The organism is Lederbergia sp. B243.17 (assembly GCF_057657925.1).
The window spans coordinates 1-109,809 of sequence record NZ_JBWBKF010000034.1; the positions used below are offsets into that span (position 1 = coordinate 1).

The window sequence follows — 109,809 nt, forward strand, 5'->3', positions numbered from 1 at the left end:
GATTAACCATTATATGGTCTATTATAATAATTATCGTTATCAGTGGAATTTAAAAAAGATGACCCCTATTCAATATAGGAATCATCTTCAAACTGCTTAATCTCTTTTTTTATTGTGTCCTTGACATAGGTACCACTTTACATAGGCAGCTTTTTTTTCTTACTTGGATTCTTTTTTGTCCGTTGTTTCTTTTTCTTTATCAGAAGTGAGAATGCCATCGAATGTGTCTTTCAATTCTTTGTCCTCAATTTTGATATCAGACTTTTTCAGCTCGTTTTTCAAAGCGTTTTGTGCTTTGTCAGCATCTAGCTTGGATAATTTGTATTCACGTTCCATTTTGTCTTTTACTTTGTCAAATGACTCTTTTTTCTTAATATCGGTCACTTGGATAATATGCCAGCCAAATGAAGACTGGACGGGTGCACTAATTTCATCCTTCTTAAGCTTGAAGGCTGCTTCTTTGAATGCTGCATCAAGCTGTTGATCGTCCTGGGAAACAAACCCAAGTTCTCCGCCTTGTTCAGCTGTGCCAGGATCAGTTGAATTTTCCTTGGCAAGCTTAGCAAAGTCCTCACCCTTGTCCAATTTTGCTATCAAATCTTTAGCCTTGGCTTCGTCTTCTACAAGGATGTGGCGGACTTCAATGTCCGGCTTTTTCGCATCGTAATAAGCCTTTACGTCTTTTTCACTGGCTTTGATATCTTTCATTGCCGCTTTTTCCTGAAGAAGATTCAATCTCAATGCTTCGCGGAACTCACTTTCATCTTTATAGCCGTATTGCGCAAGGGCCATCTCAAATTGAGGTCCGATTTGGCTCTTGACTTCGTCTAATTGCTCATCGACTTCTTTATCCGAGACCTTGTATTCTTTAGAAAGCACTTTGTCAATGACAAGCTGGCGCAGTGTTTCCTCGCCATACTTATCTTTCATTGCTTCATAAAGTTGGTCTTTCGTAATGTCGCCTGCTTTTGTTTCCACTACTGCACCGTTTGATCCGCTGCAGCCTGCCAATCCAATTACCCCAGCCGCTAAAGAAAGGGATAAAACCCATTTATTCATATAAGACAGCTCCCTATTCAAAATCTGTATGGAAATCCATAAAACATACTATAACATAAAGTCTCATAGAAAAAAACACTTTCAAGGAATCGCCATGAATTGGGCAAATGCCATAACCAAACGGAAAGGGCGGGGCATATGCTGGATTGACAGATGAAAAGGAGGCTGTTAGGAATGGGATATGCTTATAATTCTGGATTTGCCTTGCTTGTAGTGCTGTTCATTTTATTGATCATCGTAGGGGCAGCATATTTTTGTTAAATGACGATAAACCGGGTCAAAAAGCCTAACAACTTTTATGAGGAATGAATAGGATAAATAGACTCAAACAGAGGGGGTGCAGGGTATGAGCGCAGGAGCAGGCGGATACGGCGGAGGTTTCGCGTTAATCGTTGTATTGTTTATTTTGCTCATCATCGTCGGTGCATCTTGGCTTTACTAAGAGCTCAGGATGACTGATGCGAACAGGCGGCTCCCAATCGGGAACCGCCTGTTTGTTGTACATTCGAGATCAAGTGTATAATATTTCAATATAGGAAGAGAGGAGAAGGATCGTTATCAAAATATTGATGGTGCGGAACACAAACGGCTGCCGCTCTTCCGGGATCTCTTTTTGAATGCAGAGGGCATTCGTCAGATTGTTGAATATGTAAAGAATAAAAATCGCGAAGATGACAAAGGCGGAGATCAAGCCTCATCCTCCTCTCCAAAGATTTGTATGTTAACGATAGCAAATTTACGAAAAAAAAGATAGAGTTAATGATTGAAACGGCTTGGAAAATGAAATATACCCTCCTCGGAGGCCGAGAAGGGCGCTGGTCATTCGTTTACAAGGATTTGATAACCCCGCTCATGCTCCTCCACCAAAGAGTGACGAGGTGACAGAAGGAGAGCCTTCAAGACGGGAAGGTCCCCAGCACAGAGTCCGAAGTGATAAGCGAGCAATATCGTCAAATAGTGAACATATTCCGGAAAGAGGAACATAAGCGCACAAATCCCGCTGTTAATGAGAAGGAACGGCAATATGAGCGAGATTGCGAACTGTAATTTCGGTACAGGGTTGTCAATTTTCAAGTTGATGATTGGCAATACATAAAAGTAAAAATCAATTTCCAATTTGATGCTTTTCGAGTATTTGGCAAGCGGCAAATAGTGCATGAATTTATGAAGCGGGTAGAGAAGGAAAACGCCCGTCACCAGTAGGGCAAAATAGCTATCCTCCATCGTACGGCCGGCTAAAATTTGTATCGGTACATAAAATGTGATAAAAACAAGGAGCGTGATCAATGAGGAGATAAAAAATTGCCGGTAAAACTGGTATTTTTTATCGACATTGAACGTTTTCCAGCAATGCATTGATAAGATCCTCCATTCCCTTTCATTCATTCGACTTTACATACAATACGACGAAAACAAAGGAAAATCAATAGGGTTTCAAATCTTTTTTTGCACGTTCCGCAAATGCAGGAAAGGCAAGGGTTTCTGGCGAAATATTGAGGGAGATGGGAAAGGGGTTGCGGATGGACAAAGGGGAGAAAGAAATGGACAGTTTGCAGGCACAGATTGATCGGCTTATGTACCATCAGCGTCTTTTGCTGAATATGGTCAACACAGAAGGCAAGGAATTCGACCGGATGATCATTGATAAGAATTTGAATGAAAAAGAAGTGGCAGAGTTTTTTTCCTTGTGCGAAACGCTGGAGAAAGAAAGAGAAAAGCAAAAAGCGGAGCATTTTGTGTTTTATTCCCCGCTTTTTCGTGAGTTCTTATTCAAGCTGAATGAAAAGCTATCCGTTAAAGAAGTGATTGAGGCATGTTTGAAACAAAAGATTTACCCCGAATTGATGGAGATATTTAAAAAGAACCTTGATTAGGATTATCCTGCATTTTCGATTTTCCTTTTGTTGATTTTCCCTTCGTTCTCCTCAAATTCACTTTCCAGATTGGCAAAGGAGCGTTCAAAGATCTCCATGAAATCATCTCCGTAAATGTTCCGTATGATTGCCATCAGCTCAATAATATCCGGAAATTTCCCATACAGTTCTCGGAGTGGCATGGCACCGACAAAAACCGAATTGTTGTCCACGTCAAACGTATGCGTAAGCTCAAGAAGCAGTTCTTCCCCTTTTTCGGTAAGCTCAACATATGTGTTCCGCTTATCATCCTCTCTTTTTGAAAAACTGAGCAAGCCTCTTTCTTCCAACTTCTTCGAAAAATTAAATGCCGTGGACACGTGCATAACGCCAAATTTGGCGATGTCTGAAATGGAAGCGCCTCTTAAATGGTAAGCAATCCACAATATATGATGTTCATTAATATTAAGGCCATAAGGTTTTACCCAATTTTGCCAATCCTTTTCGATTGCTTTCCAGAGAGCTTTGCTCAGCTGAGCCATCCTCTGGCTAAAAATCATTGATTCCTTGATCGAGAATTGTTTATCCGCCATCAATTTCCCCCACCTTTTATGTATTATAATTATTATGCCAATAAAACAAAAAATAATAAAGGTTTAAATATACAAAATTTTTGGAATGGGGAGATAAATAAAAAACAGAGGAAGAATCCTCTGTTTAATGGCCTGCAGCTTGTTTGTCTTGAAGCTGTTTTTCCAGGTTGGCAATCGTTTGCTGTATATCTTTCATTTCTTTCTGCATCGCTTCTTTATTAGGCTCGATATCCTGCTGCCATTCTTCAATCGCAAGCTTTACATCGCCAGCCAGTTCGCCGAAGATCTCCTTACCTTCCTTCGTCAGTTTCGTAACGGAATCTTTAATATCGGCAGCATTTTCTTTTAAATCTTTGGCGATGCTCAGCCATTCGCCTTTCGATGATGAAATCCGGTTACGCATTTCTTTCCCGGAAAGAGGGGCAGAGAGCAGTGCTGCAGCTCCGCCGATTACTGCGCCGGCAAGCAAACCATATCCGAGTGCTTTTTTGTTCATTCTAATCACCTCATGCTTTTTTCTCGGAAGGCCTCTGTCAGAAAGTGACAAAGGTCTTTCTTACTCTTTCTTTTTCTACAAAAAAATAAATAATCCTTCTTTAACTATTCCCTCTTCCGGTCATGCCCACACATCATTCAGCATAAATTGGTGAGGAGAAGGAAAATTGAGGTGAGCAGAATATGCAGATTGTCATTTATATTTTTCTTGGTATGGGGCTGATTCTCCTATCGGGTACTTTGCATTATCTGTCCGTTTGGAGAAGGCCCGGAATCTATCCGCCGAAGAAGCTGCTGGCACAGCGTACAGGGGCTCTGGGAGCTGCAGCATTCATCTTGCTTGCCGCCAGCGCTTTGCTGTTCTGGATCGCCAATTAAAAAAGGAACCTGATCGTATAAATCAGGTTCCTTCTGTCTATTAATGCTGGACTTGCTCAATCAGCCTTGCTCGGCTAAGAATCGCTTTGACACTCGGATACAGAATGAACATGGCGATTGCGTTCATGGCAAGGGCTGGGAGTACGGCCAATGAGAACAGGACTGGGAACGGAGCCGGCAGTTCAAAGAATAAGAATGCCGAACCGAGGAAAATAAATCCTGAAATCAATGTTCCGATAACGGTCAAGGCCGTAATGGCAATCAAATTTTGATTTTTCTTAGCGATCAACAGGTAAAGTCCATAAAAGGCAAACGCGGTGATCGGTTTATCAATGATGTTGGGAATCAGGCCGCCAGGGAATGTAGTGGTAAGACCGGATAGGATTCCTGTTGCCAAACCAAGCACAAGTACGTTTTTCTTATCGGGAAAAAGCAGGATCCCGAGGAACATCATCGCCAGCATCATATCCGGCTTCATTGTTCCGTTAATACTCGGAATAATAAAATGCAATACCGCGCCGACTGCAATAAACATCGACAAACAAACCAGTGTTCTTGTTTTCATGTCTAATCTCTCCTCTTCTCGTCTCATCTCTGTCTCTCCTGCCGTGCACTCTGCCGGCAGCGAAAGATTAAGAATAGTATAGCATATTTACGCCAAGATTCAATCGAATCTATAGATTAATTTTTTCCTGTTCAAGAGCGGTGGATATTTTCCCGGCAATGCGCTGCAGATCCTCAGTTGTATATTCTTCATCATGAGTCACCCATTTGCTGCCAAATCCATCTTTTTTTCTGTCGTATCTTGGGATGAGGTGCATATGAAAGTGGAAGACGGACTGGTCCGCCAATGCACCGTTATTGTTGAGCATATTCAGGCCTTCCGGCTCAAACGCTGATTTGATCGCGTTGGCGACAAGCGGAATCGATGCGAAGAAATTTTTTGCTGTCTCTTCGTCCATCTCAAAAATATCTTTCTTATGTACTTTCGGCACGACAAGGGTGTGTCCTTCTGTCACTTGGCTCAAATCGAGAAATGCGTATACATGTTCATTTTCATACACTTTGGCAGATGGGATTTCTCCTCTTGTGATTTTACAAAAAATGCAGTCGTTCATGAAAACCATCCTTTCCATGGGGATAGCCATATGGTAGCATATCTTGAAAAAAAGCAAAAACATGCAGGACTCAATAAGAGCCCTGCACGTTGAAGGGGTTAGCGGTTCATGGAAAGTGTCCCAATCCGGCTGAAACAGCCTTTATAGAAACAATCGACTATTCATCATCATGCCCAACGCAACCATCTCCCTTGTCTATTCGTCAAGTTCGACTTATTGTGTTCATGTGAATCCTGTTCGTCTTTCCGCTTCTACTGCAGGATCATGTCTTTGACAACCACCCCAGTTTCGCTTGATGACCGCTCCTTCAAAATATATAATAGCCAAAAGCCGCAGGCAGTATACAGGAAAAGTTCTCCATGCGAGAAAGATTACCGCGGCCTTGTTTTTTGGTACAATGAAAAGAAGACTTTCTATAACGAAAGGACGTTGAATATGTCACTGCTAGAGATCAATGGGCTGACGGGAGGATACACGAAAAATCCCGTCCTGAAAGATATATCTTTTTCAATCGAACCGGGACAGATGATCGGACTGATCGGTCTGAATGGTGCCGGAAAAAGTACAACCATCAAACATATTATCGGTCTGATGGAACCGAAAAAGGGATCCATCAAAATCAATGGGGAGACACTGGCAGATCATCCCGAGAGTTACCGGCGGCAGTTCTCGTTCGTGCCTGAAACGCCGATTCTTTATGAAGAGCTGACGCTCGAGGAGCATCTGCGCCTTGCCGCTATGGCATACGGGCTGGAGGAGAGCGAGTTTCAATTAAGAGTCGGCCCTCTGTTAAAGGAATTCCGTATGGAGAAGAAGCTGAAGTGGTTCCCGGCTCATTTTTCAAAAGGGATGAAACAAAAAGTCATGATCATGTGCGCATTCCTGATTGAACCGCCGCTTTATATCATTGACGAGCCTTTTCTCGGTCTGGATCCACTCGCCATCCAGTCGCTGCTTGAACTGATGGAGCGGATGAAAAGCGGTGGAGCAGGGATTTTGATGTCGACTCACATTTTGGCCACGGCTGAACGCTATTGCGATGGCTTTATCATTTTACATAATGGGGAAGTACGGGCAAAAGGGACGTTGAAGTCTTTGCAGAAAGAGTTCGGAATGCCGGGGGCAACATTGGATGATATTTACATTCAACTGACAAAGGAAGAAGAAAATGAAGCAAATGAATGATTTATGGCGGGAGCGTTTTCGTTCATATACCGTGGAATTAAGACGCTATTCAAAATACATGTTCAATGACCATCTGCTTTTCGTCCTTATTTTCGGCGGCGGAGCGGCTGTTTATTACTATTCGAACTGGGTCAAAACGCTGACAAGCTCCTTTCCGGCCGGATGGGTAATGGCCGCCATTTTAGGGGTAATCCTCACCGCCAGTCCTGTTTATACGCTGCTTAAAGAAGCAGATATTGTTTTTCTTTTGCCGATGGAAACACGGATGGATGGCTATTTTAAAAAAGGAATCCGTCTCAGTTTTTTCTTGCAGTCCTATTTTGTGGTGGTCGGGCTCGCGATTTTAATGCCGCTTTATGTGAAAGTGACAGGCAAGGGATTTCAGACTTTTTTCCCGCTGCTTGCCATCTTTCTGGCGGCCAAGTACTGGAATGTCTGGCTTCGTTGGCAAATGCTGAAGTTCGGCGATCAGGCGTCTTTAATGAAAGATCAAATTGCCCGGTTTGCGATGAATGTGCTGCTTATCTACTTTATAGTCGAAGTTGCCTCCCTTTGGATTATCGGTGCAGTTGTGCTTGTCATGGCCGCCTATGCTGTTTTCTTCAGGGGCGCTGCGAAGGACCGTTTGATCAAGTGGGATGTCCTGATTGAAAAAGAGCAGAACCGAATGCAAATGTTCTATCGGGCTGCCAATATGTTCACCGATGTCCCGCATTTGAAAGGGGAAGTAAAGAGAAGAAAGTGGCTCGATTTTCTGTTTGTGCCGATTCCGTATGGCAGCGAGGAGACGTATCGTTATTTGTTCTCCCGCTCCTTGGTCAGGACAGCGGAATATTCGGGGTTGATTGTACGGCTGACCGTTATTGCGGGTCTGCTCGTTTATATTAATTCCAATTTGTACGTATCGCTTGCCATTGGCCTAGGTTTCATCTATTTAACGGGATTTCAGTTACTTCCGATTATTCGCCGGCATGACAGCAAGATCTGGACAAACCTCTATCCTGTGAGTCCCGCGCTGAAGCAAAAAGCGGTAGTCATGCTCATCATGAAAGTATTAATCGGACAAGCGATTCTCTTTGCAATTGTTGCCGCGGTTGGCCAGTCTTTGCTGAACGGGGCGTGCATTGGCGCAGCCGGCCTTGCTTTTTCTATTTTGTTCAGCAGGGTATATGCAGTGCAGAGGTTGCGGAAGAGTGAAAAATATAGGTGAAAACGGATCTTCGATTAACACAGCTTCGAATCGGGCTGCATTATTCGAGGATCCGTTTTTTTATCAAGCTTTAGGCGATAGGGTTCGAGTCAAAAGCCAGGCCGGGAGATGGCTGAAAAGCGCCTTTTCCTGGTCTTTTCCTCCCGCGCTTGTCGCCGATAGGCTGGCCCCCTCCGCATTTCCCTGTCCAGCTGCAGCGCCTAGCTGCTCGAGGTCATAAGTCAAAGCCGGATAAAGGCTGAAAAGCGCCTTTGTCCATCTTCGCCTTATGCTTGTCGCAGCTGAGCAAGGCGCCTTCGCATTTCTATGCCACAGGAGAGGGATCGGCGGATTTTACCTGTGCTGTGAGAGCGGCGGCTCCCAATGTTTTGGCGGCGATGAGGAGGGATTTTTCCTCAATATCAAATTTTGGGTGGTGGTGCGGATAGGCAATGCCGTCTGTTGCAGGTGCGGCGCCGGTGAAAAAGAAGGTTCCCTTCACCTGTTCTAGATAATAGGCAAAATCTTCTCCGCCCATTTCTGGTGCAGCCTCGATCACGTTTTCCACTCCGGGTACTTTCTCCGCAATGGCTGCGACCAGGTCTGTCTCTTCGTCATGATTGACTACAGCAGGATAGCCGCGAGTATACTGGTAGTCATAGTCACAGCCTGCTGCTAGGCAAGTCCCTTTTACAATCCGGGCCATTTCTTCCTCAACTTTATCTCTGACATCCGGATTGAATGAGCGAACCGTCCCTTTCAAGTCAGCCGTGTCTGCAATTACGTTGAACGCATTATTGGCAACGAAGGATCCGACTGAGACGACTGCTGAATCAATTGGGTCAATGCGGCGGCTGACAATTTGCTGGAGGTTTACAACCAATTGGGAAGCGATCACAACCGCATCTTTCGTTTTATGCGGTTGCGCTCCGTGTCCGCCATATCCTTTGATTTTGATTTCAAAACGGTCGGCGGCTGCCATGATTGGCCCTTTCCTGCAGCTGATTGTACCCGTAGGCAGGCCAGACCAAAGATGCGTGCCAAAAATGACATCAACCCCTTCAAGGCATCCGTCCTTAATCATCGAAATCGCTCCGCCTGGTGCGTATTCCTCTGCATGCTGATGGATGAGCACATATTCACCTGCCAGCTCATTCTTCATTTCGTTAAGAGCTTTGCCGAGAACAAGGAGTGTGGCTGTATGGCCGTCATGTCCGCAAGCATGCATGACGCCCGGAACCTGAGAAGCAAAGGGAAGACCGGTTTCTTCCTGAATTGGAAGCGCATCGAAATCTGCCCGAAGTGCAACGGTTTTTCCAGGTTTTCCACCTTTGATACGCACAACAATCCCATTTCCGCCAACGCCTTCTTTCACGTCAACCCCAAGGTTTTTATAAAAATCCCGGATATAAGCAGCTGTCTGCACTTCTTCAAAGGACAGTTCGGGATGCTGATGCAAGTACCGCCTGATTTCAATCATTTCATCATAGTAACCTTCAAGTTTGCCATACAAATCTTCTAACATACCAAACCACCCGCCATTTCGTGAAATTTAAAACTATTTTAACATATCAGGCTTCCAAAAAAAATCACCCGTCGCCGTTTCAAACGGGAGGGGTGATTTTTTTGCTGGGCCGTGTTTGTATTATTGTTCCTTCTCTTTCAAATGTCTCGCTTCTTCATCGGAAACAAAGAAGGTCGAAATGTATGATGGGCCGGCAAATACACTGATGTTTTGCCCAATATTTTCTCCTGACGGTTTTCCATGCGCTTCATGGAAGGATGAGGAATCTTTCCAAGCAGTATAGGATTTTTCATTCTCCCACATGGTCATCACCACATACGTATCGCTCGAGAGCGGGCGAAGCACTCTCATCGCATGGAAGCCAGATTCTTTGGCGAGTTTCTGCCCCTGGTTCGTAAACCTGTATTCAAATACCGGACGGCCTTCATCGCGAACTGGAATATTGTTGCAGGCAATATAACCCTCTTTGGAAAACTCACCGATCGATTCAATCAGCTGGTATTTCCTTGGTGCTTCAAACAATGTTTTTCCCTCTGTTTCATGAAGGAGCTGGGAGGTGTGCAAGCCCTGCATCAATACGATTTTTTCATTGGGGTGTTTTTCTTCGATTTTCTTCAAAAATGGATACGTTCCCGATGTAATATAGACGTACATCCAATCACCTCGTCTGAATGATTTAACAGTCACTTATTTAGTATGGATTATAATATCAATCCTACCCTTTTTAGGTGCCCGCAAACAAATGGGGCGGTCCGATGTCATATACATACCCTCAAAAGGGACAAATTTATGACATCAGAGTGTTGTTTCTATACTTTGTTCTGGAAAAATAATATAGTTAGTACGAAATAAGCTGAACTGTACTTATATAGGCGGACCGCTGATGTAGATACTATAAATCAGGTGGAGAATGTATGAAAGGCGGAAAGAGAAAACAGATGACTACTATTTTAAATGATGCATTTTTACAGGCTGCGAAAGGCGGGCAGCCGAACCATGTGCCTGTCTGGTATATGCGCCAGGCTGGGAGATCACAAGCCGAATACCGGAAATTGAAAGAAAAGTATTCCCTCTTTGAAATCACACATCAACCGGAGCTCTGTGCATATGTAACAAGGCTTCCTGTTGAAATGTACGATGTGGATGCAGCGATTCTTTACAAAGATATCATGACTCCGCTTCCCGCGCTGGGTGTGGACGTTGAAATCAAAAGTGGCATCGGCCCGGTAATCGATAATCCGATCCGATCGCTGAAGGATGTTGAGAAACTTGGAGAAATTCATCCTGAAGAGGATATCCCTTACGTTCTTGATACGATCAAACTGCTGACTCAAGAGCAGCTGACAGTGCCGCTGATCGGCTTCGGCGGTGCTCCTTTCACATTGGCAAGCTATATGATTGAGGGAGGACCTTCGAAAAACTATCATAAGACAAAGGCCTTCATGTACTCGGAACCAGAAGCTTGGGCCCTGTTAATGGAGAAACTTGGTGAAATGACGATCGCTTATTTGCGTGCCCAAATCAAAGCAGGGGCAAGTGCTGTTCAAATCTTTGACTCATGGGTAGGCGCGCTCAGCCGTGAAGACTATAAGAAGTACATTAAGCCAATAATGGAAAAGATCTTTGCTGAATTAAGATCGGAAAATGTGCCGCTGATCATGCACGGTGTCGGAGCAAGCCATCTAGCGCTTGAATGGAATGAACTTCCGCTCGATGTCGTTGGGCTCGATTGGCGCCTGCCGATAGCTGAAGCCCGAGAGCGCGGAGTGACAAAAGCGGTGCAAGGCAATCTTGATCCTGCCTTGCTCATTGCCGACTGGGCTGTCATTGAAGAACATGCCCGCAGTATCATTGATCAGGGACTTGAGAAGCCTGGCTTCATTTTTAACCTTGGACATGGAGTTTTCCCTGAAGTAAGCCCTGAAACTTTGAAAAAGCTGACAGCATTCGTTCACGAGTACAGCAGAGATAAAATCAGCCAAATGAAGTAAAAAGGAGTGTCCGGATAATGGCAAAGAAAAAGATGGGGCTATTGGTAATGGCCTATGGAACACCTTATAAAGAAGAAGATGTGGAAAGGTATTATACACATATCCGTCATGGAAGAAAGCCGTCACCCGAGGCGCTTGAAGACCTTGAGAACCGTTATAAAGCAATCGGAGGAATTTCCCCGCTTGCGAAAATCACAGAGGCACAGGCATACGGACTTGAGAAGCATTTGAATGAAGTCCAGGATGAGGTGGAATTCAAAGCCTATATCGGCTTGAAGCATATCGAACCTTTCATTGAAGATGCGGTAAAAAAAATGCATCAGGACGGAATTGACGAGGCAGTATCAATCGTGCTTGCCCCGCATTTTTCAACGTTTAGCGTGAAGTCTTACAATGACCGTGCAGCACAAAAGGCTTCCGAGTTGGGTGGCCTTTCCATCACATCTGTGGAAAGCTGGTATAGAGAAGAAGACTTTATCAACTACTGGGCGGAAAAAATTAAAGACACATACGCATCTATGCCGGCTGAAGAAAAAGAAGCAGCCTGCCTGATTGTATCTGCCCACAGCCTGCCAGAGAAGATTTTGGAGTACGGTGATCCGTATCCAGAGCAATTGAAAGAGACGGCCAAAATGATCGCTGAAGCAGCTGACGTTAAAGAATATGCTGTCGGCTGGCAGAGCGAGGGGAATACCCCGGATCCATGGCTTGGCCCGGATGTTCAGGACCTGACAAGGGATCTTTATAATGACAAAGGTTATAAAGCTTTCGTCTATACTCCGGTCGGTTTTATTTCTACTCATCTTGAAGTGCTTTACGATAACGACCATGAATGCAAAGTTGTCAATAAGGAGCTTGGAACAAGCTATTACCGCCCGGATATGCCTGACGCCCAGCCGGAAATCATTCGTGCCATGGCATCAGCCATCCGTAAACTACTGTCTGTAGCTGAATAATCGATCCCTTTCCGTGATCGTGTTTTCACATAAAGACAAGTCATTCGCGACGGTTCCAGAAAATCGCGAGATAAAAAAGGGGAACCAATAGAGGCTTAAAATGTTCAGTCGAGTCACTGAACATTTTAAGCGTGGGCAAACAAGATTACAAAAGAGGGCGATCCAGATTTGACTGAACATAAGAAGTCTGTTGTAGTGATCGGCGGCGGAATTACCGGACTGACAGCTGCTTATTACTTGCAGCAGACCATCACGGAAGAAGACGGCCCTTGGCAGATCCTCCTTGTGGAGGCCAGCCATCGGCTCGGTGGGAAAATCCACACTGTCTGCCGGGATGGGTTTGTCATTGAGAAGGGCCCCGATTCTTTTTTGGAGAGGAAAGAGAGTACTAAATCGCTGTTAAGGGAATTGGATCTGGAAAAGGAAATGATCCAGAGCCAGGCGGGAAATCCGCAAGTTCTAATCAATAACAAACTGCATTCGCTGCCTGAGGGTTCCATATACGGAGTCCCTACGAAGGTAGCCCCTTTCTTGACGACGGACTTGTTTTCGATACCGGGAAAGATGAGGGCTGCAGCGGACCTTGTCATACCCCGGAAAAAAGAGAAGGGGGACATGTCGCTCGGAGGTTTCTTCCGCCGGCGTTTAGGCGATGAAGTTGTCGAGAATATGATCGAGCCGCTCTTGTCCGGGGTTTACCCGGGAGATATTGACCAGCTAAGCCTGAATGCAACGTTCCCCCAGGTAAACGAGATAGAGAAGCAATACCGGAGTTTGATTTTGGGAATCAAGCGAGGGATTCATTTGTTTGAAGGACAATCGTGCCCAAATCGAATCCTTACATTACAAGGCGGCCTTCAGACGCTCGTTGATAAAATTGAGCAAAAGCTGCCACGGGACCTTGTCCTAAAGGGAGTCAAGGTGCAGTCGATCCATCCTTCAAACGATCATAACGGGTACACACTGGCGCTGAATACTGGGGAGAATATTATAGCGGATGCGGTTGTCAGTGCGATGCCGCATCCCTCTCTATTGAAGTTGCTGCCAGATTTCGGCCCGCTGAAGACATATAAACAGATGCCTGCCTCATCGGTTGCCTCGGTGACGATGGCATTTTCAGAGAATAGACCGGCTGGAATAGACAAGAGCACCGGATTTGTCGTATCCCGAAATAGCGATCTGACCATAACCGCTTCAACATGGCTGCATAAAATCTGGCCGCACACAGCGCCGGAAGGAAAGATGCTGCTGCGCTCTTTCATTGGCAGGGCGGGAGAGGAAACGGTTGTGGACCTTTCGGACGATGAGATTGAATCGATTGTATTGCAGGATTTGCGGAAGACTCTAAACCTATCTGCGGATCCTGAATTCACAGTAGTTTCCCGCTGGAAAAATGCGATGCCTCAATATACAGTCGGGCATGCAGAACGCTTGTTTACACTTAAGGAGAGAATGCGGGAAACTCTGCCCGGTTTCTTTGTCGCCGGGAGCTCTTTCGGCGGCCATAGCCTTCCTGACTGTGTTGAGCAAGGAAAAGTCACTGCAGGCGAAGTTGTTGCCTATATGAAAAACACTGTCTCCCCTGTATAGAGGGGATTTTTCTTTAGAGGAAAAATTATCTTGCTTTGTTTTTGGGCGTATGCTATATTATCAATTGTACAAAATGACCAAAATGGTTTTTTAGTCATCCGCAAAGTGGAGTGAGGTGAGAGTATTGGCAGTGGACAGAAAAAGCCTGATTATTGATGCAGCGACGAAATCTTTTGCTTTATATGGCTATAAAGCGACGACCATGGATCAGGTTGCCAAGCTGGCGAATGTCGGCAAAGGGACAATCTACACGTTTTTCCGTAACAAAGAAGAGCTTCTTGATGAAATTGTCGGCTCCTTAATAAAGGAGATGAAGGCGGCTGCGGAAGAGACAATCCGAAGTGATTTATCATTCCATGAAAATCTGAACGAGGCTCTATACAGGCTGCTTGAATTCAGGAAAGAGCATCAGTTGACAATTAAGCTTTTCCAGGAAGAACGGGACATTGGAACACCGGCTGTGCTGGATATGATCCAGAAGGTGGAAGCCGCCATCGTCAATTATATTAAAGGGAAAGTGATTGAAGCGATCAATAAGAGGGAGATTGCTCCGTGCGATCCGGAAATCACCTCGTTCATTATGCTCAAGCTTTACATTGCCCTTATTTTTGATTGGGAGAAATTTCATGCTCCTCTTGACAGGAAGGAAATATCTTCACTATTTGAACTGTATTTATTCAAAGGATTGTCTCGCTAAAGGATAATCCTCGTTTTTAGCAGTTGATTGACTAAATGAACATTTTGGTCATTAAGCCATGTTTTAAGGGAGGCAGGAACAAGAATGAGAAAGAGTTTAGCAGCTGCAGAGTGGAGAGCGATTTTCCACAATAGAAAATTGCTTATCCCTCTTATAGCGGTCATGCTGATACCGGTTTTGTACAGCGGGATGTTTTTATGGGCATTTTGGGATCCGTATGACCGGCTTGAAGATCTTCCCGTTGCCGTCATTAATAATGACAAGGGTGCAGATTTCGAGGGCACTTCGCTCCAAGTGGGAAATGAGCTTGTTAAAAAGCTGAAAGATAATGATCAATTTAACTTTGATATTGTCAGTAAGGAAAAAGGGCACAAAGATCTAGACAGACGCAAATATTATCTTTTAGTGGAAATTCCCGAGAATTTTTCTGCCAATGCGGCAACGATTTTGGATGAACATCCAAAAAAACTTGAGCTCATTTATATCCCGAACGAGAGCCATAACTTCCTATCCGCTCAAATCGGGGAAACGGCGATGAAGGAAATTAAATCGGCGCTGACGAAGGAAGTGACAGCCACTTATTCCGAGACAATCTTTGACGCGGTCAAGGAAATGTCGGACGGTTTTGATACTGCCAGTGAAGGGGCTAAAAAGCTTCACGACGGAAGCGGTGAGCTTGCATCAGGTTCTGGGGAATTAAAAGAGAACCTTGACCTGCTTGCCTCTAAATTGGTTGAATTTAAGAACGGCGTTTCAAAAGCGCAGGCTGGGACTGGAGACCTTGCAACAGGAGCCGGTGCATTATCGTCTGGCCTTGACCAGCTCGCTGCAGGCCATAAACAAATTGTAGATGGGGCCGCAGCTGCTAAGGATGGTACCGGACAGCTCACTTCAGGAGCGAAAGAGCTCAATCAGGGATTGAAACAAGCGGACGGCTCCATGGGAGCCATTGTCAGCGGTACAAGTCAGCTGAAGGACGGTGCCTCACAATTGGCCGGCAAGCTGAAAGAATTTCAATCCGGGGCAGGCCAAGTGGCCAAGGGAGCCCAAGATTTGCAAGCGGGCATACAGCAGATGGAGCAGCAAGTGAATTCCATTGATGCGATGCTGGCCGACTTGCCGATGCCGGACGAGGCAAAGGCGCAGCTGGCAGAGCAATTGAAAGCAAAGCTGCAGGCGGGTCTTTCCCAGCTGGATGCGGGCAGCAAATCGCTCGCAACGGGAACCGGGAGCTTGCAGGCTGCCTCTGGTGAATTACAGGCCGGAGCCGGCACCTTGGCAGGGAAGACAGATGAACTTCTTGCCGGACAGCAGCAATTGAAGGCAGGACTTGGCAAATTGTCCGGCGGCTCTGATCAGCTCCTCGCCGGTTTGGGAGAGCTACAATCAGGGCAGGCAGACCTTCTTGCCGGAGTGAATGTTTTCGATCAGAAGTTAGCGGAAGCAAAAGCTGGTGCCAATCAATTGGCTGCCGGATCAGTTGATTTGAAGAGCGGCATGGGTGAACTTTCCAATGGCTCAGAACAGCTAAGCGGCGGAGGTAAAAAGCTTGCTGAAGGGTCGGCGGCACTGACTGACGGCACGAAGAAGCTGGAGGAAGGAACGGCCGAAATGAAGGATAAGCTTGCGGATGCCGCAGAGCAATCCGGGTCTGTTCAAGCAAATGATGAAACTTTCGATATGATGGGTGAACCGGTTGAAGTAGAAAATAAAGGGATCCATAAAGTGCCGAACTATGGTACAGGTTTTGCCCCTTATTTCCTATCGCTTGGCTTATTCGTCGGAGCGTTGCTGCTCTCTATCGTATTTCCACTTCGCGAGCCTGCAGGACGGCCAAAAAGCGGCTTGTCATGGTTCTTCGCCAAATTCGGCGTCATCTCCATTGTCGGTGTGCTTCAATCATTGTTGGCAGTTGCAATTATGCTGTACGGACTGAAGATTGAAGTGCAGAGTGTTCCATTGTTTATTTTGACGACTTTGATTACAAGCTTGAGCTTTATTGCGCTTATTCAGTTCCTCGTAACGTTGCTCGGAGACCCAGGACGTTTCATCGCGATTATCGTTTTGATTCTCCAGCTGACAACAAGCGCTGGTACATTCCCGCTTGAATTGATTCCAAAAGCATTGCAGCCGATCAGCGCTGCGTTGCCGATGACTTATTCGGTGCAGGCTTATAAGGCAGCCATTTCCAGTGGAGATTTCTCCTTCTTATGGCAGAATTTCTGGATTCTCGCTGCGTATGGTGTTGCCTTCATGGTGCTGACTGCCATATTCTTTACAGCGAAATTCAAGCGTGATTATGCTGGAAGCAACACGCAGGCTGAAGCGTAAAAAAAGGGCTGGCCAAAAAGTTGTTTTAGAAGTAAAAACCGAGAATGAGGTCTCTCCTCATTCTCGGTTTTTCGCGTTGAATCCGTGGATCTGCGTTCCAGGCTTGCGCTTTCCGCAGGGCGCGGTAAGCCTTCCTGACGCTAGCGTCTGTGGGGTCTCACCATTCGCGCTAAATCCCGCAGGACACAGAAATAGCTCCCACGAAGAGGCATCTCACGAAGGAAAGGCAACGCCTTTTCGAGGAGTCGCCGCCTTCCACTTCGATCCACTTGAGAATGCAGTTTGAGAATTTCTTTGCCAACTCAATCTATCTCCTTTCTGTGTACAGAGGTTGCAAAATTTGAACCAGCAATCCCTTATTCTGGCTAGTCCGCAAGAGGAAGGAATGCAAATTTTCCATTGCAATCTTCTCGATCAGGCGGCAGCAATTCTACTTCTGGAATGGCTGTAACGATTGCGCAGTTCCGCTTTTAGTGCAGGGGACTGCGACGGCCGTCCGGATGATGGCTGAAAAGCTGTTCGGCCGGGATGGGCTTGATCATGAAGCCGATGATTTGTGCTGCGTGGGTGTTCCAGGTTCAACAATTAGACATCTAGGAAGGAGAAGGATTGGTTGGTGACTTCATTCTATAACAGGGGGCGAATCTATTATTTATCCGGTTGGGAAAGCTTCCTATTTTTCATACGCCCGTAAGGCGGTTGCTTGAAGTGCAGGGGCTGACTCCTCGAAAAGGCGCTGCCTTTCCTTCGTGAGATGATTATTCGCTGAAGCTATTTCTGGGTCCTGCGGGACTAGCTTAGCCTTGAGACCCCGCAAGGCGCGCAGCGACTGAGGCAGGCGAAAACGCGACGTCCTGTCGCATCGCCTGCATGACCAACGTCCTGTTGGCCCGAGGCTCAAGCCTAGCCCCGCGGAAAGCGTGCTCCGGAACGGAAAGCAACCGGAACCGCACACCGCTTTCTGCATACATAAAAGAAGGGCTGCCGCAGAAAAGCTCAATTGACTTTCTGGACAGACCCCTTTTTTATTATTGTTTTGACGCCGCTTTGATATCTTTTACAATCTGCTTGTACGGGACGTCTTCTTTTCCGTCATACTCAGCAATGATTTCTCCGTTTTTGTTCAACAGATAAAAGCTCGTGCCGTGAATGACTTGATCGTCATTATTCGGCTTCTTGACGATTGTTTTGAAGTTCTTAGGCAAATAAGTCTCGGCCTCTTTCTGGGTATAGCCTGTCAGAAAGTGCCAGGTTGAGAAATCCGCGGCAAATGATTCGCCGTATTTCTTTAAGGCTTCCGGCGTATCGAGCTCAGGATCAATGGAGAACGAGACGAAATGTACATCTTTAAGACCAGCTTTTTTGACATCGCTCTGCAGTTGGCTCATATTCGCTGTCATTGGCGGACAAACCGTTGTACAGTTTGTAAAAATCATATTGGCGACCCAGACTTTTCCTTTTAAATCACTGAGGCTGAGCGGCTTCTCATCCTGGTCTGTATACTGGAATTCCTGGATCGGCGTTCCGCTTTTCGGGGCGGCGGCGCCGCAAGCCGATAATACAAGAACGAGAATGAGTAAAAATGGATAAATAACTTTTTTCAATATGTACCCCCCTAAATCGTGCTCTTCCGTCTATTATAGCGGATAAGCATAGGGGTATGCTTGCACTAGTCGAGAATTCGAAAAAAATCCAAATATAAACGGAGAAATCTGCTAAAGTAGTAGGAAATAGGGCAAGGAGCTGAGCCAATCGATGGAAAACAATGAAGATGTGAAGTTTCTGCGAACGAAAGAGGAAATCAAGAGTGCATACGAACTCGTCCGCCATTTGAGAACTCATCTTAATCTTGAAAGTTACTGTGAGCTCGTTATAGAAGCACAGGAGAGGGCCGGATACAAGCTGGCTGTTCTTTATAAGGATGGGAAAATGGTTGCTGCGGCAGGCTGGCTGCCGATGGTCACCTTGTATTATGGCCGGTTTACATGGGTATGCGATTTGGTGACGGATCCCGATTGTCGTTCAAAGGGATATGGGGAGACGCTTCTTACTTTTATACATGAATGGGCGAAGGACAGGGGCCATGAGAAAGTCGCTCTTTCCTCCGGCTTGCAAAGAGAAGGCGCACACCGATTTTACGAAGAAAAGATGGAGTATGATAAAGTGAGCTATGTTTTTTTAAAAGAACTGGGCCAGTGAACCCGAAGTTATGAGGCCCTGTTCTTTACCCGCAGTTTCCTTTGCAGGAAGGCAAAAGGGTGAGCAGGTTTGTCATATTCCAAGATGTAGCGATTGACGAAGTAATAAATCGTTTCCTCAAATAATCCGAATAGAAGAACAGCAAGCAGAAAAATGATAACTGCAGTCACAGAAGAACGCCTCCTTCAAAAGTTGGCAAATATCCTATCTGTACTCTTTACCTCTCTCTTATTCTTCTAAACAGAAGAAGAGAGAAAGACACTTCACCGCTCCGTATGCTCTTGCAAAAGTTTTTTCAGAAGATCGGGCCGATTCGTGAACGCCCCATTTGCCTGCCAGCGGAAAAGTTTTTTCATTTGGGCCGGATCATCAACCGTAAAAGGGTGGATATCGAATCCAGCTGCTTTTATCTTGGCGATATCTTGCTTGCGGAGGGCGGTAAAATTGGGACCGATCGCTTGTACACACGCATTCAATTGTCCAAGCCTTTCATCTGTAAGATTTCTCGTTCCTTCGGCTGACAAAAGCAGTACTGAAGGGATTTCGGGCGCAAGTTTGCATGTTTTCTCCAAGCTGCTTTCGCTGAAGGATTGAACGATCACAGAGCTTTTGCCGTTGCTTTCGCCCTCAAGGCCATGGGCACGGATCATCTTGACGAGAGCTTCTTCCATACCGGGATACTCGGCGGGCGATTTAGTTTCAATATAATAATGCGTCTGGTCACCAAAGTAAGAGAAGATTTCCTCAAGTGAGGGGACTGTAGCCGTTTCATATTCTTTCTTGGCCAAACGGGGAAACTGCCGATTGAACCAAGAACCGGCATCTAGTTTTTTCAAGTCGGCAAGAGTAAAATCCGACACGAGCCCGTTGCCGTTCGTCGTCCGGTCTATTGTTTTATCATGCATGGCTACGAGCTTGCCGTCCTTTGTCATCTGCAGGTCGATTTCCAAGTAGTCTGCCCCCATCTCCCAAGCAAGTTTATAGGAAGGGAGGGTATGTTCCGGTGCATAAGCAGAAGCACCGCGGTGTGCGATGATGAGAAAATTTTCCGCATCTATCTCATTTGAAGAAGATAGGGCGTAAGTGGAAGCAAATAAAATGACAAGTATCAAAATAGAGCGCATCGCGTTTTTCATGCTGTTCACCAACGTTCACAGTTTACAATCTATTATAATACAGCTCACGCTCCTTTAGAATGATAAAAGGCCTTCCGAAAAACCTGATTGGTTTACGGAAGGCCCTTGCTCGTTTATCGAATATCCATACAACTGTCGCACTTCACGCCATAGCACTCATGCTGTTCTTCAATTTTTTTACCGCACTCCGTACATTTCTTTGCCGGCAACTTCTTAAAGAATTCCAAAACGTTTTCCATCATCTTCACTCCTTTTTGTTGTACTACTGTTTTCTTCTTGTAAACATTGTATTATAACAGTGGGTTTCACGTCAATATGAATTTTCAAAAAACTCAACTTTTTTTCTATCCGTGCAATGACCTGGGTCAAATGGCGGGGCTGCGAGTTCAGTAAAAATGAAAAGTATTGTAAAATGGATAAGGAAGCTAAAAATAAGCCCATTTGGCAGATCAGGTATTCCCGGCGGACAAGCCGCGCTTTTGATAAGGAGGAAAAAAAGATGCTGTTCATAGACAACCAAGGCATTACAGATCCGCGCATTAACCTTGCGATTGAGGAGTATGCGCTGAAGTACCTGGATGTAAACCAGTCGTATTTGCTGTTCTACATTAACGAGCCGTCCATTATCATCGGCAAAAACCAGAACACAATTGAGGAAATCAATACAGAGTACGTGGAGAACAACGGGATTTATGTTGTGCGCAGGCTCTCGGGGGGCGGAGCGGTCTATCACGACCTCGGCAATCTTAATTTCAGTTTTATCACGAAAGATGAAGGCGACAGTTTCTTGAACTTTAAAAAGTTCACGGAACCGGTCGTGAAGGCTTTGAACAAGCTTGGAGTGGAAGCAGAGATGAAAGGGCGGAATGATCTTGTGATCGGCGAAAGAAAAATATCCGGCAATGCTCAATTCTCTACCCGGGGAAGAATGTTCAGTCACGGAACACTGATGTTCGACTCGGAGATCGAAAATGTTGTCTCCGCTTTGAAGGTGCGGAAGGATAAGATTGAATCAAAAGGAATCAAGTCGATTCGGAGCCGTGTTGCCAACATTTCCGAATATCTTGATGAAAAAATGACGATTGAGGAGTTCCGCAAAGTGCTTCTCAATAGTATCTTTGAAGGTGAGGATCCAATCCCGGAATACAAGCTGACGGAAGAGGATTGGAAAAAAATCAATGAGATTTCCGAAGACCGCTATCGCAACTGGGACTGGAATTATGGAAAGTCCCCTAAGTTCAATATTCAGCAGTCGCACCGTTTCCCAGTCGGCCTGATTGAATTCCGGATGAATGTGAACAAAGGTGTCATTGAGGAATGTAAAATATTCGGAGACTTTTTCGGTGTCGGAGATGTTTTTGAGGTGGAACAAAAACTGACAGGCGTGAAATACGACAAGAGCGAAATCAAAAATGCACTGGAAGACCTGGATATCCCGTATTACTTTGGGAACGTTACAGAGGACGAAATCGTCGATTTGATTTATTGATATAGTTTTATGACTGCCTGTTGAAAAGGGCGGGAAGGGCAGGAGCAGAGTGTCTTCTGCCTTTTTTAATTCCGGAAAGGGTTGTGCACTGCCTTCTGTTTGTTTATAATTAATTTTGAAATAACTTCTGTAAAAATGAATGATTACTCATTCAATGAGGAGGGGAACGAGGTTTGAATCTAGCAAAGAGATTACGGGAAACGGCGGTACTCAATAAGGATAAAAACGCTTATTTCTTCCAGGACGAGCCGACGACCTACGGAGAGCTTGATGGGCTGGCCGATCGGTTTGCAAGTGGTCTTGCCAAGGCCGGTTTAAGAAAGGGGGATCATGTTGCACTTTTGCTTGGCAATTCCCCGCATTTTGTCATCAGCCTTTATGGGGTTATGCGACTCGGTGCCACTGCGATTCCGATCAATCCTACATACACACCCGATGAAATCGCCTATATTTTAAACAACGGGGATGTTAAAGCCGTAATCGCACTTGACCTTCTTGCTCCGTATATTGGAAAAATGAAAGCGCTTTTGCCGAATGTGGAGCATATTGTTCTTTGCGATTCGGGAAACCCGGATATCAAACATGAAATGGAAACGTTCAATGATGTCCTGCAAAGAGGGGACGCTTCGTTTGAAGAGGCGGAAGTCGATGAAGACGACACAGCGGTGATTCTGTATACATCGGGCACTACAGGCAAGCCGAAGGGCGCCATGCTTACGCATAAGAACCTTTATTCAAATGCACGGGATATCGGGGATTACTTAAGGATGAACAGCGATGATACGGTGATCACGACATTGCCGATGTTCCATGTGTTCAGCTTGTCCGTTGCCCTGAATGCCCCGCTGATCAGCGGATCCACGATCATCATTTTGCCGAAGTTCAGCCCGAAGGAAGTTTTCAGGGTTGCGAAGGAATACAAAGCAACGGTATTTGCCGGTGTTCCGACGATGTATAATTTCCTCTATCAATTTCCTGATGGCAGACCAGAAGATTTCGAGACTCTTCGCCTATGCATCTCGGGAGGATCCTCTCTTCCGGTCGCATTGCTTGAAAACTTCGAGAAGAAGTTCCGTGTGTTGATTTCTGAAGGGTATGGTCTTTCGGAGGCTTCACCTGTTACGACGTTCAATCCGCTTGACCGGCCAAGAAAGCCGGGGTCGATCGGCACATCCATTCTCAATGTAGAGAACAAGGTGGTCGATGAACTTGGTCAAGAAGTACCGGCCGGAAGAATCGGCGAATTGGTCGTCCGCGGGCCGAATGTGATGAAAGGCTACTATAAACTGCCGGAAGATACGGCAGCCGCACTTCGGGATGGCTGGCTTTATACAGGCGATATGGCGACGATGGACGAAGACGGCTACTTTACAATCGTCGATAGAAAAAAGGATTTGGTTATTGTAGGCGGTTACAATGTGTATCCAAGGGAGGTTGAGGAAGTCCTCTACGCCCATCCAGATATTGTGGAAGCGGCGGTGATCGGTGTACCAGATCCTGAACAGGGTGAGTCGGTCAAAGCTTTTGTCGTGGCAGGGCCGAATGGAATTGACGAAGAGGAACTTGAGGAATTTATCGCCCATAAGCTTGCACCATATAAGCGCCCATCCTCGATTGATTTTTTGGAAGAACTGCCGAAGAATACGACAGGGAAAATTTTACGGCGGGCACTGAAGGACCAAATCACACAATCATGAAAAAGCGCGGAAGCGATTCCGCGTTTTTTTACTTGGAAAAAAGGAATTATCGTGAGCATGCAAGAAGTCCTATAGAAAAGGCGGAGAGGGGTTTTGCGCGATGAATATCAGGCTCGAAATCAAGGATTTCCAAGCATACGTGACAATCGACAGAGCGGAGGCGAGAAATGCCTTCAACTATGATACGCTCTGTGAACTCGGGGAAGTGGTCGATTCGCTGGCAACGAATGACAGAGTCAGGGTCGTCCAAATTACTGGGGCAGGGGAAAAGGCATTTAGTGCAGGTGCCGATCTGAAAGAGAGAAAGACATTGTCTGAGGAAGAAGTTCGGCGCAATGTCCGCAAAATCGGCGATGTATTCTCGAGAGTGGAAAGACTGCCGCAGCCGACCATCGCCGTGTTGAATGGGTATGCGTTCGGCGGCGGGATGGAGCTGGCGCTTGCCTGCGATTTCCGGATTGCAGCCTCCGATGCGCTGATGGGACTGACAGAAACGAGCCTTGCCATCATTCCGGGTGCTGGAGGGACCCAACGGTTGCCGCGTCTTATTGGAGAAGCGAAGGCATTGGAACTGATCTTGACAGCGAAACGGATGACCGCCGATGAAGCACTCCAATATGGTATCCTGACAAAGGTAGCGGAGCGGGAGAAACTGCGGGCGGAAGCGGAAAAATTGGCAGAAGCCATGCTGGTCAATGGCCCGGTCGCAGTAAGACAGGCAAAATATGCGATCAAGACAGGAATGAATGCCGCTTTGCAAACCGGGCTGGAAATCGAGGCAAAGGCGTATGAACTGACCATCCCGACGGAAGACCGGAAGGAAGCGCTCCAGGCCTTCAGCGAAAAGCGCAAACCTGTATTCAAAGGGAGATGAAATATGTGAAAGACTATCATTGCTGTGCAACATGCCGCCATTTTAAAGCTGCCAGGATAGACGGAGAGATGAGCTACCGGTGCATGAGGCTCGGCTATGAAACGAAGCCAGACTATAAATTCGATTGCTGGTCACCTCGTGATGAGATTAGAACATTGATTGAAAAAAGAAGCGCCGATTCATGAACCGGCCCCCTTGCTGTAAATCTATTGAATGCTTATAATAATGGAAATAGATTGAACATGTAGGGGGAAGGGAATTGGAAGCTTCCTTGACAAAATGGACACAAACAGATTTTCGGCGGGGGCTCCAAGGAGGAGTGAGCATTGCGATCGGCTATGCGCCGATTGCCCTGACGTTCGGCCTGCTGGCGAAAACCGCAGGTTTAACACTTTTTGAAACGGTTTTAATGAGCCTGGTTGTATTTGCCGGCGCATCGCAATACATTGCCCTCAATATGTTCGCAATTGGAACCGGAATGGCCGAAATCATTTTGGCTACGTTCATTGTTAATATCCGCCACTTTTTGATGAGCGCATCATTGAATGAAAAGGTGGAAGATGAAGTGCCTTGGAAAAAGGCCATTTATGCCTTCGGGTTAACGGATGAAACCTTCTCTGTCGCAGCTTCAAAGACGGGTACGATCCAAACTCATTATTTATTCGGCCTTAATTTAATTGCCTACGGCAGCTGGGTTGTCTTTACGGCGGCAGGCTTTGTGCTCGGTGCAAGTTTGCCGCAGGTGCTGCAGGAAAGTATGGCGATCGCTCTGTACGCCATGTTCATCGGACTGCTCGTTCCAGCCTTGAAGACGAGTGTTAAAGTAGTCAGTCTCGCTGTGCTTGCCGCTCTGTTTAACAGTATTTTTGTCATGGGGAATATGCTGAGCAGCGGCTGGGCGATTGTTTCGGCAACACTTCTTTCATCTATTTTGGTTGAATGGGTGGAATGGCTGAAAACGCGGGGGAGGGAACAGCGGAATGGGTAGTGCATTCGTCATTATCACCATTTTAGGGATGGCAGCAGTAACGTATATTCCACGGATGTTGCCATTCGTCATGCTTGGCGGAAAGGAACTGCCTCCATTTGTTCAAGGTGTGCTGAAAAATGTCCCGTATGCTGCACTTGGCGCCCTGATCTTTCCAGCGGTTTTCCTTATCCGTGAAGGCGACGTGGCTTTCGGGGTGATCGGGATGGCTTCTGCTTTCTTGATCGCTTTTCTCGGGGCAAATGTCATCCTGGTCGTCCTCGGTTCCATTGTTGTGCTATCGTGCTATTCCTGGTTTATCCTCTGAGTTCTCACTCAAGTGGCTGCTGCTATTGCCGGCAGCCGCTTTCTGTTTTCCTCTTTTTCCGTGAACGATTAAAAGAAATTAGGCAATACTGATGGATATGGTTCTATTATCTGTTTGAAAACTTACATATAATATGATGACGGACAAGGGGGATTATGAATGAGGAGGAAATGGGCGATTCGGTCCTTGGCGGCCTATGCGATATTCGGGCTGGCGATGTATGCGTACTTGTTTTATTTGGCAGACAGCTCGGTTCCCGGTTCTCTCCGGGGAACGGCTGCCGATCCGGAGACTTTCCTAAACGCGAAAGAACTGATGTTGACTGAGGAGTATTCCAAAATAAGGAACCTGCTGTTCTTTCTGGCGGTCCCCTACGAGTGGATTTTTTATTATCTTGTACTGATATTCGGCATTTCCGCTGTTTTTCAACGGTGGGCTGAACATGTTGCCAAGGTGAGAGTTGTAAAGACGGCAATTTATTTATTTTGGCTGTCTGTTGCTTCCTTTTTGTTTATGTTCCCGCTCAGCTGCCTGTCCTATATGATCAGCAAATCTTACAACATATCCACTCAGACGTTCCCTTCCTGGATGAAGGATAAGCTGATCGCTTTCTGGGTCGATTATGGGACGATGTTCATCATTGTCTTTGTTTTATACGCACTAATGCGGAGATTTAAGAGAAAGTGGTGGCTGGCAGCCTGGGTGCTGTCGATCCCTTTTTCTATCTTCCTCATGTTTATCCAGCCTGTGCTGATCGATCCGCTCTATAATGATTTTTATCCGCTGAAAGACAAGCAGTTGGAAACGAAGATCCTTTCCTTGGCGAACGAGGCGCATATCCCGGCAAATCATGTGTATGAAGTCGATATGTCAAGCAAGACAAATGCTCTTAATGCTTATGTGACCGGGGTGGGGGCGAACTCAAGGATTGTCCTGTGGGATACGACACTTGAACGCCTGACCGATGAAGAGATCTTGTTTATCATGGCCCATGAAATGGGGCATTACGTGGAAAAACATATTTATATCGGCATTGCCGGTTACCTGATTCTGACGCTGGTTGGGCTGTGGATCGCAGCGAAAATAATGGAGAGGTGGACCAAAAAGAAGAAAGACGTTTGGGGCGTACAAAAAATGACCGATATTGCCACACTGCCCGCCTTTTTGCTGCTGACTTCCATTTTGCTGTTCGCATCCAGTCCAATTTCAAACTGGGTATCACGCTATCAGGAATCGAGGGCAGATGCGTATGCGATCAAGCTGACGGAAGATAAAGAGGCCGGAGTACGCACCTTCCAAAGCCTGACAAAGGCAGGCTTGAGCCAGGTGAATCCGCCTTGGCTTGTAAAAATCTTCCGGTATGGGCACCCGACAATGCTTGAGCGGATTCAAATGGTCGACGATTTTGCAGCGGATGATGAGACCAAAAAAGAATAATCGGCATGAAAAAGCTCGAGATGTTGACCGGTGCCTGGCGCTGGCTGCATGGACAGCGATGTCAGTGTTAGCGATAGAGCCTGTTCGGAGGGTCAGTGAGAGCTGTTATCCCGGACAGGCTATTTTTTGTGCCGCAATAGGAAAAAGCAGGAGGAGAAACGGCTGTTTTTCTCCCCCTGCTTCATTTCGGGCTTATTGGAACTGCCCCATTTTTTATTTGACAACCTCCATCAATTCATTCAGCTCTCCAGAGAGCCTGATGAAGGTTTCCTTATCTCTGTCGTCCAGTGCTTGATCAATGCCGGCCCGCAATGCTTTCATATGCCTTTCTTGGAGCAAGCCTGTCAAGAAGAGCTCTGTTTGCCATTCAAACGTCTCAGATTCCTTTTTGTTCTGGGTCATCGTATACTCTTTTAACAACTCTTGATAGGTCTTTTTCTTCTCCATCGATGATCACCTCGGGAACTTTTTTTAATTATACACAAAGTGGGCGAAGAAATCAACTGAACAGTGTAAATTTTCGGAAATCACCCTAAGTCTTTTGCATTTCATATTTACATAGCAGACTTTCGTCATAAATCAATAATTTTCAGATATTTTTGACAGGTTTCGATACGTATGGTATGGTAGGTTTGGCCTATATGGAAAAATAAGGAGGAGTTGGAAATGAGTAAAAGTACAGAGTATTTGTCGGAATATGAAATTAATCCGTATACGATGTTTATTAAACCTGTCATCCGAAATCAAACGATGTACTCGGAAGTCCACGAGGTCGATGATGCTTACACGGTGGCAGCTAAGCCGCTTGAAATCATTGAGCGCAGCTGCAGATATTTCGGTTCTTCATATGCGGGCTTTAAAGAAATAGAAGAACGAAGCGGAATCAATCCTCGCCCTTGAACGATATTTGCTGGATACGGATTCCGCTTTCTGTACTTTCTACAGTGATCCTCTCAATTGTCGAATCCAAAAGGCTTTTCTTTTCGTTGTCCTCCAGGTAAGCCCAATTCCTGCCCACTTCTTTTAATGCAGACTCAATTTCTTCGCGATTAATTATATCTTCTTTTACCGATTCAACTGATTGCAATTGATTCTTAATTCTTTCTTCGTCCGTCCGAGCTTCTTCCATACGTTGTTTGAAGTCATCATACAAAATAGAATCATCCGTCCATGCGTACTGCCATTTCTTCTTGCGCCGCTCGATTTTCTCTAGTTCTTTTTGCAACGATACTGTATCGACTTGGTTATCATAGTTTTGATTTATTTGGTGCTCACCCATTGCAGTTGCTTCTTCAAGCAGGCTATTGAAGTTTTCTTCTTTGAGGAAACGCACAAACCCTTCTTCGAGATTCTTCTCCGACAAACTTTTCGATCCAGCACACACTCCTCGAGACTTACCTCTACAACGATAATTTTTGTAAGAAACTTTCTCTCCATTGGCCAGCCGATGGTACGCTCTATACCCGACCATTGCTCTGCCGCATGTTGGACATCTCAATTTACCGGAAAATATATAGGCGCTTCCAGCTCGGCGAGGGTGCTGCCCGCGTCTTTCCGCTATTAGTGCCTGGACTGCATCGAAGTGCTCCTTAGATACAATTGGCTCATGAGTATTCTCTTTTATAAAGTCCGTCCATTTTATTGCACCAATATATAAGGGACTCTTTAGAATTTGCATCACAGCTTTATCCAACCAGAGATTACCGTCACGGGTAGTGATTTTTCGTTCGTTTAGGTACTGGCAAATCTTATTGGCGCCGTTTCCTTTTAAGTATAAATCGTAAATAAGCCTTACGGTCGTGGCTTCGTTTTGGTTAATTGACAGTTTGCTGGTCTCCAGATCAAGGTTATATCCGAAGGGTCGGAAGTTCAAGGCGTATTTTCCTTTCCGCACCTTTTCCGCATATCCGAAGCTAAGACGTTCTCCCATGTTTTCTCGTTCCCACTGGGCGAGAGCTGCCACTAGCGTAATAAAGAGTCGGCCCATTGCAGTTGTGGTGTCATATACTTCGGTTGCAGATTTGAATTTGCAGTCATGCTGATCAAACATTTCGAGTAAAGTGTATAGGTCTTTCACAGACCTCGTGAGGCGATCAAGGCGATAAACGAGGACACAATCAATTTTGCCTGCCTCGATGTCCTTTAGCAGCCTTTTGAGTTCTGGTCGATCAATGTCTTTTGCAGATTTACCTTCGTCAGCATAGATATCGGCTATTGGCCAATCCTGAGATATACAAAAACTTTTCAGTTTACGTTTTTGTGCAGGAATTGAGTATCCTTCCTTTGCTTGCTCTTCTGAGGATACTCGCACGTAGATGGCTACATTCTTTACTGGAAAGCGTTGGTTTTGGTTCATGAAAATCAACTCCTATACAAAGAGGCGAGCCGTCGCCCGCCTTGGTTTTAAATTGCTAGCTAGAAATTTAAAATGACTTTCTTTAACTTGCCGATTATCATGATGTCGCTGTTTTCTTTAGGATTGTAGCTAATCGGAGGGTAAGCTGAGTTTTCGGATTGTAGGATTATGTTGTTTTCATTGAAGTACACTCGTTTCAACACTGCCTGTCCATCAATGACTACTGCAGCGATTTCTCCGTTTTCCACTTCGGTTTGCCTTCGTATCATTAGGAGATCACCGTCATATATCCTCGCTCCCGACATGCTGTCTCCTTTTGCTCTTAGGAAGAAATACTCTCCGCCGTTTAACCACTCTTTAGGTACCGGCTCATATGATTCTGGAGTATCGAATACGACCAACCCTTTGCCGCAGCTGATGTTTCCGTAAACCGGGAGTAGAGCCATGTCATCCGAGATACTAACGTCCTCTACATCAAACCAGTATGTAATCGGAACATCGAACATTTCAGACATAATAGTGAGCTTATCCATTAAAGGACGGTTTGCGTTTCTTTCCCAAGCCGACACTGCTGTAGGTGCAATGTTCAATTTCTTTGCTAAATCGCTTTGTGTCATTTTGTGTATCTTTCGTTGCTCTTTGATTTTTTCCCCGACTGTCATTATTACCACCTCTCTTTCTATGCCTTTATTATAACTCGTTACTGTAGAAAAGTACAGTAAATCTGTATAAATAAATGAGGAATAAAAAATAATTTCAGTTTTTCTGTAATTTCGCTTGCAACTACAGAAAAACTGTAGTAGATTAATATTCAACAAGGAGGTGATAGCATGACGAAAGTGCAAAATGGCAGTTTCGTAGAACCTATGTATACGATTGAGCAGGCCAGAATTCTTGGCGGGTTCACTCAGGTTGAGATTGCCAAAAGGCTTGGTATGTCTGAAAAAACTTACATCCAATATGAAAAGTATCGGAAGGTTTTTCAGATGGATAAAGCCTTCAAGTTTTCGCAAGCTACAAAAATACCATTGCATAAGGTGATTTTTTTTGAAGGTCAAGTACAGAATATCTGTAGTTGAGGAGGGGGCGACATGCCAGATCACATCAAAAGAAAGTTCTTGCATTTCTTTTTAACAACGAGCGTGCCCCGGATCATCGCGAAGGAACGCACGAAAATAAAGGAGGCAGTCAAATGATCACAGCAGGTGAAATGCTAGGTTGGACAAAGCGTTTCAAGGAGATTATGGCATCCAAAGCAAACAGCGATTTAAAAAGCAGGAGGCTGGCAGCACTCATGGACGATATGGAAGGTGCGTACAGCATCCCGATGCTCCGCAAGCCAGAGTTCGAGAAAGAGAATCCATTTGTTATGCAGATGTACCGCACTGTATTAGATGCGAGAGTCTTTTGAAGGCTACAAGGGGGGAGGGATTAAATTGAAATGCGAGAATTGCGGAAACGACCGCTTTTTCTACAACGAAGTATCTGTGATGGCAAAGCAACTAATCGACCAAAAGAAAGGTGTGAGGGACGGAAAAGTATTTGGAGTAGACCCGACTTTGACTGATAACTTTTTTCAGCTTATTTACTGCCACAACTGCGGTGAGTTAGTAGAAGAATATTGAACAGTACGACCAAATCAAGCCTACCGGGGCTTCTCTTTTTAGCCGCATTGCGAAATTTGCAAAACGAATCATCACATATTTTAAGGAGGTGATACATAGTGACGGTCCTCGATGTGTATGTCTGTGACAAGTGCGCAGAGAAGTATGCAGTGAGTGAAGATGCTGAGCCGGAACGGTGTCCGTTCTGTAACACGCTAGAAATCAGTTGGAGCCATGAATTGAAAGTTTTGGCCGGCTGGAAACATGAAGCAAAAATTTTATAGGGAGGTAGTTTGAAAATGTTAAAGATTCCAACGGCAAAAGAAATGGCGGATCTCGCTGCAGTCTCTCGGAAGAATTATGAGGAGTCGGTCATGAAGTCGTCAACTTTTAAACAAGTAGTCAGCGAAATCGAACGAGCAGCATTGGAAGGAAAGGGCGACGTTTTCGTCCCAGTGAAAGACGAAGAACACAGACTGGAGTTAGAAGTGATTAAAAAGTATTTGTTTGAGGCTGGCTATATATGCGACTTTTTCAATAAGTTTGCTTTGGCAGGGCGGCTTAATGACAGCCTTAGAATCTCTTGGAGAACAGCAGGTGATGAAAAATGAAATTGAAGGCTCTTGGAATTGTTCGCAGACTTGATGGCCTGGGCAGGGTGGTCATTCCTATGGAAGTAAGAAAAACGCAAGGATGGGATGAAGGCACTGCAATGGAATTCTACATGGCAGAGGAAGGCCTTGTAATGAAGCAGTATCACCATGGCAAAGCCGCACAAGAGGTGTTTGATGGTTTAGAAGTTGTATTGTCTGACGCAGATGACTCCAAAACGAAAATGGCAATCGCCGCAGCCATCGATTTCATTGAAGGGAGGTGAGGGCGTGGGGATAGAGCATCCAAAAGTAACTGAAATCAATCGTTACGGCCATCCGCAAGAACACTTGAATACAAAGTACGGTAAGGATTGGAAGGGCGAACAGGTTGAGGTAGGTGCCGAAATCGTTATCGATCCGGGACTTGACGAAATCCTCTTCAAAGATGATTTGCCGGAGTATCTGGCCAAGAAATACGGCTTTGAATTTACGACAGCTGAAAGGGGGTGAGTGAGTTGAAGGTAAAAGTTTCTGAATGGCTTGCCATGCCAGAGAAAGAAAAGCAAAGCCGAGTGCTTCAAGCTGCAGTCGAGTCGTTCCTCAAGCATACAGCGGAAAAGTAAAAAGCCCCATGCGCCAACATGGGACCCTGAGAAAAACATTCTTACACCAAATATATCATGTAAAGGAGCTGTGAACAATGGACGTAAATGTATCTGTCCAATACAAGCAGTCGGAAATCAATGGTCTCTTTAACGAGATTGAACAAATCAAAAGGCAGCGTGCCGCCCTGAAAGATCAGATGGATGAGAAGACTGAAACGATCATCAAGCACATCTTGAAACATGGGAACGTCCTTGCGTATAAGAATGACGTCCCTCACATCTTGAGTGTGAAAGTCCGCACTACTAAAAAATTTGATAAGTCCTCTCTTGCTGGTGATACCGGCATGTCAGCAAGTGAACTCAATCTGATTGGCATTGCCGAGCTGGTGGAGGATGGAAAGACCACATCCGAAAAGCTGAAAAACTACCAGGTAGAGGAAGCTGAACAAGTACTGAAAGCCAGGAAAGCCAAGAGATCCGATTTAGATCTGCTGGGCGCACGCGCACTATAAAAAACTAGGAGGCTATGGAACATGGAAATCAAAGTGAACATCTCAGCTCCGGAACTGTCCGAAGCAATCATCAAGTTGGCGGAGGCCCTCTCAGATAATTCCGCACAGCTGCACACAATAGAGAATGTACAAGCCATCAAGGAGCAGGAACCGAAAAAGGAAAAGGCGACGAAGAAGTCGGAGAAGAAACCTGAGCCTGAGAAAAAAACTGAGCCTGAGAAGAAGCCGGAAAAGGGCTCAAAAGAAACTCAGGAAATCTCGCTCGACGTTGTCACTTCGAAGGTCCGTGCCTTCATCCAAAATGGTGGGAAGGCCAAGCTCAAGGCATTCCTTGCTGAACACGGTGCGGAGAAAGTTACAGATCTTGATCCAAGCACGTACCCGGCGCTCTTGGAGTTGGTGGAATGACGGGTCACGCTTCCCGGGCGCATGCCGTCCTCTCCGCATCGGGCGCTCACCGGTGGCTCGTCTGTACCCCGAGTGCACAGGCAGAAGTGGCTAGTGGCATCAAGGACAAGTCCTCGGAGTTTGCTGAGGAGGGGACGTTCGCTCACGAGCTGTCAGAACTTCATTTTGCGCATCTATTTGACGGGCTTTCTGATCGAGCGTTCAATGCCAAGCTGAAACGGATGAAAGCCAATTCCTTCTACTCGGAAGAGTTGCATGAGTACGTGACGGAGTATGTGGACTATGTCACCGAGCGCATCAACGGGGCGAGGGCGGCGGATCCACAGGCGGTCTGCATGTTCGAAGAGCGTCTGGACCTCTCGGAGTATGTACCGGAATCGTTCGGAACTGGCGATGTGATTCTTTACTACGCCGGAACCCTCGAGATCATAGACCTAAAATTCGGCAAAGGCGTTGAGGTCTCAGCAGAAGGCAATCCGCAACTGCGGCTGTACGCTCTCGGGGCAATGGGCGTGTTCGGACTCCTGTACGACATCGAGGAGGTCATCACGACCATTCACCAGCCGCGCCTCGACAACATCAGCTCGGAAGCCCTGCTTGCAGAAGAGCTGCTTGAATGGGGAACGGACTATGTCCGGCCGAGGGCAGAAATGGCGCATCAGGGCGAGGGGGATTTCATCCCAGGAGAGCATTGCCGCTGGTGCAAGATCAAGGCAACCTGTCGGGCTCGAGCAGAGACATACTTGGAAACTCCTAATCTCTCGAAAGCCGCCCACCTGCTTACAGCAGAGGAAATCTCGGACATCCTTTTCCGGGCGGAGGAAATCCAGAAATGGGCGAAAGATGTCCAAGACTATGCGCTCCAGAAAGCCCAGGAAGGTACCACGTTTGAAGGATGGAAGGTTGTCGAGGGCAGAAGCAACCGGCGCTATGCCGACAAGGTGGAGGTACTCCGCATTCTGCGGGAGCACCTTGAAGATGAAGAGAAGCTGCAGGCGGTGGTCAAGACGGAGCCGGTCGGCATTGGCGACATGGAGAAGAAGCTGGGCAAGGAGACCGTCTCGGAAGTCCTGGGCGAGTTGATCATCAAGCCGCCAGGCAAACCTGCACTTGTTCCGGAGAGCGATAAGCGCCCGGCCATCGGTGCAGAGACAGATTTTGATGTAATCGAAAACTAAAAACCAACTAAAAAGGAGAAATGCAAAATGGCAATTAAAGCAAAGCGTAAAGGAACTCTTGTAATCACTGGGGTAGTACGGGCATCTTATGCAAACATCTGGGAGCCGAAAACGGTAAACGGCGAAGGGGAGCCAAAATACTCGATCAGCCTCATCATCCCGAAAGAAGACAAATCGACCATTAAAGCGATCGAGGAAGCGATCGAGGAGGTCAAGCAGACTGGTAAAGACAAATGGGGCGGCAAGGTGCCGGCGAACTTGAAACTTCCCCTCCGGGACGGCGACGAAGAGCGGGAGGAAGATTCCGCCTATGAAAATAGCTACTTCATCAATGCGAACTCTAAACAAGCCCCGCAGATTGTGGATGGGTACAAAAACAAAATCACTGATGAAACGGCCGTGTACTCAGGCTGTTACATCCGTGCTTCGATTAACTTTTATCCGTTCAACACGAATGGAAATAAAGGAATCGCTGCGGGGCTTGGCAATATTCAGAAAGTCCGCGACGGGGAACCTCTGGGCGGCGGTACTACTGCGGAGTCCGACTTCGATGAGCTTGAGTCTGATGACGACGATTTGATTTAAAAGAGTGCGGGGATCCTTCCCCGCCTTTTCTAAAGGAGGACGCAATGACAACGGTCTCTATTGATATTGAAACGTATTGTGAATTGGATCTCCGGGAGGTTGGGGTGTATCGGTATGCCGAGCACCCTAGCTTCGAAATATTGATGATTGCCTGGGCAGTTAATGACGGACCGGTGCAGATCTGGGATTTAAGATCCGGAGAAGAAGGTATTGACGATGTTATGTGGCGCGAGGTAATGGCTGGGGAAATCCTTGGTCTTCTGAAAGATCCAAAAGTCATCAAGACCGCACATAACGCGAGCTTCGAACGCACATGTATTGCAGCCTTTTTCAACATGCCGATGCCTCCGGAGGAGTGGAGATGCACGATGGTTGACTCGACCCGGCTGGGTTTGCCAGCGGCTCTCGGGCAGGTGGCGGAAGTGTTAAAGCTTGATGACCAAAAGGATACCGCGGGAACAGCCTTGATCAGCTTCTTCTCCAAGCCGTGCAAGCCGACAAAAGCAAATGGCGGCCGTACACGAAACCTGCCGGAACACGATCCGGAGAAGTGGCAAGCCTTTCTCGACTACTGCGTAAAAGATGTGGAAGTAGAGCGCTCCATCCGAAAAAAGATTGTGGCCTTGCCCGTTCCAGAAAAAGAGCAGGCACTCTGGACGCTCGATCAGCAAATTAACGACCGCGGCGTCATGGTGGACCTGCCTCTCATGGAAGGTGCTGTCCGGTGTGACGAGCTGGCCAAGAATGAGTCGATGGATGAAGCTCGGCGGCTGACCGGTCTTGAAAACCCAAATAGTCCGACACAGCTGCGTGAATGGCTGCAGGAGCGCGGGGCGAATCTGCCGGACATGCGAAAAGACACGGTGGCCGAATGGCTGAAAGCGTCAGATGGCGTTGTTGCAGACGTCCTGCGGCTCCGTCAGGAGCTGTCCAAAAGCTCCATCAAGAAATACAAGAAGATGCAAGCGATGGTTTGCGATGACGCAAGAATCCGCGGCATTCTCCAATTTTACGGCGCTTCAAAGACAGGTCGCTGGGCAGGGCGCGGCGTGCAGGTTCAGAACCTTACCAAAAACCGCATGAGCCTTTCCCGGATCCGTGATGCAAGGAAATGCATCCAGGCAGGTGACTTCGAAGCACTTGATCTTCTATACGCCGAAAGCAGGCAGGACATTCTTTCTCAGCTGGTGAGGACAAGCTTCATCCCGAAGCCCGGCCATAAGTTTGTCGTCTCGGACTCCTCAGCGATCGAGGCTCGGGTGATTGCCTGGTATGCAGGTGAACTGTGGAGGCTTGAAGTGTTCAAGACTCACGGGAAGATTTATGAAGCTTCTGCTTCTCAGATGTTTAATGTTCCAATCGAGGAAATAGGCAAAGGGTCGCCTCTCCGGCAGAAAGGGAAAGTCTCCGAATTGGCTCTTGGCTATCAAGGGGGTCCAGGGGCACTAAAAGCAATGGGCGCTCTGGACATGGGGCTTGTGGAATCCGAGCTGCAGGGACTGGTTGATGCCTGGCGGAGTGCGAATCCTCGGATTGTAGACTTCTGGTATGCCTGTGACCGAGCGGCATTGGCTGCAGTAAGAGATTCAACCCCCACAACGACTCACGGGGTCACGTTCCGGAAGGCGAAAGGCTTCCTGTTCATCGACCTTCCGAGCGGCCGGAGCCTCGCCTACGCGAAGCCGCATATTGTCGAGAACCGGTTCGGCCGCGATTCCGTCGCACATCTAGGGCTTGATGACCGAAACAAATGGAGCCGCATCGAGGCGTACGGCGGCAAATGGGTGGAGAACATTGTTCAGGCAACCGCCCGGGACATTCTGGCGGAGAGCCTGTTCCGGCTTGAAGCTGAGGGCTTTGAAACCGTCATGCACGTGCACGATGAGGTGGTCTGCGAGGTTCCTATAGATCGGACAGACGCTCTGTCAGAGGTTGAGAGGCTTATGGGCGAGCCGGTTGATTGGGCAGAGGGGCTGCCCCTTGCCGCTGATGGATTCGAAACGGATTTCTACATGAAAGATTAGGAGGGGCTTACATGAAAGAAGCACTGAAGGTAAAAAGCGATGCAATCCAGGAGAAGATTACTTTACTCAGAAAAGAATTGCGTAAAGCCGAGAGGTCAGATAAGCGTTCAGAAGTCTACCGATTGAACGATGAAATTGATTGGCTATTGAAGCGGAAGAAGCTGTATTCCTCGACTGTTATGCCAGTCATCTTTTCAAACGGCCTGGTTATCAATGGAACGCTGCTCAGGCAATTCGTAAAGAAGATCCGCTCAAAAGGTGTTTTGGAAGCCAAGCTCCCTTCAAGCGATACGTTCGAACTGCACTATCAAACTGGAAAGCTAACTTTGCTGGATCAGTCGAAGATCTACTCGGACATGGAGCTTCCGGAGGGAGAGGCTCTTCTTGAAGAGCTCGGGGTTATATTGGCTAGTCAAAAAAGACCGACCAATAATTCGATAAGGGGCTGACGATATGGACCTTCAATTGGAGATGAAAAGAAACGTTATCCTGGATAGGCTGCAGGCGGCAGGGGTTTTATTTTCCCGGCAAGGCGAGTCGATTGAGACGCTCGACTACAACGAATTGAAACATGAATTGGTCATGCGGGAGATACAGGCGGATGGCTAACGTCCGCCGCCGTCCAAAGCGCAGGCACCGGGCAGGGTATTATCTGCTGCACCGGCAGGAAGGCAGAGACATGGTCTGGCTGTATGAGTATCTGCAGAACCATGAGCTACAGGCACGGATCCGGCAGGGGTGGAAAGTGAGTAAGTAATGTTAAGGGTGAAGGAGAATGGAAGATGAAAGAGTACAAAGTAGAGATAGCATTTGAAGAGAATGGAATTCCCCAAACAGTTATTTTCAATAAGGCTTGTTCAAACTTAGACGAATTGAAGCAAGCATTTTTGAAAAGGTTTGGCAATATCAAAGATGCCCCTAATTCAGTTCTTCGGGATAAGAGCAAGGTAAAAGTCTTAACACGAAATGCAACTACTATAGAAGAGTGGGTCGAGTCAATCAGGTTAGAAACCCGATGGTCGCTAAAAATTAAAACTCTCGGATAATACAGAAAGGAGCCAGCCATGAGACTAAAAGGCGATAAATACCGGCCTGTCGTGACTGTACTGAAAACGAAAAATGACGTGCCAACGGTCATCCTTGTGAGTGGCCGGAAGTATCAGTTGCAGCACGAGGATCAGTTTAAAAGGGGTGCTCGGCGATGACTGATAACGTGAATCACCCATCACATTACACGGCGGGCAGCATTGAAGTAATCGACTATATGCAGGACAAGCTCACACCGGAACAGTTTTCCGGTTACTGTCTGGGCAACGTCATCAAATATGTTTCTCGGTATCGGCTAAAAGGCGGCGTGGAAGATTTGCGAAAAGCTGAATGGTATCTGAAAAAATTAATAGAATCGGAGGCTAATTGAAATGGGGGCTACCACGGTAAAGGACGGCGTGCTTTATCACAAATTGACGAAGGAACTCTACGCACAACACAAAAAGGACGGCTGGAACGATCAGCGAGTTATGAGGCGCTATGGGTTTAACAGCCAATCGCTAAATATCTGGAAAAATGAAAACCTGTCTGATGAAGAACGAGCCAAGCATCGGCTGAGGAGAGGGGCCCCAGCGAAGACGCTCGAGCAAGTCACCGGGAAGAAAATGCTGCAGGAGAAAAATGTTCCGGCAGTGACTGCGACTGATGTGAAAGAGTCATTCAAGTCCTCAGAGTCGGCTCCCGTGGAAGAATCTGCTGTGAATTACGAGGATCAGTACAGACGTCTCTACATGGAGTATAGGCAGCTTGCTGAGGCAAACGAGGAGTTGAAGAAAGAGGTCAATCATCTCCATTCAGCTTGTGAAGATCTTGAAAATGGCAATGCCAGCTTCGAGGAAATCGAAAGATTGCAAAAGCAGAATGCCCATCTTTTGTCTTTGTTGGACGACCGGCTCACAAAAGACGTTCTTGCCAATGTGGAAGAGGAACGTCGCAGGCAGAACAAGCTGTGGGGCAAACAACGGCATGATTACAGCTACTGGCTCACCATCCTGATTGAAGAAATCGGAGAGGTAGCCCAAGCCATCCAGAAAGGGAGTGTGGCGAGCAAGGCGTCCGATGCCGGTGACCTGTTCAAGGAATTGGTTCAAACAGCAGCGGTTGCTGTGGCGATTGCAGAACAGGTGGCGGAGGGTGGCTGGCAGAATGGTTGAGATCGAATATACGGAGGGTGGAAATGCCATCATCCCCGAAGAAGTCTTTGTCCAAGCTGAGAAAAACGGCGTCAGTCGGAAGAATGTGCGCCAGCGCATCAACTCCTATCTGTGGACTGCCGAAGAGGCTGCCACAACACCGACGGGGGAATCAAAGGATCCTTTTAGACGGCTGGCGAAGCAGAACGGCATTTCTCACAGGATTTATTCGAAGCGAGTGAGGTTAGGATGGTCGCCTGAACGTGCCGCGACAGAACCGGTAAATGAAAAAGGGTTTAGGAGGGATCAGAATGGCTGAAAAAGTGAAGTTGACGAGGGAGCAGGCGGACGCGGTTGATTTTCTTACTGATGGAAATGGCTGTGACGGTAGCTGGACGCACGAAGCTCTTATAAGAAAACATGCTCAATCTCCGCAAGGATGGAGTGGATATGGAGACGTAGTGGATTCCTCTGTACTAAACGGTTTGCCGCTGCTCACTCTTGTAGATGCATTAAGAATCGGCTATGAAGTCGAGGAAGCTTTGAAAATTGGAGACTGGGCGAAGTTTGAACATCATGGCGATACTTGGGTTGCGAAAGTTAAAGCTGTACCCCCATCCCTTTCCGGTGTCAATTTGTACTTGCCTGATGAAGATATACACGCGTTTCCTGGCGGTCGTTATTATACAGCCACCCCTGTCACTCGCGAAGAAATCAAATCCGAGCAGGAACGCCGTACATGGGCGAAGATCGGTAGGAAGCCGGGGGATTTTAAAGAGCGCGATACAGGATTTGATTACAGGGGCCGATTAGTTCCTGGGGTGATTGCATTAACCGAGGTTTACGAAAAAGGGGAGTTACAAGGCTTTTACCCCGCCGAATCCTTCATCGAGTTTGGGGGTGGGGAGGAATGAATGAAAAAGCTAACTGGCTTCAAGTATCCGTAACTTACTTCAAACCGTCAGGGAAATATTACAGCGAAATTGATTTTTTGTTACCAAACGATATTTCGTTCTATGACCGTAGAAAAAAATTAACAGAGCTGATAAACGAAAAATTCCCTAACAGCACATTTACCTTTGTCTCTTTAGATTCGGCAGTTCTGGGCTTCCCTTACATGAAAGTAGGTGAATCCCATGACAACTGAAACGAATGCGGAACGGTTGGAAAGAGCGAGGAAGATACTAAAAGATATGGCGAAATTTATAGAAAACGTATCTCTCATTGGTAAAGAGGATACTGAATACCTTGACTGGCTTTTGTCTATTGTCGAGGAACAGCAAGAAGTTATAGAACATTATAAGAAGCGATATGAAAACGTTGGGGCTATTTTTAGTAGACAGCATTTACGAGAAGTGAATGGGAAGTTAATAGAAGAAAACGCCCGTCTGCGGGAAGCGTTGGAGTTTTACGCAAATCCAGTAACCTATCAACCTATAAAGGCCATAGTCAAGGGGGAAGAAATGAAGATTTATCCGATTGATGGAGACGAGGGGTATGAAGCCCGCAAAGCATTGGCAGGTGAAACGAAATGATCCTCATTACTACCGTGTTGCTGACCGTAACTGTGTCGAACCTGCTGCTCGCTCTTGGAGTGAGAGGCTTGCAGAAGCGCATCGGCAAACTGGAAGAAGCCTATCAGAAAAAGAATGGTTAAGAGAAAGAAGTGATCTGAATGAATTCACTGCAGGAAACGAACTCCATATCCAGCATTCAGCACGATGGTTCCATTTGGATCGCAACAGCTCCGGGGAGGCAGTCGACCAGGTGGAAAAATGAGGAGCTGCTCTGGTCTGACTTCCTCCTCAAAATCTCCGAGACCGTGAAGACCAAGGAGACCGCCGCCGAGTACCGCAAGTTCTCCAAAGCCCAGCAGGCAGAAATCAAAGACGTCGGGGGCTTTGTCGGCGGTCGGCTCAAAGGGGGCAGACGGAAGGCGGACCAGGTGCAGGTGCGGACTATCCTGACGCTTGACATCGATTATGGAGATGCGGATGTCATCGACACGATCGACATGCTGTTCGGCAGCTCCTATGCGCTGTATTCGACCCATAAGCACACACCAGAGAAGCCGCGCGTCCGGCTTGTGGCTCCCCTCAAGCGCCCAGTCACATCAGAGGAGTATGTGGCAGTCGGGAAAAAGGTGGCGGAGACCATCGGCATCGATTACTTCGACGACACGACCTACGAGCCGCACCGGCTCATGTACTGGCCGTCGACAAGTGCCGATGCTGAATACTTCTTCGACTATTCGGATGCGCCTTGGCTGGATCCGGACGATGTGCTTGCCAAGTACACCGACTGGCGGAATCCGATGGAATGGCCGACTTCCTCGCGCCAGCAGGAGGAGCGTCGAAAGCTCGCTGAGAAGCAGGGTCATCCGCACGAGAAGAAAGGCCTTGTCGGGGCGTTTTGCCGAGCGTACAGCATTTCAGAAGCGATTGAGCTGTTTCTCCCCGACGTATACGAGCGATTCAATGATGAAGGCACCCGATGGACGTATGCTGAGGGGTCAACCGCCGGCGGCTTGATCGTCTATGATGACGACCTGTTCGCCTTCTCCCATCACGGGACGGATCCTGTCGGCAGTCAGCTGGTCAATAGCTTCGATCTTGTCAGAATCCACCTGTTCGGGGAGAAGGATGCTGACACAAGACAGGGGACACCGATCAACAAGCTGCCGTCGTTCGTCGAAATGACCGAATTTGCTCAGAACGATGAGCGCGTGAAGCAGACACTTGCAGAGGAACGGATCAGCGCGATCGATGACGACTTCGACATTATTGAAGGTGATGCGGATCCGGAGTCGAAGGAGGATCGCCGCAAATGGATGGCGGAACTCACCTTCACCAAGCAGGGAGAGCTCGAGACGACCGTTCCGAATATGGTGCTCATCATCGAGAACGCTCCTGGTCTGAAAAACCGAATCGCCTTCAACGAATTTACCCGCCGGCTGATGGTTCTGGGTCCCGTGCCGTGGCGTCCGGACGGTGAGCCGGCAAACTGGACGGATTCGGACGATTCCGGGCTCCGGACGTATCTAGAAACGCGCTGGAATATCTACCACAGGGGCAAGACGGAAGATGCTGTGAAGGCTGTCAGCGAGAAGCACCGGTTCCATCCTGTGCGAGAGTATCTGGATCCTCTGGAGTGGGACGGAGTGCCGCGGCTTGAAACCCTGTTTATTGATTACTTGGGTGCCGAGGATTCAGAACTGAACCGGGCTGTTACCCGGAAAGCCTTCACGGCAGGCGTTGCCCGCATCTATCAGCCTGGCTGCAAATTCGACTATATGGTGACGCTGTACGGATCCCAGGGCATCGGAAAATCGATGCTGCTCGACCGGATGGGCCGCAGTTGGTTCAGCGATTCAGTACCAGGGGTGTCCGGCCGGGAGGCATTCGAATCCTTGCAGGGTGCCTGGATCATTGAGATGGGTGAGCTGTCCGCGACGAGAAAGGCGGATGTTGAATCCATCAAGCACTTTATCTCAAAGCGCGAGGATCGTTTCCGGGTGGCGTATGGTCGTCATACCGAGGAATTTCCAAGACAGTGCGTGTTCTTCGGCACGACGAATGATGCGAACTTCATCAAAGATAAGACAGGCGGCCGCCGATTTTGGCCTATCACGGTCAGCGCGGATAGACGAAAAAAGAGATGGTCTGAGCTGACTGATGCTGAAATCGACCAGATCTGGGCGGAAGCCAAGCATTACTACAAAGAAGGCGAGAAGCTGTATCTGGACGATCGTTTGGAAGCTCTCATGCGGGAAGCTCAGGCGGCGCATATGGAGGAATCGCCATGGTTTGGCATGGTGCAGGAATACCTTGAAAGAAAGCTGCCGGAGAACTGGGAAGACTTGACGCCGGCAGAGAGACGGACGTGGCTGAACAGCGATGAGTTCGACAGTTTGGACACGGAGGAGGGCAGCATCTTGCGTGAAAGGGTCTGTGCCTTGGAGGTGTGGGTCGAGTGCCTGGGCAACGACATGAAACGTTTTCCCGCGATGGAGCGACGGGAGATCAATGATATTCTTCGGAACATGCCTGGCTGGAAACCGAACGATATGAATGCAAAGGGTACCCTAAGGTTCGGAAAACACTACGGTGTTCAACGTGCGTATATACGAGAAAACGACCTGATTTAGGTGTGGGCGTAATGCTTTTTAGCGTGGGCGTAACGCGGAAACGTGGGCGTATGTAAAAATTTACCGTGTGGGCGTTGTGGGCAGAGTTTTTGTTACGCCCACACCTTACGCCCACACCTATAACCTTAGAGCCGCAAGAGGTTCGTTCCAAGTGTGGGCGTTGTAAACCCTTTATTTAAGTAAAATAATAAATATAATATAGGAGGTATATAGGGGTATATATATACCTAATACGCCTAATATACAATACACGTAAGAGTTAGGGTCAATTACGCCCACACTGCCCACGCTTCAACTTTCGGGAAGGAGTGGAAACGGTGCTTGAAAAAGAAGTCGAAAAATACTTGAAAACGAACATTGAACGGATTGGCGGCAAATGCCTGAAATTCGTTTCTCCCGGAAATTCCGGAGTGCCGGACCGTCTAGTCTTGCTGGATGGCGGGGGGCATTTCTTTGTCGAAGTGAAAAGACCGGGAGAGAAGCCTAGGAAGTTGCAAGAGAAAGTGAGCCGAGACTTTTGGAAGCTCGGCCACCCGGTCTTGGTGGTCGACAGCAAAGAGAGCGTGGATCGACTGATGAAAGAATGGGCGGGTGAAGAAGATGACTGAGTTTGTTCCGCATCCTTACCAAGAGTATGCGATCGGGAAAATATTGGAGAATCCATCTTACGGTCTCTTCTTGGACATGGGACTCGGCAAGACGGTTTCGACACTGACGGCCGTTGAGCAGCTGATCTATGACCGGCTTGAAGTCAACAAGGTGTTGGTGATCGCGCCGAAACGGGTGGCAGAGGACACATGGAGCCGGGAGGTCTACAAGTGGGAGCATACGCGGCATCTCCGCATCTCAAAGGTGCTGGGCCCGGAAAAGAAGAGGCGGCAGGCGCTTTTGCAGGATGCCGACATCTATGTCATCAACCGGGAAAATGTGGAGTGGCTTGTTGACTACTTTGCAAAGGAGCCGTGGCCGTTCGACATGTTGGTCGTGGACGAGCTGTCGAGTTTCAAGGCACCCGGCTCGAAACGGTTCAAAGCGTTACGGAAGGTACGGCCAGCCTTTAAACGTTTCGTAGGATTGACAGGCACGCCGGCACCGAACGGGCTCCTGGATCTGTGGAGTCAGATCTACTTGATTGATTCAGGGGAAAGGCTAGGGAAGACAATCACAGGATTCCGGACCCGATACTTCTATCCGGCGGACTACAATCCGCAAAGCAAGATCGTTTATCGGTATGCACCCAAGCCGGAAGCAGAGGAGAACATCTACGGCCTTATCGATGATATCTGCGTGTCGATGAAGGCGAAAGATCACTTGCAGCTGCCAGACCGGATTGACAATACGCTGCTTGTTGAAATGGACCAGAAGGAGCGAGCGCTTTACGACGAGCTGAAAAAGGAGTACATACTGGAATTTTCGGACGGCGATATCGTGGCATCAACTGCGGCCGTCCTCTCCCAGAAACTCCTGCAGCTTTCGAACGGAGCGAGTTACGATGAGCACCAGGGCGTCAAGCAAATCCATAACCGCAAACTAGATGCGCTGGCTGAGATTGTGGAGGAGGCGCAAGGGCAGCCGGTTCTGGTGTTCTACTCTTTTCAGCACGACCGTGACCGGATCCGGAAGAAATTCAAGGATGCCGCGCTGATCGATGACGAGGATGCCATTGCCAGGTGGAACGCGGGAGAGATTCCTATTCTGCTAGCGCACCCAGCATCAGCAGGTCATGGACTCAACTTACAGGACGGCGGCCACATCATCGCATGGTTCGGCCTGACCTGGTCTCTGGAACTTTATCAGCAGGCGAACGCACGCCTTCACCGGCAAGGACAAGAAGAGACTGTCATCGTCCATCACATACTGACAAACGACACCATCGACCAACGAGTCCTAGAAGTGCTGCAGGGGAAAGAGAAGGGCCAGGACGCTTTGCTGGACGCCATTAAGGGCATGTTGGAGGAAGAGGGGGATATAGCATGGGAGAACTGAAAGAAGAGTATGTCGCGGTCATCGCTCGAACAGCCATGGAGTTTTTGGAGAAAGAGAAAGAAAAGCAGGAGAAGAAGAAGCATGATCGCCGTCTACGCAATGTTAAGCTGCTTCTTCGAAATTACCGGGCGCTGGCCAAACATTGTCAGGACATCAAACTTGAAATCAACGAGCTTGACGAAAGATTGGAACTGGACGATCTTGATACCGACGAATTCAAACTGGAATCGATAAAACGGAGTAAGGAAAAAACATTGGCAATGGTCCGTTTTGTAAATAAAATGCTGAAGGTTTACCAGTTGATGTGTGAGCAGTCGAATAGACCGGATGAAACACGAAGATATGAAACCATTCACCTGATGTACATTTCCGAAGACAAAAAGACCGCGGAAGAGATTAGTGCATTGCAGTGTGTGGCAGTGAGAACCGTTTTCGGAGACATTGAAAAAGCGTGCAAAGACTTGTCAGTACTGGTTTTCGGCATCGATGGCGTTAAATTCTTCAACTGATTGCCGTTGCATAAAGTGTTCATTGTTTATGCAGTTCCTTATTGCTAGTATTGTAGTATGCAATAATTAACGCGAGTCTTATGTTTCTCTCAAGAAACCGTCTGGGATTGTCCGGGCGGTTTTGTCAGTTAATGTCGAACGAATGAGATAGGCATTTAGACCTCTCTTTGTCAAAATTAGACAAAGGGAGGCGAAATACACATGAGCAAAAATAGCATAACAATAGAATCAGAGTCCAATACAAGTTCGCAAGTAGCTTTGGAAAGACTTAAAGACAGAATTTTATCAACGCGAAAGTCAAGGATCGAAGCATCAAAAAGATTAAGAACGAGGCACCATTATTTTGAGAAGATCACCCATTTCTACTCCTTGATATTACTAGTCCTCTCAATATGGTTTCTTGGTAAGGATGGGCCTGAAGAGGCTAATGCTACAAAAGTTCTGTTGATTTTATCACTTTCTCTCACTTATTTTACGATGTTTTTAAACTTAAAAAATTATAAAGAGAGAGCAGGGAATTTCGAAACGAATTATCAAGAACTTGATGTTTTGATAAACAAGATTGATCGTTATGAAGCCGGAGATGAGATTGTTACGCAAGGTAAGTTCAAAGAGTTCCAACGGGAATACGAGAAACTTATCATCGGAAAAGAGAATCATCTGAACATCGACTTTTTCGTTTCAACAAAAGATAATAGGTCTACATTCAAAGATGACATCAAGTGGTTTCAAATGAAAGAAAGGTTAGTAAATATCTGTGTTGCATTTTACCCATTGCTTATAGTTGTCATAATTTTGTTAGCAGACTATCTCTTAGACTACCTCAGATAAATTGATTGTCACTTAATGTCGAACGAACTCTGTAGGCTTTTAGTCCTCCTTGTCGAAGTGAGTAGACAAGGAGGAGAGGTCATTGAAAAATTACGCAAGTAAGTATGCAGTGATCATCACTTGGAAATCAGGCAGAGTCGATGTAATGAGGACAGATACTGATGTGCGGTTGTTGAATCCAGTTCCGATCAATGGTGGGATGTTTTTGGTCACAGAAGAAAGCCAGATCATTAATGCTGATATGGTAAGAAGCTTGGAAGTCATCGCTGATTCGCAGGGGAAAAGGCCATGAGACCAAAACTAGAAATAATGTTTGATGACGTGTCCTTTGGCGTTGGAGCTCTCGATTGGGATACCGGGATAATGATTACACACCGAAGTGAGGCAGTGGAGTTCCTGTTCCTTGAATACCCTGGCAAGTGCACTGTGTATCACAACCTTTATGACGAGGGAGAACCGCCGTTCAGAAATATTTTGGTGACCGGAGAAGGCGAGACAAAAGAGATTGCAGAAGCAAATGCTGTACGAAAACTAGAACAAGAGGCGTATGGGAATATGCATTAAGTAGCAATCAAAAGGAGGTGCTTTGATGCAAGCTACTTGCGATAGCTGTAAGGGTGTCTTCGATGTTAAGTACCGAGAGAAACAGCATCCGAAAGGAATCAAGGAAACATATTTCAAGTGCAAACATTGTGGCCGGAAATACTTTTGCTTTGCGACTGATCAAGCAACACGGAAGCTGCAGAAGGAGAAGAAGCAATTGGAACTCAAACTCAGAAGCAAACCAGAAGACGCAGCCGCGATCATTCAGCAGGCGGATGCGCTGCAGGTTGAAGTGAACAAAAGAATGGCAGCGTTGAAGGCACAATTGATTTAGATAGATGTCAGCAAAACAATAAAATAAAAACGTGTGAAAGGCATCCAGCTGATGGGTGCCTTTTCTTGTTTGGAGTGAATAACGTGAAGGTTGTGGTAAGCAAGGAGCATTGCAAAGGTTGTGTATGGCTATTGGCAGAAGGCGTCTGTCCTTTCGTTCGATGTGTACACCGGAACGGCTTCAAGGTGGTGAGGAGCAATCCAAAGACATTACGACAAATATAAGCGCGACAAAGAAGCGAAACGTTTCTACGACTCGGCAGCATGGAGGAAGTGCAGGCTTCTTGTTTTGCAGAGAGATTTGTATTTGTGCCAGGAATGCAAGAGGGAAGGCAGGCTCACACCAGCTGATGCGGTCCATCACATCGTCGAGCTTCGGAGCGACTGGAGCAAGGCGCTTGATATGGACAATCTGGAGAGCATATGCAACGCCTGTCATAACAAAGAGCATGCAGGCAGAGGAAATGAAGAGAAGGGTAAGCGCAAACGACGGGTTCGGGTGATAAAAGCATAGCCCCCCATTGGTAGAATTGTCAGACAATTCACCGCCCGACCGAGCGCCCCCTTCGTTTACACCGCGGATAAATTTTCATGAAAGGGGGGTAACCCAAAAATGGCAGTACCTACGGCAAAAATGTTGAGAGAATACCTAGGGGAAAGCTACAAGGAATCGGACGAAGAGTTGATCAAGCTGTACGTGGAGACTCACCAGTTTTATCGTCGCTTGAGCCGCGAGATCAAGAAAATGGATTTGATGTTTGAACACACAAACAAATCCAAAGCGACCAACCTTGTCAAGAATCCCCTTACAATCGAGTTGACCAAGACCGTCCAGACGCTGAACAATCTCTTGAAGTCGCTCGGACTCACGCCTGCCCAAAGAAAGAAAGTGGTGAGTGGAGACGATGTCGAATTCGACGATTTCTAATGGCGTTGAGCAGGTAAAAAAGAGTATCAGCTTCATCTCCTGGCGGAACAAGGAAATTAAGAAAGGCAATATCCTCGAATCGCCATCCGAGAAGCTGCTTACAACCTGGTATGCCCAGCAGGCAGTTAAAGGGCAAATCAAGGTCAGCAAGAAAAACAAGATGGCGGCACAACGCCACCTGAACGACTTGAAGCGGCAGGGAACGGAAGACTTCCCATGGATCTTCGTCGAAGAGAAGGGGCATCGGCCGATTCGCTTCATCGAGAAGTTCTGCAAACCGTCAAAAGGCGATTTCGACCAGCTGACCGCCCAGCCATGGCAGCATTTTATCATCGGTTCCCTGTACGGATGGGTTCATAAAGATACAGGCATAAGGCGCTTCCGTGAGGGCCTTATTTTTGTTGGCCGGAAAAACGGAAAATCGACACTGGTCAGTGGATTGACGCTTTATTCCTTTAGCAAGGATGGAGAGAACGGCGCAGACGTTTATCTGCTCGCCAATACCCGAAAACAGGCAGGCATCATTTTCGATGAAGCGAAAGCGATGGTCAAAAAGTCGCCAAAGCTGAGAAAACAGTTCAGGCCAACACGGGATGCCATCTTCTTCGATAAGAGCATCTCAAAAATCGAGCCGAGAGCGTCCGACAGTGAAAATCTTGATGGTTTGAACACGCATCTTGGCATTTTTGACGAGATTCATGAGTTCAAGGACTACAAACTGATCAACGTCATCAAGAAATCGCGCGGAGCCCGTAAGCAGCCATTGATCCTTTACATCACGACTGCCGGTTATCAGCTGGACGGACCGTTGGTGAACTATTACGAGCAGTCTATGGATGTTCTGGAAAACGTCATCGAGGACGAGCGTACTTTTTACTTTATCGCGGAATTGGACAGCGAAGATGAGTTTGAACAGCCGTATGAGTGGATCAAAGCCAATCCGAACATGGGCGTTTCGCTTGATTTGGACATCCTGATTGAGGATTGGGCGAAAGACAAACGGACGCCGGAGGAACGCTCGGATTTCATCACCAAGCAGTTCAACTTCTTCGTCAAAGCGGACGCCCAGGCATTTCTCGATTACAGCACGATCAAGCGGAATGACAAGATAATTGATATCGAGTCCCTGCATGGCGCAAATTGTGTCGGTGGCTATGATCTTTCCGACTCTGAAGACTTCTCGAGCGCCTGCTTGGAGTTTCCGTTGGACACAGGCGATGTCTTCGTCCTTTCCCATTCGTGGATTCCGGAGAAGAAGGTCAATGAGGCCAGCGAGAACATTCCGTATCGTGAGTGGGAGGAAGAGGGCCTTCTGACTATCGTGCCCGGAGAATATGTGAACAAAGAGATGCTGGAGGACTGGTTTGTAGCGCAATCAGAACTATACACCATCGAAAAGATCACATACGACCCGGCAAAAGCATACCGTCTGAACAAGTCCCTGGAAGCCCGCGGCTTTGAAACGCAAGTCGTCCGGCAGGGTGCTTTGACGCTAGGGCCGGCAGTTGACGACGCGAAGGAGCTGTTCATTGATGGCAAAGTGATCTTCAACCAGAACAGGCTTTTCCGCTGGTATGTCAACAACGTGAAGATGAAGCCGGACAGTAACCGGAACAATCTTCCGCAAAAGCAGGGTCGCTACAGAAAAATCGATGGCTTTGCCGCATTCATCAACGCACATACCGAGGTGATGCAGCATCTTGTCGAGCCTGCGGGTGACGGCAATATCGAATTTGTCTCGGTCAGCGACATGCTCAACTGAAGGGTGGTGAGATATTGAAATGGTTTGACAAAGTTAGAGGAGCCGTGCGCGGGGCAGCAGCAGGATGGAAAGGCAGAGGCTTTGACCTGTCCTCATGGTTCGGCCGGAAGTTCTGGGGCATCGATAACGGGCAGCTGGCGACAAACGAAACAATATTCAGTGTGGTCAGTCGTCTGGCGAATACGCTGTCTTCACTACCGTTAAAATTGCACCGAAATCACGACATGGTTATGAACGACGCGGCGGATGTGTTGATCAACACCCCGAACGCAAACATGACGAGCTTCGACCTGATCAACAAAATCGAAGTGGCAAGAAATGAAAGCGGGAACGGCTATGCCGTCATCTCCCGTGACATAAGGATGCAGCCGGAATCCATCGTGCCGATCGACTCGGCATACGTAGAGCCCTTCATCAACACGGATGACAGCGAACTCTGGTATGAGGTGCGCGGGAACGACCACACCTACTATTTCCACAATATGAACATGATTCATGTGAAGCACATTACAGGGGCGACCCGGTGGAAAGGCATAAGCCCGATCAAGGTGCTGGAGAATACGCTCAAATACGACAAGGCAGTACAGGAGTTTTCGCTCTCGGAAATGCAGAAAAAGGACAGCTTTATCCTGGAATACGGCGCAAATGTCGACAAGGATAAGAGGCAGCGGATTATCGACGATTTCAGACGATTTTACCAGGAGAACGGTGGGATCCTGTTCAAAGAGCCCGGAGTGAACATCGATGACATTGAAAGAAAATACTTCGCTTCAGACACGTTGGCATCAGAGCGGATCACACGCTCCCGGGTGGCCAACGTTTTTAATGTTCCGGTAACGTTCCTGAATGACACCGAGGGGCAGAGTTACTCATCCAACGAGCAGATGATGATCCAGTTTGTGCAGATGGCCCTCACACCGATCGTCCGGCAGTATGAGCAGGAATTCAACAAAAAGCTGCTCAACGCAGAGGAGAGGAAGCAGGGGTATTACTTCAAATTCAACCTGGGCGGCCTCTTGCGTGGAGACACAGCAGCCAGGACGCAGTTTTACCATAACGCCTTGCGGGACGGTTTCATGAGCCGGGATGAGGTCAGGGGGCTTGAGGACTTGCCGCCAAGAGGCGGACAGGCTGCCGAACTTTGGATTTCGGGGGACATGTACCCACTGGAGATGGACCCGACGCTAAGGCGGAAAACAACCAAAGGAGGTGATGGAACAAGTGGGAAAGAAGGCGAATAAGAAATTTTGGAATATGAAAATGTCTGCCAACAGTAACAAGTCGGCGGATATTTTTATTTACGGCGAAATCACTAAATATGCTTGGGAAGAGTACGGCGAAGTGTCCTCTATCAGCTTCAAACAAGAACTGGATGAGCTGGGCGACGTAGATCAAATCAATTTGTACATCAACAGCCCAGGAGGCAGTGTTTTTGAAGCGATGGCCATCATGGCCATGCTACAGCGTCACCCTGCGGAAATCACTTCGCACATAGACGGCCTGGCTGCTTCATGTGCATCAGTATTGCCGATGATTTCAAAACAAATCATCATGCCGGCCAATGCATTGATGATGATTCACCATGCCTGGACCTTTGCTATGGGGAATGCGACCGAATTACGTAAGGCAGCAGATGACATTGAGCGGATCAGCCAGTCGATGTGCCAATATTATCTGGATCGCGCAGGCGATAAGTTAACCGAAGAGCAACTGAATGAAATGCTCAAAGAGGACACCTGGCTAACTGCCCAGCAATGTCTGGACTACGGACTGGTGGATGTGGTCACTGAAACGAATCAGGCAGTCGCTTATGCGTTTGATGAAGAGTGGGCCAAGCGATACACAAATGTGCCGAAACAGTTACAATCCCTACCGTCACCGGTTATATCTGCCGAGGAAATGGCAGAAAGAAAGAAAATCGCCGAGGAATCGGCAGCGAATTCAGCTTTTTACAACACCATTATTGGAGGAATGATTCAATGAAAACACTTATGAAAGCAAAGCCGAAACAACTGAAACTGGATATCCAATTCTTCGGACGGAAGACACTTTTCGAAATGAAACAGAACCTGGCCACAATCGGTCAGCAGCTGCAGAAGACTGAGGACGAACTCTCACAAAAAGCCATTGATACTACAGCCACCATGCAAGACATTCAGGCGCTGCAGAAGTCCCGAGATGACCTGAAAATGCGCTTCGACGTTATCAAAGAGCAGCACGACCAAATGGAGGCCGAGCAGAAGGCAAAGTTTCAAAATCAGGACAGCCTGCAAAACATCACGGATCCGAAGCAGCAGAAGATTAAGGCGAAAGCTGAACTGATCAGAGCAACAATTCGTCAGCAACCGGTATCAGCTGAAGTCCGACAGGCGCTCGGCGACCGAAATAATACTGGCGGGGAAAAACTCCTCCCGACTACGATGTCAAACGAGTTGTTGATGGAGCCGCAGGTAAAGAACCCGTTACGCGGACTTTCAACCTTCACAAACTTGATGAACTTGGAAGTGCCTAAGCTTAACTTCCAACTGGACGATGACGATTTTATCAAAGATACAGAGACGGCTAAGGAGATGGAGGTTACCGGGGATGTAGTCAAGTTCGGGCGCCATAAGTTTAAAGTTTTTGCTCCTGTTTCTGAAACTGTTCTTCGTGGTACAGATGTGAATCTTGTGCAAGGAGTTGAGAATGCTCTCGAATCAGGACTAGCTGCTAAGGAGAAAAAGGTTGCTTTTACTAAGTCTGCAAAGGCCGGCGAAGAGCATATGTCCTTCTATCAAACTGGTGCAACTGCAATCAAAATCGTAGAAGGAGAAAACCTGTACGAAGCTGTTGTAAATGCACTTGCCGACCTGCATGAGGATTATCGGGAAAATGCATCCGTTGTAATGAGATTTACTGATTTTACTAAGGTTGTGAAGTTCCTCAGCAATGGGAATTCTTCCTTCTTTTCTGCTCCACCCGAAGCGGTCTGGGGTAAGAAAGTAGAATTTGTGGATGCTGCATCTGAACCAATTGTCGGAGATTTCACGTACTCGCACTTCAACTATGACCTTGACGTTTTGTATGAGCGTGACAAAAACGTGCGCACAGGCATCGAGGACTTCGTCCTGACAGCGTATATCGATCACCAGATTAAGCTTAAATCTGCCTTCCGTATTGCCAAAGTTGCAGGCGCTATTCCGGAAGTATAAGAGAGGAGCATGTAGATGCTCGACATCGTAAAAAGCTATCTGAAAGTTGACGGGGGAGAGAGCGACAGCGTTCTCTCTTTGCTCGTTTCCAACGCTGAGGAGTATCTGCTTAATTCTGGCGTGCTTCCGTTGCCGCAGAACAAGCAGTACCAAACAGCGGTCTGCGTTCACGTCTTGCTTCATTTCGAGAATTTCAGCAAGGATCTGAATGTAAAATCACTGGAACAATCATTGCAGACCATCGTGCTGCAACTCAAATCTTATGGAGGTGGGTTGAGTGAAGAAATATAAAGTTAAACAATCTTTTACCGACAAGGAGACCAAGCGCCGATACGATCCAGGCAAGCCGGGGGCCAAAGGGGCGGAATACGAATCCGATGACGCCAAGCGGGTCAAATTTCTCCAGGATGGCGGATTTCTTGGCGAAGAAATCAAGGAAAAGAAAAAGGAAGATGACGCTGAGAAAAAGAAGGCCGCCGACAAGGAAAAAGGTAAGAAGTAAACATGGATCCTGGCAAACTTGATCAGCGCATTACCTTTCTGCATCCACCAGGCGGCGTCTCCGACAGCGGTTTTGTCAACGACGATTGGACTGAGCATAAGACGGTATGGGCGTCCCTCAAAACGCTGAAGGGGCGTCTTTTTTATGAGGCGGCAGGTACGAACTTGGAAAACAACCGCATGTTTCAGATTCGGTACCGTAAAGACCTTAACAGCCGTATGCGAGTCCGTTGGAGAGGCGTGGACCATGAAATCATCAACATGGAGGACGATGACGGTCAGAAGAAGACGATAACGCTGTACTGCAAGGCGGTGAATGCGGATGATGCAGTTTGAGGGTATGGACGAATTGATTCGAAAACTCAACCAGATCGGCGAAAAGGGAAAGCAGATCGAAGAAAAGGCACTGAATGAAGCGGCGGACATGCTACTCGACAAAATTTCCGTTGAGGTCCCATATGATACCGGTCAGTTGGAAAAGTCCATCGAAAAATCGCCGGTGAAAGAAGGACGCATCGAAATAGGGCCTTCTGCTAAAGGTTTCTATGGTCGTTTCATCGAGTTTGGCTATTATAACAAGCGAGCAAAGCGACAGATTCCACCTCGGCCGTGGCTCGCTCCGACTTTTGAGCGCAATTCAACGGACGTTCAACGGATTATGGCTGACTCGGTGAAACGGGAGCTGGGAATATGAATACATTCGTCTATCAAACTCTTACCAAAACAGGCCTGCCTGTCGGTCGCCTGCGGAAGCCTGGAACTGCGGCAGAATACATCGTCTTTTACCCTTACAACGAGTATCCAGGTCGCCATGCGGACAACCGGGAGTACCAAACGAAATACTCGTACCAGGTCGACTACTTCACCAAGCGGGATCCTGATCCTATGGCGAAGGAAATCTTCCGGGTGATGACAGAAGCAGGATTTATGAGAATCACAAAATTCGATGAATACGAAGAGGAAACGGGATACTACCGAGTGGTGTTCCGTTTTTCTTATGCAAAGGAGACGATTTGAATGGCTGAGAAAAGCGAATCAATCGAAAGCATAAAAGACAATGAAATAGTCACAAATTCATTGTACGAGTGTCTGAAATGCGAACATCGTGAAAAGGTTCGAGGATCCAAAAAAGGTTACAGCGAAATAAGGATTTGTCCAAAGTGCCAAGGGGCTTTTATAGATGTCTACAAAATCGGACAGTTTAAAGAAGCTTCTAGAAAAGTAGGCAAACAAGCTGAAAAGACAGGTAAAACGATCGCGAAATCATTAGTAAAGATTGACCTCGATGTTTCCAAGGCACTCAAAGGTTTAAAAGCCGTCCAACGTGAAGCGAAGAAAACTGGCCGTGCTTTGCGGGAAGTAGAGGGGTTGAGCCGTTTTTCTGATGATGACCTGATTGAGGAGTTGGGAAAACGGGGCTGGAATATATCGACTGCAACGTTGTGGGCTGACGATAGTGAAGAACCTGAAATAAAAGATATGAAATTGAAAAAGGAGACTGATACAAATGCCAGCAATCACAGGAATTGAACAATTATATGCAGCTGTTATGAATGACGACGGAACGTATGAGACGCCGAGGAAATTAAAGCCGTTGACTTCTATCGGGGTAACACCTAACACAAACACAGCGACCCTGTACGGAGACAACAGGGCGGTTGAGGTAGCAGAGACTCAGGGAGATATTGATATTTCTATTGGCGTCACGGAGCTGACCGACGAAGATTACGCTTTTCTTCTCGGAAAGAAGATTAACTCAGAAGGCGTCATTGAAGATAGCACCGATGATGTGGCACCGTATGTTGCCCTCGGCTTTGCTGCCACGAAGTCAAATGGCGCCAAACGGCTGTCCTGGTACTACAAAGGCAAATTTACGACGCCGGCAGAAACCATCAACACCAAAGGCGAAAACGTGGAGTTCCAGACGCCGACCATCACAGCCAAGTTTATGGCTCGCGAGGATGGAAAATGGAGAGCGCGTGTTGATACGGATAACGCCAAAGTCACAGATGAAGTGAAAAACGGATGGTTCGATAAAGTCTACGAGCCGGCCACAGCACCAATCGTATAAGGCAGCCACGTGCTGCCTTTTTTCTTTAATTAAAAATTAGGAGGAAAATAACTTGAATATCACTCTACGAATCAATGGTGAAGATCAGAAATTTGTTGCCCCATTTGTCCCCGCACTTGTTTGGAGAAAGTTTCTGGAGTACCGAAGCAAAATGGACTTCGCAGACCTGACCGCGAACGATCTCGACAAGTTGGTTGAACTGGTAGTGATCACTTTTGAAAATCAATTCACCGTCGATGATTTTTACTATGGACTCCCTAGTGATCAGCTTATGGACACGATATTCAAATTTGTTGTCAATGGCGGCAAAGATGAGGGAAACGAACAACCGGAAAAAAAGTAACTTTCGAGCAAGCGTATAAAAATTTAAAACGATGGTATTTGCAACTAATAAAACAAGGATGGACACTGCCCGATATTGATCGGATGGATGTCCATTTTTTCTTTGAATTAATGGAGCCAGAACCGATCTATATCGATCAGCTTGATTACATGTAAGTTGGAAAGGCGGTGAGGAACATCGCAGAAGTAGGCGCGTTAAAAGTCAGTTTGTCCCTTGATTCGGCTTCTTTTACGCAGTCAATGCAAAGCGTGAATGCGAATCTTAAAAATCTGAAATCCGAGCTGGCCCTTACCAAGTCAGGCGGGAAAGATTTCGAGAAATCACTTGAAGGCATGCGGGCGAAGTCTGATGTTTTGACCCGGACTTTCGAGGCCCAGAAGCAGAAAGTATCCCAGCTGAAGGCGGAGTATGAAGAGTCGGTCCGCACAAAGGGCGCCGATGATGCGGCAACGCAAAAGCTGGCCACGCAATACAACTATGCTGCCGCCCAGATGAACAAGACAGAGGCACAGTTGAAGTCATTGAATGGAGAGATTCAGAAGCAGTCCAGTAGCTTTACGCAGGCCGGACTCAAAATGCAGGAATTTGGCAACAAGTTGAAGGGCATCGGCGAGGGAATGACCAATGTCGGGAAATCGCTGACTACCAAAGTGTCCTTGCCAGTTACCGGTCTGGGCGTAGCTGCCTTCAAAGCCGCCGTGGACTTTGAGTCAGCTTTCGCCGGTGTAAGGAAAACAGTCGACGCTTCGGAAGCCGAGTTTGCAGTCTTGTCAAAAGGCATCCGGAACATGGCAAAAGAGATCCCGGCAGCTGCCACAGAAATAGCAGCAGTTGCCGAATCAGCGGGACAGCTCGGAATAAAGCGAGAGGATATTCTCCAATTTACCCGCGTCATGGTCGATTTGGGCGTAGCGACTAACATGAGCAGTGAAGAGGCAGCTACTGCACTCGCACGGTTGGCCAACATCACCCAGATGCCGATGGAGAACATTGATCGGCTCGGTGCGACGATTGTTGGCTTGGGGAACAACTTGGCTACAACAGAGTCGGAGATCGTAGCAATGTCTCTCCGGTTAGCGGGTGCTGGCCATCAGGTCGGTATGTCCGAAGCCCAAATTTTATCCCTAGGAGGAGCATTATCATCTGTTGGGATTGAGGCAGAGGCCGGAGGATCCGCATTTTCGCGGGTTATGATCGAGATGGCGCTCGCCAGTTCAGCAGGAGAGAAATCGATCAAGGGTTTTGCTGATGTCGCAGGTATGTCCGCAAAAGATTTCCAAAAGGCCTTTAAGGAGGATGCGGCAACAGCCATTATTACCTTTATCGAGGGACTGGCGCGGATGTCGAAAGAGGGAGAGAACGTCTTCCAAACCCTTGACGATCTTGGACTGTCCGAGATTCGAGTCCGAGACGCATTACTCCGAGCGAGTGGAGCCGGTGATCTTTTCCGCAACTCGATGGAGCTGGGTAACCAAGTGTGGAAGGAAAACACCGCACTTACCAACGAGGCCTCAGAGCGCTATAAGACAACAGCTTCCCAGATTAAGATTCTATGGAACAACGTCAAGGATCTCGGCATTCAGTTTGGAGAGGTTATGCTTCCTCACGCTCAGAAGTTCATCGACGTTGCGAAGGATTGGACCCAACGTTTCCAAGGGATGTCGACAGAAACGCAGGAAATGGTCCTTAAACTAGGACTGTTCGTTGCAGCAGCTGGTCCAGTTCTCACCGTTACTGGTTCGATTGCTACTGGTGTAGGTAGCCTCATCACTGCAGCAGGAACAGCCTCCATAGCCTTTGGGGGTGCTGGCGGATTAGCGGCGGCAATGAGTAGTTTTGGTACGGCTACCCTAGCTGTAGCGACCGGCCCTGTGGGAATTGGTATAGCTGCCCTTGCCGCACTCACGGTCGGAGGGGTTGCTTTATATAAGCACATGCAGAAGGCCTCCTTTGAATCGCAGGTATTTGGTGATGAAGTATCGGAAGCGACTCAGAAAGCAGTTGGAGCTTATCTCGAGCTTGATGAGAAAGCAACTGTTGCCGTAAACCAGCTTGCCTGGAGCCAGCAGAGAGTCACCAAAGAGATGGCGGACAGTATTACAGGCACTTATAACGAGATGTTTGCCCAGATCAAATCGAGCATGGAAGAAAGCCACGCCGAAAGAATTGCCTCCATTGAGGAGATGTTGGGCAATTCGATCTCTCTTACCAAAAGGGAGAAGGACGAAATTGTTGCCAGCGTAAAGGAGTCTCAAGATCAGCAAGCCAGGAGTGTTGAGGAAGGGCAGAAAAGGATTAATGAAATATGGAAGCAAGCGTCGGATGAAAAACGTGGTCTTACAGAACGTGAAGAACTAGTCATCGCCACCATACAGGAAAGAATGAAAACCACTGCAGTGAAGGTGATGAGTGAGTCCGAAGCTGAGCAAAAGGCGATCCTGGAGCGAATGAAATTAGAATCGGAGAAGATAAGCTCAGAACAGGCAGCAGCCGTTGTAAAAAATTCCTTGAAACAAAAAGATCAGGTTGTAAAAGAGGCAGAGGAGCAATACCAAAAAACTATCGCTGAAATAATCCGCCTTAGAGACGAGTCGAATGACATTTCTGCTGAAGTGGCCGAGAAGTGGATGCGGGACGCCAAAGAGCAGCGTGACACAGTTGTTCAGCATGCCGAATCTATGCATCGGGATGTTATCAAAGAGGCAAAGGCTCAAGCTCAGGAGCACGTTAACCAGGTGAATTGGGCAACCGGCGAAATCAAAACAAAATGGGAAGCACTGACCACCGACATGGGAGTCAAGTCTGGCTTAATGGCAGTAAGTGTTACCCAGAAGTTTAAGGAAATGAAAGATGGTGCTGTCGGCAAGGCAGAGGAGATGCGAGCGGACACCCTTGCAAAGATTGAAAAGATTAAAACTATCGGAAGTCGCACTTTTGACGATTTGAAAATAGCTGTCGAAACAAAAATGGGCGAAGCCAAAGGAAAGGTCGTTGCTAAGTGGAACGAGGCAGAGAAGTTCCTTCTAAGCATCAACTTGGGTTCAATCGGAAAAGACATCATCCAAGGGTTGATCAATGGGATAGAGAGCAAAGCAAAGGATATCTCCACAAAGGTCTCCAACATTGCAAACTCTATTCCGAAAACTATTAAAGCTGCTCTTAATATCCAGTCACCGTCCAAAGTGACAACAAAACTTGGGGAAGACACAGGAGAAGGTTTTGCAAGAGGGATTAGCAAAAAGCAAAAGGCTGCAGAAGCAGCAGCCAAGAAAGCCGCCACAGCTGCAACGAAACGATTCAAGGAAGCAATGGATGGCGCAAGTTACAAGTTCAAAATGGACGAGGTTGACGCCACGGCTTACATTAAATCGTTGGAGAGCGTCAGAGCGAACTATGCGAAGACTCCTGATCAGGTGCGAAAAGTCAATCTTGAAATCAAGAAGGTGCAGGAAGCGTCCGCCAAGGAGCTTGAAAAGCTACGAAAAGAGGCGGCCAAGAAAAAAGAGGAGGAAGAAAAGGCAGCCTTTGAGTTTTCAAAGAACTGGATCGCCGCAAGAAAGCAGACCAACGAGATGTCCCTCATGGAAGAACTTGCTGCATGGGAACGGGTACAAGGTCGCTATAATGAAGGCACAAAGCAACGGATTGAAGCTGACAAGGCTGTTCTTGCCACCAAGAAAAACATCAACGACGAGATGGTGAAAATAAACGATGAGTATCTGAAGAAAGTCGGGGAAGTTAATCAGAAGCTGATCGAGGATGAAAAAAAGCTCAATCAGGAGTACGAAAATGCCCTGGCGTCCAGGACGAATTCTCTTTATTCATTCGCAGGCATATTTGATGAATTAAAAGAGCGCTCAGATGTTAGTGGGGTCCAGCTGATGCAAAACCTACGGAGTCAAATCGTAGTGTTTGCCGAATGGGCCCGCAATATTGAGGAGTTAGCAGAAAAAGGTATCGACAAGGGACTACTGGATGAACTTCGTGCCATGGGCCCGAAAGCTGCTGCCGAAGTTGATGCTCTTAACCGTTTAACGGACAAGCAGTTGCAGGAATACGCGGGGTTATGGAAAACCAAGAATGAATTGGCCAGGCGTCAGGCTACCAGCGAACTTGAGGGTCTCCGAAAGGATACAGACAAGAAGATTAGTGAACTTCATACCAACTCTGCTAATCAGTTAGAAAAGTTGCGGGTTGAATGGGATAAGAAAATCAAGCAGATTCGGACCGGTACAACGTCTGAATTTACAGCCATGAATGCCAGTATGACCAGCATTGGCAACGATACAATCAGAGGTTTGATGGACGGCATTAAACAGATGGAAGGGCCTTTGATAAGACAGGCGAGAGCTATTGCCGATTCTGTCGCTGCCACGATGCGGGACGCATTAAAAATCAAATCTCCATCCCGAGTTACTATGGAGATGGGTAACTTCTTGGGTGAAGGTCTTGAAGAAGGTATGGGCGCTAAGCTTAAGGCTGTCACAGACATGGGCAAGAAGCTGGCAATGGCGGCGATTCAGCCTGTCGGTGAGTTTAGCATGCCAAGTGTTTCAGCATTCAATATTCCTTACATGGATCAGATTGCGACAGTTATTAGTGCAGCTTTCAAAGGCACTGTGCCTGACGTTCCTGGAGACAGCCGTAAAGGTGATGTCATAATCCAACAGGAAAATAATTTCTACAGCACCAAGCCGACCCCATCAGAAGACGCTCGATTGCAGAAGCGAGCTTTGCAGGAATTGGCTTATAACTGGAGGTGAGACGGTGCAAAAACTTATCTATACAAACAGTCTAGGTGAGACGGTCGAGTTTTCGCATCGTCCGCCTTTTTTATTATCTGGCATTGAGGGGCTAGGAGATGTAGAAGCAGAAATGCAACTGCAGAAATCTCCATTTCAAGATGGATCAACACTTACTGACACGTTGCTGGGTGTGCGGCACATTAGCTTGCAAATCTCAGTTATAGGCACGAGCCGGGAGGACATCTCATCGAAGCGAGAGCAGCTTGCCCGCATCTTCAATCCAAAGTTAAGGGGAAAGCTCACGTATGTAAATGAACGTACTACCAAGGAAATTGAAGCCGTTAGCGAGCATGTACCCAAGTTCCCTGGGGAGAGAGGCCCGACTTATCAAATCGCCTTGATCAACTTACTCTGCCCATCACCTTACTGGCAAGACATCAACCCGACAAACGTCAAGCTGGAGGACTACGTTTCGAATTTCAGCTTTCCATTTTCGTTCCCGGTTTCGTTTGCCGCACGGGGAGACATGCGAACGCTGATCAATGGAGGACATGCTCCGGCACCTGTGAAGATTACCTTCCGAGGAGAGTCCATCAACCCGAAAATTACAAAGGTTGATACTGGTGAATTTATCCGAGTCAAACGGACGATTCCGGAAGGGTATTCATTGGTGATCACGACAGGCTTCAACGAAAAGGCTGTCCGCATAGTTGCGCCAGACGGCGTGGAGATGAACGCAATGGGCTATATCGATTTGGATTCGTCATTCTTCAGCTTGGATGTGGGCGAGAACCGGCTTTCCTTCATTACAGAGGGCGGCAAGCCGGATGTGTATGTGGAATATAGAAATCTCTTTTTGGGGGTGTAGCATTTGTTAGCAACAGAGTTAATTAACCATTTACAAAAAGCGATTGAACAATACGGCGACAAGAAAGTCTATGTTGATTGTACATTGGAAGGCCTATCAACAGAATCCCGTGGGGTTTACCTTGACGTAGAGTCGAATATTTTCAGAATAGGCGATGAGGACTTCGAGGAAGTGGAAGATTTTGTGAAAGAACGAGGAGAGAAAAGCGGATATAAAATTATAGAATTGAGGTGATAACATGGCAGAGAAATTTAGTTTCTTTGATCCCGTGCTCCATGATGGCTTGCCTGATCGGGAATATAATGCCCAGGAGTTTACAGATTACTTTGCTTCACTGGTGACCACGGGAATCATGAAGGGTGCCGGCGCTGAATTGAAGGTGACGACCAATGGCTCGAATATGGTCACAGAGATTGATACCGGCATTGCGTTTATCGAGGGAAGGTTTTATGCCAATACATCAAAGTTGGCACATACGCACGACACGGAGTCTCTTGGAAAGAGCCGGATTGACCGGATAGTCATTCGGCTGGATTTGAACACTGAAGCTAGGCATGTAAGGTCGTTCGTCAAAAAAGGTGTAGGTTCAGCTTCGCCTGTGCCGCCTGTCTTAACTAGAACCGACAAAGTCTATGAAATTTCAGTTGCCCAGGTGAAGGTCATCGGTGGCCAGACATACATCAATGTTTCAGATGTGATAGATGAACGGGAGAATGAGAGTGTATGCGGTTGGGCAGGGTCTAAAATTCTTCCCAATTTTGACGCGGAGGGGCTTCAGGCTGTTTTAGATGCGGTTAATGGGCATATAGCGGACACGGAAATCCATTTGAGTAGCAGATCGGGTAAATACTGCGCTCTTATTATGGACTGGAATAACGCCAAAACTAACGGGTGGTTTATGGGGAATAACGCTAAAAACCAGCCCCCTCAATATGACGAAGACACGTGGTTTATGGGCGAGGTAATCGCACACAATGACCAATATATTGTGCAAAGAATTGTGCAATTTACTGACCCTAAATTACCGACGTACACACGCGCCTGTGTCGGTGGTTCGTGGGGGGAATGGGAATTAGTTGTTACATCGAAATTAGAGCCGGAGGTTATTTTTCCATTAAACGCCGGATACGAACACCCAGCATCTTACACTGGAATAAAGCCGTTGTCTTTCTTCAAAGATCCGTTTGGTATAGTCCATTTACAAGGGTACGTTCACAAAAATTCAGGGGCTGGAACTACCGTAGGGTTCCTTCCCGTTGGGTATAGGCCCGACAAGGATCTTACGGTGTATGGCACACAATCGCAACTTAACGAAACTAACAGTGCTATTTTCATTAGACCGAACGGGGAGGTAGCGGCAGCTCTTTCCGCCCCTGCGGGAACATCTATTTTCGCAACGTTCAGAGCGTATAACTGATGGGAGGGACTGATATTATGAAGCACGCTTATGAGTTAGATGAACAGGGCTTTATTATCGAAAGATATTTGGTAGACGATAAAGAAGAGCCGGAAGGCATGATAACTGTTCAACTTCCTCAACCTTTGCCTTTTCATAAGCCACGATGGGATGGTGAGAAATGGGAGGAAGGAGCGACACAAGAGGAAATTGACGAAATAACAAGAGTTGAACCTACTCCACCAACAGACACGGAACTCCTCGGTCAATCAATGACCGAGCGAGAACTAGAAGCAATTCAACAAGGGCAGCAGATCACAGACATGGATATCCGATTACTAATGCTTGAAATGGGGGCGAATTCATTATGACTCTCTTTGAATCATTGAAAATGAGGTATGAAAAGAACTGGTGTCGTAAAGATCAATTGCAGCAGTACGTCAAGCTTGGAGCGATAACGCCAGAGCAATACGAGGAAATTACAGGGGAACAGTATAGCGCCAACTAGGCGTATTTTATATGAAAAAGGCAGGCGATTAAACTGAAACCCATCCGCATTTTCACACCAAATATCGATTTGCTTGGAGAGATTTCGAATTATGAATCTCTCTTTTTTGTGCGCTCTTGGCATGGCATCGGCGACTTGGAGCTGCGTATCAATCGGTACAAAGCCTATACCGACACCCTGCAAAAGGGGAATGTAATTGTAGTCGGCCGGGACAAGCATAAAGCCTATCAGATCGTCCATCGGGAAATTGAACTAGATGAACAGGGGAAGGCGACAGAGAACTGGCTGATCAAGGCGCTGGAACTAAAGGCAGTGACCGGCCAGCGCCTTACTTTGCCGCCTGCTCATACATCACATGACAATCGGGCAGCAGCAGCCGAAACGGTCATGAAGCATTATGTAAATCGTAATGTGGTCAGTCCGGTTGACGCCAGGCGGAAGGTCCAGCAATTAATCATCGAGCAGGATGTCGGACGTGGCCCTCATGTAGACTGGCAATCTCGTTTCAAGAATCTGGCGGAGGAACTGGCCGACATCTCCATGCTCTCCGGTATCGGCTGGGGAACGAGAATTGACTACGATTTGCAGAAGTGGATATTCGAGACGTATGAAGGCAGGGACCTATCTGTTAATCAAGACGATCACTCACCGGTCATTTTCTCTCCGCAGTTCGATAACATCAAGAACATGCATTTCGTGGACAGCGATCTGAACTACAAGAACACTGCTTATGTCGCCGGGCAGGGTGAGGGCGTGGAACGCCGTGTGGTTGAGTTAGGGCAGGCGACAGGTCTTGCCCGCAGAGAACTGTTTGTGGATGCCAGGGATGTATCAGAGGAAACAGATGATGAAGAACCGGTGCCGCGGCCAGTCGCTGATATTGTGCGCGACTTGACCAATCGGGGCGAGAACGCCTTGGCAGAACTGCAGCAAGAATTGTTTCTGGAAGGACAGATCCTCACCGAGTCCACTTTCGTTTATGAAAAGGATTGGGACCTGGGCGACATCGTTACTCTGCAGAATGCTGGCTGGGACATCACGATGGACAGCCGCATCACAGAAGTGAAGGAGATTTATGAGCCTTCCGGCTTTCAGCTTGAAGCGACATTCGGGTTCAGCCGGCCGACACTAATCAGCAAGATCAAGCAGGAGCTTGCAGGGATGCGGAATGAAATTGTGAGATAAGGAAATACAGTTTAAAAAAAGAGACCGATTCTCAGTCTCTTTAGCAAAAAAGCATTATGATTAACATGCATAAAGTTTCCACCTATACAGTGACGGTTTAAACGGTCTCTATACAGCATGTTTTATAAAACTCAACACCAAAAGCAGTTACTCTTGAATGTTTTTTTACAATTTTAGGTTCTTTATCTCCCATTGCTGTAGCTCTCTGCTTTGCTATGTCGATTACAGGATGTTCAGATAAGCAATTATAAAATTCTACATCGAGTAATCGAGAATCTGATATTGTTATTAACCCTAATCTGGAAAGATTATTTAGATAACTAGTTATTGAAGATGGATTAACACAATTCGCAGTATCACCAAGATCACTGAAGTTTTGAATTACAGGAACGATACCGTTGTCAGAGTAAGAGGCAAATACATCCATTAAAGGAAATGCACCATCGGCAATATGTTTAATGATTTTAGCCTCGTCAGGGTGAAGTTGCTTGATAATCTCAACAAAAGATGGGTGTGCGCTTTTTGTTTTATCATTGTTTATCGATGATGCTACCAAGTTAGTAAACATAGAACGAAGTTCTTCATTTTCAAAATAAAACTTTGAAGCTTCTAAAGTTGGACCAATTATATGTAGTGGCGGTTCAACTAGTTTTTCTTCAGGAATTGCGGATACTTTATCCTCTAGTTCTTGTTTAAATTGATTTAGTGCAACCAATCTTTTGTGTTCAAGCTTCTGTGAATATAATTCCACATTCCCAAATACTATATCCCATACAGATGAGAGTGTGCTGCCAACAGATGTTGCGACTGGGGTTAGTGCATTATCTAAGAACTTTGGAAATAAATTTATTTCAGTCAATCTTCTCACCTCCTTCAAAAGGTAATTATACCTAAAATACGGAAAGGTGGATAAACAAATGGAAATGATTTATGAACATCCATGGTTAACAACGTGGTTTATCTTTTGGATATTTTTTTGTTTGTCTAGTGTATTAACAATATCAAAGAAAAAACAATAGCTTGAATGGGGGGGGAGATTAGATTTGAAGTAGTTAAAAAGATTCAGGAAGAAGAAGGAATTATGCCCTCTTATGTTGAATGTTGGAAACGTGACATGAAGAGGGAGGTGAGAAATATGGAGAATAAAGACTACCTTTTGGGAGCTCTGATCTCAGCTGTTAATGAGACGGATTTTTCGATAGCGGTAACTGTAATCGTAGGAGGTCGAAGCTTTACTGGGGAGCTAATTTCTTATAAAGAGTACCTGAGTCAAATAGGAGAAACTTTTGGTCAATCAAACGATGAGTATGGGTTAGGAGAAAAGTTTCAAGAGCTGTTTGGAGAGTTAGCACGAAAAGTGGGAGGAGAAGCTCCTGAAGACACTTCAAAACAAGAACCTAACTTTATTCATATGAAAAACGTTAAAGCACAGCCGGATAATTTTGACTTTCCGCTATGGAGGGCGAAACTAAGTGCAATTGACGCATTTGTACTTGGAAGACTAGAAATATACTAATTAATGAAGAACGTCCCCCGCGGGCGTTCTTTTTGTTTATAGAGAGGGAAAAGTAAAAGGGGGAGTGAGTATGCCAGATAAGGAAAAGGAGCCGTTTAGCATGTACGACAAAATGCGTGAGCATGACGATGCGATCAGCAATCACGGGGAGCGGCTTACCAGTCTCGAGGAGAGTGACCGGCGGCAGGAGGCAAGGATTAAGCTGCTGGAGGACAATGCTATCCGGTTGGAAAACACTGTTATGTCGGAGGCGCGGGAAACACGATCAACGATGGAGAGAAATACGGACAGGTTATTCGGCATCGTTCATGATGCGATGGCCATGAGTACAACGCAGGAAGCCCAGCGGCATGAGTTACGACTTACCAAATGGGATAAGGTGACAACAATTCTATTAAAGGCTGGCGGCGGTCTGGTGGTCTTGGCGAGCGGGGGCGGAGCGATCTATTACCTTATCGCTCATTTACTTACAAAATGAGGAGGCAATTAAAATGAATGCAGACAAACTAAAACAATATTTCGCACTTTTTGGAGGACTGCTGTCGGCGGTCCTTTTATTTTTGGGTACGATCAATGTACATTTTGATTGGTTTAATGAGGACAGCATTGATGGGTTCGTAGGGGTATTGTCCGCTGCTGTCCCCTTCATAATCTTGCTCTATAGTGTATGGAAAAATACCTTTGTTATAACAAAAAAGGCGAGGGTGCAGGAAAAAGAGTTAAAAAGATTGGGGCTGAAATAACATGCCGAAAAAGATTGCAATCGATGCTGGGCATGGCGGATTTGGAGTCACGCCTGGCAAACGGACACCGGCCGGGGAGTATGAATGGCACTTTAATGATAAAGTCGCCGTTGCAGCTATTCAGCGGTTAAAGGAATACGGCTTCCAGGTGCTGCGCTTGGATGATCCGACTGGAAAAACGGACGTCCCTCTCAAAACGAGGACCAACAAGGCAAACCAATGGGGCGCAGATCTGCTGATCTCCATTCACCACAACGCAGATAAAGGTGTATGGGGCTCTCATTCCGGCACAGAGACATATACCTATCTCGGCTCCTGGCCGTCCGCAGAGCGATTGGCCGGTATTGTCCAGCGGCGCCTTGTCGGAGCGTATGGTCTGCGAGACCGCGGCTTAAAAAAGAAGGATCTTCATATGTGCCGAGAATCCAAGATGTCGGCCATTTTAGTAGAGGGCGGCTATATGGACAGCACCATCGACATTAAAAAGTTGCGGGATGACAAGGTGTTGGCTGCAGCAGGCCGGGGAATTGCGGATGGTGTGGCAGAATTCTTTGGATTATCGGTAATAAAGGAGGCACAAACGGTGGCAGAGAAAAAACAGACATGCGCCTTTCCAGATGCGCAGAAGTGGGTCGTGGAACAAAAGATTTCCGACGGACAGCGACCGAAAGACCCTGTAACTCGTGAAGAGGTATGGGAAATGATGTTCCGGGAGCAGAAGAAATAAACAAAAGGCCCGGCGATTTGCCGGGTCCTCTTCAAAAAGGAAGCTGATCATCCAATTCATGAAATCTATCCTTGTGGTAAGTCGCGTACAACTGCAGCACATCCTCGGTGACGTCCTCGCCAGCCACCTCCACTTTTTCGGGCATAACCTCGACACTTGAATCTCTCACCTTGCCCAAGACAGCATGCAAGCCTATTTGTGCCGGGTTATAGTTGGCGGGAACGCCATAGGTCGCTGAGTTTAATGAACGGCCTTCTGCTGAATTTAACACGATACTGACGGTTATCCTCATGCTTAACGTTCAAAATCCTTTTCAATTACTTTTGCCTGTATTTTCGGGAACCCTGTTGTGGAATCATCCCCTACATATACCCCATAGACCGTTATGACGTCCCCTTTTTTGAAAGAAACCTTATTTTCAATATCATTTAAAATGTAATACAGGCCATCTTTATCAGCTAAGACGAAGGTATCATTAAGTTTGATTTCGCCACTTGAATCAACTTCACCAGTTAATTTTACTTTTGAAGAACCACTTACTTCACCGTCCGCGAATTGGACGAATGTGTAACTTGCCGCATCTGCTTTGTATCCTTCAATATCAGGCGACATGAAAAAAGCGACCACTCCGATAATGAGGGATAGAACTAACAGAGACCCTCCGCCAATCAAGAAGCCTACTCCCAGTTTTCTCGTCCCCTTTATAACTACTAAAACCACTCCTGCAATGAGAACGAGTAATGACAAGATCACCGCTAATAAAAACACCAAATCTCCCCCTATTTCTCTGTTCGTGTTATTTCCTTAATCTTACATGGTTGCCAACTAGGGCGCAATGCCTACAATTACTCCTCATTCATTTCCCCGAGACTGTCTAACGGTATTCCTAGTTCACGTGCGAGTATAAACGATTGGCGCAGATCCGGCTGCGTCCGATTTTTCACCCACCGGACAAACGTTTGTTCAGACACTCCGCATTTTTCCGCCAGGTATTTATGCTTAATTCCTTTTTCACTGGCCCAGTAGGCTATTTTATTGAAAAACATATGAGATCACCTTCTTTGGTATTACCATTCTGCACAATAAGTTAAATTCCTTTTAATGTTTTTGGTAATAAAAATTAAATTAAATGTTAATAGACAAGCAATATTTGTAGATTCGCCCATACACTGAAGTAATCACTGACAAAGGAGATGACATCATGGATCCATTCACAGCAGGATTGGTCGGAATTGGCGCAATTGGCGGTTCGTTGTTTTTGATTGGTACTTTGCAAAATGCCGGCGTCCGGATAAATGAAACAGCAGTCAAGATGGTTCTGGAGGTCACCAAGTACGGCAGCTTCTATTTTCTCATCAGGGAGATGGCGAGGGTGTTTACCTGAGTACACGAAGCGACGAAGGAGTTCCAATCCAAATGAACAAAAATAAACAAGCCAGATTACTACAACACCAAGAGAATGAATATGTCACTGACTAATTCACCCAAAGACGTAGCGAATGAAGGAGACAGTGACAGAACAAATGAAGCAGACAGAGGCGTTAACCATGAAGGGGTCAGAGTGGGTTACAGAGAGGATTGCAAAGAAGGGGTGACTGTCGATGGAAATGATGGAATGGGAAAAGGCCAAAGACATTGTTGATCGTAGTGGCTGGGACGGATTCATGGATCATTTGGATGATGGAGCAGAACCTTATGCAGTCAGTCAGCATTGGTACGACGACCCGAAATACATTTGCAAAGTAAAAGGCAAGTATGGGGATAAAATAATCGGCTGGAAGGGCGTGCATGACAATGCTTGAATGGCTGATACTCCCGGCTGCTATCGGAGTTGCAGCCGCAATACCGAAAAAGCGCAACGAACGCAAAATCATCGAAACTATATTCGAAAACAGGCGGATTTGCATCAAAAAGGGTGATCGTGAGCAGTATCCTCAATTTTTATCGAAGCACCCCCAAGACAGCCATACGACGTACATTTATAGCTTGCCCTTGGGAATACCCTCGGATGCTATGACGAGCATAGAAGATGCCCTTGGCGAAGGTCTGAATCGAGAAATCGAATGGGAATACGAAGGCGTGCTGAAAATTAGGGTGTTCAACAAGAAGCTGCCCGAATCATGGAATTATAACGAGGAACTGATCCGACCAGGAACATGGGAAGTGCCGGTTGGTCGGGACCAGCGAGATATTTACTATCATGATTTTGAAAAGTACCCTCATATGCTGGCGGGCGGCACGACTCGTTTCGGTAAAACCGTGTTCCTAAAAAACGTATTTGCCACGCTTCTGTTGAATAATCCCGATGATGTGGAGTTTTATATTCTGGATCTGAAAGGCGGATTGGAGTTTTATAAATACTCTCGGCTTCCCCAGGTGAAGGGCATCGCCTGTGACCTGTTTGAAGCAGCCGAAATGTTGAACACCATTGTCCAGGAAATCAAACAGCAGGAGGCTTATTTCCGGGCTCATGGCTTGACGAACATCATCGACACGCCAATCAAGAAGCGAAAATTCATCATTGTAGATGAAGGAGCTGAACTGGCGCCGGAGTTAATCCACAAAGAGCATAAACAGTACGCACAGTTCTGCCAGGCGGCCCTTGGGGAGATAGCCCGCATCAGTGGAGGGTTAGGGTATAGGTTAATCTTCTGCACGCAGTACCCGACACGTCAGGCTGTCCCGGCGCAAGTTAAAATCAACATCGTGGCAAAGGTTTCGTTTCTAATCCCCGAAGCAGTCGGTAGCAGGGTCATCCTGGATGAAGAAGGGGCTGAGAAGTTGCCGGCAATCCCTGGCCGTTGCATTTACAAAGTGGAAAAGAAGCGGATCCTGCAGGCGCCGTACATCACAGATCAGCAAATGTTTAAAATGATGGAGGAGATACTCGGTGAGACAGGAAAGGCTAGAGAATCTGTTAACGACAATCGACAACATGCGGGCGGTGACGGTGCGCCAGCTGTCAAAGATTCATGATCTCGGCGGTTACCGCAATGCCTGCCGGGTGGTTACGCAGTTGGCACCTTATACCCACCAGTATCGCTCCATTGAAAAAGTCATTTATTTGAACAAGGCTGGGAGAGACTTGATCGGCAGCTCGCGCGAAGTTAAGTTCTCCCCGGTTATTGAGCATACCCTTTTGGCGAACGATGCTTACCTCTATTTTAACTGCCCAGTGGATTGGCGCGTGGAGGTTCCCTTGGAGTTTGCAGAGCAGCCGAAGGGCTTGGTATTCAATTTCGGAACATCTGCCTTGAAGCCGAAAACAAAGCAGGTCGTTGCTGATGCAACATTTACCCGGAACGGCTATATCTATATTGTTGAAATAGACAATACCCGGCACATGCAGGATAACCTCAAAAAAATAAAGTCCTACCAGGACATCTGGCAGGACATAAAAAACAAATATCAGCTGCAGCCGGTTTTATATTTCTTCACGGTGAGCGAAGTCCGTAAGAAGAAACTGCTGGCTGCAGCAGGTAAGATGCGCTCGGAAGTGCTGACTTTTGATGCGATAAAATGACTTAGTTATATCATATCCCTTGAGGGCAGGCGTGAGGGCACAAAGCAGCTGATCGGGGTAACGCATAAAGCGCCAATTATGGTGGAACCCCACCTGTCTATTTTTCTATTCCCTACGGCTTCTCCCAGTAACGATCGTTGCATCTGGTTTTCTCAGGACTATGTGAGCTCCTATGAAAAAGCAGATTCGAAATCCACCATTGTTAACCTCAGAAATCACCAAAGCCTGGTTATCCCAATCTCTCTTTCCTCATTTGAAAACCAGCTGCATAGAACATCAAGGCTGAGAATTACCCAAATCCAGAACATCAAACAAATGGAACAGTTCAAATGGCAGCCGAAATCGAGGGGCCTAAAACAAAAAGACATTGAACATACGAATCCTTCCAAACCGGAAGAAAAGGATTGAAGGACAACTATTCATAAGAGAGAAGAAAGCGATTTCTACGCTTTCTTTTCTTTGTTTTTTCGGGGCTTTTTGATCAGGTGTAGTAGGAGTATTACATGAAGCATGCAGAAAAACTCACCGATGCTACTTCGATGAAATTGTAAGTTTCTTTATCCCAACACCTGCTGTTACCCTTTCCTGTTTAAAATCCGGTATTTGGTGGGGGTTAAAGTAGTTCGCTTCTTAAACTGTCGCATGAAGTGAACGTCGTTTTGATAACCACATAAACTCGATATTTCAACGACTGATAAATCTGATTCGATTAAAAGCTCTTTGGCATAAGTAATACGGCTCTCTATCACATCCGACATACAGGAGATGTTAAAAATATTTTTATAAATACTTTGTAAATAACCGCCGCTTATATGCAGTTTATTAGCCATTAATGGTATTGACCAATTATTTTGCGGGTTGCTGTATATTTCACTTCTGAGTTTAATTAGTTCATCATGGATTTTTGATTGCCAGGGGTGAAAGTCCTTGAACTCTATTTGTTCTTTCGTTTTTATGAATAAAATTCGCATTAAATATTCGATGGTTTGCTCCTTGTAAGGATTGTTTGAATAAAACTCATTTGCCATCTTTTGAATCAAATCGGATATCAAATAAGGATTTGAGATATACAATGGTGTATTTAGCTCAATTGGACATTCGTTAAGAAAGAGCGGATCAATTTCAAAATGTATCCAGTCATTTTTGTACTCCACTTCACTTGTCTCGTATTGATGGGGGAAATTTCGATCATAGATTATGAGGGTATCAGCAGGAGTAGCTATCGACTCTCCGTTTATAGTGAATACTGCTGGAGTTTTTGCAAGCAATAAAAGATTCCATTCATATCCTTTAGGACGATTAACGGAAAAGTATTTGTCATGTGTCGTATTACAACCCATCCGCAGAATTTTAAACATAACGTCATCACCTTAGAATAGATCAGTTTTATCTTATTATATTTTATTGGAAACAGAGAGACAATTCTTTATATTTTAACTATGATCTAGAACTTGGTATTTGGTTCCGTTTGACTTTTTATCAGTAATCTAAGTGTTGTAAAAGTTATTGAAAAGTACAAGGATATGGGGGAAGTAATAGGATGAATACGAGATTATTTCAAAACCACATTATACGTAAGGAAATTCCTCTAGACCCTATCTGGGATTTTCACACCTTGAATTCGGAGGGGGAAAAACAGGAGCATTTTAAAATGCTTGTTCCTTGTTGTTGGGAGAGTAATCCTAAACTGGTGTCCTATAAGGGAAAGGCCGTCTATTCTAAGAAAGTAACCTTTGGAGGTAATGCTCGTCTGGTATTCAAAGGAGTCAGCCATACGGCACATGTCTATTTGGACAATAAGCAGGTTGGGTACCATTACAATGCTTATACGGAATTTAGCGTATTGTTACAGAATATCCCTTATGGTGAACATTTACTGGAGGTTAAGGTAGACAATTCTTTTCATGAAGAGTCTGCCCTGCATGTGAGCAATGATTACTATTCGTACGGTGGAATTACCCGCCCGCTAGTAATGGAAGAGATAGGTGAAATGTTTATTAAAAATGTTCACTTTGTTCCATATCGGAAAAATGAAAAATGGTATGCATCAATCAGTTCCTCGATAAGCAATCTGTCCAATGAGCAAAAGAATGTGACCTTGAAAATTAAGATCGGGGATGAGGAAGTTCTCTTTCCTGACAAAGTACTTCCGCCTAACACTGAAACAATATTTGAGAATACCTTTGAATTCCCTTTTGTAGATGCCTATAAATTGGAAAATCCTAAATTGTATATGATGGATGCCAAGCTTTTATACGATGATAAAGTTGTGGACGATTGCATAGACAGGGTAGGCTTTCGCGAAATAAAAGTCGACGGGAAGGATATACTGTTTAATGGAGAAAAATTGATCATTAAAGGTGTAAACCGCCATGAAGATTATGCAGAATTTGGTTGTGCCATCCCTCTTGAAGCAATGTATCGTGACATCGAGATTATTAAATCATTAGGTGCGAATTGCGTTCGTACTAGCCATTACCCTAATGATGAGCGTTTCCTGGATTTATGCGATGTAAATGGGATACTAGTATGGGAAGAGTCTCATGCACGAGGATTAAATGAAGAACAGATGAGACATAAAAACTTTGAAAAACAAAGTTTGGATTGTATTAAAGAAATGATTGAAAATCATATAAACCATCCATCTATTTTTGTATGGGGGATTTTAAATGAATGTGTGAGCAACACAGAGTTTGGGAGATCCTGCTATGCCAGGCAGATTGAACTTATTAAGAGCTTGGATTCCAGCCGTCCTGTATCCTTTGCCAGTCTTGAAGCGTATATAGGATCCGACTTGTGTCTGGACCTGGTTGATATTGTATCTTTTAATATCTATCCGCGTTGGTATCATGATACACCGGTAAAAGATTCACTGAGCGCTCTTAAAAATTTCGTTAATAATACGGCTGGAGCAGGTAAACCAATACTGATTAGCGAAATAGGGGCCGGCGCAATTTATGGTTTTAGAAGTAATAATCGGGAAAAGTGGACTGAAGAATACCAGCAGCATGCCTTAACGGAACAAGTAACTTCTATTTTATCTGATGCAGATTTAAGCGGTGTGATTATCTGGCAGTATGCAGATTGCAGGGTAGACAAGGGCTGGTTTCACGGAAGGCCAAAGTCCCAAAATAATAAAGGGTTAGTCGATATTTATAGAAGAGAAAAGCTTTCTTATGGGAAAATAAAGGAAATATTCCATTCGTACTAAAGACACCTGAAACAAAAAGATATGAACATCAGAATCCGCCAATCCGGAAGAAAAGGATTAAAGGACAACTATTCATAAGAGAGAAGAAAGCGATTTTACGCTTTCTTTTCTTTGTTTTTACGGGAGGGCTTTTCGATCAGGTAGTAGTGCATCAACTCTTCGGTGCGGTTGCGCAGACGCGGGTTAAAATAATTATGCTGTTCCTCGTACCCTTTGTATAAGAATATGTACATCGTAAAGGCCTCATCCGATTTTAGCCGCTCCACTTTAATGCCGTTTCTGAACAGGAATTTCCGTGTTTCCGCTAAGTCCGCCTGTACAGCCCGCATCGTTTCCTCAATCAGATCCAAATACGGTTGCTTGAATTTGAAAGGGCTCTTTTGCACGACGAGCAAATCGCGGTTGAGCACGGTCAGGAGCATCGGCAAGTAAATGGCCTGTTCAATCATATCGCGCTCATGCTTCGGTATTCGTGTCATAAACAGCCTCCTCTCTTATAGAACGTATGTTCGAATCTTTATTTTACTGAGTTACCGGCCAAATAGCAAGCTGTATTCATAGGATGATTCAATTTTTCTAAAAAATTCAAAAGAACAAGCAGGAAAATTACTTTGGGTGGCGAAATATTAATGACGGAAGCAAATTTACATAAACGAAGGGTGAAAGTAGATGAACAACAGCAAAGGGATTCAGCCAGAAGATCTGTACAAGTTGGAATCAGTCGCCTCTCCGCAATTGTCACCAGATGGAGAAGAGGTAGTCTATATCGGGACACATATCGACGAAGAGAAAAATGATTATGTTTCCAACTTATATCATATCCACCTCGGCCGTAAGGAAACCGCCCAATGGACTTTTGGTGAAGACAAGACGAGCGCACCTTCCTGGTCTCCGGATGGCAGCAAAGTAGCCTTTGTCTCGACAAGGAGCGGAAAGCCGCAGATTTATGTACTTGAGAAAGCAGGCGGAGAAGCGAGAAAGCTGACAAATGTCAAAAACGGAGCGTCCAATCCTGTCTGGTCGCAGTGCAGCGGAAAGATCGCTTTCAATGTGAAGCTGGGGAAAGACGATTCAATCCATGATACTGAGGAGAAGAAGAAGGAAGAGAAAAAGCCGAAACCGCTTGAAATAGAGAAAATGAAGCATAAATCTGATGCCGGAGGATTTTTGGATCTCGGCCAATATACGCAAATTGCGATTGCTGAACTGGAAACTGGAGAAGTTTCGCTAGTAACAGAAGGGGAACAACATCATCAGCTCAGTTCCTGGTCTCCGGACGGCAAATACATTGCCTACACTGCTGATTTGTCGGAGGATACTGATTTTTCCTTCTCGAACGACCTGTTCCTGCTTCATACCGAGGACCGCACAACGGAGAAGGTAACGGGCGGAACGGGTATGTTCTACCATTCGTCCTGGTCTCCTGACAGCCGCTATCTCTCTTTCTTCGGCAGCGAGCGGGAGTTTGAAAATGCGACTCATGCGAAGGTGTGGGTTTACGATTCGGCTGAAAAGTCGCTCCAGTCGATGACGGACGGGCTGGATGCCCCTGCCGGCGATTTCATGGTAGCGGATTTTCTGCAGGGGGTAACTATGCCTGCAGTTCAGTGGCTCGATGACAGCAAGAGTTTTTATTTCCAGGTCACTGACCAGGGAAATACAGGAATTTACTTCGGCAATCTGTCGGGAGAACTATATCCTGCGATGAATCAGGATGAGTATGTTTACGGGTTCTCGCTCGATTCGAAAAGGGACCGTGCTGTCGCGGCGATCAGCAGTCCTACAGAACCCGGCGATCTATACCTCGTCAATTTAAAGGACGGCAGCCGAGAAAGACTGACGAACGTAAATGCAGCTGTTTTGGAAGGAAAGACACTATCGAAACCGGAAGCAATTGAATTTGAGGGGGCCGAAGGCTGGACGGTAAAAGGCTGGATCATGAAGCCTGTCGGCTATGAAGAAGGAAAAAAATATCCGCTTGTGCTTGAAATACATGGCGGCCCACATGCGATGTACGGCAATGCCTATTTCAATGAGTTTCAGATTCTGGCAAACGCCGGATTTGCCGTGCTTTACGCCAATCCGCGCGGCAGCCATGGCTACGGACAGAAATTCGTCGATGCTGTCCGCGGAGACTACGGCGGAAATGATTACCGAGATCTGATGGCTGCGGTTGATTATGCCCTTGATACGTATGATTTCATTGACCAAGACCGTCTGGGGGTCACGGGAGGAAGCTACGGCGGGTTCATGACAAACTGGATCGTCGGTCATACGAACCGTTTCAAGGCCGCTGTCACACAACGCTCGATTTCGAATTGGATCAGCTTCTATGGGGTCAGCGATATCGGTTATTATTTCACCGACTGGCAGATCCAGGCAGACTTCAGCGAGCTGGATAAGCTTTGGGATCATTCACCGCTGAAATACGTGGATCAGGTCGAGACTCCGCTGTTGATTCTCCATGGTGAAAAAGATTATCGCTGTCCGATTGAGCAGGCTGAACAATTGTTCATCGCCTTGAAACACCGCGGGAAAGAGGCTAAGTTCGTCCGCTTCCCTGATTCAAACCATGAATTGTCCCGGAGCGGGAATCCAGCACTTCGTATCAATCGCCTGGAATACATCCGCGACTGGTTCTTGCAATACGTATGATGATAGGGAAACCGGGGGGAGCATCTGTCCCCCGGTTTTTTTGTCGGCACGGGGTTGAATCCTCATCCAGCCGGGAAGAGATAAAGAGTGAAGTTTGTACCAATATGCTATAATTTTAAAAAAGTGCCGTTTCCCGCTTGAATTGAGGTATGTATATGGATTTTCTGCTTTTATTCAAAGAATGGTTCACAATCGAAAATGTGATGGCCTGGATTGAAAAATACCGTTCCTTCGGGCCGCTGCCAGGTGTGCTGCTCCCGCTCTCGGAAGCATTCCTGCCATTTTTGCCGCTGTTCCTTTTTGTCATGGCGAACGCGAATGCTTTCGGACTGGGATTCGGATTCCTTTATTCATGGATCGGATCTTCCGCAGGGGCCCTTCTTGTGTTCTTGCTCGTCCGTAGATATGGGGAAGCGAGGTTTTTCCGTTTTCTCCACCGGCATAAAAAGGTGCAAAGCTTGATGGACTGGGTGGAAAAACATGGCTTCGGCCCTCTTTTCCTTCTCCTTTGCTTCCCGTTCACCCCGTCGGCCATTGTCAATATTGTTGCCGGTCTATCTAGGATCAGCATGAATCAATATATGCTTGCCGTAATTGCCGGAAAAGCGGTGATGATTTTCATTCTGAGCTTTATCGGCTATGATATTGTCGCCCTTGTCAGGCAGCCGATACGGACGGCCATTGTCTTATTGGTCATCTTCATTCTTTGGTATGTTGGGAAAATCATCGAGGATCGGATGAAAGTGAAAATGAAGGAAAAAGGCTGAACTCAAACAAACGTGTTTCACAAAGAAAACTGCTGAATTGGCAGTTTTTTCTTTTGCAGCAAAGCGGAATGTATGTTCTGTAAGGGCAGCTGAAATATGGTATAATAGTAGTATTATAAACAAGGGAGATGGACGTGTGTCGCTACGTTTTGTCATCGGCCGGACGGGGAGCGGGAAAACGACGCTGTTCCTGAACGAGATCAAGGAGCGGCTGGCAGAGCAGCCCGATGGACCGCCGATTATCTATATAGTACCTGAACAAATGTCATTCCTGTCTGAATATGAATTAATCGGAACACCGGGCATCGCAGGCTCAATCCGTACCCAGGTGTACAGCTTTACGAGGCTTGCCTGGCGGATTTTGCAAGAAACCGGGGGCTCTGCAAGAGAACATGTGACAAGCTCAGGCCTGAACATGCTCATTCGAAAAATTATCGAGGACAATAAGGACAAGCTGAAGCTGTTCAAGAAAGCTTCTGACAAAGCTGGATTCGTGCAGCATATGGAAACGATGCTGACGGAATTCAAGCATTATTGCGTCACGCCGGAAAACCTCGCATCCAAAAAGGAGGAGTATGCCTTCGGGGCTGCCACCCGGACGTTGGGGGACAAGCTTCATGACATGGAACTCATTTACACAAAGTTCGAGGAGGCGTTGGCAGGAAAATATATTGATTCCAACGACTACCTGACGCTGCTTGCCGGTTCAATCGCAAATTCTCCTGAACTGAAAGCGGCGGAAATCTATATCGATGGCTTCCACAGTTTTACGCCTCAGGAGCTGGGGGTCATTGCCCAGCTGATGAAAAATTGCCGGCGCGTATCGATCGCCCTCGTGCTTGATCGTCCATTCCGCGGAGAGTTGCCGGGGGATCTTCATTTGTTTCGTCTGACAGGGGAGACCTATTCATCTATCTACTCGTTGGCAGAAGAAGCGGGCATTGCGGTAGAGGGCGATGTTCTGCTCTCAGGAGGGTACAGATTCAGTGATCCCAGCCTTGCTCATCTGGAGGAAGAGTTTCACAGCAGGCCGATTGCTCCCTATGCCGGTGACCCTGCCCTTGTCTTTCAGACTGCCGCCAACCGCCGTGCAGAGCTCGAAGGGACGGCCAGGGAAATCCGGCGGCTTGTCATGGAGGAAGGGTACCGTTATCAGGAGATTGCTGTGCTGATGAGGAATGGCCAGGAGTATGATGAGACGATGCAGTCGGTATTCCGAGATTACAGCATCCCTTACTTTATTGACCGCAAGGAGCCGATGCTCAACCACCCGCTTGTGGAGCTGATTCGGTCTGCTCTTGAAGTCATCAGTGGGAACTGGAAGTATGAAGCGGTATTTAGAGCCGTTAAAACGGACTTGCTCTATCCGTCCGGCAGCAAGCCCGAAACGATGCGGGAGCGGATGGACAGGCTCGAGAATTACTGCTTGGCCAATGGAATCAAAGGGAACAGGTGGACGGAGCCGGACCCATGGCCATATAAAAGGTTCCAAGGCCTGGAGCTGACAAAGACCGTGCAGACCGATGCGGAAAAAGTGATGGAGGCGGAAATCAATGAGGCGAGGGATATGGTGGCACTGCCTCTGATCAAGCTTGGAAAAAGACTGAGAAAAGCGAAGAAGGGCCGGGATTTTTGTGAGGCGGTCTATTTATTTCTAGAAGAATTGGATGTTCCTGAGAAGCTTGAACGGCTCAGCGATGAAACGGAAGCAGCAGGACGGCTCGTTGAGTCGCGGCAGCATGACCAGGCGTGGAGAGCTGTCATCGAATTGCTCGACCAGTTTGTCGAAATTCTTGGAGAAGAAGAGATGACGTTAAAAAAATTCATGCTCGTCATTGATTCCGGCATTGAAGCGATGAAGTTTTCTCTCATTCCGCCCGCGATCGACCAAGTTTTTGCGGCGGACTTAGAGAAATCCCGCCTGTCCCATATTAAAGCAGCGTTCATTCTTGGCATGAACGACGGCGTTATGCCGGCAAAGGCCGGGGATGACGGTATTTTAACGGATGAGGACCGGAAGCGGCTTACAAGCACAGGACTCGAAATCGCTCCAAGCAGCAAGGAGCGTCTTCTTGATGAAGATTTTGTGGCGTACCGGGCGATGACGATTGCGAGCGAGCGCTTATATCTTTCTTATCCGCTGGCAAGCGATGAAGGAAAGGGGCTGCAGCCTTCCCCGTATTTAAAAGGGGTAAGAGAAATGTTTCCGAAGGCAGCTGACAAAAGGTATGTCAACGACCCGTCAGAACTGGCGGAGAAGGAACAGATCGGCTACATCTCCCACCCGGATACGGCCATCTCTTATTTGACTTCGCAGCTCAATTTAAAGAAACGTCAATACCCGGTCGCGGCTTTTTGGGAGGATGTCTACAATTTCTACATGGAGACACCCGAGTGGAAAAACAAGGCGGTTAAAATTCTATCGAGCCTTTTTTATCAGAACGAGCCGAAAAAGCTGTCGGAATCAACAAGTCTGGAGCTGTACGGCGATGACATTCTTGCGAGTGTGTCCAGGATGGAATTGTTCCAAAGCTGTCCGTTTTCCCATTTTGCAACCCATGGCCTTAAATTAAAGGAAAGGGATATCTTTAAGCTGGAAGCTCCACATATCGGCGACCTGTTCCATGGAGCACTGAAGTGGATTGCGGATGAAATTACGAGAAGCGGCCTATCATGGGGCAGCCTGACTAAGAAACAATGTGCCCAACTGGCGCAAGCGGCTGTTGAGGAGCTGGCGCCGAAACTGCAAAATAACATTCTTTTGAGCTCAAATCGTTATTTTTATATAAAAAGAAAGCTGGAACAGATTATCAGCAAGGCTTCATATGCGTTGAACAGCCATGCTGGCGCAAGCGGCTTTGCCCCTGTCGGCCTGGAAATTGAATTCGGGCCGCAGAAGCCGCTCCCTCCGTTCTCTTTTTCTTTGCGGAACGGGACTCGCATGCAGCTGCAGGGCAGAATTGACAGAGTCGATATGGCGAAAGATGAGAGCGGTGTTTACCTGCGGGTGCTGGATTACAAGTCGAGTGAACGGAACCTCGATATGACGGAGGTTTACTATGGACTCGCTTTGCAGATGCTGACGTATCTAGACATCATCATCACTCATTCCAAGAGGCTTGTAGGGGTTGACGCCTCGCCAGCAGGTGTTCTTTATTTCCATGTACACAACCCGCTTATCGACAGCAAAAAGATTTTGACGCTCGAAGATATAGAAAAGGAACTTCTCAAAAGCTTCAAAATGAAGGGAATGCTTGTTGGCGAGGACAGTGTGATCAGACTGATGGACAGCGGTCTTGAGCAAGGACATTCCGACATGGTTCCTGTCCGGCTGAATAAAGATCGTTCCCTCTCAAAAAGTTCACAAGCGGCAAGCATGGAAGACTTTAAAGTGATGCAGAAACATGTGAGAAAGATTTATGAGGAGGCCGGAAACCGGATTCTGGACGGGGAAGTCGGGGTCGAACCGTACCGGCTGAAGGAACGGACTCCTTGCCAGTTCTGTTCCTACAAACCGGTCTGTCAGTTCGATCAATCGCTTGAACATAACTGGTACCGGATCCTGCTGCCCGAGAAACCCGATGAAGTACTCAGGAAGATGAAGGAGGGGATGGCAGAATGAAGACGCTGATGCCGGCAAAGCCGGAGCAATCTCTTTGGACCGATGACCAATGGAAAGCAATTGTTGCCAAAGACCAGGATATCCTTGTGGCGGCAGCTGCGGGATCAGGGAAGACGGCCGTACTTGTTGAAAGGATCATCCAGCGTATTCTGTCCAATGAGGATCCATTGAACATTGATGAACTCCTCGTCGTCACCTTTACAAATGCATCCGCGCAGGAGATGAGGCAGCGGATCGGAGAGGCGCTGCAAAAGGCAATTGACGAGCGTCCGGATTCTGATCACCTGCGGAGACAGCTTGTTTTGCTAAACAGCGCTTCGATCTCTACCTTGCATTCGTTTTGTCTTGAGGTGATCCGGAAATTTTACTATATGATCGATGTCGATCCGGGTTTCAGAATCGGGGATGAGACGGAGATTGACTTGCTCCGTGATGAGGTGCTGGAAGATCTGTTTGAAGAAGAGTATGGCAAAGAGGAAAACGATAAATTTTATCGGCTTGTCGATACGTTTACGAATGACCGGAGCGATCATGGTCTGCAGGAGCTTGTCCTCAAGCTTTATGATTTCTCCCGCTCGCATCCAAAGCCGGCAGCATGGCTCTATGAGCTGCCGCTCCTTTATGATGCAAGAAATATAGGAAAGATTGATGACCTGCCGATTATCGCTCCTCTCAAGCAAGATGTCCTCTTGAAGCTTTCAGGGGCGAAGGATGCGTTGGAAGAAGCATTGAACATCGCTAAAATGCCGGGAGGCCCGGCGCCAAGAGCTGCTGATTATGAAGAGGATCTAGCGGTTGTCAGCCGTTTGCTCGAGGCAGCCGCTGCGGACTGGCAGACGCTTCATGATGAAATGAAGGGCTGGAAATTCGGTCGGGCCAAGACGGTAAAAGGTGACGAATACTTGCCTGAACTGAAGGATGCGGCAGATAGTTTGCGGAAAAAAGCAAAAGGAGCCATCGAGAAATTGGCTGGAGAGCTTTTTTCCCGAGGGCCTGCAAGCTTTTTGCAGGATATGCAGGAAATGGTGCCGGTATTAAAGGAGCTCGTGCGAGTCGTTCTTCGCTTTTCGGATAAATTTGATGATGTGAAGAGAGAAAGGGCACTTGTCGATTTCTCTGATCTCGAGCATTTATGCCTCCGGATATTGGAGGATGGAGAAGAAGAAGGGTCTGATTATCGACCATCTGAGGTGGCGTTGAGCTACAAATCGAAATTCAAGGAGATACTCGTCGATGAATACCAGGACGTGAATATGGTGCAGGAGAGCATTTTGCGTTTAGTTGCACAGGATGGGGAATATGACGGCAACCTCTTCATGGTCGGAGATGTGAAACAATCGATCTATCGGTTCAGGCTGGCTGAGCCAAATCTTTTCCTCGGGAAATACCGCCGATTTACATCGGAAGGGGAAGGCACCGGCCTGAGAATCGATTTATCAAGGAATTTCCGGAGCCGCAGCCAGATTCTTGATGGGACGAACTTTGTCTTCAGGCAGATTATGGGCATGAATGTCGGCGAAATCGAGTACAATGACGATGCCGAATTAGTAAAAGGTTCTGCTTACCCTGAAGATGAGCAGTTTGCCGTTGAGCTCGCCGTGATTGACCAGGCCGACGAGGAATCTGGGGAGACGGATGGCGCCGGGGATGGGTTTGACAGAGCTTCACTGGAGCAGTCCAGGCTCGAGGCGCGGTATATGGCTGAAAAGATCCGCGGCCTTGTCGACTCCAGACATCCGGTCTTAGATTTGAAATCCAAGCAGGAGCGGCCGATTCAGTATCGGGACATTGTCGTCCTGCTTCGTTCAATGCCATGGGCAGAGGATATTATCGAAGAGTTCAAGCATGCCGGCATCCCGGTTTATGCCAATTTGTCGACAGGCTATTTTGAAGCGACAGAAGTGACGCTTATGCTGTCGCTGTTGAAAGTAATCGATAATCCGGACCAGGATATTCCGCTGGCGGCCGTACTGCGGTCTCCGATCGTTGGGCTAACCGAGGAAGAGCTCGCTTACATCCGGATCGAGGCCAAAAAAGAAAGTTTTTATGAGGCGGCTAAGCAGTTCATCCGCCTTCCGGCTATGCCGGAAAAAGCGGAAGCCCAGCGGAAGACGGCTGAGCTGTTCTCCCTGCTTGAGGAATGGAGAGGGTTGGCGCGTTCAGGCGCACTGTCCGGGTTGATCTGGCAGCTGTACCGCGACACAGGTTTCTACGAGTTTGCGGGAGGGCTGCCGGGAGGAAAGCAACGACAGGCCAATCTGCGGGCATTGTATGATCGTGCCCGGCAATATGAACAGACCTCCTTCAGAGGACTGTTTCGCTTCCTCCGGTTCATTGATAGAATGAGGGAGAGAGGAAACGACCTTGGGGTGGCTCGTGCGCTCGGCGAACAGGAGGACGTGGTCCGGCTGATGACAATCCACTCGAGCAAGGGGCTGGAATTCCCGGTAGTTTTTGCAGCAGGCCTTGGGCGGCAGTTTAATATGATGGACCTGAATAGCAGCTTCCTGTTTGACAAAGATCTGGGGTTTGCGACGAAATACATTAATATTGAAAAACGCATTTCTTATCCTTCTCTGCCCCAGCTGGCAATGCGCCGAAAAAAGAGGCTGGAATTGCTTGCGGAGGAGATGCGTGTCCTCTATGTAGCGATGACACGTGCAAAAGAGAAACTGTATTTATGCGGAACTGTCAAAGATGCCGAAAAAGAGAAGCAGAAATGGCTTTCTGCAGCAGGAGGACAGGATGGCTGGCTGCTGAAGGACAGTGATCGTGCTGCTGCAACTAGTTATTTGGACTGGCTTGTTCCGGCTGCAATCCGGCACAGGGATGCAGAGGCAGTCTTTGGTCCTGTCAGGACAGCGGAGTACCTCCGCGGCGACCGGTCGAGCTGGAAGATCGGCATTTATCCGAAATCATCCTTTGAAGAAAGGCCGGCAGAACCGGCTGCAGACAGCGAGGATGGCTGGCTCACTGCCATAAGGGAGGGAAGGATATACGAGGCCGAATCGGATTCAAAGGAACTGATTTACAACCGCCTCTCCTGGTCCTACCCTCATTTTCTGGCGACGAATAAGATGTCGAAGCAATCTGTTTCAGAATTAAAAAGAATGCAAGAAGAGCATGACGAAGCGAGCGGGACACTTATCACTCGCAAAAAAGTGTTCGACCGGCCGAAGTTTATGCAAAGCAAAGCATTGTCCCCGGCAGAAAGAGGGACAGCGATGCATACAGTGATGCAGCATGTACCTCTTGAACGCACGCCCTCTGTCATCTCGATCGAAGCGCTGCTTGATGACCTCGTACAAAAGGAAATTCTCACATCCGAGCAGGCGGATACTGTCTCCAGTGAGCAAATAGCGGAGTTTTTCCGGAGCGGGCTCGGCAGCCGATTGCTTGCAGCCAAGCATGTCTGGCGAGAAGTACCGTTTACGATGGGCATTCCGGCCAAAGAGATTTATCCCGATTGGGACGGCCAGGAGGAAAAAGTCCTTGTGCAGGGCATCATTGACTGTGTGTTTGAAGAAGAAGATGGCTACGTATTGCTTGATTTTAAGACTGACACAATCGAGGGCCGATACCCAGGTGGTTTCGAACAGGCAGAGAAACAATTGCTGAAACGCTATAAAGTACAAGTCCAGCTCTATGAAAGGGCAATTGAAAATATTTGGAAACGGCCGGTTATCGCATCATTCCTTTACTTTTTCGACGGTGGGAGCCTGCTTGAGGTCAAATCCGGCGAGTAAGGCGAACAAGCACTAAAAGCAAAATGAGTTGCCCGCGGCAGGCAATTAAAATTTTTGCCAGTCATCTTACTAACCAGCCGTAAATATGCATGTGAAAGGGTTTGTCCAGAAAATCAGTGAAACTGATGATCTGTGGCAAGCTCTTTTTTTGTACGGGTCTAAGAAAAAAATGTAAAAATAATATTGTAACACGATGTACATCGTGTTACGATGTAGCTATTGAAGGCCGAGGTGAGGAATTGAATAAGGAGCTGCTAAAAGGAAGCATAAACATTTTGTTGTTGGCGTTGATTGCCCAAGAAGCCCGATACGGCTACGAGTTAGTGAAGATGCTGAAGGAGAGAAGCGGCGGCACTTATGAAATGAGTGAAGGCACGCTTTATCCAGCATTAAAACGGCTGGAGAAGAACAAATGGGCCGAGTCGTTCTGGCAAGAGACAGAAACCGGGCGGAGGAAATATTATAAAATTACAGAAACAGGTCATGAAGAGCTTGTTAGGCTGCTTCAGGAATGGGGACAAATCCACCTCTTGATCATGGCCTGTGCGGAGGGAATAGAATGAACCTTATCGATCAATATGTCCAGTCGATACTGGCACATGTGGAGAGCGGGAGGCCGGAAAGAGAAGAGCTTCGCAAAGAGCTGGTCGGCCATTTGGAAGATGCCAAAAGAGAGCATGAACGCAAGGGGAGGAATGAGCAAGAAGCGATCAGGGCGGCAATCTCTGATTTCGGGGATGCGGAGGAAGTAGGAGATGCATTGCAGAAAACAATTGCTCCTTTTTCCAAACCACTTCTTTATGTACAAGGCACGCTGCTGCTGCTTTATACATTCGCCATCTATATGTACGGATGGCTGAGGTTTGCAGAAACGCATTGGCTCTGGCTTTTGCTCAGCGTACTGCTTGGACTGTTTATTCTCATTGCCGGCTACTATCCTTCCATTATTGCAAAACACAAGCTGCTAGCGGGAAGCCTGATTGCATTGACGATACCCATTTCCTCATTGGGCGTGTTTGTCACTGACACAAGCCCTGCAATGATCAGGAATTCGGGCATGCTCGTATGGTTGCTTGTTTTCATTGGAAGTTTGATGATTTGTACGATGATTGTTCTTCGCAACCCAAACTGGGTTTTGGCAACAAAAAAGGAAAAACGGATGCGAATTCTTTTGCATTTGATGAATATACTTTGCGGCATCTTCGTGATCGGTTATTCTGCTATTCTATTAATGGGCATGCTTGCTTTCGGCTTTGTTTTACCTTATGGCCTAATTCCATTCCTATTAACAGGCGGCTGGATTTTGTTTTATGTTTTGCAGTATAGAAGCTTTAAAAAGAAATCAAGGATCGGCCTTTACCTGACAGCCGGCTTGCAGGCGATTTTGCTGCTGTTTGTCCTCGTGATTCTAAGCAAGCTTTTCTTCATTTAACAAAAGAGGTGATGAAATGAAAAAGAAGGCACGTGTGCTTATTGTTGCAGCAATTGTCGTTCTGCTTGCCGTTGTACTGCTTGTTTTTGGCCAGGGATCGGAGAAGATGGCAAAACCAGTGCTGACCGGGACGTATGACATCTCACCGGATGAAACAGAGGTCGTGTATACGACCGAAAAGGATGGAAAGACCACGGTGTATTGGCAAAATGAGGGCGAAGAGAAAGGGACAATAATCGCATCATTAGAAGCACCATGGAGTGTGACAGATGTTGCATTCATGCCCGGAGGGGCGGATATCGCGATTGCAGCAAACCGGGCGGATAAGGAGAATCCCGAAAGCAGAGTTTTCCTCATGAACCGGAAGGGCGTTGAGCAGGAACTGTTATCGACGGAGGGGCTTATTGCTGAGATTGCTTTTACGAAAAATGGTGATGAATTGTATTATCTATTTGCGGGTGTGTATACCAATTATTCTCCGATTACCGGGGAACGGCCGCATGATATGGATATCTACCAATTGGACGTAAAGACGAAGGAAACGAGCAGGATTACGAACTTGAAAGCCTACTCGATGAGCAGTCTAGCTCTGTCCTCAGATGAAAAAGTGCTATATATATCAATGCCCGGCAGTGGCAACGCAGAAACAGCCGAAGAAATATTTGCGGAAAAGGATCAGCTTTATGCAGTCGAACTGGACGGAGACCGAACGGCAAAACCTTCCTTTCTGACCGAGGATAACGTATATGAGGCAACGATCGATCCGGCAGGAAATAGGGCGGCGTTCATTATGATTGCAAACCCGGAAGAAGGCGGGACGTATGAATATGAGCTGTATGAAAAAGAGAACGGGCAAAAGGATGCAACGAAACTTACAAATTATAAGAAGCTTGTAACCTCACCAAAATATAGTCGGTCCGGTGAACATCTTTACTATATGGTCAATCACACGTTTCCAAGCCGGCAGCCGGACTTCCGCCTTTATCGAGCGGATGGGAAAGGACAGAATCCAGAAGAGATTACATTATCTCCAGCCGAATAGGAAAGGACTGCCTGGATCCAGGCAGTCCTTTCATGTATATGAAGCTTACGCATTTCCAGTTTGCGGCTGGTCGATCAGGCTCGTATTCAGCGTATTGTTCGCACTGATCCCGCTGGAGGAGCAGAGGAAGGCACCCACACTGAAAGAGCCGGCACCCGCAGATGTTTTCGTAGAAGACTTTGGCGAGATAACAGCCGTATCCCCGAACTGGACTACCCCGCCATCAATCGTGAATATTTGTAAGGGTCCAATAAAAGCAGGCATTCGATCCATCCTTTCCATCATTATTGACTCCGGCTGCTTTCGGCGTGGAGTCTCTCTCTCGGCAACTGGCGGATATGCAGGACGCGTGAGGCGAGCCGAGCAGATCCGGTGTTGCCGATATGCAGTATGCCAGATACGGAAATACCATGAATATGGATGAAGTCGACTTGAATATCAGGGCATTCATCCCGCTTGCGGATTACCGGCGCGGAGGATACCGGAGGAAAAACAGGACTGGGAAAGTGGAAAATCCTGTATTGTCTCCAATCTCCTTCCTGTCCAGAAAAAGTGGGCAGCGGCCGTTGTACTGCCAAAGCAACTGAGAAGGGGTTCAGATGGGCACTGTCCCCTACTTCAAGAACTGCCGAAAAAAGCATAGCGTTGACATGTACGCCAGAAACCAAAGAATTACGCATGGTTATCTCTTCAACGGTTCTCTACTGGGGACGGCTGCTCCAAAGTCCCGATAATCAAAGACTCTGGCGGCGTATCAAAGAATGAAGACATTTGAATAATATCGGCATCCCCGACAAGTAGCAGGGAGGAGGTCGTTAGTCCGGTTACATCAATATAGCCGACATGAAGTCCGCAATTCACTACATTCAGTTCCATATTAAACATCCCCTTTAAGAAGTGTGAGATCCTTTTATAAAAGAATGGATGGCTCCATCTATGTCTTCCACCATTTGCCCATAAATTCTTTCCGTAATCATACTCTTGTTATCTTCTCCGCTGCCCCTGAAGTCCGGCTGGTTTGCATAATGATCAATTCTGGAAGGTATTTGCTTCTCAAGCTCACTCTTAATGTGTGCAAGCAATTCAGGGGGGTGGCCAGCGGCACTCAAACGATTTAGTCCGTCATCAACGTGGGAAATCAATTTGCCGGTCAGATCATTCCTCGTTTCTACTGTCAATGGTGATCCGAAGTTGTCCGGAGAGATTCCTAGATCCTCGATTTCCTTCAGCTGGGCTGGGTTCATGCCGATATTCAATGTTCCCTCCAATGTTTCCACCTTGAGCTGGTCAAACTTATATTCAAGCCGGCCGACCGTAACGGGCGGCTTCGCTTTCAGCGCTTGGACATCTTCAGATAGTTGTCTCATCGCAGCATGCAGTTGATTGATTTCCATTTGCTGCTGTCCAACAAGCTGGTACAGCTGCTGGATACAATAGGCATAATCCATTCTGTCACCTCAAATCTTTTTAGCCAAGCGGAACAAAACTGCTGATCTCCATCGCATTTGCTTGTGCTGCTAGAGTAGGGGCAGGTTTTGTGAAACCTCCCGTATTGGCCAGGTTGGCAACAGGCGTGATCAATCCTGCAGTCCCGATTTGCAAGACAGAGGAGTTCGTTACGGCTCCAATTTTGATCATCCGTATCTCTATATGCTGCTGGACGTTGATTACCAAATCTGTCACACCCCTGTTACAAAGTAAACGCAATCCCTTGATCGAACAAGTCGGGGTCATTCGTGTTCGTCGCAGATCTCCAGTTGGTAACGTGTATGGAATCTCCTGTATTAAAAGAGCCTGCTCCGGCAAACGTTTTGCTCGCCGATTTGGGGCTGATCCGGTATACATCGCCCACATTGACAACCGCGGACGTACCGACGCTGATAACCTGCATTGCTCCGACAATCCCCGGCAAGGAGAACACTTCCTTTTTCAATCACTTTCTGTATGTTATGTGACAAGAAAACAATTTGTGATTCCATTCACCCGAAGACTCCCCAATATGATATATTCGTAGGATAGAGTAAAGGAGGCCCGCAGACCGGGCCATTTATTGAATGATGTGTCAGGAGGAAGTTGAATGAAAGAAATCGTAAGCAAGCAACGAACGGATGGGAGAATCAAGTCGCTGGATGTGCTGAGGGGCTTTTCTCTGCTTGGCATATTGCTCGTCAATATGATTAGCTTCCATTCTCCGTTTGGCTATTATAATCCATACGAATGGTGGGAATACGGAGATAGAACAGTGTTTTCGTGGATTGATATTCTCGTCCAGGCCAGCTTTTATCCGATTTTTGCAATGATGTTCGGCTATGGGATCACCATTATGTATGAGAAGATGAGAAAGCAGAACATGCCTTTTTATAAAATCAATATCCGCCGTCTTCTTATTCTGCTAATGTTCGGAGTGGTCCATGCCTTCCTTATCTGGCACGGAGACATATTGATCACCTATGCACTCATGGGCCTACTCCTGCTGATTTTTATCCGTCAATCAGGACGGACGCTAATTCTCACCGGGATTCTTCTTTACCTGATTCCAATGTCGCTGCTGAGTGCCGTGTCGCTCTTATCGCCGCTGACGGATTATACTGATATTGTCGGGCTGCAGTACTCGGCGCAGACATATGCGACAGGATCATTTGCCGAAATTATAAAACAGCGCTTCCTTGACTGGTATGCCAGTAACGGAGTGGCCGGTTTCTTCATGTATATTTTTATGATCTTGCCTCTCATGATGATTGGTGCTGGAGCCGGAAAGCTTCATTGGCTGCAAAAAGTCCGGGATAACAGGAAAAAGTGGCTGGCAGTCCTTTTGATTTTCCTGCCGATTGGATTGCTGTTCAAATATCTTCCACTTTTCTTTGGCTATTCATTGAGTGTTCAAGTTGCCCAGGATCTAATGGGAGGGCCGCTTCTTGCTGTTGCCTATATTGCAATCATCGTTCTTCTGACTTCCTATCATAAGCTGGAACGCTTCTTTAAACCGTTTGCTTCTGCTGGAAGGATGTCGCTGACTGTATATTTGACTCAGTCGATCATCGGCACGCTGATTTTCTACCAATACGGGCTTGGGTTATATGGGAAAGTTTCGATGTCTACAGGTACGTGGCTGGCGATCGCCATTTACATTATCCAGTTGATTGTGGCAGATATGTGGCTGGGCAAGTTCAGGCAGGGGCCGATGGAAAACCTTTGGAGAAAGCTGACGTACGGGAAAAAGTATCAAAACATGCACCAGGACAGGGCTGAAGCGGGCAAGTTGTGAATTTACATTCGCTCCGATCAGCCGAAAAGGAAAAAGCCGAGATGATGCAGGCCATGTCCTGATTATGGTAAGATAGGAAGGAAAGAAATAATCGCCAATGCTTAGGAGGTAGACCGATGTTTGACCAGACGCATGCACACATTACAACATGGATTGTTGCGCTTATCCTTTTCGTTATTGCCATCATGTTAAATAAAGGCGGCAATGCAAAAGGAACCAAAATTGTACATATGATTTTGCGCCTGTTTTATATATTAATTATCGTAACAGGTGTCTTGATGTTCGTACGGCACAGCAGCTATAATCCGATGCTCTATGGCTTTAAATTTCTAGGCGGCCTCGTCGTCATCAGCATGATGGAAATGGTGCTGGTTCGTTCTAAAAAGGATAAAAAGACCACTGTATTTTGGGCTATCCTCATTATTGCTTTTATTGTCACATTCCTTCTTGGCGTCAAATTGCCGCTTGGCTGGAATTGGCTTGCCTAATCATAAACAGGAAAAACCGCAGCGAAGCGGTTTTTTTTGTTAAAGATTTACGTGACTTTAGACCTGTTGTTTTTTAAACTATAATAAACGGCAAAATTGACTAAATATGTCGAAAATTATTCTGGTGGTGAGATGAGGGATGGTCAACTATAAAAAGAACGACACCGCTGAACAGGCAGCGGATCACCTCATGCTGCATGTTAAACAGAATGGGCGGCTATTGACCGATTATGCAAACAGAACTGACTGGCGGCCCGAAATGCAAGATAGACTAAGGCAAATGATTTCGGACTCCGAGTCGGCAGCGGAAGAGCTGAGGAGGATGGAGAGACATCTTGCTTCAATCAAAAGTTACTTCCATTCAATAGTGAACAATAGCAGTGACATCGTTTTTACAATAGACCTTAACGGTCGTTTTACCAGTGTAAATCCGGCATTTTTGCGAGTGTTCGGTGGAACTGCAGGAGGGTGGGCCGGGAAATCTGCCATTGATGCAGCAACGAAAGACAGAAAAAAGATCCTGCGGAAATTTCGCCGAACATTGAGCGGCAAAGCCGTTGAAACTGACATTCGAATCGATCAGCATAATGCTGGGCGTAAGATACTGCAACTGCACATGATCCCCATTACTATCCATGATTCTGTTCGGGAAGTGTTTGTTCTCGCAAGGGATATAACCGAACAGCGGAATATGGAAGAGAGGATGGAGTATCTTGCTTTCTATGACCAAAATACAGGACTGCCAAACCGGGCCAAGTTCGATCTGATCTTACGATCCGAAGTAGAGGATGCGATGCGGGCCGGAACGTTTGTCACTGTCATGTTTTTGGGCATTGACCGCTTTAAGTTTATTAACGACACACTCGGCCATTATGCTGGTGATGACATTCTAAAAGAGCTCGGGCACCGGATTGCTTCGGCATTGCCGGAAAACACCTTTTTAGGCAGATTTGGCAGCGATAAATTTGTGATTATGCTTAAAGAGGAAGAAGACAGGCAGAGGATAGAAGAGCTTGGCAGAAAACTGCAGGATAAAATCCAGCAGCCGTTTATCTTTGACGGCAAGGAATTTTTTGTTACCGGGAGTATCGGGACGAGCATCCTTCCATTCGATGGAACGGATCATGCAGAGATAATGAAAAATGCGGATGCAGCACTGAACCAGGCAAAGACACTGGGCGGTAATCAAATGTTCTTTTATGCCGGGCATATGAACCGGGAGAATATCAATCGGGTCGAAATGGAACGGAGCATAAGAAGGGCACTTGAGCAGGAAGAATTCTATCTTGCTTATCAGCCGATTGTCAGAGTTGGAACGGAAAGGCCGGCAGGATGCGAAGCGCTGCTTAGGTGGGAACACCCTTCATACGGTCTTATTTCACCAGCGGAATTCATACCCGTCGCAGAGGAGACGGGACTGATTAACCCTCTTGGCAGATGGGTATTAAAGACAGCCTGCCGGCAAGCAAAATGCTGGCAAGAGGAAGGGACTGGCCAATTTGCCGTATCTGTAAATGTCTCTGCCTGTCAGTTACAAAACAAACGATTTATTGAGGATGTAAAAAATGCACTTGCTTACTCCGGCCTTGAGGCTGAATTTCTCCATCTTGAATTGACGGAGAGCGTGATGCTGAATCATACACTTGACACGATTCAAACGATGAAGGGGCTGCGGGATCTGGGTGTTAAAATTTCAATAGATGATTTCGGTACCGGTTATTCGTCGTTAAGCTATTTACGTCATTTGCCGATTGATACGCTAAAGATCGATCGTTCTTTCATTGAGCACATCCATCCCGGCTCTCCTGATTACGCAATTGTTGCGGCCATTATGACGATGGGCCATGGGCTCGGTCTGGAAATCGTTGCTGAAGGGGTAGAAGAATCAGGGCAATATAAAATCCTCAAGAACCTCGGCTCAGATTACGCCCAGGGCTTCGGGATTGGCAAGCCGATGAAGGCCGAGTTGTTCAGCGAATGGGCTGCGGAACGTGCCAAGCACTTCTTTGATGCAAAAGATTGACGCGCCATGTATAAAGAAGCTAATGTAGGAAGGTAGAGAAATTGAGGAGGTTGCAGTTTTGCTGAGAAAGATTTTTACGATTCTATTGGCTCCCATTCTGTTCTTTCAGGCGCTTCCCGCTCATGCGGAAACCGATGAAGGACGTACTTGGGAGGATGAGATCATTTATTCATTGCTTGTCGACCGTTTTAACAATGGCGACAATAGCAATGATTTCGACCGGGATACAAACAATCCGACAAGCTATCATGGCGGTGATTTCAAAGGGATTATCGACCAGCTCGATTATTTGAAGGATATGGGGTTTACTGCCATCCAGGTCTCTCCGATTTTTGCCAATGAAGCGGGAGGCTATCACGGTGAGTGGGTGACAGATTTCTATGCGGTCAATGAACATTTTGGCACAATGGATGAATTTAACAAGATGATTGCCGAAGCACACGGAAAAGGGATGAAGGTCATCCTGGAATTTGGCAGCGGTCTTGTCGGGGCCTCGCATCCGTGGGCTGGCGACCCTGATAAGAAAGACTGGGTACTGCCTTTGCAGGGGCAAAAACAGTACAAGCTGAATTATGGGAACGCCGAAGTCCAAGCGTACATTCGCGAGGCGGCTTCGTGGTGGATCGATGAAACGGATGTAGATGGTCTGCATTTTACAGTAGGCAAGGATGATCCGCAGAATGTCTGGACAGATCTTGCCGCAGGTCTTAAAAAGGATCATGATGCAATTTTTTTGAGCGGCATGATGGAGAGTTTCGACGGGCCGGCTGCAGCAAAGCTGATGGATGCCGGGTTTGACAGTGTGGCGGACGGAAAGATGAATGACGCCCTCAGGGAGGTATTCGTCAAGCCGGGTCAAGTCTTTAAACCCATGTTCGATGCTTGGGAAGACAATGTGAAAGACTATGCAAAACCAGGGATGCTCTCCGCTTATTTTGACAATAAGACGATGCACAGATATACAAAGGAGATGACCGACGATAAACAATTTCCGGGGTCAAGGTGGAAACTGGCGCTCACTTATTTGTACACCCAGCCTGAAATTCCATTTGTATACTATGGTACTGAAATAGCGGTAAATGGCGGGGAGCCGCCTGATAACCAAGCTTTGATGAATTTCCGCGCGGATAAGGAGCTTATCGATTATATCAAGAGGCTGGGCGAGTTGAGGAAAGAACATAAACCGCTCTCCCGCGGCGATGTAAAAGTATTGTATGATCAGGGAGGCATGACGGTCTTTGCCCGAACTTATAAAGAGGCTACGGTTGTTGTTGCGATAAACAATACGGTAGAGGATCAAAGTGTAACAATCCCAGCAGAAGAGCTGAAGGATGATATGGAATTACGGGGAATTTTCGGTACCGACCTTGTTAGAAGTGAAAATGGCGAGTACAAAATCTTTACAGACAGAGAGACGGCGGAAGTGTATAAATTGACTGACAAATCGGGTTATAATATTCCCTTTATTGCAGCGATGATCGGGGTTTTCGTCGTATTTATTTTATTCATGTTTATCGTTTGGAAACGGGGCAAAAAGAGAAATCCTTATCAAAACTAAAAGCTGTCCGGCCAGGCATTGTGCCTGCTGGACAGCTTTTTTATTTGCATGCGGCATTTATCCGTTTACTACCGCTCCGCCGTTTACATGGATGATTTGACCGGATACATAGCTGGAGTCTTCACTGGCGAGATACACGTATGCAGGGGCCAATTCCGCAGGCTCTCCTGGACGGCCAAGCGGCTGGGTTGCGCCGAATTTGCTGACCTTTTCTTCGGAAAAAGTAGATGGAATCAGCGGTGTCCAAATAGGGCCTGGTGCTACTCCGTTTACACGGATGCCTTTAGAGGCAAGAGATTTGGCCAATGATCGTGTGAATGAAACGATAGCTCCTTTTGTTGCAGAATAGTCGAGCAGCTCGGGGCTCCCTTCATAAGCCGTAATGGATGCTGTATTGATAATCGAGCTTCCTTGCTGCAGGTGAGGAAGGACAGCCTTTGCCATGAACATATACGAAAAGATATTGGTCCTAAACGTCTTTTCAATCTGTTCTTCTGTAATATCCAGAAGGCTTTTCTGAGGATGCTGCTCACCGGCATTATTGACAAGGATATCAATTCTGCCAAATGTATCCAACGTTTGTTGAACAATGGAACGGCAAAGTTCTTCGCTGCCGATATCACCGGAAATGAGCAGACACTTTCTGCCTTCCGCCTCCACCAGCCTTTTGGTTTCCTGCGCATCTTCGTCTTCTTCCAAGTAACAAACCGCTACATTTGCGCCTTCTTTCGCAAAATAAATCGCAGCGGACTTGCCGATGCCGCTGTCGCCTCCTGTAATAATGGCGACTTTGTCCTTCAATTTTTCGCTGCCTTTGTAATAGTCTTTAACAGACACTGGGCGGGGTCTCATGCTGGATTCGATCCCGGGTTGCCGATCCTGCTCCTGTTTTGGTAACGTCTGCTTTTCACTGTTGCTCATATGAAATCCCTCCATTCATAATTGAACCGTGGACATCCTATGATATACCCCATTTGCCAAAAATGTATGCACGGTTCGAGAGGGGAGAAGCATCAGCGATAATTTACAAACTGAAGATCAATCGGCAAGTCTGCCGCACGGATGGCCGCGATGATTTGCTGGAGATCATCACGGTCTTTGCCTGTCACGCGGATCTGCTCGTCCTGTACCTGGCTTTTGACTTTCAAGCCACTATTTTTGATGATTGCGTTGATTTTCTTCGCATTTTCCTTGTCGATGCCTTGGATCATTTTCGCTCGTTGGCGCACATTACCGCCGAAGGCATTCTCCATTTTGCCGTAATCGATATTTTTCGTTGGCACATTCCGCTTGATCAGCTTGCTTGCCAAGATATCTTTCAATTGCCCCATTTTGAATTCATCATCTGAAATGAGGACGAGCTCATCGTTCTCTAGCTTGATGTCACTTTTGCTCCCTTTAAAATCATACCTTGTCTGCACTTCTTTCAAGGCTGTCTGTATCGCATTCTTCACTTCTGTCAAGTCAACCTTTGACACGATGTCAAATGAGTTTTCTTTCGCCATATATAACCCCTCCATAACTCCGTTTTTATTCATTATAGGCAAAAGCGGGAGTAAGCCACAACAAAAACACCTGCATTAAGGGATGCAGGTGCCGGAGATACTATTATAAATGATCGGTTTTTTTTGAATAACTGTGTTTTCCCGCTTGGCGGTTTTTCTCACGCTGAATGTTTTTCACTTCATTGCGTGCCTGGTTGTCCTGCGGTTTCTTATCGTCGTCTTTTGTATTGAAAGACATGGCCATTCTCCTTTTCAACGTTGTCACAGATAGTATGGCCTGATGGAGAGGGTTTAGTCCTCCGTTTGATTCAAGAAGAAAATTGCCAATGTTCCCGGACCGGCATGGGAAGCGACGACAGAGCCGATCAGGTTGATGTAAAAACGTTTTGTTCCGTATTTTTCTTCGAGCATTTTCTTCGCTTCCAGGGCGAATTCCAGATCGTCGCCATGGCTGATGCCGATTTCCTGGTTCGCAAGGTCTTTGCCTCGTTCGCCAATCACGTCTATCATTCTTTTCAGCAGTTTCTTTCGTCCGCGAAGCTTTTCGATCGGGACGAGCTTTCCGTCTTCAACGTGAAGAAGTGGTTTGATGTTCAGAAGTCCGCCCAAAAAAGCGGAGGCCTTGGACAATCGTCCGCCCCTTGCCATGAAATCAAGATCTTCAACTGTGAAGATATGTTCCATATGATTGGCGCGGAAGATGCTGTCTTTTATCACCTTGTCTGGATCTTCCCCATTTTTGATCCCTTCAGCAGCAGCCTTTACGACCATTCCTTGCCCGAGTGAAACACATTTTGCATCGATGATCGTCAAGTCGAGATCAGGGTAATTCTCCTTCACTTGCTCCCGCACCATAACCGCCGTCTGGTAGGTACCCGATAATTGTGAAGACATCGGAATGAATAGGCCGCGTTTGCCAGACTCCGCCAATTCTGTAAAAGCTTCCTCAAGCTGCTGAGGTGATGCTTGAGAGGTTGTCGGCATTTTGCCTGCCCGGATCTCTTCGTAAACCTGCTTCGGATTTATCGTGACAAGATCCTTGTACTCCTTGTCCTCGATCTGGACTTGCAAGGGGATCAATTTCACATTATATTCTTCATAAAAGGACAGCGGCAGATCGGAGGCACTGTCGGCCAGTAATTGTAATGTCATGCTAATATCACCTTTCATGTATGATTAATGAATGAAAACGTTATACTGGACAATTCTGAAAGTTAATTTCATATTAAGTGTAACTGCTTTGCCAAAAAAGCACAACGAGAATTGCAGAGGATCAGGGAAAGGAGCACAAAATGAAAATCAATTATGTATGGGAACAGACGAAGATCATTCTGGCGATTGTTATCGGTGCTTTTCTTACCGCCGTATCTCTTAACGTCTTTCTGATCCCGGCAAATGTATATGCGAGCGGGGTAGCTGGAGCCGCACAGCTCGTATCAAGCATCATTCAGGATTATGCGACCTTCAACATATCGACGGGAATTCTGCTGTTGTTATTTAACATCCCGCTTGTCATTCTTGGCTGGAGGAAGGTAGGAAAGTCTTTTACACTGTATAGCTTTATTTCCGTGTTATTATCAAGTTTATTTCTTGAAATCATCCCGATCCGTGAGCAGACGGCGGATATTTTTCTATACGCAGTGTTTGGCGGTGTGATCGGTGCGGTCGGTGTCGGCATCACATTAAAAATGGGAGCTTCCACAGGAGGAATGGATATTATCGCGATGATCCTCTCCCGTAAAAAAGACAAGCCGATCGGTACGTATATGTTTCTCTTCAATGCGGTCATTATCATTATGGCCGGAGCCCTGTATGGCTGGGACAAAGCTCTGTATACGCTCGTTTCGCTATATGCTTCGACGCGAGTCGTCGACGCGATCCATACCCGCCATCAGAAACTGACAGCGTTGATCGTGACGAAGAAAACATCTGAACTGAAAGAAGCGATCCACTCGCGGCTTGTCAGGGGGATCACAGTTGTTCCGGCAAAAGGTGCATTTTCCAATGAACAAAAGGAAATGATGATGATTGTCATCACCCGTTATGAATTGTATGAACTCGAAAGAACAATCAAAGAAACAGATCCGCAAGCATTTACGAACATTGTCCAGACAAACAGCATACTCGGATCATTCCGGAAAGAATAAAAGCGGGGCATATGCCCCGCTTTTATTTACTTTAATTGATCGAGCTGTTCCTGAAATCCCCGTAATTGCTCCATTTCTGCAAAAGTAGAGTTGGCGTATGCTGAAGAAAGAGCATTTTGTGCAATGTCAATCGCCCGCTGTTTTTCATCGGGTGCTGCCAGTTCAGCCATTTCGACAAAACGCCTCGCATCCTGAAAAAGCCGATTCCCCATTATTGTGACCCTCCCAATATAGAGTCGGTCCGGTCTTGGCTCTCCTCAGCTTCTGCGAAGGTGGATCGATAAGGAAACCGTTCTGCATGTTTTTGCACCGAGTTTTTCCCTTGTGAGGTAAACCGTTTCGATTTGCTCTTTCTGCCCATGAGTCCGCCACCTTTATTCAGGATTTGAACAATCTCATAAGACTGTTCGACATTAGTATGTCCAGCCTTTCGCCATTCGGGGATGACAGTTTTTACTGAAGCTGAGATGCCTTTGTTTGGAAATGGAACTGAGACAATGTTAAAATAAGCGGGCAACGGCTGGGAGTGTAAGCAAAACAGAAAAGAGGAGAGCTTCATGATTGAGATTCACAAAGAAAATGTTGAAGGAATTCCACTTCTTCATATCGTTAAAAATAAGAATAACAATAGCCAATTGCCCCTAATCTTTTTTGTCCACGGGTTTACATCAGCAAAAGAACATAACCTCCACTTTGCTTATTTGCTTGCAGAAAAAGGGTTCCGGGTCATTCTTCCTGAAGCCGACATGCATGGCGAACGTTCTGCAGGTTTAAGTGAGAAGGAGACGATGTTCCACTTCTGGGAAATTGTAATGAAAACAATTCAGGAATTGGATATATTGAAGAAATTTTTCGTTGACAATAATCTGGCGGATCCTGCTCGTATCGGTGTTGTCGGAACATCAATGGGGGGAATCGTGACACTCGGAGCGATGACCCAATATGATTGGATCCATACAGGGGTCAGCTTGATGGGAAGCCCGAATTACGAACAATTCGCGAGGGCACAGATCGATATGCTGAAACGAGAAGGGATCGAGATTCCTCTCGATGACGACGAAATGGAAAAACACTTTAAGAGTTTGAAGCAATATGATTTGAGCGCACAGCCTCAGACACTTGCCGGCCGACCTATCATGTTTTGGCACGGTAAAAAGGATCATGTCGTTCCTTTCGAACCGACCTATCGCTTCTACGAGACGATCAAAAGGGATTATGAGCAAAATTCCGAGGATCTTTATTTTATGGTGGATGAGCATGCTGATCATAAAGTGAGCAGGAAAGCATTGTTGAAAACGGTTGATTGGTTCAGCGAGCATTTGCTGCGGCCTTAAAGGATGAGTTTTCATCCGGGATTTGTTATGATGAAGAGAGCAAAAAGTGAGAAAAGAGGTGGAGCAGAATGGATGAAGCATTGAAAGAAAATATATATGGTGCCTTGGAGCAAGTCATTGATCCGGAGCTCGGCATCGATGTGGTCAACCTGGGCCTTGTATACAACGTCGACATGGATGAAGAGGGGACAGCAACTGTAACAATGACCTTGACTTCGATGGGCTGCCCGCTGGCGCCAGTCATTGTGGATCAGGTACAGGCAGCATTGGCTGATTTGCCGGAAGTCAAAAAGACTGAAGTTGATATCGTCTGGAGTCCTCCTTGGTCTAAAGATAAAATGTCCCGCTATGCGAAAATTGCACTCGGCATAACCTGACCGGACGCGTTTTTTCAAAGATAGAAAGGGAAGTATAAAGAGCGGATGGCTCCTTTTTTGGAAGCCGGCGCTCTTTTTTTTATATATCAGAACGAGACCGGAGGGATGAAAATGGATCTAAGCAAAATGACGACAACCGTCCAAGAGGCATTTGTCGAAGCACAACAGCTTGCTGGACGTCTTCACCATCCTGAAATTGATACCGTCCATCTTTGGAAGGCATTTGTTGAGAAGCCGGACAGCTTGCTTGCCCGTCTTTATGAATACTTAGGCATCGCTAAAAACAGCCTAGGAATGGAACTTGACCGCCTGCTTGCATTGAAGCCGGAAGTGACCGGCGGAGGGGTGCAGGGCGGGCAATATTTAAGCAGCGGCCTGCAAGCGGTCCTCAGTGACGCTGAAAAAGAAATGTCCAGTTTCGGTGATGATTATTTATCGGCAGAACATTTTGCCCTTGCCTTACAAAAGAAAAAGAATGATGAGCTTGCCCAGTTCTTCAGCAGGGCGGGGATTACAGAAAAGGGCTTGCGAGAAGAAATCGAAAAAATCAGGGGAGGACAAAAAATAGTGTCGCAAAATCCTGAAGCAACCTATGAAGCATTAAAAAAATATGGGCGGGACCTCGTGGCCGAAGTAAAAACAGGCAAGTTGGATCCGGTAATCGGCAGAGACAATGAAATTCGTAATGTAATCAGAATCTTATCAAGAAAAACGAAAAACAACCCGGTTCTGATCGGAGAGCCTGGTGTCGGAAAAACGGCGATTGTCGAAGGGCTTGCACAAAGAATTGTCCGGAAAGATGTGCCGGAAGGCTTGAAGGACAAGACCATCTTTTCGCTCGACATGGGGGCGCTTATTGCCGGTGCCAAGTTCCGCGGGGAGTTTGAGGAAAGATTAAAAGCTGTTTTGCAGGAAGTGAAGAACAGCGAAGGGCAGATCCTGCTCTTTATTGATGAAATCCATACAATCGTCGGTGCAGGGAAAACCGAAGGGGCAATGGATGCCGGCAATATGCTGAAACCGATGCTCGCAAGAGGAGAACTCCACTGCATCGGGGCGACGACGCTCGATGAATACCGCCAATTCATCGAAAAAGACCCGGCGCTCGAACGGAGGTTCCAAAAGGTGCTTGTTCCGGAACCAGCGGTTGAAGATACCATTTCCATCCTGAGGGGGTTAAAGGAGCGGTTTGAAATCCATCATGGGGTCAATATCCATGACAATGCCCTTGTTGCTGCTGCAACCTTGAGCAACCGCTATATAACGGATCGCTTCCTCCCTGACAAAGCGATCGACCTGGTTGATGAGGCATGCGCCAATATACGAGTGGAAATCGATTCGATGCCAAGTGAGCTTGATGAAGTGACGAGAAGAGTCATGCAGCTGGAAATTGAAGAGGCAGCTCTCCAGAAGGAACCGGATGAAGCGAGCAGGGAGCGGCTTGAAATTTTGCGCAAAGAGCTTGCCGACCTGAAGGAAACAGCGAAAGAAATGAAAATGAAGTGGGAATCCGAGAAAGAAGAGATCCAAAAGGTCCAGGAAAAACGGGAAAAGCTGGAGACGCTTCGGCGTGAATTGGAGGATGCAGAAAATCAGTATGATCTGAATCGTGCAGCAGAACTGCGCCACGGAAAAATTCCTGCTCTGGAGAAGGAATTAAAAGAAGTTGAGGAAAAAATGGAGGAGAAGCATCAGGATGATTCCCGGCTTGTCCGGGAAGAAGTGACGGCAGACGAGATTGCGGAAGTGGTATCGCGATGGACAGGTATCCCGGTCATGAAATTGGTGGAAGGGGAACGGGAAAAACTGCTCCGGCTTGAAAGCATTCTTCATGAACGTGTAATTGGCCAGGATGAAGCGGTCGAGCTTGTCAGCAATGCGGTTCTTCGCGCCCGTGCGGGAATTAAAGACCCGAACCGGCCAATCGGCTCGTTTATTTTCCTCGGCCCGACAGGTGTAGGGAAGACAGAGTTGGCGAAAGCACTGGCAGCAACACTTTTTGACAGTGAAGAGCACATGATAAGGATTGACATGAGTGAATACATGGAAAAGCATTCTGTCTCCCGTCTTGTTGGCGCGCCTCCAGGCTATGTCGGCTATGAGGAGGGCGGTCAGCTGACTGAAGCCGTCCGGCGGAAACCATACTCGGTCATTTTGCTGGATGAAATCGAAAAGGCGCATCCGGAAGTGTTCAACATCCTTCTACAAGTGCTAGACGATGGCCGGATCACCGATTCGCAGGGCAGGCGGATCGATTTTAAAAATACGGTCATTATCATGACGTCTAATATCGGTTCACAGTTTCTTCTTGAGCGGAACCAGGACAATGGGGAAGAAGCAGACGAAGAAACGAAGGAGCTCGTGCTCGGCCAGCTCCGTTTGCAGTTCCGCCCCGAGTTCCTGAACCGGGTTGACGATATCATCCTGTTTAAGCCGCTTTCCATGAGAGACGTGAAAGGGATTGTGTCAAAACTCGCGGCTGAGCTGGAACGGCGCTTGTCTGATCAGCACATCCGCCTGGAAGTGACAGATAATGCAGAGCAATTTATAGCAGAGGCTGCCTACGATCCAGTTTACGGAGCAAGGCCGCTGAAGCGGTATTTGCAAAGCAGGGTAGAGACTGCTCTGGCGAAGGAAATCATCGCAGGTCATGTCCATCCTCATGAAACGGTTATGGTGGACGTGGAAGACGGCCAATTGAAAGTGATGGTAAAAGGGAAATAAAACATATAAAAAAGCGAGCCGGCAAGAGGGTATCCCCGCAATCCGGCTCGCTTTTCATGTTATTAGCTGTCCTTTATTCCGAAACATACTTTGTTTTCTCGCCAGGGAAGATGGCAGGGACGATCCAAAGAAGGATAATCACGCCGATGGCGAGGATAGAGCCTGTTTTAAAGTTGTAGCTGGCTCCGATCATTGAACAAGCTACATAAGTAAGCATGTGAATGAGCAAGAAGGACCAGAAGGCCGTCCAGAAATATCTCATTTGACTTTCACCCCAATTCGATATCGGAATATATGTAATATGCGAGCATGTAAACTCATACGAGTAAATCATACCATATAGGAGAGAACGAGGTCAAAATGAGTTGTGAACATTTGGAGGAGAGGAAAAAATGAAATCAGCCGTTGTATTCGCTGCCAGAAAGCCCTCCGGATTTGGGATATGCAGCGAACTATTGGACATGGGTGTTTCTGTCATGGCACTGGATCATGAGAAGTGGCAAACAGAGAAGATGGAAGAGAGATGGATGGGGATTGGCAGAAATGCAAATCTGCAGTATCAAAGCATTTCATCTGTCAGCTTAAAGGAAGAGCGGTCCGATTCCGTCATGTTCCTTCCGCTCGCTGAATATTTTGCTGAGGGATGTGACCAGATTTTCGCAGAACTTTTTACATTTTTAGAGGGCGAGCCTAAGGAAAGCTTGCCGGCGAAAATAGCAATCATTCATCCGGCTGCAACCCCTGTCGAGGCATCCCGCTTTGCCAAGAAAATGGAAGAACTCGTTGCAAAATCCTTCCGTGCGGCCGAGGTCATTCAAATTATTGTCAGCCAAAACGAGGTTTGGGGATGGCAGAATAGGCGGGAAGCCGGTCCATTGCCGGAAGTATGGGAAAACATGACGGCCGCGGGAAAAATTATCGCTTATCTGAACGCATTCACGGTGCGTAGCTGATAAGCTTTTTTCTTGCGTATGTCCGTACCGAAAATGGAGAAAAAGCGGGTGACGGCTTTGAAAAGTAGTGGTATAATTAGCACCAAGTCTTAATAGAAGATAATAAACCATTTGATATGAAAGAAGGGATTTACCGGATGAACGCTGGTATAATCGGTATTGGCAAGTATGCCCCTGAAAAGGTATTAACGAATTTTGATTTGGAAAAAATGATGGACACGACTGATGAGTGGATCCGGTCCCGGACGGGGATAGAAGAGAGACGTATCGCCGAAGATGGGATCGATACTTCAAATATGGCATATGAGGCAGCAAAGGCTGCGATCGAAGACGCGGGAATTTCTCCTGAGGATATCGATCTGATTTTAGTTGCTACTGTAACACCGGATCGTCCGTTTCCGTCCGTGGCATGCATGCTGCAGTCAAAGCTTGGATGCACCCACGCCGCAGCAATGGATATTAGTGCTGCCTGCGCTGGCTTCATGTATGGACTTGCGACTGGAAAGCAATTCATCGAAGGCGGAACAGCGAAAAACGTATTGGTTGTAGGCGTCGAGAAATTGTCCAAGATCACCGATTGGAACGACCGGAACACAGCGGTTCTTTTTGGGGATGGCGCAGGGGCAGCGGTGCTGGGCGAAGTGCCGGAGGGCTACGGAATTCTTTCATTCGATTTAGGAGCGGACGGCTCAGGAGGCTCCCATCTTTATCAAGATGAATTCATCATCATGAACGGCAGGGAAGTGTTCAAATTTGCCGTGAGACAAATGGGAGAGTCTTCTGTTAAAGTATTGGATAAAGCAGGGTTGACGAAGGATGATGTCGACTATTTAATCCCGCATCAGGCAAACATCCGCATTATGGAAGCTGCACGCCAGCGTCTTGAGCTGCCTGATGAAAAAATGGCAAAAACGGTAAGAAAGTATGGAAACACTTCATCCGCATCCATTCCGATGGCCCTCGTTGATGAGCTGGAAGCCGGCAAAATCAACGATGGTGACCTCATTGTGATGGTTGGATTCGGCGGTGGACTCACATGGGGAGCCGTTGCCATGAGATGGGGAAAATAATATTCTTCAACTGAAAGAAGGAGAAGATGACGATGACAAAAAGAGTAGTGATTACAGGAATCGGTGCTGTGTCCCCGGTCGGAAACGACGCGGAGACAGCATGGGAAAATATACTGGCGGGAAAAAACGGCATCGGACCGATGACGCGTTTGGATCCTGACAACTATTCCGCAAAAGTTGCGGCTGAAGTAAAAGACTTTGATATCGAAAAATTCATCGAGAAGAAAGATGCCCGGAAAATGGACCGGTTCACACACTATGCATTGGCAGCATCCTTAATGGCTGCGGGAGATGCCGGGCTGAAGATTGACGAACAAAACGCAGCCCGTGTAGGCGTCTGGATCGGCTCGGGAATCGGCGGAATGGAAACATTCGAGAATCAGTTTGAGACGTTCCAAAAACGCGGCTACAGGCGTGTAAGCCCGTTTTTTGTCCCGATGATGATTCCAGATATGGCCGCAGGCCAAGTATCGATCTATCTGGGAGCAAAAGGGGTTAACTCTTGTACCGTTACAGCGTGTGCCACTGGAACGAACTCAATCGGAGATGCCTTCAAGGTCATCCAGCGCGGAGATGCCGATGTGATGGTGGCTGGCGGAGCAGAAGCGCCAATTACACAAATGTCGGTTGCTGGCTTCTGTGCAAACACAGCTTTATCGACAAATCCTGATCCAATGACGGCGAGCCGTCCATTTGACAAGAACCGCGACGGTTTTGTCATCGGTGAAGGAGCAGGCATCCTCATTCTCGAAGAATTGGAGCATGCTTTAGAGCGCGGTGCCAAAATCTATGCGGAAATCGTCGGCTATGGCTCGACGGGCGACGCTTATCATATAACTGCTCCTGCCCCAGGCGGCGAAGGCGGAGTGCGGGCGATGAAAATGGCCCTTGACGATGCGGGAATGAAGCCGGAAGACGTTGATTATATCAATGCCCATGGTACAAGCACGGAATACAATGATAAGTATGAAACAATGGCGATAAAAGAAGTGTTCGGCGAGCATGCCTACAAGCTTGCCGTCAGCTCGACAAAATCGATGACCGGCCATCTGCTCGGAGCAGCAGGGGGCGTCGAAGCCATTTTCTCTATTCTGGCCATAAGAGACGGAATGCTTCCGCCGACTATGCATATGGAAACGCCGGATCCTGATTGTGACTTGGATTACGTTCCGAATCAGGCGAGGAAAGCGGTAGTCAATGGAGTATTGAGCAACTCGCTCGGATTTGGCGGACACAACGCAACTATATTGTTCAAAAAATATCAGTAATGTAAACGAAACTGCCTTGTGAGCCCCGGCTTACAAGGCAGTTTTCATTTGTCCGGTTTTTTTACAGCGTTTAGGATAAAAGCTTCGTTTTATAACATGAAATGAGAGGGGGCTAAATATGTTAGTAAAAATGGACAAGACCGGCGGGTGAAAAAAATGACCAAGCTGTATGGAGGCATGCCCTTTTCCATTCGTATTTTTATCTATCTGCTCGGCTTCGGCTTCGCTGTATCGGGAGGAATCAGTGCGATTGCTTACATGAATCTTCTTACCGCCGGATATCGTTACATCGACTATGTCAAGTTCATCCTCGGGAGACCGGAATGCCATCTGCTTCCGGCCGGGATTTTCCTTATTACACTTTCTGTGTTTGCTGCTCCAAAAAAGGCAAAGGAATAAATATACATCAACCTGCCTATACTGAGAGACAAACAGTGAAGAAGTGAGGGAATCAGGATGCTATATCTTCATGATGTATGGGTAAATTGGTTTGAGGGTGAAGAGAATGGCTACAATGTATGCCAATTTCATGAGTGGCGGCGGGGGGAAGATGTCATCGAGCTCCTCGACCAAGTACCATTGCTATTGATCGAGCCTATCCTCTTTCACTACATAGAGAACAATATGTCCGAACTGCCGAAAACGCTCCTGCATGATGTTTGCAATAAGGCGTATCTCAGGAAAAACCATGAACGCGTCCAGCTTGATTATTGTTTCGTCATTACCGACGGACAGGGGATTTTGGCCGTTGATACAATCGGCTATTCCATCCCGCTCAGAAAAAGCAGGCTGATACCGCGGCAAGAACAGCTTGTTTATGAAATGATCGCAAAAGAAGAACCTGCTATTTATTCATTTTCAGCAGAGAAGGAAGGCAAAGAGCATCACATCCTTTCGCCTGATCCAACATTGATGGTTGGTTTGACAAGAAAAGAAAGGCAGCTCAAACAGCTGCTGTTCATGGCTCTTGACCAGCTTTATACTGCTAAGAACACTTCTGAAATCCGCTATTGGTATACAGAATGGGCGCCGGGAAAGTATTCCGCGATACAGGAAATGGAATTCGAAGAAATTTGGAGTGCACTATATGAAGAAACGAAGCATGGCTGGACAGAAAAACATGCATTGCTGTGCGAACATATTATCAAAGGCCAGCCCTTTTTCGAGAAACTATGGGAGCTTGAGTGCGATTCTAAAGTGAACTAAATAAGGGCAGTCGGGAAATCCGGTTAAACCGGTTGTTTCCCGACTGCCCTTATTATGTGTGGTCAGCGTCTCTTTCTTCCTAGTCCCATTCCATTTTCCATCTTTTTCAGCATTTTATTCGCCTTGTTTCGGGCTTTCTCCGCGCCTCGATCAAGAATATCATCAAGCTCCGTGCTTTCAATCAGGTTATTGCATCGTTCCTGTATTGGGGCAAGCGCCTTGATGACGACTTCAGCAAGGTCTGCTTTAAATTCGCCATAACCTTTGCCTTCATAATCGCTCTCAAGCTTTTCAATCGGCACATTTCCCAAAATCGAATAGATGGAGAGGAGGTTCGATACTCCCGGCTTATTCTCCCTGTCGAATTTCACGATGCCTTCAGAATCTGTGACGGCACTTTTGATTTTCTTTTCAATGCTTTTCGGGTCATCAAGAATTTTGATGCTCGCCTTCTGATTTGGGTCCGACTTGCTCATTTTCTTTAACGGTTCCTGCAAGGACATGATTCTGGCTCCGACTTTCGGAATCCGTGCTTCCGGAATGGTGAAAATATCATTGTACCGATTATTGAATCGCTCTGCGAGATCTCTTGTCAGCTCCAAATGCTGCTTCTGATCCTCACCTACAGGCACAATATCAGTGCCATATAAGAGAATGTCTGCAGCCATCAGAGGCGGGTAGGTGAGCAATGCAGACGATACCGCATCCCTGCCCGCTGCTTTATCTTTAAACTGGGTCATTCTCTCCAGCTCTCCGATATAAGAAATGCATTGCATCATCCAGCTCGCCTGGGCATGGGCTGGTACTTCAGACTGGATGAACAAGGTCGCCTTTTCGGGATCAAGACCCGCTGCGATATAAATAGCGGCTAGCGTCCTGATATTTTTGCGGAGTTCCAGCCTGTCCTGCGGGACAGTGATTGCATGCTGATCAACGACACAAAAATAACATTCATAATCATTTTGAAGTTCAACAAACTGCTTAATTGCACCTATGTAATTTCCTAAAGTAATAATCCCACTCGGCTGAATGCCGGAAAAAATCGTTTGCATCCTGAAAAATCCCCCTTTATTGTAAACCCAGTACCGGGCGCCTCGCGCTTTTCTTAACAAAAAACCATCCACCCTGGAATATAGGACGAATGGCGAAGTCTGTATGATTCCGTTTCATTCTGTACCATTATTATACCATGCAGGAAATTAGACAATCAAGGCATCAGGGGCGTCATGGAAAAAGAGCGGCCGGCCTTTAGTGCCAATTTCCAATAACCGTAAGAAAAGATTTTCCTTCTTAGTGTATCCTTGCTAAAATAGAACTGACTTTAATAATGGGATTTGGAGAATAAAGCAAAGTTTGCAGAGAGGAAGAGAAATCAGTGAAGTGGGGAAGAAAGACAGCAGCAACAGTCCTGTCTGCCGCCTTGGCTTTATCCGTATCAGCAGTTTCCGCGGATGCGAAAGCGGGAGATGAATCGGCGCTCCCAACGAGGCTGCTAGCAATTGAGCAAAAGACGATGCCGCAGCAGCTGCCTCGTTTTGTCTATGATTCCGGCTTGAAGTTTGAGTATCCGGATGCAGTGCGAGGGATCTACGTTACAGGGCATTCAGCCGGGGGCGGACGTTTCGATGAGCTTGTCAACCTCGTCGATTCGACAGATCTCAATGCGATGGTCATCGACATAAAGGACGACTGGGGAAACATTACATATAAAATGGAGGAAGATTCGCCATACGCTAAGCTTGGCCAGAATTTTATTAAAGATCCAAAAGAAATGTTGAAGGTTCTGGAATCAAAGCAGATTTATCCGATTGCCAGAATCGTAGTTTTTAAGGATTCCACCTTGCCGAAGGAACGGCCTGATCTTTCCTTTACCGATAATGGCAGCGTGTGGGTGAATGGCAGAAAGGAATCCTTTATCAATCCATTCC

Annotated in this window: 141 protein-coding genes (1 of these 141 only partly in view); 105 read left to right on the forward strand and 36 right to left on the reverse strand. The window is 46.9% G+C overall.

All coding sequences use genetic code 11. The features are described 5' to 3' along the window. Nucleotides 1-100 (forward strand): IS3 family transposase (locus tag AC0TWI_RS04885; protein WP_488124311.1); only part of this gene is annotated, 100 nt, incomplete at its 5' end. Nucleotides 101-159: 59 nt separating this feature from the next. Here the strand turns inward: AC0TWI_RS04885 and AC0TWI_RS04890 are convergent. Then, on the reverse strand, nt 160-1,059 hold the full coding sequence (locus AC0TWI_RS04890; RefSeq protein WP_488125211.1) for a peptidylprolyl isomerase: 900 nt from the start codon (nt 1,057-1,059) through the stop codon (nt 160-162). Between the two features lie 174 nt (nt 1,060-1,233). On the opposite strand from AC0TWI_RS04890, the gene AC0TWI_RS04895 reads away from it, so the two are divergent. Next, nucleotides 1,234-1,320, forward strand: coding sequence for a YjcZ family sporulation protein (locus AC0TWI_RS04895; RefSeq protein WP_488125421.1), 87 nt, complete (start codon nt 1,234-1,236; stop codon nt 1,318-1,320). An 85-nt stretch (nt 1,321-1,405) separates the two neighbouring features. After that, nucleotides 1,406-1,501 (forward strand): YjcZ family sporulation protein, encoded by a 96-nt coding sequence (locus AC0TWI_RS04900; protein WP_488125212.1) that lies wholly within the window; start codon nt 1,406-1,408, stop codon nt 1,499-1,501. Between the two features lie 69 nt (nt 1,502-1,570). Here AC0TWI_RS04900 and AC0TWI_RS04905 read toward each other — a convergent pair whose 3' ends face one another. Both AC0TWI_RS04905 and AC0TWI_RS04910 read right to left on the reverse strand, forming a co-directional pair. Further along, the gene (locus tag AC0TWI_RS04905; protein WP_488125213.1) at nt 1,571-1,750 is read right to left on the reverse strand and encodes a hypothetical protein; all 180 of its coding nucleotides are present in this window, start codon (nt 1,748-1,750) and stop codon (nt 1,571-1,573) included. Nucleotides 1,751-1,878: 128 nt separating this feature from the next. After that, nucleotides 1,879-2,415, reverse strand: a complete 537-nt coding sequence (locus AC0TWI_RS04910; protein WP_488125214.1) for a DUF3267 domain-containing protein — start codon at nt 2,413-2,415, stop codon at nt 1,879-1,881. A gap of 164 nt (nt 2,416-2,579) precedes the next feature. On the opposite strand from AC0TWI_RS04910, the gene AC0TWI_RS04915 reads away from it, so the two are divergent. Then, entirely contained in the window at nt 2,580-2,933 is a 354-nt protein-coding gene (locus AC0TWI_RS04915; RefSeq protein ID WP_488125215.1) for a DUF1878 family protein, read from the forward strand. 2 nt (nt 2,934-2,935) lie between these two features. On the opposite strand, the gene AC0TWI_RS04920 is transcribed toward AC0TWI_RS04915, so the two are convergent. Then, nucleotides 2,936-3,505 carry an HTH-type transcriptional regulator Hpr gene (locus AC0TWI_RS04920; protein ID WP_488125216.1) on the reverse strand — a complete coding sequence of 190 codons (570 nt, stop codon included), beginning with the start codon at nt 3,503-3,505 and terminating at the stop codon, nt 2,936-2,938. 124 nt (nt 3,506-3,629) lie between these two features. Continuing rightward, nucleotides 3,630-4,001 (reverse strand): YtxH domain-containing protein, encoded by a 372-nt coding sequence (locus AC0TWI_RS04925; protein ID WP_488125217.1) that lies wholly within the window; start codon nt 3,999-4,001, stop codon nt 3,630-3,632. A 182-nt stretch (nt 4,002-4,183) separates the two neighbouring features. Here AC0TWI_RS04925 and yhzF point away from each other — a divergent pair, with 182 nt between their 5' ends. Further along, nucleotides 4,184-4,378 (forward strand): membrane protein YhzF, encoded by a 195-nt coding sequence (yhzF, locus tag AC0TWI_RS04930; protein ID WP_488125218.1) that lies wholly within the window; start codon nt 4,184-4,186, stop codon nt 4,376-4,378. Between the two features lie 40 nt (nt 4,379-4,418). On the opposite strand, the gene AC0TWI_RS04935 is transcribed toward yhzF, so the two are convergent. After that, the gene (locus AC0TWI_RS04935) at nt 4,419-4,943 is read right to left on the reverse strand and encodes a tryptophan transporter (protein WP_488125219.1); all 525 of its coding nucleotides are present in this window, start codon (nt 4,941-4,943) and stop codon (nt 4,419-4,421) included. 109 nt (nt 4,944-5,052) lie between these two features. After that, nucleotides 5,053-5,496, reverse strand: a complete 444-nt coding sequence (locus AC0TWI_RS04940) for an HIT family protein (RefSeq protein ID WP_488125220.1) — start codon at nt 5,494-5,496, stop codon at nt 5,053-5,055. A 435-nt stretch (nt 5,497-5,931) separates the two neighbouring features. Here AC0TWI_RS04940 and AC0TWI_RS04945 point away from each other — a divergent pair, with 435 nt between their 5' ends. Then, nucleotides 5,932-6,681 carry an ABC transporter ATP-binding protein gene (locus AC0TWI_RS04945; protein ID WP_488125221.1) on the forward strand — a complete coding sequence of 250 codons (750 nt, stop codon included), beginning with the start codon at nt 5,932-5,934 and terminating at the stop codon, nt 6,679-6,681. Then, entirely contained in the window at nt 6,665-7,891 is a 1,227-nt protein-coding gene (locus AC0TWI_RS04950) for an ABC transporter permease (protein WP_488125222.1), read from the forward strand. Before AC0TWI_RS04945 ends, AC0TWI_RS04950 begins: the two co-directional genes overlap by 17 nt. A gap of 304 nt (nt 7,892-8,195) precedes the next feature. On the opposite strand, the gene AC0TWI_RS04955 is transcribed toward AC0TWI_RS04950, so the two are convergent. Beyond that, the gene (locus AC0TWI_RS04955) at nt 8,196-9,395 is read right to left on the reverse strand and encodes a M20 family metallopeptidase (RefSeq protein ID WP_488125223.1); all 1,200 of its coding nucleotides are present in this window, start codon (nt 9,393-9,395) and stop codon (nt 8,196-8,198) included. Between the two features lie 120 nt (nt 9,396-9,515). Next, nucleotides 9,516-10,049 carry an antibiotic biosynthesis monooxygenase family protein gene (locus AC0TWI_RS04960; protein WP_488125224.1) on the reverse strand — a complete coding sequence of 178 codons (534 nt, stop codon included), beginning with the start codon at nt 10,047-10,049 and terminating at the stop codon, nt 9,516-9,518. Nucleotides 10,050-10,333: 284 nt separating this feature from the next. Between AC0TWI_RS04960 and hemE the strand changes: the two genes are divergently transcribed. The 5 genes from hemE (at nt 10,334) to AC0TWI_RS04985 (ending at nt 16,960) form a co-directional block, all read left to right on the forward strand. Further along, a complete protein-coding gene (gene hemE, locus AC0TWI_RS04965) occupies nt 10,334-11,386 on the forward strand; it encodes a uroporphyrinogen decarboxylase (RefSeq protein WP_488125422.1) in 1,053 nt (350 codons plus the stop codon). A 17-nt stretch (nt 11,387-11,403) separates the two neighbouring features. Next, nucleotides 11,404-12,342, forward strand: a complete 939-nt coding sequence (gene hemH / locus AC0TWI_RS04970; RefSeq protein WP_488125225.1) for a ferrochelatase — start codon at nt 11,404-11,406, stop codon at nt 12,340-12,342. A gap of 168 nt (nt 12,343-12,510) precedes the next feature. Continuing rightward, nucleotides 12,511-13,932, forward strand: coding sequence for a protoporphyrinogen oxidase (hemY, locus tag AC0TWI_RS04975; RefSeq protein ID WP_488125226.1), 1,422 nt, complete (start codon nt 12,511-12,513; stop codon nt 13,930-13,932). A gap of 124 nt (nt 13,933-14,056) precedes the next feature. After that, nucleotides 14,057-14,629: a TetR/AcrR family transcriptional regulator gene (locus AC0TWI_RS04980; RefSeq protein WP_488125227.1), complete on the forward strand. Its 573-nt coding sequence runs from the start codon at nt 14,057-14,059 to the stop codon at nt 14,627-14,629. A gap of 84 nt (nt 14,630-14,713) precedes the next feature. Further along, nucleotides 14,714-16,960 carry a YhgE/Pip family protein gene (locus AC0TWI_RS04985; protein WP_488125228.1) on the forward strand — a complete coding sequence of 749 codons (2,247 nt, stop codon included), beginning with the start codon at nt 14,714-14,716 and terminating at the stop codon, nt 16,958-16,960. Nucleotides 16,961-17,988: 1,028 nt separating this feature from the next. On the opposite strand, the gene AC0TWI_RS04990 is transcribed toward AC0TWI_RS04985, so the two are convergent. Continuing rightward, complete coding sequence (locus tag AC0TWI_RS04990) at nt 17,989-18,564, reverse strand: SCO family protein (protein WP_488125229.1); 576 nt, start codon at nt 18,562-18,564, stop codon at nt 17,989-17,991. Nucleotides 18,565-18,715: 151 nt separating this feature from the next. Here AC0TWI_RS04990 and AC0TWI_RS04995 point away from each other — a divergent pair, with 151 nt between their 5' ends. Continuing rightward, nucleotides 18,716-19,159, forward strand: coding sequence for a GNAT family N-acetyltransferase (locus AC0TWI_RS04995; protein WP_488125230.1), 444 nt, complete (start codon nt 18,716-18,718; stop codon nt 19,157-19,159). An 8-nt stretch (nt 19,160-19,167) separates the two neighbouring features. On the opposite strand, the gene AC0TWI_RS05000 is transcribed toward AC0TWI_RS04995, so the two are convergent. From AC0TWI_RS05000 to yhfH, 3 genes are all read right to left on the reverse strand, one after another. Then, nucleotides 19,168-19,329 carry a hypothetical protein gene (locus AC0TWI_RS05000; protein ID WP_488125231.1) on the reverse strand — a complete coding sequence of 54 codons (162 nt, stop codon included), beginning with the start codon at nt 19,327-19,329 and terminating at the stop codon, nt 19,168-19,170. Nucleotides 19,330-19,422: 93 nt separating this feature from the next. Continuing rightward, nucleotides 19,423-20,295 carry a glycerophosphodiester phosphodiesterase gene (locus tag AC0TWI_RS05005; protein ID WP_488125232.1) on the reverse strand — a complete coding sequence of 291 codons (873 nt, stop codon included), beginning with the start codon at nt 20,293-20,295 and terminating at the stop codon, nt 19,423-19,425. A gap of 113 nt (nt 20,296-20,408) precedes the next feature. After that, nucleotides 20,409-20,537, reverse strand: a complete 129-nt coding sequence (gene yhfH / locus AC0TWI_RS05010; protein ID WP_488125233.1) for a protein YhfH — start codon at nt 20,535-20,537, stop codon at nt 20,409-20,411. A 257-nt stretch (nt 20,538-20,794) separates the two neighbouring features. Between yhfH and lplA the strand changes: the two genes are divergently transcribed. The 7 genes from lplA (at nt 20,795) to AC0TWI_RS05045 (ending at nt 27,087) form a co-directional block, all read left to right on the forward strand. After that, the gene (gene lplA / locus AC0TWI_RS05015; RefSeq protein ID WP_488125234.1) at nt 20,795-21,784 is read left to right on the forward strand and encodes a lipoate--protein ligase; all 990 of its coding nucleotides are present in this window, start codon (nt 20,795-20,797) and stop codon (nt 21,782-21,784) included. A 173-nt stretch (nt 21,785-21,957) separates the two neighbouring features. Then, nucleotides 21,958-23,481: a fatty acid--CoA ligase family protein gene (locus AC0TWI_RS05020; RefSeq protein ID WP_488125235.1), complete on the forward strand. Its 1,524-nt coding sequence runs from the start codon at nt 21,958-21,960 to the stop codon at nt 23,479-23,481. Between the two features lie 100 nt (nt 23,482-23,581). Continuing rightward, the gene (locus AC0TWI_RS05025) at nt 23,582-24,355 is read left to right on the forward strand and encodes an enoyl-CoA hydratase-related protein (protein WP_488125236.1); all 774 of its coding nucleotides are present in this window, start codon (nt 23,582-23,584) and stop codon (nt 24,353-24,355) included. Then, on the forward strand, nt 24,352-24,540 hold the full coding sequence (locus AC0TWI_RS05030; RefSeq protein ID WP_488125237.1) for a hypothetical protein: 189 nt from the start codon (nt 24,352-24,354) through the stop codon (nt 24,538-24,540). Before AC0TWI_RS05025 ends, AC0TWI_RS05030 begins: the two co-directional genes overlap by 4 nt. Nucleotides 24,541-24,614: 74 nt before the next feature. Then, the gene (locus AC0TWI_RS05035) at nt 24,615-25,343 is read left to right on the forward strand and encodes an AzlC family ABC transporter permease (protein ID WP_488125238.1); all 729 of its coding nucleotides are present in this window, start codon (nt 24,615-24,617) and stop codon (nt 25,341-25,343) included. Further along, nucleotides 25,336-25,650, forward strand: a complete 315-nt coding sequence (locus AC0TWI_RS05040) for an AzlD domain-containing protein (RefSeq protein ID WP_488125239.1) — start codon at nt 25,336-25,338, stop codon at nt 25,648-25,650. The genes AC0TWI_RS05035 and AC0TWI_RS05040 overlap by 8 nt, the downstream gene beginning before the upstream one ends. Nucleotides 25,651-25,809: 159 nt before the next feature. Beyond that, complete coding sequence (locus AC0TWI_RS05045) at nt 25,810-27,087, forward strand: M48 family metallopeptidase (protein ID WP_488125240.1); 1,278 nt, start codon at nt 25,810-25,812, stop codon at nt 27,085-27,087. A gap of 213 nt (nt 27,088-27,300) precedes the next feature. Here AC0TWI_RS05045 and AC0TWI_RS05050 read toward each other — a convergent pair whose 3' ends face one another. Next, nucleotides 27,301-27,534, reverse strand: coding sequence for an IDEAL domain-containing protein (locus AC0TWI_RS05050; RefSeq protein ID WP_488125241.1), 234 nt, complete (start codon nt 27,532-27,534; stop codon nt 27,301-27,303). Between the two features lie 219 nt (nt 27,535-27,753). On the opposite strand from AC0TWI_RS05050, the gene AC0TWI_RS05055 reads away from it, so the two are divergent. Next, a complete protein-coding gene (locus tag AC0TWI_RS05055; RefSeq protein ID WP_488125242.1) occupies nt 27,754-27,987 on the forward strand; it encodes a competence protein ComK in 234 nt (77 codons plus the stop codon). Here AC0TWI_RS05055 and AC0TWI_RS05060 read toward each other — a convergent pair. Next, nucleotides 27,971-29,443: a recombinase family protein gene (locus AC0TWI_RS05060; protein ID WP_488125243.1), complete on the reverse strand. Its 1,473-nt coding sequence runs from the start codon at nt 29,441-29,443 to the stop codon at nt 27,971-27,973. The two genes, AC0TWI_RS05055 and AC0TWI_RS05060, sit on opposite strands and share 17 nt — an antisense overlap. 59 nt (nt 29,444-29,502) lie before the next feature. Next, complete coding sequence (locus tag AC0TWI_RS05065) at nt 29,503-30,105, reverse strand: LexA family protein (protein ID WP_488125244.1); 603 nt, start codon at nt 30,103-30,105, stop codon at nt 29,503-29,505. 168 nt (nt 30,106-30,273) lie between these two features. Between AC0TWI_RS05065 and AC0TWI_RS05070 the strand changes: the two genes are divergently transcribed. From AC0TWI_RS05070 to AC0TWI_RS05330, 53 genes are all read left to right on the forward strand, one after another. Continuing rightward, the gene (locus AC0TWI_RS05070) at nt 30,274-30,522 is read left to right on the forward strand and encodes a helix-turn-helix transcriptional regulator (RefSeq protein ID WP_488125245.1); all 249 of its coding nucleotides are present in this window, start codon (nt 30,274-30,276) and stop codon (nt 30,520-30,522) included. 113 nt (nt 30,523-30,635) lie between these two features. Further along, nucleotides 30,636-30,854: a hypothetical protein gene (locus AC0TWI_RS05075; RefSeq protein WP_488125246.1), complete on the forward strand. Its 219-nt coding sequence runs from the start codon at nt 30,636-30,638 to the stop codon at nt 30,852-30,854. 25 nt (nt 30,855-30,879) lie between these two features. After that, nucleotides 30,880-31,068: a hypothetical protein gene (locus AC0TWI_RS05080; protein WP_488125247.1), complete on the forward strand. Its 189-nt coding sequence runs from the start codon at nt 30,880-30,882 to the stop codon at nt 31,066-31,068. Nucleotides 31,069-31,166: 98 nt separating this feature from the next. Next, nucleotides 31,167-31,331, forward strand: coding sequence for a hypothetical protein (locus AC0TWI_RS05085; RefSeq protein ID WP_488125248.1), 165 nt, complete (start codon nt 31,167-31,169; stop codon nt 31,329-31,331). Between the two features lie 15 nt (nt 31,332-31,346). Further along, nucleotides 31,347-31,658 carry a hypothetical protein gene (locus AC0TWI_RS05090; protein ID WP_488125249.1) on the forward strand — a complete coding sequence of 104 codons (312 nt, stop codon included), beginning with the start codon at nt 31,347-31,349 and terminating at the stop codon, nt 31,656-31,658. After that, nucleotides 31,655-31,924, forward strand: a complete 270-nt coding sequence (locus AC0TWI_RS05095; protein WP_488125250.1) for an AbrB/MazE/SpoVT family DNA-binding domain-containing protein — start codon at nt 31,655-31,657, stop codon at nt 31,922-31,924. Before AC0TWI_RS05090 ends, AC0TWI_RS05095 begins: the two co-directional genes overlap by 4 nt. A 4-nt stretch (nt 31,925-31,928) precedes the next feature. Then, nucleotides 31,929-32,150 carry a YqaI family protein gene (locus tag AC0TWI_RS05100; protein ID WP_488125251.1) on the forward strand — a complete coding sequence of 74 codons (222 nt, stop codon included), beginning with the start codon at nt 31,929-31,931 and terminating at the stop codon, nt 32,148-32,150. A 190-nt stretch (nt 32,151-32,340) separates the two neighbouring features. Next, entirely contained in the window at nt 32,341-32,757 is a 417-nt protein-coding gene (locus AC0TWI_RS05105) for a hypothetical protein (protein WP_488125252.1), read from the forward strand. A gap of 21 nt (nt 32,758-32,778) precedes the next feature. Beyond that, on the forward strand, nt 32,779-33,165 hold the full coding sequence (locus AC0TWI_RS05110) for a hypothetical protein (RefSeq protein ID WP_488125253.1): 387 nt from the start codon (nt 32,779-32,781) through the stop codon (nt 33,163-33,165). Then, nucleotides 33,162-34,343: a DUF2800 domain-containing protein gene (locus AC0TWI_RS05115; protein ID WP_488125254.1), complete on the forward strand. Its 1,182-nt coding sequence runs from the start codon at nt 33,162-33,164 to the stop codon at nt 34,341-34,343. The genes AC0TWI_RS05110 and AC0TWI_RS05115 overlap by 4 nt, the downstream gene beginning before the upstream one ends. Before the next feature lie 33 nt (nt 34,344-34,376). After that, complete coding sequence (locus AC0TWI_RS05120; protein WP_488125423.1) at nt 34,377-34,928, forward strand: DUF2815 family protein; 552 nt, start codon at nt 34,377-34,379, stop codon at nt 34,926-34,928. Nucleotides 34,929-34,972: 44 nt separating this feature from the next. Further along, complete coding sequence (locus AC0TWI_RS05125) at nt 34,973-36,952, forward strand: DNA polymerase (protein WP_488125255.1); 1,980 nt, start codon at nt 34,973-34,975, stop codon at nt 36,950-36,952. Nucleotides 36,953-36,963: 11 nt separating this feature from the next. Beyond that, complete coding sequence (locus AC0TWI_RS05130; RefSeq protein ID WP_488125256.1) at nt 36,964-37,401, forward strand: hypothetical protein; 438 nt, start codon at nt 36,964-36,966, stop codon at nt 37,399-37,401. Between the two features lie 4 nt (nt 37,402-37,405). After that, the gene (locus AC0TWI_RS05135) at nt 37,406-37,561 is read left to right on the forward strand and encodes a hypothetical protein (RefSeq protein WP_488125257.1); all 156 of its coding nucleotides are present in this window, start codon (nt 37,406-37,408) and stop codon (nt 37,559-37,561) included. Continuing rightward, nucleotides 37,554-37,709 (forward strand): hypothetical protein, encoded by a 156-nt coding sequence (locus AC0TWI_RS05140; RefSeq protein WP_488125258.1) that lies wholly within the window; start codon nt 37,554-37,556, stop codon nt 37,707-37,709. Before AC0TWI_RS05135 ends, AC0TWI_RS05140 begins: the two co-directional genes overlap by 8 nt. Nucleotides 37,710-37,734: 25 nt before the next feature. Beyond that, a complete protein-coding gene (locus AC0TWI_RS05145) occupies nt 37,735-37,998 on the forward strand; it encodes a hypothetical protein (RefSeq protein ID WP_488125259.1) in 264 nt (87 codons plus the stop codon). A gap of 18 nt (nt 37,999-38,016) precedes the next feature. Further along, on the forward strand, nt 38,017-38,157 hold the full coding sequence (locus AC0TWI_RS05150; protein ID WP_488125260.1) for a hypothetical protein: 141 nt from the start codon (nt 38,017-38,019) through the stop codon (nt 38,155-38,157). After that, complete coding sequence (locus tag AC0TWI_RS05155; protein WP_488125261.1) at nt 38,154-38,369, forward strand: DUF3310 domain-containing protein; 216 nt, start codon at nt 38,154-38,156, stop codon at nt 38,367-38,369. The genes AC0TWI_RS05150 and AC0TWI_RS05155 overlap by 4 nt, the downstream gene beginning before the upstream one ends. Before the next feature lies 1 nt (nt 38,370). Further along, on the forward strand, nt 38,371-39,153 hold the full coding sequence (locus AC0TWI_RS05160) for a nucleoside triphosphate pyrophosphohydrolase family protein (protein WP_488125262.1): 783 nt from the start codon (nt 38,371-38,373) through the stop codon (nt 39,151-39,153). Beyond that, a complete protein-coding gene (locus AC0TWI_RS05165) occupies nt 39,146-39,451 on the forward strand; it encodes a hypothetical protein (protein WP_488125263.1) in 306 nt (101 codons plus the stop codon). Before AC0TWI_RS05160 ends, AC0TWI_RS05165 begins: the two co-directional genes overlap by 8 nt. Beyond that, complete coding sequence (locus AC0TWI_RS05170; protein ID WP_488125264.1) at nt 39,444-40,046, forward strand: hypothetical protein; 603 nt, start codon at nt 39,444-39,446, stop codon at nt 40,044-40,046. The genes AC0TWI_RS05165 and AC0TWI_RS05170 overlap by 8 nt, the downstream gene beginning before the upstream one ends. Further along, nucleotides 40,043-40,279 carry a hypothetical protein gene (locus AC0TWI_RS05175; RefSeq protein WP_488125265.1) on the forward strand — a complete coding sequence of 79 codons (237 nt, stop codon included), beginning with the start codon at nt 40,043-40,045 and terminating at the stop codon, nt 40,277-40,279. The genes AC0TWI_RS05170 and AC0TWI_RS05175 overlap by 4 nt, the downstream gene beginning before the upstream one ends. After that, a complete protein-coding gene (locus AC0TWI_RS05180) occupies nt 40,269-40,667 on the forward strand; it encodes a hypothetical protein (protein ID WP_488125266.1) in 399 nt (132 codons plus the stop codon). Before AC0TWI_RS05175 ends, AC0TWI_RS05180 begins: the two co-directional genes overlap by 11 nt. Further along, nucleotides 40,664-40,789, forward strand: coding sequence for a hypothetical protein (locus tag AC0TWI_RS05185; RefSeq protein ID WP_488125267.1), 126 nt, complete (start codon nt 40,664-40,666; stop codon nt 40,787-40,789). The genes AC0TWI_RS05180 and AC0TWI_RS05185 overlap by 4 nt, the downstream gene beginning before the upstream one ends. Nucleotides 40,790-40,807: 18 nt before the next feature. After that, nucleotides 40,808-43,279: a virulence-associated E family protein gene (locus AC0TWI_RS05190; protein ID WP_488125268.1), complete on the forward strand. Its 2,472-nt coding sequence runs from the start codon at nt 40,808-40,810 to the stop codon at nt 43,277-43,279. 317 nt (nt 43,280-43,596) lie between these two features. After that, nucleotides 43,597-43,887: a PDDEXK family nuclease gene (locus AC0TWI_RS05195; protein ID WP_488125269.1), complete on the forward strand. Its 291-nt coding sequence runs from the start codon at nt 43,597-43,599 to the stop codon at nt 43,885-43,887. Then, nucleotides 43,880-45,265 (forward strand): SNF2-related protein, encoded by a 1,386-nt coding sequence (locus AC0TWI_RS05200; RefSeq protein ID WP_488125270.1) that lies wholly within the window; start codon nt 43,880-43,882, stop codon nt 45,263-45,265. The genes AC0TWI_RS05195 and AC0TWI_RS05200 overlap by 8 nt, the downstream gene beginning before the upstream one ends. Then, the gene (locus tag AC0TWI_RS05205) at nt 45,253-45,774 is read left to right on the forward strand and encodes a hypothetical protein (protein ID WP_488125271.1); all 522 of its coding nucleotides are present in this window, start codon (nt 45,253-45,255) and stop codon (nt 45,772-45,774) included. Before AC0TWI_RS05200 ends, AC0TWI_RS05205 begins: the two co-directional genes overlap by 13 nt. A 201-nt stretch (nt 45,775-45,975) precedes the next feature. Next, nucleotides 45,976-46,605 (forward strand): SLATT domain-containing protein, encoded by a 630-nt coding sequence (locus AC0TWI_RS05210; RefSeq protein WP_488125272.1) that lies wholly within the window; start codon nt 45,976-45,978, stop codon nt 46,603-46,605. Nucleotides 46,606-46,687: 82 nt separating this feature from the next. Then, a complete protein-coding gene (locus tag AC0TWI_RS05215) occupies nt 46,688-46,897 on the forward strand; it encodes a hypothetical protein (protein WP_488125273.1) in 210 nt (69 codons plus the stop codon). Then, a complete protein-coding gene (locus tag AC0TWI_RS05220; protein ID WP_488125274.1) occupies nt 46,894-47,169 on the forward strand; it encodes a hypothetical protein in 276 nt (91 codons plus the stop codon). Before AC0TWI_RS05215 ends, AC0TWI_RS05220 begins: the two co-directional genes overlap by 4 nt. A gap of 25 nt (nt 47,170-47,194) precedes the next feature. Further along, nucleotides 47,195-47,482, forward strand: coding sequence for a hypothetical protein (locus AC0TWI_RS05225; protein WP_488125275.1), 288 nt, complete (start codon nt 47,195-47,197; stop codon nt 47,480-47,482). A 288-nt stretch (nt 47,483-47,770) separates the two neighbouring features. Next, on the forward strand, nt 47,771-47,995 hold the full coding sequence (locus AC0TWI_RS05230; RefSeq protein WP_488125276.1) for an HNH endonuclease signature motif containing protein: 225 nt from the start codon (nt 47,771-47,773) through the stop codon (nt 47,993-47,995). Between the two features lie 99 nt (nt 47,996-48,094). Then, entirely contained in the window at nt 48,095-48,409 is a 315-nt protein-coding gene (locus AC0TWI_RS05235) for a P27 family phage terminase small subunit (protein ID WP_488125277.1), read from the forward strand. Then, nucleotides 48,387-50,171, forward strand: coding sequence for a terminase large subunit (locus AC0TWI_RS05240; RefSeq protein WP_488125278.1), 1,785 nt, complete (start codon nt 48,387-48,389; stop codon nt 50,169-50,171). The genes AC0TWI_RS05235 and AC0TWI_RS05240 overlap by 23 nt, the downstream gene beginning before the upstream one ends. Before the next feature lie 14 nt (nt 50,172-50,185). After that, complete coding sequence (locus tag AC0TWI_RS05245; RefSeq protein ID WP_488125279.1) at nt 50,186-51,412, forward strand: phage portal protein; 1,227 nt, start codon at nt 50,186-50,188, stop codon at nt 51,410-51,412. After that, nucleotides 51,393-52,154 (forward strand): head maturation protease, ClpP-related, encoded by a 762-nt coding sequence (locus AC0TWI_RS05250; protein WP_488125424.1) that lies wholly within the window; start codon nt 51,393-51,395, stop codon nt 52,152-52,154. The genes AC0TWI_RS05245 and AC0TWI_RS05250 overlap by 20 nt, the downstream gene beginning before the upstream one ends. 8 nt (nt 52,155-52,162) lie before the next feature. Next, on the forward strand, nt 52,163-53,362 hold the full coding sequence (locus tag AC0TWI_RS05255) for a phage major capsid protein (RefSeq protein WP_488125425.1): 1,200 nt from the start codon (nt 52,163-52,165) through the stop codon (nt 53,360-53,362). 15 nt (nt 53,363-53,377) lie between these two features. Continuing rightward, complete coding sequence (locus AC0TWI_RS05260) at nt 53,378-53,653, forward strand: head-tail connector protein (protein ID WP_488125280.1); 276 nt, start codon at nt 53,378-53,380, stop codon at nt 53,651-53,653. Beyond that, nucleotides 53,640-53,864 carry a hypothetical protein gene (locus AC0TWI_RS05265; protein ID WP_488125281.1) on the forward strand — a complete coding sequence of 75 codons (225 nt, stop codon included), beginning with the start codon at nt 53,640-53,642 and terminating at the stop codon, nt 53,862-53,864. Before AC0TWI_RS05260 ends, AC0TWI_RS05265 begins: the two co-directional genes overlap by 14 nt. A gap of 2 nt (nt 53,865-53,866) precedes the next feature. Continuing rightward, nucleotides 53,867-54,199 carry a phage head closure protein gene (locus AC0TWI_RS05270; RefSeq protein WP_488125282.1) on the forward strand — a complete coding sequence of 111 codons (333 nt, stop codon included), beginning with the start codon at nt 53,867-53,869 and terminating at the stop codon, nt 54,197-54,199. Next, a complete protein-coding gene (locus AC0TWI_RS05275; protein WP_488125283.1) occupies nt 54,186-54,557 on the forward strand; it encodes an HK97-gp10 family putative phage morphogenesis protein in 372 nt (123 codons plus the stop codon). Before AC0TWI_RS05270 ends, AC0TWI_RS05275 begins: the two co-directional genes overlap by 14 nt. Then, complete coding sequence (locus tag AC0TWI_RS05280; protein WP_488125284.1) at nt 54,554-54,880, forward strand: hypothetical protein; 327 nt, start codon at nt 54,554-54,556, stop codon at nt 54,878-54,880. Before AC0TWI_RS05275 ends, AC0TWI_RS05280 begins: the two co-directional genes overlap by 4 nt. Continuing rightward, entirely contained in the window at nt 54,881-55,393 is a 513-nt protein-coding gene (locus AC0TWI_RS05285; protein ID WP_488125285.1) for a hypothetical protein, read from the forward strand. After that, nucleotides 55,371-55,934: a major tail protein gene (locus tag AC0TWI_RS05290; RefSeq protein ID WP_488125286.1), complete on the forward strand. Its 564-nt coding sequence runs from the start codon at nt 55,371-55,373 to the stop codon at nt 55,932-55,934. Before AC0TWI_RS05285 ends, AC0TWI_RS05290 begins: the two co-directional genes overlap by 23 nt. Nucleotides 55,935-55,986: 52 nt before the next feature. After that, nucleotides 55,987-56,277: a phage tail assembly chaperone G gene (gpG, locus tag AC0TWI_RS05295; protein ID WP_488125287.1), complete on the forward strand. Its 291-nt coding sequence runs from the start codon at nt 55,987-55,989 to the stop codon at nt 56,275-56,277. Between the two features lie 167 nt (nt 56,278-56,444). Continuing rightward, entirely contained in the window at nt 56,445-61,040 is a 4,596-nt protein-coding gene (locus AC0TWI_RS05300; RefSeq protein WP_488125288.1) for a phage tail tape measure protein, read from the forward strand. 4 nt (nt 61,041-61,044) lie between these two features. Beyond that, on the forward strand, nt 61,045-61,890 hold the full coding sequence (locus AC0TWI_RS05305) for a phage tail family protein (RefSeq protein ID WP_488125289.1): 846 nt from the start codon (nt 61,045-61,047) through the stop codon (nt 61,888-61,890). 3 nt (nt 61,891-61,893) lie between these two features. Further along, nucleotides 61,894-62,124 carry a hypothetical protein gene (locus AC0TWI_RS05310; RefSeq protein ID WP_488125290.1) on the forward strand — a complete coding sequence of 77 codons (231 nt, stop codon included), beginning with the start codon at nt 61,894-61,896 and terminating at the stop codon, nt 62,122-62,124. 4 nt (nt 62,125-62,128) lie between these two features. Next, nucleotides 62,129-63,307, forward strand: coding sequence for a pyocin knob domain-containing protein (locus tag AC0TWI_RS05315; protein ID WP_488125291.1), 1,179 nt, complete (start codon nt 62,129-62,131; stop codon nt 63,305-63,307). A 17-nt stretch (nt 63,308-63,324) separates the two neighbouring features. Next, a complete protein-coding gene (locus tag AC0TWI_RS05320) occupies nt 63,325-63,657 on the forward strand; it encodes a hypothetical protein (RefSeq protein ID WP_488125292.1) in 333 nt (110 codons plus the stop codon). Further along, a complete protein-coding gene (locus AC0TWI_RS05325) occupies nt 63,654-63,794 on the forward strand; it encodes an XkdX family protein (RefSeq protein WP_488125293.1) in 141 nt (46 codons plus the stop codon). Before AC0TWI_RS05320 ends, AC0TWI_RS05325 begins: the two co-directional genes overlap by 4 nt. Nucleotides 63,795-63,842: 48 nt before the next feature. After that, nucleotides 63,843-64,979: a siphovirus ReqiPepy6 Gp37-like family protein gene (locus AC0TWI_RS05330; RefSeq protein ID WP_488125426.1), complete on the forward strand. Its 1,137-nt coding sequence runs from the start codon at nt 63,843-63,845 to the stop codon at nt 64,977-64,979. A gap of 97 nt (nt 64,980-65,076) precedes the next feature. Here the strand turns inward: AC0TWI_RS05330 and AC0TWI_RS05335 are convergent, their stop codons facing one another. Continuing rightward, nucleotides 65,077-65,838, reverse strand: a complete 762-nt coding sequence (locus tag AC0TWI_RS05335; RefSeq protein ID WP_488125294.1) for a DUF4393 domain-containing protein — start codon at nt 65,836-65,838, stop codon at nt 65,077-65,079. A gap of 276 nt (nt 65,839-66,114) precedes the next feature. Here AC0TWI_RS05335 and gvpU point away from each other — a divergent pair, with 276 nt between their 5' ends. The 4 genes from gvpU to AC0TWI_RS05355 all read left to right on the forward strand — a co-directional run bounded on the left by gvpU (nt 66,115) and on the right by AC0TWI_RS05355 (nt 67,965). Next, nucleotides 66,115-66,495 carry a gas vesicle accessory protein GvpU gene (gene gvpU / locus AC0TWI_RS05340; RefSeq protein ID WP_488125295.1) on the forward strand — a complete coding sequence of 127 codons (381 nt, stop codon included), beginning with the start codon at nt 66,115-66,117 and terminating at the stop codon, nt 66,493-66,495. Between the two features lie 70 nt (nt 66,496-66,565). Beyond that, nucleotides 66,566-66,973 (forward strand): hypothetical protein, encoded by a 408-nt coding sequence (locus AC0TWI_RS05345; RefSeq protein WP_488125296.1) that lies wholly within the window; start codon nt 66,566-66,568, stop codon nt 66,971-66,973. Nucleotides 66,974-66,986: 13 nt separating this feature from the next. Beyond that, nucleotides 66,987-67,238: a phage holin gene (locus AC0TWI_RS05350; RefSeq protein ID WP_488125297.1), complete on the forward strand. Its 252-nt coding sequence runs from the start codon at nt 66,987-66,989 to the stop codon at nt 67,236-67,238. A gap of 1 nt (nt 67,239) precedes the next feature. Next, nucleotides 67,240-67,965, forward strand: coding sequence for an N-acetylmuramoyl-L-alanine amidase family protein (locus AC0TWI_RS05355; RefSeq protein ID WP_488125298.1), 726 nt, complete (start codon nt 67,240-67,242; stop codon nt 67,963-67,965). Between the two features lie 31 nt (nt 67,966-67,996). Here AC0TWI_RS05355 and AC0TWI_RS05360 read toward each other — a convergent pair whose 3' ends face one another. The 3 genes from AC0TWI_RS05360 to AC0TWI_RS05370 all read right to left on the reverse strand — a co-directional run bounded on the left by AC0TWI_RS05360 (nt 67,997) and on the right by AC0TWI_RS05370 (nt 69,011). After that, complete coding sequence (locus AC0TWI_RS05360; RefSeq protein WP_488125299.1) at nt 67,997-68,236, reverse strand: hypothetical protein; 240 nt, start codon at nt 68,234-68,236, stop codon at nt 67,997-67,999. 23 nt (nt 68,237-68,259) lie between these two features. Next, the gene (locus AC0TWI_RS05365) at nt 68,260-68,733 is read right to left on the reverse strand and encodes a hypothetical protein (protein WP_488125300.1); all 474 of its coding nucleotides are present in this window, start codon (nt 68,731-68,733) and stop codon (nt 68,260-68,262) included. 77 nt (nt 68,734-68,810) lie between these two features. Next, nucleotides 68,811-69,011 (reverse strand): helix-turn-helix transcriptional regulator, encoded by a 201-nt coding sequence (locus tag AC0TWI_RS05370; RefSeq protein ID WP_488125301.1) that lies wholly within the window; start codon nt 69,009-69,011, stop codon nt 68,811-68,813. A 155-nt stretch (nt 69,012-69,166) separates the two neighbouring features. Here AC0TWI_RS05370 and AC0TWI_RS05375 point away from each other — a divergent pair, with 155 nt between their 5' ends. The 5 genes from AC0TWI_RS05375 (at nt 69,167) to AC0TWI_RS05395 (ending at nt 71,896) form a co-directional block, all read left to right on the forward strand. Next, the gene (locus AC0TWI_RS05375; RefSeq protein WP_488125302.1) at nt 69,167-69,349 is read left to right on the forward strand and encodes a hypothetical protein; all 183 of its coding nucleotides are present in this window, start codon (nt 69,167-69,169) and stop codon (nt 69,347-69,349) included. 217 nt (nt 69,350-69,566) lie between these two features. After that, nucleotides 69,567-69,767, forward strand: a complete 201-nt coding sequence (locus tag AC0TWI_RS05380) for a hypothetical protein (RefSeq protein ID WP_488125303.1) — start codon at nt 69,567-69,569, stop codon at nt 69,765-69,767. After that, nucleotides 69,754-70,941: an FtsK/SpoIIIE domain-containing protein gene (locus AC0TWI_RS05385; protein WP_488125304.1), complete on the forward strand. Its 1,188-nt coding sequence runs from the start codon at nt 69,754-69,756 to the stop codon at nt 70,939-70,941. The genes AC0TWI_RS05380 and AC0TWI_RS05385 overlap by 14 nt, the downstream gene beginning before the upstream one ends. After that, complete coding sequence (locus AC0TWI_RS05390; protein WP_488125305.1) at nt 70,916-71,488, forward strand: replication-relaxation family protein; 573 nt, start codon at nt 70,916-70,918, stop codon at nt 71,486-71,488. The genes AC0TWI_RS05385 and AC0TWI_RS05390 overlap by 26 nt, the downstream gene beginning before the upstream one ends. Nucleotides 71,489-71,500: 12 nt before the next feature. After that, nucleotides 71,501-71,896: a competence protein ComK gene (locus AC0TWI_RS05395; protein WP_488125427.1), complete on the forward strand. Its 396-nt coding sequence runs from the start codon at nt 71,501-71,503 to the stop codon at nt 71,894-71,896. A 167-nt stretch (nt 71,897-72,063) separates the two neighbouring features. On the opposite strand, the gene AC0TWI_RS05400 is transcribed toward AC0TWI_RS05395, so the two are convergent. Further along, nucleotides 72,064-72,846, reverse strand: a complete 783-nt coding sequence (locus tag AC0TWI_RS05400; RefSeq protein WP_488125306.1) for an AraC family transcriptional regulator — start codon at nt 72,844-72,846, stop codon at nt 72,064-72,066. 182 nt (nt 72,847-73,028) lie between these two features. Here AC0TWI_RS05400 and AC0TWI_RS05405 point away from each other — a divergent pair, with 182 nt between their 5' ends. Next, a complete protein-coding gene (locus tag AC0TWI_RS05405; protein WP_488125307.1) occupies nt 73,029-74,699 on the forward strand; it encodes a glycoside hydrolase family 2 protein in 1,671 nt (556 codons plus the stop codon). A gap of 95 nt (nt 74,700-74,794) precedes the next feature. Here the strand turns inward: AC0TWI_RS05405 and AC0TWI_RS05410 are convergent, their stop codons facing one another. Further along, a complete protein-coding gene (locus tag AC0TWI_RS05410) occupies nt 74,795-75,178 on the reverse strand; it encodes a YhjD family protein (protein ID WP_488125308.1) in 384 nt (127 codons plus the stop codon). Between the two features lie 190 nt (nt 75,179-75,368). Here AC0TWI_RS05410 and AC0TWI_RS05415 point away from each other — a divergent pair, with 190 nt between their 5' ends. The 7 genes from AC0TWI_RS05415 to AC0TWI_RS05445 all read left to right on the forward strand — a co-directional run bounded on the left by AC0TWI_RS05415 (nt 75,369) and on the right by AC0TWI_RS05445 (nt 87,963). Further along, complete coding sequence (locus tag AC0TWI_RS05415) at nt 75,369-77,354, forward strand: S9 family peptidase (protein WP_488125309.1); 1,986 nt, start codon at nt 75,369-75,371, stop codon at nt 77,352-77,354. 155 nt (nt 77,355-77,509) lie between these two features. Beyond that, entirely contained in the window at nt 77,510-78,121 is a 612-nt protein-coding gene (locus AC0TWI_RS05420) for a TVP38/TMEM64 family protein (protein ID WP_488125310.1), read from the forward strand. 136 nt (nt 78,122-78,257) lie between these two features. Then, on the forward strand, nt 78,258-81,743 hold the full coding sequence (gene addB, locus AC0TWI_RS05425) for a helicase-exonuclease AddAB subunit AddB (protein ID WP_488125311.1): 3,486 nt from the start codon (nt 78,258-78,260) through the stop codon (nt 81,741-81,743). Next, on the forward strand, nt 81,740-85,489 hold the full coding sequence (addA, locus tag AC0TWI_RS05430) for a helicase-exonuclease AddAB subunit AddA (RefSeq protein WP_488125312.1): 3,750 nt from the start codon (nt 81,740-81,742) through the stop codon (nt 85,487-85,489). Before addB ends, addA begins: the two co-directional genes overlap by 4 nt. Before the next feature lie 239 nt (nt 85,490-85,728). Then, entirely contained in the window at nt 85,729-86,052 is a 324-nt protein-coding gene (locus tag AC0TWI_RS05435) for a PadR family transcriptional regulator (protein ID WP_488125313.1), read from the forward strand. Continuing rightward, on the forward strand, nt 86,049-86,921 hold the full coding sequence (locus tag AC0TWI_RS05440) for a permease prefix domain 1-containing protein (protein WP_488125314.1): 873 nt from the start codon (nt 86,049-86,051) through the stop codon (nt 86,919-86,921). The genes AC0TWI_RS05435 and AC0TWI_RS05440 overlap by 4 nt, the downstream gene beginning before the upstream one ends. A 16-nt stretch (nt 86,922-86,937) precedes the next feature. Then, nucleotides 86,938-87,963, forward strand: coding sequence for a hypothetical protein (locus AC0TWI_RS05445; RefSeq protein WP_488125315.1), 1,026 nt, complete (start codon nt 86,938-86,940; stop codon nt 87,961-87,963). A 45-nt stretch (nt 87,964-88,008) separates the two neighbouring features. Here the strand turns inward: AC0TWI_RS05445 and AC0TWI_RS05450 are convergent, their stop codons facing one another. From AC0TWI_RS05450 to AC0TWI_RS05475, 6 genes are read right to left on the reverse strand one after another with little or no spacing between them, the layout of a single operon-like run. Beyond that, nucleotides 88,009-88,227 (reverse strand): spore germination protein, encoded by a 219-nt coding sequence (locus tag AC0TWI_RS05450; protein ID WP_488125316.1) that lies wholly within the window; start codon nt 88,225-88,227, stop codon nt 88,009-88,011. Nucleotides 88,228-88,247: 20 nt separating this feature from the next. After that, entirely contained in the window at nt 88,248-88,643 is a 396-nt protein-coding gene (locus AC0TWI_RS05455; RefSeq protein WP_488125317.1) for a spore germination protein GerPE, read from the reverse strand. A gap of 10 nt (nt 88,644-88,653) precedes the next feature. Continuing rightward, nucleotides 88,654-88,839, reverse strand: coding sequence for a spore gernimation protein GerPD (locus AC0TWI_RS05460; protein ID WP_488125318.1), 186 nt, complete (start codon nt 88,837-88,839; stop codon nt 88,654-88,656). A 14-nt stretch (nt 88,840-88,853) separates the two neighbouring features. Continuing rightward, entirely contained in the window at nt 88,854-89,411 is a 558-nt protein-coding gene (gerPC, locus tag AC0TWI_RS05465) for a spore germination protein GerPC (RefSeq protein WP_488125319.1), read from the reverse strand. Between the two features lie 19 nt (nt 89,412-89,430). Further along, nucleotides 89,431-89,637, reverse strand: coding sequence for a spore germination protein GerPB (locus AC0TWI_RS05470; protein ID WP_488125320.1), 207 nt, complete (start codon nt 89,635-89,637; stop codon nt 89,431-89,433). A gap of 16 nt (nt 89,638-89,653) precedes the next feature. After that, a complete protein-coding gene (locus tag AC0TWI_RS05475) occupies nt 89,654-89,875 on the reverse strand; it encodes a spore germination protein (protein WP_488125428.1) in 222 nt (73 codons plus the stop codon). Between the two features lie 165 nt (nt 89,876-90,040). Between AC0TWI_RS05475 and AC0TWI_RS05480 the strand changes: the two genes are divergently transcribed. The 4 genes from AC0TWI_RS05480 to AC0TWI_RS05495 all read left to right on the forward strand — a co-directional run bounded on the left by AC0TWI_RS05480 (nt 90,041) and on the right by AC0TWI_RS05495 (nt 95,297). Next, a complete protein-coding gene (locus AC0TWI_RS05480) occupies nt 90,041-91,228 on the forward strand; it encodes a DUF418 domain-containing protein (RefSeq protein ID WP_488125321.1) in 1,188 nt (395 codons plus the stop codon). A 116-nt stretch (nt 91,229-91,344) separates the two neighbouring features. Further along, the gene (locus AC0TWI_RS05485) at nt 91,345-91,716 is read left to right on the forward strand and encodes a YisL family protein (protein WP_488125322.1); all 372 of its coding nucleotides are present in this window, start codon (nt 91,345-91,347) and stop codon (nt 91,714-91,716) included. Nucleotides 91,717-91,855: 139 nt separating this feature from the next. Continuing rightward, complete coding sequence (locus tag AC0TWI_RS05490) at nt 91,856-93,739, forward strand: putative bifunctional diguanylate cyclase/phosphodiesterase (RefSeq protein ID WP_488125323.1); 1,884 nt, start codon at nt 91,856-91,858, stop codon at nt 93,737-93,739. Nucleotides 93,740-93,797: 58 nt separating this feature from the next. Then, a complete protein-coding gene (locus AC0TWI_RS05495; RefSeq protein WP_488125324.1) occupies nt 93,798-95,297 on the forward strand; it encodes an alpha-amylase family glycosyl hydrolase in 1,500 nt (499 codons plus the stop codon). Nucleotides 95,298-95,354: 57 nt separating this feature from the next. On the opposite strand, the gene AC0TWI_RS05500 is transcribed toward AC0TWI_RS05495, so the two are convergent. From AC0TWI_RS05500 to AC0TWI_RS05515, 4 genes are all read right to left on the reverse strand, one after another. Beyond that, nucleotides 95,355-96,218: an SDR family oxidoreductase gene (locus AC0TWI_RS05500; RefSeq protein WP_488125325.1), complete on the reverse strand. Its 864-nt coding sequence runs from the start codon at nt 96,216-96,218 to the stop codon at nt 95,355-95,357. Nucleotides 96,219-96,310: 92 nt separating this feature from the next. Continuing rightward, nucleotides 96,311-96,802 carry a YajQ family cyclic di-GMP-binding protein gene (locus AC0TWI_RS05505; protein ID WP_488125326.1) on the reverse strand — a complete coding sequence of 164 codons (492 nt, stop codon included), beginning with the start codon at nt 96,800-96,802 and terminating at the stop codon, nt 96,311-96,313. Nucleotides 96,803-96,905: 103 nt separating this feature from the next. Next, the gene (locus AC0TWI_RS05510) at nt 96,906-97,040 is read right to left on the reverse strand and encodes a DUF3941 domain-containing protein (RefSeq protein WP_488125327.1); all 135 of its coding nucleotides are present in this window, start codon (nt 97,038-97,040) and stop codon (nt 96,906-96,908) included. 53 nt (nt 97,041-97,093) lie between these two features. Continuing rightward, the gene (locus AC0TWI_RS05515) at nt 97,094-97,954 is read right to left on the reverse strand and encodes a DegV family protein (protein WP_488125328.1); all 861 of its coding nucleotides are present in this window, start codon (nt 97,952-97,954) and stop codon (nt 97,094-97,096) included. A 140-nt stretch (nt 97,955-98,094) separates the two neighbouring features. Here AC0TWI_RS05515 and AC0TWI_RS05520 point away from each other — a divergent pair, with 140 nt between their 5' ends. Next, nucleotides 98,095-98,949 carry a YitT family protein gene (locus AC0TWI_RS05520; RefSeq protein ID WP_488125329.1) on the forward strand — a complete coding sequence of 285 codons (855 nt, stop codon included), beginning with the start codon at nt 98,095-98,097 and terminating at the stop codon, nt 98,947-98,949. Between the two features lie 26 nt (nt 98,950-98,975). Here the strand turns inward: AC0TWI_RS05520 and AC0TWI_RS05525 are convergent, their stop codons facing one another. Next, nucleotides 98,976-99,161 (reverse strand): DUF3813 domain-containing protein, encoded by a 186-nt coding sequence (locus AC0TWI_RS05525; protein ID WP_488125330.1) that lies wholly within the window; start codon nt 99,159-99,161, stop codon nt 98,976-98,978. Further along, on the reverse strand, nt 99,161-99,310 hold the full coding sequence (locus AC0TWI_RS05530; protein WP_488125331.1) for a hypothetical protein: 150 nt from the start codon (nt 99,308-99,310) through the stop codon (nt 99,161-99,163). The genes AC0TWI_RS05525 and AC0TWI_RS05530 overlap by 1 nt, the downstream gene beginning before the upstream one ends. Before the next feature lie 196 nt (nt 99,311-99,506). Here AC0TWI_RS05530 and yjfP point away from each other — a divergent pair, with 196 nt between their 5' ends. The 3 genes from yjfP (at nt 99,507) to clpB (ending at nt 103,384) form a co-directional block, all read left to right on the forward strand. Beyond that, entirely contained in the window at nt 99,507-100,283 is a 777-nt protein-coding gene (gene yjfP / locus AC0TWI_RS05535; protein WP_488125332.1) for an esterase, read from the forward strand. 68 nt (nt 100,284-100,351) lie between these two features. Then, on the forward strand, nt 100,352-100,660 hold the full coding sequence (locus AC0TWI_RS05540; RefSeq protein ID WP_488125333.1) for a metal-sulfur cluster assembly factor: 309 nt from the start codon (nt 100,352-100,354) through the stop codon (nt 100,658-100,660). A 111-nt stretch (nt 100,661-100,771) separates the two neighbouring features. Continuing rightward, a complete protein-coding gene (gene clpB, locus AC0TWI_RS05545; RefSeq protein ID WP_488125334.1) occupies nt 100,772-103,384 on the forward strand; it encodes an ATP-dependent chaperone ClpB in 2,613 nt (870 codons plus the stop codon). A gap of 73 nt (nt 103,385-103,457) precedes the next feature. On the opposite strand, the gene AC0TWI_RS05550 is transcribed toward clpB, so the two are convergent. After that, nucleotides 103,458-103,646 carry a YjzD family protein gene (locus tag AC0TWI_RS05550; protein ID WP_488125335.1) on the reverse strand — a complete coding sequence of 63 codons (189 nt, stop codon included), beginning with the start codon at nt 103,644-103,646 and terminating at the stop codon, nt 103,458-103,460. A gap of 130 nt (nt 103,647-103,776) precedes the next feature. On the opposite strand from AC0TWI_RS05550, the gene AC0TWI_RS05555 reads away from it, so the two are divergent. The 5 genes from AC0TWI_RS05555 to AC0TWI_RS05575 all read left to right on the forward strand — a co-directional run bounded on the left by AC0TWI_RS05555 (nt 103,777) and on the right by AC0TWI_RS05575 (nt 107,881). Then, nucleotides 103,777-104,337, forward strand: coding sequence for a hypothetical protein (locus AC0TWI_RS05555; protein ID WP_488125336.1), 561 nt, complete (start codon nt 103,777-103,779; stop codon nt 104,335-104,337). A 137-nt stretch (nt 104,338-104,474) separates the two neighbouring features. Then, nucleotides 104,475-105,407 carry a beta-ketoacyl-ACP synthase III gene (locus tag AC0TWI_RS05560; RefSeq protein ID WP_488125337.1) on the forward strand — a complete coding sequence of 311 codons (933 nt, stop codon included), beginning with the start codon at nt 104,475-104,477 and terminating at the stop codon, nt 105,405-105,407. Between the two features lie 32 nt (nt 105,408-105,439). Continuing rightward, nucleotides 105,440-106,675: a beta-ketoacyl-ACP synthase II gene (gene fabF / locus AC0TWI_RS05565; protein ID WP_488125338.1), complete on the forward strand. Its 1,236-nt coding sequence runs from the start codon at nt 105,440-105,442 to the stop codon at nt 106,673-106,675. Nucleotides 106,676-106,831: 156 nt separating this feature from the next. Beyond that, the gene (locus AC0TWI_RS05570) at nt 106,832-107,074 is read left to right on the forward strand and encodes a YuzI family membrane protein (protein WP_488125339.1); all 243 of its coding nucleotides are present in this window, start codon (nt 106,832-106,834) and stop codon (nt 107,072-107,074) included. A 57-nt stretch (nt 107,075-107,131) separates the two neighbouring features. Beyond that, nucleotides 107,132-107,881 carry a DUF3603 family protein gene (locus AC0TWI_RS05575; RefSeq protein ID WP_488125340.1) on the forward strand — a complete coding sequence of 250 codons (750 nt, stop codon included), beginning with the start codon at nt 107,132-107,134 and terminating at the stop codon, nt 107,879-107,881. A 62-nt stretch (nt 107,882-107,943) separates the two neighbouring features. On the opposite strand, the gene trpS is transcribed toward AC0TWI_RS05575, so the two are convergent. Then, nucleotides 107,944-108,933: a tryptophan--tRNA ligase gene (trpS, locus tag AC0TWI_RS05580; protein ID WP_488125341.1), complete on the reverse strand. Its 990-nt coding sequence runs from the start codon at nt 108,931-108,933 to the stop codon at nt 107,944-107,946. A 323-nt stretch (nt 108,934-109,256) separates the two neighbouring features. Here trpS and AC0TWI_RS05585 point away from each other — a divergent pair, with 323 nt between their 5' ends. Then, nucleotides 109,257-109,809 carry the start of a putative glycoside hydrolase gene (locus tag AC0TWI_RS05585; protein ID WP_488125342.1) on the forward strand. Its footprint extends 656 nt past the window's final position, so the window shows 553 of its 1,209 coding nt (coding positions 1-553); its start codon is at nt 109,257-109,259; its stop codon lies off the right edge, out of view.

Bases quoted from the DNA above. Each gene is read 5' to 3' on its own strand.
- clpB (WP_488125334.1), top strand. From the start codon at position 100,772: ATGGATCTAAGCAAAATGACGACAACCGTCCAAGAGGCATTTGTCGAA.
- AC0TWI_RS05440 (WP_488125314.1), top strand. From the start codon at position 86,049: ATGAACCTTATCGATCAATATGTCCAGTCGATACTGGCACATGTGGAG.
- AC0TWI_RS05555 (WP_488125336.1), top strand. From the start codon at position 103,777: ATGAAATCAGCCGTTGTATTCGCTGCCAGAAAGCCCTCCGGATTTGGG.
- AC0TWI_RS04950 (WP_488125222.1), top strand. From the start codon at position 6,665: ATGAAGCAAATGAATGATTTATGGCGGGAGCGTTTTCGTTCATATACC.
- AC0TWI_RS05275 (WP_488125283.1), top strand. From the start codon at position 54,186: ATGATGCAGTTTGAGGGTATGGACGAATTGATTCGAAAACTCAACCAG.
- AC0TWI_RS05455 (WP_488125317.1), bottom strand. From the start codon at position 88,643: ATGCGTAATTCTTTGGTTTCTGGCGTACATGTCAACGCTATGCTTTTT.
- AC0TWI_RS04915 (WP_488125215.1), top strand. From the start codon at position 2,580: ATGGACAAAGGGGAGAAAGAAATGGACAGTTTGCAGGCACAGATTGAT.
- hemE (WP_488125422.1), top strand. From the start codon at position 10,334: ATGACTACTATTTTAAATGATGCATTTTTACAGGCTGCGAAAGGCGGG.
- AC0TWI_RS05530 (WP_488125331.1), bottom strand. From the start codon at position 99,310: ATGGGCAGAAAGAGCAAATCGAAACGGTTTACCTCACAAGGGAAAAAC.
- AC0TWI_RS04955 (WP_488125223.1), bottom strand. From the start codon at position 9,395: ATGTTAGAAGATTTGTATGGCAAACTTGAAGGTTACTATGATGAAATG.
- AC0TWI_RS05175 (WP_488125265.1), top strand. From the start codon at position 40,043: ATGAATGAAAAAGCTAACTGGCTTCAAGTATCCGTAACTTACTTCAAA.
- AC0TWI_RS05130 (WP_488125256.1), top strand. From the start codon at position 36,964: ATGAAAGAAGCACTGAAGGTAAAAAGCGATGCAATCCAGGAGAAGATT.
- AC0TWI_RS05090 (WP_488125249.1), top strand. From the start codon at position 31,347: ATGTTAAAGATTCCAACGGCAAAAGAAATGGCGGATCTCGCTGCAGTC.
- AC0TWI_RS05105 (WP_488125252.1), top strand. From the start codon at position 32,341: ATGGACGTAAATGTATCTGTCCAATACAAGCAGTCGGAAATCAATGGT.
- AC0TWI_RS05290 (WP_488125286.1), top strand. From the start codon at position 55,371: ATGCCAGCAATCACAGGAATTGAACAATTATATGCAGCTGTTATGAAT.
- AC0TWI_RS04895 (WP_488125421.1), top strand. From the start codon at position 1,234: ATGGGATATGCTTATAATTCTGGATTTGCCTTGCTTGTAGTGCTGTTC.
- AC0TWI_RS05210 (WP_488125272.1), top strand. From the start codon at position 45,976: ATGAGCAAAAATAGCATAACAATAGAATCAGAGTCCAATACAAGTTCG.
- AC0TWI_RS05260 (WP_488125280.1), top strand. From the start codon at position 53,378: ATGCTCGACATCGTAAAAAGCTATCTGAAAGTTGACGGGGGAGAGAGC.
- AC0TWI_RS05225 (WP_488125275.1), top strand. From the start codon at position 47,195: ATGCAAGCTACTTGCGATAGCTGTAAGGGTGTCTTCGATGTTAAGTAC.
- AC0TWI_RS05485 (WP_488125322.1), top strand. From the start codon at position 91,345: ATGTTTGACCAGACGCATGCACACATTACAACATGGATTGTTGCGCTT.
- AC0TWI_RS05500 (WP_488125325.1), bottom strand. From the start codon at position 96,218: ATGAGCAACAGTGAAAAGCAGACGTTACCAAAACAGGAGCAGGATCGG.
- AC0TWI_RS05055 (WP_488125242.1), top strand. From the start codon at position 27,754: ATGAGTAAAAGTACAGAGTATTTGTCGGAATATGAAATTAATCCGTAT.
- AC0TWI_RS05415 (WP_488125309.1), top strand. From the start codon at position 75,369: ATGAACAACAGCAAAGGGATTCAGCCAGAAGATCTGTACAAGTTGGAA.
- AC0TWI_RS04960 (WP_488125224.1), bottom strand. From the start codon at position 10,049: ATGTACGTCTATATTACATCGGGAACGTATCCATTTTTGAAGAAAATC.
- AC0TWI_RS05200 (WP_488125270.1), top strand. From the start codon at position 43,880: ATGACTGAGTTTGTTCCGCATCCTTACCAAGAGTATGCGATCGGGAAA.
- trpS (WP_488125341.1), bottom strand. From the start codon at position 108,933: ATGCAAACGATTTTTTCCGGCATTCAGCCGAGTGGGATTATTACTTTA.
- AC0TWI_RS05140 (WP_488125258.1), top strand. From the start codon at position 37,554: ATGGCTAACGTCCGCCGCCGTCCAAAGCGCAGGCACCGGGCAGGGTAT.
- AC0TWI_RS05450 (WP_488125316.1), bottom strand. From the start codon at position 88,227: ATGCCTGCTTTTATTGGACCCTTACAAATATTCACGATTGATGGCGGG.
- AC0TWI_RS05385 (WP_488125304.1), top strand. From the start codon at position 69,754: ATGACAATGCTTGAATGGCTGATACTCCCGGCTGCTATCGGAGTTGCA.
- yhzF (WP_488125218.1), top strand. From the start codon at position 4,184: ATGCAGATTGTCATTTATATTTTTCTTGGTATGGGGCTGATTCTCCTA.
- AC0TWI_RS04900 (WP_488125212.1), top strand. From the start codon at position 1,406: ATGAGCGCAGGAGCAGGCGGATACGGCGGAGGTTTCGCGTTAATCGTT.
- AC0TWI_RS05205 (WP_488125271.1), top strand. From the start codon at position 45,253: ATGGGAGAACTGAAAGAAGAGTATGTCGCGGTCATCGCTCGAACAGCC.
- AC0TWI_RS05315 (WP_488125291.1), top strand. From the start codon at position 62,129: ATGGCAGAGAAATTTAGTTTCTTTGATCCCGTGCTCCATGATGGCTTG.
- hemH (WP_488125225.1), top strand. From the start codon at position 11,404: ATGGCAAAGAAAAAGATGGGGCTATTGGTAATGGCCTATGGAACACCT.
- AC0TWI_RS05325 (WP_488125293.1), top strand. From the start codon at position 63,654: ATGACTCTCTTTGAATCATTGAAAATGAGGTATGAAAAGAACTGGTGT.
- AC0TWI_RS05170 (WP_488125264.1), top strand. From the start codon at position 39,444: ATGGCTGAAAAAGTGAAGTTGACGAGGGAGCAGGCGGACGCGGTTGAT.
- AC0TWI_RS04920 (WP_488125216.1), bottom strand. From the start codon at position 3,505: ATGGCGGATAAACAATTCTCGATCAAGGAATCAATGATTTTTAGCCAG.
- AC0TWI_RS05060 (WP_488125243.1), bottom strand. From the start codon at position 29,443: ATGAACCAAAACCAACGCTTTCCAGTAAAGAATGTAGCCATCTACGTG.
- AC0TWI_RS04985 (WP_488125228.1), top strand. From the start codon at position 14,714: ATGAGAAAGAGTTTAGCAGCTGCAGAGTGGAGAGCGATTTTCCACAAT.
- AC0TWI_RS05220 (WP_488125274.1), top strand. From the start codon at position 46,894: ATGAGACCAAAACTAGAAATAATGTTTGATGACGTGTCCTTTGGCGTT.
- AC0TWI_RS05045 (WP_488125240.1), top strand. From the start codon at position 25,810: ATGAGGAGGAAATGGGCGATTCGGTCCTTGGCGGCCTATGCGATATTC.
- AC0TWI_RS05350 (WP_488125297.1), top strand. From the start codon at position 66,987: ATGAATGCAGACAAACTAAAACAATATTTCGCACTTTTTGGAGGACTG.
- AC0TWI_RS05410 (WP_488125308.1), bottom strand. From the start codon at position 75,178: ATGACACGAATACCGAAGCATGAGCGCGATATGATTGAACAGGCCATT.
- AC0TWI_RS05405 (WP_488125307.1), top strand. From the start codon at position 73,029: ATGAATACGAGATTATTTCAAAACCACATTATACGTAAGGAAATTCCT.
- AC0TWI_RS05145 (WP_488125259.1), top strand. From the start codon at position 37,735: ATGAAAGAGTACAAAGTAGAGATAGCATTTGAAGAGAATGGAATTCCC.
- AC0TWI_RS04910 (WP_488125214.1), bottom strand. From the start codon at position 2,415: ATGCATTGCTGGAAAACGTTCAATGTCGATAAAAAATACCAGTTTTAC.
- AC0TWI_RS05345 (WP_488125296.1), top strand. From the start codon at position 66,566: ATGCCAGATAAGGAAAAGGAGCCGTTTAGCATGTACGACAAAATGCGT.
- AC0TWI_RS05030 (WP_488125237.1), top strand. From the start codon at position 24,352: ATGAAATATGTGAAAGACTATCATTGCTGTGCAACATGCCGCCATTTT.
- AC0TWI_RS05505 (WP_488125326.1), bottom strand. From the start codon at position 96,802: ATGGCGAAAGAAAACTCATTTGACATCGTGTCAAAGGTTGACTTGACA.
- AC0TWI_RS04935 (WP_488125219.1), bottom strand. From the start codon at position 4,943: ATGAAAACAAGAACACTGGTTTGTTTGTCGATGTTTATTGCAGTCGGC.
- AC0TWI_RS05400 (WP_488125306.1), bottom strand. From the start codon at position 72,846: ATGTTTAAAATTCTGCGGATGGGTTGTAATACGACACATGACAAATAC.
- gvpU (WP_488125295.1), top strand. From the start codon at position 66,115: ATGGAGAATAAAGACTACCTTTTGGGAGCTCTGATCTCAGCTGTTAAT.
- AC0TWI_RS05075 (WP_488125246.1), top strand. From the start codon at position 30,636: ATGATCACAGCAGGTGAAATGCTAGGTTGGACAAAGCGTTTCAAGGAG.
- AC0TWI_RS05525 (WP_488125330.1), bottom strand. From the start codon at position 99,161: ATGGGGAATCGGCTTTTTCAGGATGCGAGGCGTTTTGTCGAAATGGCT.
- AC0TWI_RS05370 (WP_488125301.1), bottom strand. From the start codon at position 69,011: ATGTTTTTCAATAAAATAGCCTACTGGGCCAGTGAAAAAGGAATTAAG.
- AC0TWI_RS05445 (WP_488125315.1), top strand. From the start codon at position 86,938: ATGAAAAAGAAGGCACGTGTGCTTATTGTTGCAGCAATTGTCGTTCTG.
- AC0TWI_RS05515 (WP_488125328.1), bottom strand. From the start codon at position 97,954: ATGACATTACAATTACTGGCCGACAGTGCCTCCGATCTGCCGCTGTCC.
- AC0TWI_RS05570 (WP_488125339.1), top strand. From the start codon at position 106,832: ATGACCAAGCTGTATGGAGGCATGCCCTTTTCCATTCGTATTTTTATC.
- gerPC (WP_488125319.1), bottom strand. From the start codon at position 89,411: ATGGATTATGCCTATTGTATCCAGCAGCTGTACCAGCTTGTTGGACAG.
- AC0TWI_RS04995 (WP_488125230.1), top strand. From the start codon at position 18,716: ATGGAAAACAATGAAGATGTGAAGTTTCTGCGAACGAAAGAGGAAATC.
- AC0TWI_RS05150 (WP_488125260.1), top strand. From the start codon at position 38,017: ATGAGACTAAAAGGCGATAAATACCGGCCTGTCGTGACTGTACTGAAA.
- AC0TWI_RS05235 (WP_488125277.1), top strand. From the start codon at position 48,095: ATGGCAGTACCTACGGCAAAAATGTTGAGAGAATACCTAGGGGAAAGC.
- AC0TWI_RS05185 (WP_488125267.1), top strand. From the start codon at position 40,664: ATGATCCTCATTACTACCGTGTTGCTGACCGTAACTGTGTCGAACCTG.
- AC0TWI_RS05510 (WP_488125327.1), bottom strand. From the start codon at position 97,040: ATGTCTTTCAATACAAAAGACGACGATAAGAAACCGCAGGACAACCAG.
- AC0TWI_RS04940 (WP_488125220.1), bottom strand. From the start codon at position 5,496: ATGAACGACTGCATTTTTTGTAAAATCACAAGAGGAGAAATCCCATCT.
- AC0TWI_RS05540 (WP_488125333.1), top strand. From the start codon at position 100,352: ATGGATGAAGCATTGAAAGAAAATATATATGGTGCCTTGGAGCAAGTC.
- AC0TWI_RS05480 (WP_488125321.1), top strand. From the start codon at position 90,041: ATGAAAGAAATCGTAAGCAAGCAACGAACGGATGGGAGAATCAAGTCG.
- AC0TWI_RS05550 (WP_488125335.1), bottom strand. From the start codon at position 103,646: ATGAGATATTTCTGGACGGCCTTCTGGTCCTTCTTGCTCATTCACATG.
- AC0TWI_RS05050 (WP_488125241.1), bottom strand. From the start codon at position 27,534: ATGGAGAAGAAAAAGACCTATCAAGAGTTGTTAAAAGAGTATACGATG.
- AC0TWI_RS04945 (WP_488125221.1), top strand. From the start codon at position 5,932: ATGTCACTGCTAGAGATCAATGGGCTGACGGGAGGATACACGAAAAAT.
- AC0TWI_RS05420 (WP_488125310.1), top strand. From the start codon at position 77,510: ATGGATTTTCTGCTTTTATTCAAAGAATGGTTCACAATCGAAAATGTG.
- AC0TWI_RS05240 (WP_488125278.1), top strand. From the start codon at position 48,387: ATGTCGAATTCGACGATTTCTAATGGCGTTGAGCAGGTAAAAAAGAGT.
- AC0TWI_RS05560 (WP_488125337.1), top strand. From the start codon at position 104,475: ATGAACGCTGGTATAATCGGTATTGGCAAGTATGCCCCTGAAAAGGTA.
- AC0TWI_RS05520 (WP_488125329.1), top strand. From the start codon at position 98,095: ATGAAAATCAATTATGTATGGGAACAGACGAAGATCATTCTGGCGATT.
- AC0TWI_RS05190 (WP_488125268.1), top strand. From the start codon at position 40,808: ATGAATTCACTGCAGGAAACGAACTCCATATCCAGCATTCAGCACGAT.
- AC0TWI_RS04890 (WP_488125211.1), bottom strand. From the start codon at position 1,059: ATGAATAAATGGGTTTTATCCCTTTCTTTAGCGGCTGGGGTAATTGGA.
- AC0TWI_RS04925 (WP_488125217.1), bottom strand. From the start codon at position 4,001: ATGAACAAAAAAGCACTCGGATATGGTTTGCTTGCCGGCGCAGTAATC.
- AC0TWI_RS05285 (WP_488125285.1), top strand. From the start codon at position 54,881: ATGGCTGAGAAAAGCGAATCAATCGAAAGCATAAAAGACAATGAAATA.
- AC0TWI_RS05280 (WP_488125284.1), top strand. From the start codon at position 54,554: ATGAATACATTCGTCTATCAAACTCTTACCAAAACAGGCCTGCCTGTC.
- AC0TWI_RS05005 (WP_488125232.1), bottom strand. From the start codon at position 20,295: ATGAAAAACGCGATGCGCTCTATTTTGATACTTGTCATTTTATTTGCT.
- AC0TWI_RS05460 (WP_488125318.1), bottom strand. From the start codon at position 88,839: ATGGAACTGAATGTAGTGAATTGCGGACTTCATGTCGGCTATATTGAT.
- AC0TWI_RS05025 (WP_488125236.1), top strand. From the start codon at position 23,582: ATGAATATCAGGCTCGAAATCAAGGATTTCCAAGCATACGTGACAATC.
- AC0TWI_RS05255 (WP_488125425.1), top strand. From the start codon at position 52,163: ATGAAAGCAAAGCCGAAACAACTGAAACTGGATATCCAATTCTTCGGA.
- AC0TWI_RS05160 (WP_488125262.1), top strand. From the start codon at position 38,371: ATGGGGGCTACCACGGTAAAGGACGGCGTGCTTTATCACAAATTGACG.
- AC0TWI_RS05375 (WP_488125302.1), top strand. From the start codon at position 69,167: ATGGATCCATTCACAGCAGGATTGGTCGGAATTGGCGCAATTGGCGGT.
- yjfP (WP_488125332.1), top strand. From the start codon at position 99,507: ATGATTGAGATTCACAAAGAAAATGTTGAAGGAATTCCACTTCTTCAT.
- AC0TWI_RS05115 (WP_488125254.1), top strand. From the start codon at position 33,162: ATGACGGGTCACGCTTCCCGGGCGCATGCCGTCCTCTCCGCATCGGGC.
- AC0TWI_RS05165 (WP_488125263.1), top strand. From the start codon at position 39,146: ATGGTTGAGATCGAATATACGGAGGGTGGAAATGCCATCATCCCCGAA.
- AC0TWI_RS05490 (WP_488125323.1), top strand. From the start codon at position 91,856: ATGGTCAACTATAAAAAGAACGACACCGCTGAACAGGCAGCGGATCAC.
- AC0TWI_RS05040 (WP_488125239.1), top strand. From the start codon at position 25,336: ATGGGTAGTGCATTCGTCATTATCACCATTTTAGGGATGGCAGCAGTA.
- AC0TWI_RS05095 (WP_488125250.1), top strand. From the start codon at position 31,655: ATGAAATTGAAGGCTCTTGGAATTGTTCGCAGACTTGATGGCCTGGGC.
- addA (WP_488125312.1), top strand. From the start codon at position 81,740: ATGAAGACGCTGATGCCGGCAAAGCCGGAGCAATCTCTTTGGACCGAT.
- AC0TWI_RS05320 (WP_488125292.1), top strand. From the start codon at position 63,325: ATGAAGCACGCTTATGAGTTAGATGAACAGGGCTTTATTATCGAAAGA.
- AC0TWI_RS05575 (WP_488125340.1), top strand. From the start codon at position 107,132: ATGCTATATCTTCATGATGTATGGGTAAATTGGTTTGAGGGTGAAGAG.
- fabF (WP_488125338.1), top strand. From the start codon at position 105,440: ATGACAAAAAGAGTAGTGATTACAGGAATCGGTGCTGTGTCCCCGGTC.
- AC0TWI_RS05155 (WP_488125261.1), top strand. From the start codon at position 38,154: ATGACTGATAACGTGAATCACCCATCACATTACACGGCGGGCAGCATT.
- AC0TWI_RS05135 (WP_488125257.1), top strand. From the start codon at position 37,406: ATGGACCTTCAATTGGAGATGAAAAGAAACGTTATCCTGGATAGGCTG.
- AC0TWI_RS05070 (WP_488125245.1), top strand. From the start codon at position 30,274: ATGACGAAAGTGCAAAATGGCAGTTTCGTAGAACCTATGTATACGATT.
- yhfH (WP_488125233.1), bottom strand. From the start codon at position 20,537: ATGATGGAAAACGTTTTGGAATTCTTTAAGAAGTTGCCGGCAAAGAAA.
- AC0TWI_RS05270 (WP_488125282.1), top strand. From the start codon at position 53,867: ATGGATCCTGGCAAACTTGATCAGCGCATTACCTTTCTGCATCCACCA.
- lplA (WP_488125234.1), top strand. From the start codon at position 20,795: ATGCTGTTCATAGACAACCAAGGCATTACAGATCCGCGCATTAACCTT.
- AC0TWI_RS05180 (WP_488125266.1), top strand. From the start codon at position 40,269: ATGACAACTGAAACGAATGCGGAACGGTTGGAAAGAGCGAGGAAGATA.
- AC0TWI_RS05355 (WP_488125298.1), top strand. From the start codon at position 67,240: ATGCCGAAAAAGATTGCAATCGATGCTGGGCATGGCGGATTTGGAGTC.
- AC0TWI_RS05065 (WP_488125244.1), bottom strand. From the start codon at position 30,105: ATGACAGTCGGGGAAAAAATCAAAGAGCAACGAAAGATACACAAAATG.
- AC0TWI_RS05110 (WP_488125253.1), top strand. From the start codon at position 32,779: ATGGAAATCAAAGTGAACATCTCAGCTCCGGAACTGTCCGAAGCAATC.
- AC0TWI_RS05380 (WP_488125303.1), top strand. From the start codon at position 69,567: ATGGAAATGATGGAATGGGAAAAGGCCAAAGACATTGTTGATCGTAGT.
- AC0TWI_RS05125 (WP_488125255.1), top strand. From the start codon at position 34,973: ATGACAACGGTCTCTATTGATATTGAAACGTATTGTGAATTGGATCTC.